Here is a 115,343-nt window from a genome sequence, read left to right on the forward strand (position 1 = left end):
TTTCGGTTTATCCTTTAATTGCTCATATTTTAGGTTTGCAAGTAGGTGAAATTGATGGAAAATTAAGCGATGTTGAGAATGCGCTTCGCTAAAATTAGATAATGTGTCAATTTGATAATTAGACAATTAGATAATTTTTGAATTGGAATAATTTAACAAACTGAATTGCCTCCAGCTTTAGCTGGAGGTTCACGTATTTAAACAACTTGAAAGGCTTTAGCCAAACTAGCAAGTTTGGCTAAAGCCTTTTTCTTATGCACTTTTTATTCCTCCAGCTAAAGCTGGAGGCAACTCAATTTATCTATTCCATAATCGAATGTAATCCTGAGCGGAGTCGAAAGTCGCTCCAATTAGTATGTAGGCTTCTACTTCGCTTAGCCTGACAAAACTGAATTAATTATAGAAAACCAAACCCGACAGGTTTTAAAACATGTCGGGTTTATTGCAATATTAGAGTTTTCTAATTGGAATTTTCTAATTGTCAAATTACCACATTCTCCAATTAAAAAGCTGTTGAAACAGAAACTGATTTCCAGCTTTCCAATTCTGCTTGAACACTTGCTATTTTTTGATTCGCCATATTATAAGCATCTTCGCCCAAAAATAAGTGTAATGGCGGATTCTGGTCGTTACTCACTTTGATTAAAGCTTCCGCTAATTTTACAGGATCGCCCGGCTGATTTTGATTGATATCTTCTTTGTGCGCACTTTCAGATTGTCTCACTTCTTTGTACTCTGCAATTGGATTTTCAGGCAACAATAATGAACTATCTTTTAAGAAATCGGTTCTAAAATAACCCGGATAAACGATTGTTGCATGAACTCCAAATGATTTGATTTCTGCAGCTAAAGATTCTGTCAAGCCTGCAACTGCAAATTTTGTAGAACAGTAAATTCCCCAACCCGGAAATTCTCCATAATAACCGCCAACAGAAGAAATATTGAAGATATGCCCCTTTTCATTTGCACGGAAAATTGGCATTGCATTTCTGATTACATTTAATAATCCGAAAACATTTACTTCGTAGTTTTTTCTAGATTCTGCGTCGCTTAATTCTTCTAATGCGCCTAATAAGCCATAACCAGCATTATTGACCAAAACATCAATTGTTTTAAAATGGTTTACGGTTTTATCAATTGCATTTTTAACACTTTTTTCGTCTATCAAGTCCATTTCTAAAGGAAGAAAACTTTCCGACAAACCGCCCAATTCTTTAACTAAAGAAGCTTCACTTCTTGATGTTGCTGCTACTTTATAACCTTCTGCTAATAATTTTTTAGCTAATTCTAATCCAAGTCCTTTTGAAGCACCTGTGATAAACCAAACTTTTTTATTGTCCATGATTTTAATTTTTTACGTTATAATTATAGGACAAAGTTACAAGTGAAGTACTTCTCAAATATTGAAGCAATCAAACAAGAAGTTGCAAAAATCAAACAATTTCCGCTAAACGATAGTTTTTTGGCGAAACTCGAACATTTTTCTTGAAAAAATTAATAAAATGAGATAATTCTTCGAAGCCTAAACACCACGCAATTTCATTAATATTCCAATTAGTTTGCTTCAATAAAATCATGGCTTCTTGAACAATTCTCTCTCCAATAATCTGAGAGGTTGTTTTTCCAGTTGTTTCTTTTAATGCCTTATTCAAATGGTTTACATGCACATTTAACTGATTTGCATATTCCGAAGGTGAGCGAAAATTAATCTGCTGAGAAATCGATTCAACAGGGAATTGTCGTTCTAACAATTCTAAAAATAAAGAAGAAACACGAATTGTAGCGTTCGATTTACTGTATAATGAAGCAGTTACAGTTTGCGTTTTTAAAGCTAGGTGAATAATCTCAAAAACAAGATTTCTAAGCACATCATATTTAAAAGCATAATCGGAATTGATTTCATCAAACATTTTTAAATAAATCGTTTTTAAAGATTCTGCCAATTCAACAGAAACCGGAACAACAGGATTCCCGCCTGGCTGAAACAACGGATATTCTTTTAAATTCCCAAACTGGCTAAAAAAAGCATCAGTAAAAATGCAGAAAAACCCAGTCTGGTTTTCATCGATATGCTCCCAACTATATGGAATTTGAGGATTGGCAAAGAATAAAGCCTGATCTTCTATCGAAACAACTTTATCAGCATAATGCACTTTATTTTTTCCAATAATTAAACTGATTTTATAAAAGTCTTTTCGCGTATAAGGCAAAGGATTACAAGTACTTCCAATGTAATCATCCAGCTTAAAAACATTAAAATGTCCGATCTCTTTTTTTAGATTTTCGGGCATTCCTTTTATTTTTACTGTATAAAAATCCTCTAAAGTTTCTGTTAGTTTCATTTTACAAAGTTACAAAAATCAAACATTCTATAATTAGAAAATTTGTCAATTAGAAAATTTGTCAATTAGAAAATACGATAATTTCGGATAATGTTTTAATTGTTACCCTGAGTGATCCCGAGGCTTTGGGAGAAGGACGCTTCAATTGGCATGTGGGCTTCGACTCCGATCCGCCCGACAAACCTATAAACATAACAAACCCGACAGGTTTTTAAAATCTGTCGGGTTTGCTTTTTGAGATACTTTGCGTAGACGAACTGCAGTGTGTCTCTACAGAATATTAGGATGTGTGAATTAATTCACAATTAATAATTTACAATTAACCATTATTAAGACACTACTTTATAAGTAGGATCTTCAATAACATTAACCTTAATAACTGCATCAGCATTTTTCAGCAATTGTCTGCAGTCGGCGCTTAAATGCTGTAATTCTACAATTTTATTAACCTGATTGTACTTTTTAGTAATATTATTCAAAGCTTCAATTGCCGACATATCAGAAACACGGCTTTCTTTAAAATCAATTATAATATGATCTGGATCGTTTTGGATATCGAATTTTTCTAAAAAAGCAGTTGTAGAACCAAAGAATAACGGCCCAAAAATTTCGTAATGCTTTACTCCGTTTTCGTCAATATACTGTCTTGCGCGAATTCTTTTAGCACTTTCCCAAGCAAAAACCAAAGCCGAAATAATCACACCAATTAAAACCGCCAATGCCAAATTATGCAATACAATTGTAATTAAAGCCACTAAAATTCCAACAAAAATATCATGTTTGGGCATTTTATTAATAATCTTGAAACTTGCCCATTCAAAAGTGGTAATGGCCACCATCATCATAACTCCCACTAAAGCTGCCATTGGTAATTTTCCGATTACGGGAGCTCCAAAAAGTATAATCATTAAAATAGTCAAAGCGCCAATAATTCCCGCAAGTCTGGCTCTTGATCCTGCTCCAAGATTTACCAAAGTCTGCGCAATCATTGGGCAGCCTCCCATTCCGTAGAAAAAACCATTTAGAATATTCGAACTTCCCTGCGCTATACATTCTCTGTTGCTGTTTCCTCGTGTTCCGGTAATTTCGTCGACTAAATTTAGCGTAAGCAAACCTTCCGTCAAACCAACCGCTGCAACAATTACCGAATACGGAAATATCACTTTTAAAGTTTCAAAAGAAAACGGAATATTCGGAATATGAAACGGAGGAAATCCGCCTTGAACCGAAGCGATATCTTCTACAGTTTTGGTTTTGACATTAAAAATAATTACGATTGCAAAAACAACCATAATGGCCACTAAAGATGCTGGAACTGCTTTTGTAATCTTCGGAAAAACCAAAACAATCGCAATTGTTAAAGCAACCAGACCTAACATAATATATAAAGGAGTTCCCTGAAGCCAAGCAACCTGACCATTAACAACCGTTTTAAATTGTTCCAACTGCGACATAAATATCACAACAGCCAAACCATTTACAAAACCAAACATTACGGGCTGCGGAACTAACCGAATAAATTTTCCTAGTTTAAAAAGTCCGATGCAGATCTGGACAACACCGCCAAGGGCAACGGCGGCAAAAACATATTCTATTCCGTGGGACTTCATCAAGGCAATCAAAACAATTACTGTTGCTCCTGCTCCGCCCGAAATCATTCCTGGTCTTCCTCCAAAAATAGCCGTCACCAATCCGGCAATAAAAGCTGCATATAAGCCAACTAATGGCGGAAATCCAGCCAAAATAGCAAACGACAACGATTCTGGAATCATAGTCATGGCAACAGTCAAACCTGCTAAAATTTCGTTTTTATAATTGACTTTCTGGCTAAAATCGAAGAGTTGGAACTTTTTTTTCATGGCGTAAAATTAGAAAAATAATACGCAAAAGAGTAAACCTTTTATACGATAAAAAGTTATTGAAAAACACTGGAACAAAAACAGTCAAATCAGGCTAACTGCTCTAGAAGAAAAATAAAAATAGAAAGTATAAAACTTAGCATTTAAGATTGGTTTTGAAATTAGAATATCACACAAAATACTTACAAAAATCAGAAGTATATTAGCGTATTTACACCTGTTTTTACAAATGCAAAACTATTCCAATCGCACGCAGGCATAACCTAAATCGCATACATGATCCACAATAGTATCATATTGTAAATCAACACCTTCAATTCTTAAAATTTTATCACAATCTTCCAAATCAAAATTAATTTTATAATTTGGAAACTGATTTTTTATAGAGGCTAGGATATAATCTCGATCAGATTCTTTCTGGACATTTGTTTTAAAAATTTCCACAACCCCATCAGTATCTTTTAATTCTTTAAACTGGTACATTTTATTTTTATTAAAAAGATTTATAGAAACTCAGATCAAAAATAATGGAGAAGCCTTTATTTTAACAGCAATTTTATACCAATGGCGTATGATTTATACGAATGGCGTTGGTATAAATTATTCCTGATAAATGCTTACAAACTATACGATTATATTATTTTTGCCGCTATGACAATTGCAAAAATCTACCAGAATTTTTTTCTACGAAACTTAATCGTAAATACACTTGTTTATTTGGTCATTCTGGCCTGCATTTACGACGAAATAAGACTCAACGGACATAGCTGGTCTTATATTCTCAGCAAAATTGCCATGGGTTATTTCCCTTGCATTGTCTGGATTACGGTTTTTAACATCTGCATCATCAATCCTTTTTTATTTCACAAAAGATTTAAAATCTTTTTTACGCTTCTTGCGGTCTATTGGACTGGTTTTTACTTTTTTATGAATTGGTTTTTTCCGCTTGTTGGGTTAGGAAATTTAAAAGCACTTCAGATTGTATCATTGATCATAAACGGCTGTTTTTTCTATTTTCTGCACATTGTGATTACCAAAAAAATGAGTCAGGCCGATAAAGACATTATGAATTTCAAATCGGAACTTTCGTTTTTAAAACAGCAATTGAATCCGCATTTTTTATTGAATGCCATGAATAATCTTTACGGAGAAGCATTAGCAGAACCAGAAAAAGTTCCAGACCGAATACTGAATCTTTCAGATTTGTTGCGCTATCAAATCGAAGCTTCTAAGAAAGATTTTGTCTTAATGCAGGAAGAAATTGCGTTTATTAAAAAGTATATTGAATATTATACCTTTAGAAACGAAAGACTGGCTGTAACGCAAAACATTGAAGGCGTGCATGATCAAATCGAGATTCCGCCTTTGTTCTTTCTGCCTTTGGTAGAAAATGCGGTGAAGTTTTCGGCCGAAACTGCAGAGCCCTTTATCAATCTGGATTTGAAAGTAGATTGCCGAAATGTATCTTTCACTTTAAAAAACAACTGTTTGGATACTGAATCAAGGCTTTCGAGCACGGGAATCGGAATTGAAAACCTAAAAAGACGTTTGGAAGTATATGGTTTAAAACATACTTTAAGCTGCAAAAAAGACAAAAATATGTTTATCGTAAAATTAAATATATGGCACTTACCTACCGCTGTCTAATAGTTGATGACGAATCGCCGGCCCACAAAGCCTTGATTTCGCACATCTCCAAATTTGACGAACTGGAACATTCCGGAAGCGCTTTTAATGGTATGGAAGCCATAAAACTGCTCAACGAAAACCAATACGATATTATTTTTCTTGACATTAATATGCCTGTAATTTCTGGTGTAGAATTGATGGAACTCCAACCCAAACGCCCAATTACGATTGTGACAACGGCTTATTCTGATTTTGCGCTTTCGGCTTACCAAAACGATGCGATTGATTATTTGATGAAACCCATTTCGTTTGATAAATTCTCAAAAGCAATAGAAAAAGCCAAAACCTATCATTCGGGAAATAATCTTAAAAAAGAAAACAACGACGACGAAAAAGTACTTTCTTACCGCTCTAACGGACAAGTAATTGAAACGCCTCTTTCTGATATTTTATATATCGAAAGTCTAGGCAATTATATGAAATTGTACAACTGCAAATTAAAATCTCCAATTGTCATTTACGGTTCGCTCGCGAGCATAAGTGCCGAAATTGACTGTGCACATTTTGTTCAAGTTCACCGATCTTTTATTGTAAATACAACTAAAATTTCTGCTGTTACGACCAAAAATCTCACAATGTCTAATGGCAATACTATTCCTGTGGGAAGGAAGTATCAGATTCTTTTAAATGTTTTTTTAAAGAGATAAACTAAAACACTTAAAACCAAATAATTACAAAATATTTAACAATAAAAACCCGTACAAATACTTAACGCTAACTTTCAAAATTTCATTAATCTTGTAACAATATATTTCTATTTTAAAAAAGGGATGCCGAAAACTTTATAGAGTAGGTTATTTTTAAATATATTGTTTATGAATCAAAATGACATTTTTTTTAGTCTAGACCAACAATTAGCAAACAAGCTAGTAGCAAGTCTTACAATTCCATTAAAAATAGATGTTTTAAACCCAAGGTATTTTAATCCCGGAGCATGGGAAGAAACTGAAATTGATTCTGAAGAATCTTTAGCTTCTGATTTATTTGAAGCCTCACTAAAATCACTTGAATATGCTGAGAACAGGGATGAAACAATTACTGAGGAAATACAAGAAGATGAAGAGTTGTACGAAATAGCAAAAATAGCCATAGATGCCTTTTTAGCTGCTAATCCAACAGAACGTGATCCTACTGATGAAAGTTTTTCAAGTGATTATTCATTTGAGCAGCAAAAAAGTCTTTGGGGTAGAATTAAAAAATATGCAAAAAAAGCAAGTAATTGGTTAAAGAAACAGGCAAAGAAAATTTTAAAAATTAAATCTGTAACGCTAGATAAATTTCTAGTTACAGTAGAGAAAAGACCTGTAATAATAATTTCAAATCCAATTAAGGTAAATGATGTTTATCTTAAGATTGATTATAAAATCACCGTTAAATACGAAATATTTGGTAAAGGAGGAAGAATTTCATTTTCTGATAATTTTAAAATGCCAAATACCGATTTAGATATAAAATTTAAAGTAGACAATCTTAAATACTTTGCGGAACCATATTTTACAAGTTTAAAAATAGTAAAATATATCCTTGGCTTTAAAATAACAATATCATTAGCTCCACTCGTTAATAAAAAAATTAAACCTATGGAAATATTTGATGCGTCAAAATATATTCCTGAAATCCCATGGTTCGAAAAATCTTTTGTTCCCGAACCTCCATTAGGGCTGTTAACTTATGGAAGTGGTCTAAGCTTTGGAGTTAATTTTAAATTAAGAGATTAATTTTCCTTAATAGCGAGAGCAATATTGGGTAAAAATATAAAAACAAAAAAAGAGACTTCTTCACAAAAGTCTCTTTTTCCATTTATATAATATTTTATAAAATCCTATTTCTCTTTAAGCAACTTTTCCAAATAAGAAATCTTCTCTTTTTCCGATTCTAATAAACGCTCATAAAGTTTCTTATTTTCATCATAAGCTTCAATAAGCTTTTCGATTGGATTAAAAGTATATTGATCATGATGACCGAATGCACCTTGGCTATTACTAAAATCAGTTTCATTAAAAGTATTAAAATAATTAATGACTCCTTCGTCACTAAAACTTTTAATAGCCTCTACAGAAACCCCTAAAGCTTCAGCAATTTTATTGAGTTTTTCGTCGTCAATGGTTTCGCTTCCTTCAAGAGTAGAAACATATTGCTGACATGCCCAGGGCAATTGCTAATGCTTCTTGTTTCATACCTCTAAACTCTCTAATTCGGCTGATATTTCTGCCAATATGTTTTGGTTTTGTTGCTGTGCTCATAATTCAAAGATATTTAAAATTCTTCAAAGTTTTTTATTTCGATACAATACCTTTCTATCCAACAAAAGTATCATTTTTCGCACAACTAAAAAAGCTTCACCACTTCGTTTTTGCACTAAATTCACTACAACACCAAAATCTCGCAACGCAAGCAATTATTGGGATTTCAAATTTCGGCAATGACTATTTTTATTTGTTTTAAAACCTACAACAATTGCTTTAATTCTTGATTTTGTGAATTATTTTCTTAAAAAAAATATCAAACTAAGAAACTTTTCTTACTTAATTCTTTAAATTCGCGCCAACCAAACCACTAAGCTACTTACGAACCAATGAACATTTTTAATTTTTTTAGAAGATCCGATATAAAATGTCCGAGATGTCTTGGAAAAAGATTTGTTGATTGGGATGATATCCGACGTTTAAACCGACAATTGAAATGGGTTCCTGCACCATGCGCCTATTGCGATGCAACGGGAAGGGTCCGCAAAGAAATGCTTTCTAAAGTTGCCGTAGATTGCATGTACCTCACAATCGATTTACCCGAATCTGTAATAGAAAAAATAAAAGAAGGCGATCTTGAAACAATCGAAAAAGGAAAACAACGCGAACTTTTTGTAGATCATCTTATACAATACGCAGAGCATCATTACCATACTCAAAATCTCGATGCAGAAAACATTGCTAATTTGTACTTAGAATTCGAGGCAGAAAAAGCTCCTTTTGCTGTAACCAAAGAAGAATTAATAAAATATATTCAGGGTGTAATCGACTTAAAGAAATTGGCACTGAACTAAAATTCTGCAATTTTACACGTTCTAAAATGTTATAATTTCACTTATTTCGTGAACAACTTTTCAAATCAATAAAACATGACTAAAACTTTAAAACTGATTTTAATTGCAATCACTTTCCTAATCTTTTTTGGCTGTTCTTCTGGAGATTGTACCAAAATGATTACTATTCCTGCACAGACTATTCAAACACCATCAGGATCATCTTATATGCCAGCGTATGAAAGAGAAGTCGCTTGCGATTTCGAGATTGAACCTATAGAAGAAAACACTAAAGAACTTGAAAATTTCTCATACGAAATTTTGAATTTCGTTTATACTCCAGATACTGGTAAAAATACTAGCAGAATTCAAATGGAGATAAAACTAAATAATCTTAACGACTTTAATGTTACGGGGGTTCCATTAATTACTATTAATGTTGATGGTACAGAATCTATTGGAAATTTTGCACCAAAAGCCACTTCATCATGTTATGGAATTGATGCTAAATCTAGCTGTATTTTTACATTTGATCAAGAAACTTCTTTAGATTTGGGACTGATAAAATCAGTAAAAATTGTTTCAGTAAAATATATTGTACCAAAAAAGTAGTCTTTGATCTTTTAAAAGCTTAAAGAGAAATTCTTCTTAAAACAGGTAAAAATACCTATAGCCACCCTATTATTTTATTCTAATATTGTATCGAATAATTTTTAGTTAGACAGGTTTTCTAATAGAGAGCTTTTTAATTTTTTGTCACTTTTTTTTTGGAACAGAAAGTGGGATTTCAAATCGCTGGTACCGATTGGAAATTTCACTTTTTTTATTTACCTATTCAGCCGTTTATTTTACCGCAAAGTTCGCAAAGGATTACGCAAAGTTTTTCTCTCGCAGATTTAGCAGATCTAAGAGATTTTGTTTTACCTGCCTAATCTGCAAAATCTGCGGGAAGACTATGTTGCCACAAAGCTTTGCGAACTTTGCGGTTTATTAAGTCTCGCATTAAAAATTCTTAGCGCTCTTTGCGTTAAAAAAAATTAACCGCAAAGAGCGCAAAGGGTCACGCAAAGTTCGCTAAGTTTTTCTCTCGCAGATTTAGCAGATCTAAGAGATTTTGTTTTATCTGCCTAATCTGCAAAATCTGCGGAAAAACTATGTTGCCACAAAGCTTTGCGAACTTTGCGGTTTTATTAAATCTCGCATTAAAAATTCTTAGCGTACTTTGCGTTAAAAAAAATTAATCGCAAAGAGCGCAAAGGGTCAAGCAAAGTTCGCTAAGTTTTTCTCTCGCAGATTAGCAGATCTAAGAGATTTTGTTTTATCTGCCTAATCTGCAAAATCTGCGGGAAAACTATGCTACCACAAAGCTTTGCGAACTTTGCGGTAAAAAAACATCACGATTAAAGCCTAAAATCAAATTTCAGGCAGTATTTTTGCGTTCCATAAAAGCCACGAATTAATTCCGCATGACTAGAGAACATTATATTCCGTTTAATAAAGAATTTTTACTGGAACAGCAAATTGCTGCTTTTGCTGAAAATCCGCAAAAGGTCGATGATTTTAAGAAGCTGTTCGAAATTATCGAACACTATTACCATTACGAATCTTTTAATCTTAACCGAAATCTAAAACAGCATTATGCACTCTACGATCCAGATTTAAGCGAAAAGGAACGCGAACAGTTCATCAATAAAAGCAGTTTTCCCGTTTTTAAAGAAACCCTCTTAAAAGTTCTCGAACGCGGCAATTATTACAGAATTAATCAGGAAGCTTTAAACGACGCCTTTCATGAATCTGATTTGATCGGACTGAATCTTTCTATCGATTTTAATGCTTTTAAAGATTTCGAACTTTATGCGCGTGGGCATCACAAGGCAAAAGAAAAAGTCAAAAAATACTTTTTCTGGACCAAAGAAGTCGAAATTGAATATTATGACCGAGTGCTGATTTACCTCAATTACAGCGAAGCAGATTATTTCAAGAAAAAGAAAGTCAAATTAGGCAAAATGCCAATCGATCCAGGGTCTATTGCATTGAAAATCTTTAAACGTGTTCCTAAAAATGATCTTGAAACCATTTTCCCGAATGCCATTCCGAAAATGTCTCTTAAGGACAAATTGCTGCTTTGGGTTCCAGGTGTTTTTGGTGGACTTTCGTTATTAAGCGCCAAGGTAATTCCTGCTTTGATTAACATGTATGATGCTTATCAGACTGGCGAAACCATCGATTTGTTAAACAGTAAAACCTCTTTAAATCAAGGTTTAATTGCTCTTGGAATTTTAGGAGCCTATTGTTTCCGTCAATACAACAACTTCATAAATAAGAAAATCAGGTATTCTAAAACACTTTCTGACAGTTTGTATTTCAAAAATGTCGGGAACAATAGCGGTGCGTTTTATTCCTTATTAAATTCTTCGGAAGAAGAAGCTTTAAAAGAAACGATTCTGGCTTATACATTTTTACACGAAAGCGAAGATTCTTTAACAGCCGAAGAACTGGACCATCAAATTGAATCTTGGTTTAAAACCAAACTAAATACTGATTTGGATTTTGACGTAAACGACGCTTTATTAAAATTAAAAAGCATCGGTTTAGGAATAGAAAACAATGGAAAATGGAATGTGATTCCGATTAATGAAGCACTTATTGCAATTGATGAACTTTGGGATAATGTTTTTCAGTACAACCAGAAAGTTGATTCTCAAACAACCTAAAAGAAATTTTATTAGATTTATGCATCTAACCTTAAAACCACAAAAATGAGAACATTAGATCAATGGTTTGCAGAATATGCCGTAAGTCATCAGAACCCAACCAACAAAGCGATACATTACATTTGCGTACCTGCCATTTTCTTTTCTATCGTAGGTTTACTTATGAGTATTCCGAGCACGATTATCGCAAATATTTTACAATTAAATGCGCCAATTATTGAAAACTGGGCTTTCATGGTTCTGCTTCTTGTTCTGGTTTTCTATATCAGATTATCGATTTCTATGGCGCTAAAAATCGCTGTATTTTCCGGAATCTGTTTGGTTATCAATTATTATATCGGGCAAATTGTTCCGTTGTGGGCATTCTCAATAGGCGTTTTTGTTATTGCTTGGATCGGACAATTTTACGGACATAATATTGAAGGCAAAAAGCCTTCTTTCTTAAAAGATCTTCAGTTTTTATTAATTGGCCCTGCTTGGGTTGTTGAGAATTTGTTTTCTAGGAAATAAACAGTTAGTTTCCACAATAATACTGCATTATTGACGAACAATTAAACATAAGTATTCTCTTATTTTTAAAATAAAAATGTACTTTTGATATACCAAAAATAAAAATCATGTTAGAATTAATCTGGGGAATATTAAACGTTATACTGTTTTTAGGACTTCTTGTTTTTTGCGCAAAAAAAGCAGCTGAGATTCGTGCAAAAGTGGGTTTGTCGGTTGCCATTCTCTTTTCTTTTTTTGCTTTATCTTTTATCACAAGGCCAAGTAATGAAGAAAAAGATAAAAAATTTGAATTTGAAAATAGGGAAATCGAAAAACAATCTTCAAATCGCAATACTTATCTTTCAAAAATTACTCTTGAAGACGACTTATGCACAAAATTTCAATTGAATATAATTTGTGATGGTGAAAATGCTCGTTCAGCATTAATTCAGAGAACTGGATTTATAGGTGGTACAGAATGGTCTACACTCTATATTAATATCAATAAAACGGAAAGGGAAAAAACTTTTGAATATCAGATTGGAGGAACTAGAAAATGGAAAATTCTTGGTATTGAAATATATTCAGAGTATAAAGAATTTAGCGGAATGAACGAATTTAAGCCGCTTTCTAGTGTTCTTTAAATCCTAAATCAATTCTAAAAAAATAAAGGACAAGGAAGAATTTTTATCTTTTTTGTCCTTTTCATTTAAAAAGCATTTCTAAAGTTTAAAAATTCAACATATAAAATGAGAAAATTCTTCACAGTAATTACTTGCGTAATTTTACTTTCTTCATGTAAACAAACAGATAATAAAAGCGTTCAAAATAAAGAGACAACAAAGAAAGACAGCACCAAAGTCGAAAGTTCTACACAAACTGCACAATCAAATTCTGACTTGTTAGAGCAATTTTCTAAAAACAAAAATGAAGTTGTTCTCAAATTAAAATCATTGCCCAATAAAGAAGCTGGAAACGCACTATACGAAAAGTATATTGAAGCAAACAATACTTTGTTGGGACAGATAGCCGAAAAAGAATCTGGAATATTGGATAAATTTTACAATGAAGATGAAGCTGATAAAAAAGCAGTAAAGCTTTTGGGTGAGAATCTTAATAAGCATCAATTAGAGTTTTGGGAAATTGGGGAAGGATATGTCGAAATAGAGCCTCTACATGATTTTTATTATAGAATTTTCAAAGATTACGTAACGAGCGATTACAAAGATTATTTGTACTTAAAAAGTGAAGAAAACAAAACGCTATATTCTGCAGATGCTGGACTTGTAATCTCTTTTAAAGATCTAGGTGACAGAGTGATTTCTTGGGAAAATTTTATGACCAAATATCCTGATTCAAAATTAATTTCATCTGTAAAAGAAGAATACAAAAATTACCAAATGGATTATTTAGTTGGTCAAGACAATACTCCAACTGCCGAAAGAGCGACAGATGAAAAATATATTTATCCAGAAAACATTCAAGAATTTAACCGATTCATGAAAAAATATCCCAAAAGCCCAACCGTACCTCTAATTAATTTATTTATGGAGAACTTTAAGAGCGAGAGTATTTTCGATTTATTAAGAGCTGAACAGGATAAACTATAGATCTGAACCAGAAAAACATTTAACAACCAATAATCTAAATATGGAAAATAAAAACCAACCTATTACATTCGTCTTTTGGATAGTAGCCATCATTTTAGGCGTAACTTTATATAAGCAATTTGATTTTAAGAGTTTAAAATTTGAGAATCCAGCAATGGCTGTTATTTATGGTATTGTCTTTCTGTTTTCGGTTTACTATATTTTTAAAAATTCCGGAAAGAAGCAGTGAGATAAAAATCCTTATTTTTGAAAATAAAGACCGTCACGTTTATCACACTTCTATCCAGCTTGAGTTAATATTTCTGATGTGGTAATTGTAACTTAGTTAGTATCAGACGAAATCCAAAATGGATAAAAGATAATCAAAAAAATGCAGAATGGAATTGAATTTTAAAGATTTCCCTTTACTAACTACCGAAAGATTAATATTAAGAAATATTGAAAACACGGATGCTGTTTTGATTCATAAATTACATTCTGATGCAATTGTAAATGCGTTTGTTGGAAGAGCCAATTCGTCAAGCTTAAAAAATGCAGAAGAATACATAGTTAAAATGCAAAATTTAATAGCGAAAAATGAATGTATTTATTGGGTCATAACGGAAAAAGGAAATAACAACCTAATTGGTTCAGTTTGTTTATGGAATTTTGATATTGAAAATAAAATTGTAGAAATAGGATATGAACTATTGAGTGAATTTCAAGGAAAAGGAATAATGTCCGAAGCAATCAAAAAAATTATAGAATATACGTTTCAAAAAATAAAAGCAAAAACAATAACTGCTTTTCCATCTTCTGACAATATTAATTCTGTATCAATATTAAAAAAATTGAACTTTGAATTGGAGGATAAAAAATATAATAATACCCATGAGAATATAAAAAATCTGGTAACTTATACTTTAAGAAATAGTCCAATTAATAACTAGACGAAAATAAATCTCCTAAACTTTTGTAACTGAATCAATGTTTTTATACCATATTTTCAGTTAATATAAAATACTAAATTTTATAGCACTAAAACCACATTTAGAATCAATGCGTTTTGCAAAACAATTTTTAACACTACTGATATGAAGAAAATACTCATTATAATTTTTTCAATATTTACATTATCAGTTTTCGCTCAAGAAAAAACGGTTTCTGACTTCAAAAATGATTTTGAAAAAATTGTAAAATCTGATTTAACTGAAGAAAAACTAAATAAATTATTTCAGGAATACCCATTAATTTTAACTCCCCATAGTGATAATACTCGATTGTTTGAGTCTTTGAAAGGAACTGACTTTAATAATTATTCAATGCTAAATTTTAAAAATGAAAACCTTTATAAATCAAATATTGATAATTTATTGAATTCCCAAAATTCATACAATCGAATTCTCGCCTACTTATTAGTTGCATCAACAAATGACAAATCCAAGGAAAACGATCTTTTAGTAAAAATAAAAACAGAAAAAGAAAAAGGAAATTTAATTTGGTCAGGAATGGCTTTATTAAGTTTGAAAACGAACCATACTGATGAATTATTTGATTTTCTAGTAAAAAATGAAAACTTTGGAGATGCACATATGTTTCCAATGTACATACAATTGGACAAAGACTCAATTAAACAAACTGCTTATCGAAAATTAAATTTAGACAATGATAAGGCAAAAGTCCTTGCCATTCAAAGTCTTTCTAAAACATCCAACGATTTGCAAACAGAAAAAATTGTAAAAAACGCAGTTGCAACTTGGGATATTAATTTAAAAGGTTATGCCATATATACAGTTAAAGAATTACAAATGGGAAATCTTTTGGAATTACTCAAACCTCTCATTGAAAATGACAAAACAAAAAGAATTTCTTTAGAAGCTCTCGCAAATAGTCCAACTCAAAAAGACAGAGAATATTTGATTTCTTTAGTGGATAAAACCAAAATGGATGAAGATATTTTAGAGGCACTTTTCAATTCAAAAAACATTGATAACCTGAAGTTATGGCTTTCAATAATCGAGAACAATACTAAACCTGAAAATTATTATTTTTTGCATTTAAACAACCTTTATTAGGAAGTGATGAAATTTTAGAAAACTTGCAAACAGCATTGAAAAACACAAAAGACACAGAGACACTTGGAGAACTTGTAAGGGCTTTGAATGGTAGAACTGACAATACAAGTATTGACATAATGCTATCCCTACTTAAACATCAGAGTTCATCAGTTCGCTATTGGACTGCTCTTACTTTGGAAAATAATCCAAGTCCAGCACTTAAAACTAAAGAAAATCAAAAACTAATTAAAAAAGGGCTTGAAGACGGAAATAACCCCGATTAATAATATTCTTGAACAACAATAGTTTGGCAAAATGAAGGAGTTATGCATAATTTGAAAATGGTTTTATACTTAGAATGTTTAGGCTAATTTTAAATAATTGACACAAAAAAACTTGGTGAGCTTCTAACCAAAATTACTTGCAAAAAGGGAAACTCTCTAAAACACAAAATCAAATAAGGGTTTTCGAACCATAAAAAAGCCTGAGAATGTATATTCTCAGGCTTTTTAAATTTTATAGTGACCCCGGAGGGGTTCGAACCCCCAACCCTCAGAGCCGAAATCTGATATTCTATCCAGTTGAACTACGAGGTCAGTTTATTTATGATTTTAGATTATAGATTTTAGATTGCTGATTGGAATCTAAAATCTACAGTCTAAAATCTAAAAATATATTTACGAAAGTAATTTTTTCACAATTGTAGAAATGGTTTTTCCTTCAGCAGTTCCGCCTAATTGAGCAGATGCTAATCCCATTACTTTTCCCATTGAAGCAATTCCAGAAGCTCCTGTTTCAGCAATGATTTTTGCCACTACAGCTTCTACTTCTTCTTCACTTAATTGCGCTGGTAAAAACTTCTCGATTACAGCAACTTGAGCCAATTCTGGTTCTGCCAAATCTGGACGGTTTTGCTCTGTAAAGATTCTTGCGCTTTCTTTACGGGTTTTAACCAATCTTTGAAGCAATTTAATCTCATCTTCTTCAGACAAATCTTCTTTAGATCCTGAAGCCGTTGAAGCCAACAATAATTCAGATTTAACAGCTCTTAAAGCTTCTAAAGCGACTGTATCTTTTGCTTTCATGGCGTTTTTGATTTCGTCCATGATTAGTGTTTGTAAACTCATGTTTATATTTTTATTAGAATAAGCTAACGCTTATTAATTGATGTATTAATTTGACCCTTCGACTTCGCTCAGGGTGACAATCAGATTCACTTTAAAAACCTATTTAGGAAGTCAAATTTTGAAATTCTGTGCGAAGATAAAAAAAATAACCCGAAAATTAAATCCAATTTTCGGGTTACCCAATATTATGATTCTAAAAATTAATCTACGTTATCGTGCAAAAATGAATTGTTTGAACGTAATTGTAAATCATTATTACTGTCTGTTCCAACAGAGATTCTAGAATTTGTATTATTAGACTGAGAATTAGACAAATCTATTCCTAATCTTTTGTAAGCTGGCTCTTTTTCCAACTCATCGATTCTAGAAACATTGTTATGAAATTTGTAGTTAAATTCTTTTAGTTTCTTTCTTCTTTCTTCTGCTCTTAAACGCAATGTTTCTTCAATAGTCAATTCTAAAGGAGAAACTTCAGAAGTTGTCGTAATATCTGGCTGACTTGCAAAATCTACTCTTGGTTTCAAAGTAATGTTTAATTCCTCAGGAATTGTATCTTCAACTACTTTTTCAACTGGTTTAGAAGCCAATAAATCATTTTCAACTTCCATGTACTCTTCTAGAGAATATTTAATGATTCCGTTATCTGAAACTTCAGTTACAGGAACAAATTGTACTGGATCGTTTACTTTAATATCACGAGTTTCATTTGTCAATTCAAACAGCACTCTGTTATCTTCAACAACTGGCTCTCTTCTTACTGGCTCTTGTTTAAACAACGGAAGATCAAAAGAGAATGTTGTTTGTTCTTCTCTTTCAAAAACTCTTTGCTGCTGCACTGGCTGTTGTTGTACTTGTTGAACAACTGGTGTTTCAGGAGATGAAATTGTAAAATCGATATCTGTAATTGGCGAAACGATTTCGAAAGTCACATCTAGATTTTTGATAAACTCAGACATCACCACCAACTCTTCCTGATTGATTGCTGGAGCAACAGCTTGTGCAGTTGGAGTAAAGGTTTCGTCATCATCCATCAAATCAAAAACAACTTTATCTTCCACTTTCGCTGTCGGTGTATCAACAGTTAAGTCGAAAGAAGCAAGTGGTTTATTCGTTAAATTATGAACACTTCTCTGCTCATCTTCTAACGTATGAATGATTTTCTTTGGTTCTGTATTTACAATTTCATTTTGTTGTTCTACATCAAATCCTGTAGCGATAATAGTTACAGCAATGGCTTCACCAAGAGTTTCGTCTTCACCAACTCCCATGATAATATTGGCATTGTAGCCCGCTTCAGCTTGAATATGATCGTTGATTTCTCCAATTTCATCCAAAGTAATCTCATTGGTTCCAGAAACGATAAGCAACAATACGTTTTTGGCACCCGTAATTTTATTGTCATTTAGCAATGGAGAATCTAATGCTGAAACAATAGCATCTTTAGCTCTGTTTTCGCCTTCTGCTACAGAAGATCCCATAATCGCAGTTCCGCTGTTTGCTAAAACAGTTTTTGCATCACGTAAATCGATATTTTGAGTATAGTGGTGCGTAATTACTTCGGCAATACCTCTAGAGGCAGTTGCCAAAACTTCATCCGCTTTAGAGAATCCTGCTTTAAAACCAAGATTTCCGTATACTTCTCTTAATTTATTATTGTTGATTACAATTAAAGAATCTACCTGCTTACGCAATTTCTCGATTCCAATAACTGCTTGCTCTTGACGCACTTTTCCTTCAAACTGAAAAGGAATTGTCACGATACCAACTGTTAATATTTCTCTTTCTTTTGCTAATTGAGCAATTACCGGAGCTGCACCAGTTCCAGTTCCTCCACCCATACCAGCAGTAATGAATACCATCTTAGTATTTTTATCCAACATTTTTTCAATATCCGAAATACTTTCGATAGCCGACTGCTGTCCAACGTCTGGGTTTGCTCCTGCTCCTAATCCTTCAGTTAAATTAACTCCTAACTGAATCTTATTGGGTACTGAACTATTTTGAAGCGCTTGCGAATCGGTATTACAAACGATGAAATCTACGCCTTTAATACCTTGTTTGAACATGTGGTTTATTGCGTTACTTCCGCCCCCACCTACACCTATTACTTTGATTACATTTGATTGATTTTTTGGTAAATCAAATGAAATACTTCCAAATTCTGAGTTGCTCATCATCTTTTTGGTTTTTTGAAATTCTTATTAAGTACATTTTTTACTTCTTGACTTGGGGCAAGAAATAATCCTTCTCTTTTTATTATTCTGCGTTGTCTAAAAATTCTTTGATTTTATCGACATATCGATCAAAAAATGATCTTCTTATTTTGGTTTCAGTAGATTCATTTTTAGGCACCTTTTGACTTACGGTTTCTCTAGGCTCTTCAATGGTTTCTACTTTCTCAACGTAGTTTTCTTCAACTTCGTATCGCTGTACTGGAGGAGCAGTTCTGTAAACAACTTTTGGCTGTTCTTTAACCAGTTCCATTCTAACAGCACTTTGCGAACTGTTTTCTATACTGTTCATTACTAATCCTACTGCCGTTGCAAATAACGGGCTAGAGATTTCTTCACTAGAGTTTCCTGCCAAATGCTCGTTCGGATAACCAATTCTAGTATCCATTCCTGTAATGTATTCTACCAGCTGTTTGATGTGCTTTAATTGTGCACCTCCACCTGTTAATACAATTCCAGCGATTAATTTTTTACGAGGATCTTCATGTCCATAAGCTTTAATCTCTGCAAAAACCTGTTCTACAATTTCCACAACTCTTGCATGGATGATTTTAGATAAGTTTTTAAGCGAAATCTCTTTTGGTTCTCTTCCTCTTAAACCTGGGATAGAAACGATCTCATTGTCTTTATTTTCTCCTGGCCAAGCAGATCCGAATTTTATTTTTAAAAGCTCAGCTTGTTTTTCAATAATTGAACAGCCTTCTTTGATATCATCTGTAATTACATTTCCTCCAAAAGGAATTACTGCAGTATGACGAATGATGCCATCTTTGAAAATAGCCAAATCTGTTGTTCCGCCCCCGATATCGATAAGCGCAACACCAGCTTCTTTTTCTTCTTGGCTTAAAACAGCATCAGCCGAAGCTAATGGTTCTAATGTCAATCCAGATAATTCAATTCCTGAACTCTGGATACATCTTCCAACGTTTCTGATTGAAGAAGCCTGACCAACTACAACGTGAAAACTAGATTCTAATCTTCCGCCGTACATTCCGATTGGTTCTTTTATTTCAGATTGCCCATCGATTTTGAATTCTTGCGGTAAAACGTGAATAATTTCTTCTCCCGGTAACATCGCCAATTTATTCACCTGATCGATTAGGAGCTGAATATCTTTTTCGCCAATTACTTCTTCTGGATTGTTTCTGCTGATGTAATCGGTATGTTGGATACTTCTGATGTGCTGTCCGGCAATACCCACAACCACATCTTTTATTTTATATCCTGAATTATTTTCTGCTTCGAGAATCGCTTGCTGTATCGATTGTATCGTCTGCGTAATGTTGTTTACTACTCCTCTGGCAACACCCAAGCTTTTGGATTTGCCAATGCCCAAAATCTCCAACTTACCATATTCATTTTTTTTGCCAATCATGGCAACGATTTTGGTTGTTCCAATATCTAGACCTACTGCAATGTTATCTTTTTCCATTTTCTATTATTTAGTGCAAACTACTTGTTCCGTAAACCTAAGGTCAATTTTTTTGTATTTGTATAACGAACTATCTAAAACTGCTTTTTGAAAGAAGGCTTTATAGTTTCTAAATTTCTTATCAACATTCATCGTTCTGCCAAAATCTATGAAGTAATCATAGTTACGATTAAACATTTTTAAGCTTCCATTCGGCATAATCTCTATAGCAATGATGTTTTTTTTCAAAAACGCATCGTCATAAATTGTGCGAAATAAAGCTGCTAAATCTTCGTTATTTTTTTCATTTATTGCCCCTGAAACAAGAGGAACTCGCGCAGTGAAATTGTCCGACAAGGGCATTTTATTACCCTCATAGTCAATATAAAAAGAAGCGCCGCCATCATAAACTCTTGCTATGGGCGTCTTCTGTTTTACTACTGCTTTTAGAACTCCATCAATACTTACAAAAACATTTGACTTCTCAATCATGTCTTGCGTATCGAGGGTTTTCTCTATCTTATTCAAATCTACTTCATCTTTTCTAATACTGGAAGCGTCTCTTTTATTTTCTATCAACAATTTATTAACCGTTTCTGGCTTCACAAAAAGCGTATTTTCTCCTACAAAAACGACCATCGATTTTTTCAATTTTCTATCGCCATTTCGATGCTGTGCGAAGGAATATAAAAACAAAACCAGTCCGAAAATAAGTACTAATCTTATATTTGTCCAATTAAATATTTTCATTTAAAATCTTTTTAATTGAAGGAACCATTTCTCCCAGATCACCAGCTCCAATTGTTACAATAATAGGTGCATCACTGGCTTTGATTTCACCTAATAAATCTTCTTTTGCAACAATTTTTTTGTTCGAATTTGTCATTTTACCCAAAAGCCACTCAGAAGTCACTCCTTCCATCGGAAGCTCTCTTGCAGGATAAATATCCATCAAAAACACTTCATCAAACTGCGATAAGCTTTCTGCAAATCCGTCAACAAAATCTCTTGTTCTGCTGAATAAATGCGGTTGGAAAATTGCCAAAACTTTACGCCCTGGATACAATTCCCTAACTGCCTGATGAACAGCATTTATTTCTGTCGGATGATGCGCATAATCATCAATATATACTAAATTTTCGCTCTTAATCTGATACGAAAAACGTCTTCTAATTCCGTTGAATGAAGCAATGGCTTTTGCAATAGAATCGGTCGGGGTGCCGTAAGTTTTAGCCATCGCAATAGCCATCAATCCATTCATTAAATTGTGTTTTCCAGGCAGTCCGAAACGTAAATCCTTCATGATTTCTGACGGCGTTTGCACGTCAAAAACATAAGCCCCATCTTCAATACGAACATTATAAGCCTTATATACAGCATCTTCATTTATAGCACATTGAACACCGTCTAAAGGCAATTCTTTGGTTATAAAAAGATTATTTTTATCTTCAACTTTGGCAGCAAATTCTCTAAACGAAGCCTGAATAGCATCGCTAGTTCCATAGATATCCAAATGATCAGCATCCATAGAAGTAACACAAGCAATATTGGGATGCAAATGCAGGAATGATCTATCAAATTCATCTGCTTCTACAACTGTCACAGTTTTTCCGCTTCCTATTAGATTTGAATTATAGTTTTCTACAATTCCTCCAATAAAAGCTGTTACATCTGCACCACTTTGAAATAAAATATGCCCAAGAATACTTGATGTTGTTGTTTTTCCGTGTGTTCCAGCAACTGCAAAGCAGAAAGTATCTTTAGTAATGATTCCTAAAACTTCAGCACGTTTTTTAACCTCGTAATTTCTTTCAATAAAATAATTCCACTCAGAATGTGTTTTTGGAACCGCTGGCGTATAAATCACCAATGTGTTCTCTACATAATAATCTTTTGGAATTAAGTTTATATCATCTTCAAAATGAATATCAATACCACTTTCAATCAATTCATTAGTCAGCATAGAAGGTGTTTTATCGTAGCCTGAAACTTTCTTTCCAATAAACTTGAAATAACGAGCCAGGGCACTCATTCCGATACCGCCGATACCAATAAAATAAACGTTTTGTATTTGATTTAAATTCATTTTTATTTGCTTTAAGCATTAAGCTATAGGCTTTAAGCCCTCGCCTATATTTTACTTTTTAATTAACTTCACAATCTCCGCTACAATATCTTGTGTAGCTTTTGGTTTGGCCAGTTTTTTAATATTATCACTTAGCTGTTTTTGTTTTCCGTGATCTTTCAGCAGCGCTTCAAAAACAATGCTAAACTGGCTGTCAAGCTCAGATTCTTTCAACAAAATCGCACCTTTTGCATCTACAATTGCCTGCGCATTTTTAGTTTGGTGATCCTCAGCTACATTAGGTGACGGAATAAAAATCACTGGTTTTCCAACAATGCATAATTCTGACACCGACGAAGCGCCTGCACGTGAAATTATGACATCTGATGCTGCGTAAACGAAATCCATTCTTTCAATAAAATCAACCACTTTTACATTTGGCTGATTGTATTTTTTATATTCTTCAAAATATAATTTCCCGCATTGCCAGATTACCTGTACATCTTGAGAAAGAAAATTTTGCAATTCTTTTTCGATTAACTGATTAATTCTTCTTGCTCCTAAACTTCCACCTAAAACCAGCAATGTTTTCTTATTCGGATCTAAACCATAGAAAGCAACTGCTTCGTCACGTTTGCTCTCAATATCAATTAAATCCTGACGAACTGGATTTCCAGTTAAAACAATTTTCTCTTTTGGGAAAAAACGCTCCAAATTTTGATACGCTACACAAATTGCATTTGCTTTTTTGCTCAACAATTTGTTTGTAATTCCCGGATAAGAATTTTGTTCTTGAACAACCGTTGGTATTCCTGCCGAACCTGCCGCTTGCAATAAAGGTCCGCTGGCGAAACCTCCCGTACCAATTACTACATTTGGCTTGAACTTTTTAATTATTCTTTTTGACTCCAATAAACTGCTTGCCAATTTTAGCGGAAACATTAAGTTTTGTAAAGTCAATTTTCGTTGTAATCCTGCGATCCACAGACCTTTTATTTCGTAACCTGCCTGAGGCACCTTTTGCATTTCCATTTTATCTTTGGCACCTACAAAAAGAAATTCTGCATCAGGAAATTGTAATTTTAATTCATTTGCAATCGCAATTGCAGGATAGATATGCCCTCCTGTTCCTCCTCCGCTAAGTATGAATTTATACTTTGTCATCTTTCTAAAAATTACAACTTTTTAAAAACTTTTTATATTCTAATCTTATTTGTTTAAAACCGCATTCATCGGATTTCTTGAATTATCTTCAATGGAATACAAAGCTTCTTCTTCGTAAATCTCTTCTTTTTCATCAACTGGCAAATCATCTTCTGCCAATTCTTTATCTATTAATCTTTGAAGCGCTTCTTTTCTTCTTGCTTTTTCTTCTTGTTCTTCAGCAATTTCTTCTTCTTTTTTGGTTACGCTAATGATAATTCCGAGAGAGAAACAAGTCATCCAAATTGAACTACCTCCAGAACTTATTAGCGGAAGCGTCTGCCCTGTTACCGGCAATAATTCTACTGCAACCGCCATATTAATCATCGCCTGAAATATCATCGGAAATCCGAGACCGACGACGACTAGTTTTCCAAATAACGTATTGGCTTTATGCGAAGCGATAACAAATCGGAACAACAATAACAAGTAAAGAACCAATATTGCAACTCCGCCAACTAAACCATACTCTTCTACTACAATTGCATAGATAAAATCTGAAGATGATTGTGGCAAGAAATTTTTCTGAACACTTTTTCCCGGCCCTAATCCGCCTAATCTTCCTGATGCAATTGCAATTTTTGCTTTTTCAATCTGATAATCATCTTCATCTGGCTTATCTGTTGTAAAGTTCATAATACGACTTTCCCACGTTGAAACCCTGCTGAAGAATCTTGAATCTGGAAATGCTTTTGCTACCAAAAGGAAAAAAGCCAACATTGCAATTCCCGATCCGATGATAAAAGCAATATATTTTAAAGGATATTTACCAATGAACGTAAGCATCATTACCATTGAAAATATCAACGCTGTGGTTGAAAAATTGGCTGGTAATATTAATGCCAAAGTGATAAATACAGGAATCCAAAGCTGAATAAACGAGGTTTGGAACGGCTCATTTTCTTCTTTGGTTTTCGACAAATAACGTGCAACGTAAATAAACAATACGCTTGCCGCTAAAGTCGAAGTTTGAAACGTAATTCCTATGAACGGCACCTGAATCCAACGGCTTGCATTTGCTCCCGCAATTACAGTCCCTTTCAATAAAGTATACAGTAATAATAACCAAACCACTGGAAGCGCAATTTTTGAAATTGCTCTGAAATAATGGTACGGCACTTTATGAACCCAATAAATAATCAAGAAACCAATACAAACATGAGCTAAATGTTTTATCAAATACCCCAATGTATTCCCAGTCCCATGACCTATATAGGCTAAATTGCTACTCGCACTAAAAACAGGCATAAACGAAAACAACGCCAATAGGGCCACGAATGACCATATTACTCTATCTCCTTTTAGTTTATTTACCAGTTCCTTCATTGTAGATTTCTGATTTTAGATTTTAGATTATTTTCCAAAATCTTCGATTTTATTTATTGATTCTTTTATTTACTGTTTTTAAACTGCTGACAAAAATGGCTGTTAATTCATTTGCTTCCTTTAACATTGTCTCCAATTCTTCTTTTGCAATCCACATTTTTTCTTTAATAATCTCCAACCAAAACAAAGTTTCATCTGCTTCTTCTAAGACTATATTCATTTTAGCAATAAATTCTCTATCGCTTCTGGCTCGACAAACTGCTCTATAATTTGCTCCAACAGATGTCCCACTTCTTACTATTTGATTAGTTATTGATCTAATCACATTTGTACTTGGCATTTTTTCAGCCAATTCAATTATCATTAAAGAGAACTTTTTGATCCTCATTTTCATTTCATCTGTCGTCATAATCAAAAAGAACTTATTTTAATTCAAAGATTAGGAACAATCTAAAATCTGAACTCTAAAATCTAAAATTACAAATTGTGAACCGCTTGTTTGAATTGTTTTCCACGGTCTTCGTAGTTTTCGAATAAATCGAAACTTGCGCAGGCTGGAGACAATAAAACGACATCGCCTTTTTCTGTTAATCTCTGAGCAGTTTTTACTGCATCATTCATATTATTTACTTCAACCATAATATCAACAACGTTTCCAAAAGCATCGATAATTTTGCGGTTATCAATTCCAAGGCAGATAATAGCTTTTACTTTTTCGCGTACTAATGACATTAACTCGTTGTAGTCATTTCCTTTATCAACACCTCCAACAATCCACACGGTTGGCGCATTCATACTATCCAAAGCAAAGAAAGTAGCATTTACGTTTGTTGCTTTTGAATCGTTGATATATTGAACGTTTTGTATTTTCAATACTTTTTCTAAACGGTGCTCAACACCTTGGAAATTAGATAGACTTTCACGGATTGTTGCATTTCTAATTTGCATCAATTTAGCTACAGAGCTTGCTGCCATGGCGTTTTTCATATTATGTTTTCCTTCTAACGCAATGTGTTCTGTATCCATTGTAAACTCTTCTTGGTTGATCTTTATTTCCATTTTGTTGTTATTTATAGAAGCCCCTTCATCAAATTTTTTCGTCAATGAAAAAGGAATTAATTTTGCTTTTGTTTTGTTCTTTTTTAACCATTCTGTACTTGCTTCATCATCTGCATCGTAAATGAGATAATCGTTTTCAGTCTGGTTCATCGTTATTCGGAACTTCGAATTGATATAATTTTCATATTTATACTCATATCGATCTAAATGGTCTGGACTAATATTGGTTATTATCGCAATATCGGGTCTGTAATTTATTATTCCGTCTAACTGAAAACTGCTTAATTCAAGAACGTATGCGTCATATTTGTTTTCTGCAACCTGCCACGCGAAACTTTTTCCAATATTTCCGCCCAATCCTACATTTAATCCTGCATATTTAAGCAAGTGATGCGTGAGCATTGTGGTGGTCGTTTTACCATTACTTCCCGTAATTCCGATGGTCATTGCTTCTGTGTAAGGTATTGCAAATTCGATTTCCGAAATCACCTTTACTCCCGCTGCAACCAGCTTTTTTACTATCGGAGATTTATCTGGAATTCCTGGGCTTTTCATCACCACATCTGCATTTAGAATTAAATCTTCTGTATGCTGCTCCTCTTCCCAGGCTATTTTATTAATGATAAGAACTTCTTTATAACTCTCTTTTATTTTTCCAAAATCGGACACAAAAACATCATATCCTTGTTTCTTACCGAGGATCGCGGTTCCTACTCCGCTTTCTCCTCCTCCAAGTACTACTAGCCTCATCTATCTTAATTTTAAAGTGATGATTGACAATATGGCTAACATTACGGCAACAATCCAGAAACGGGTCACGATTTTACTTTCGTGATATCCCTTTTTCTGATAATGATGATGAAGCGGAGACATCAGGAAAATTCTTCGTCCTTCGCCAAAACGCTTCTTCGTATATTTAAAATAAGTTACCTGAATAATTACTGAAGCACTTTCTGCCAAGAAAATTCCACAGAATAAAACAATCAATATTTCTTTACGAACTGCAATTGCCAAGACTGCAATGATTCCCCCAATAGTCAAACTTCCTGTATCTCCCATAAAAACCGATGCTGGGAATGAGTTGTACCAAAGAAATCCAATCAACGCTCCTACAAAGGCCGATATAAAGACTGTCATTTCTCCCGAATTGGGGATATACATAATATTCAGATAATTTGAGAATATGATATTACCAGAAACGAATGTGAATATCCCGAGCGCGAGGACGGAAATTGCCGAGGTCCCTGCGGCGAGTCCATCGATTCCATCTGTTAAATTTGCTCCGTTTGAAACTGCGGTGATAATAAAAATTACAACTGGAATAAATACCAACCAAGCCCATTTCTCATATCCATCTCCCATGAAAGACAATACTTCGGCATAATCAAATTCGTTATTTTTTACGAAAGGAATTGTAGTTGCTGTAGACTTTTCTTCAACTCCTGCAGGTACAATAACTGTCGAATTTGCTGCAGTTTTAAATACATCTGTACGGCCTGTATCTGTTCTTACTGTAACGGCAGGATTAAAATAAAGAACTGCACCAACAATAATCCCAAGACCAACTTGACCAATAACTTTAAAAATTCCTTTTAAACCTTGCTTATCTTTTTTGAATATTTTGATATAATCATCAACAAAACCAATTGTTCCCATCCACAATGTTGTTACAATCAGCAAAACAATGTAGATGTTGTGCAGTCTTGCAAATAACAAAACAGGAACTAGTGTCGCGAAAATGATAATCAGCCCACCCATTGTTGGAGTACCTGCTTTCTCATTCTGACCTGCAAGACCTAGCTCTCGAACTGTTTCACCTACTTGCTGGCGACGCAAAAAGTTAATTACTCTTTTACCGTAAATGGTAGACAGAAGCAACGAAAGCATAAATGCCAAAGCTGACCTAAATGTGATATACTGGAAAACTCCTGTTCCAGGAAGATCCAATGTTTTATCAAAATATTCAAATAAATAGTACAGCATATTTTCTTATTTTTTTAAATTCCAATCTCGAATTAAATTCCAATTTTTTAAAACCCAAAATCCAAAGTTTATTGGGATTTGGAATTTCCTTTTTCTTATTTATTTAGTTGTTCTAATATTTCTTTTACCGTTTCCATATCATCAAAATGATGACGAACACCGCTTATTTCCTGATAAGTTTCGTGTCCTTTTCCAGCAATTAGAATGATATCTTTTGCTTGAGCCAATTGACAAGCTGTTTTAATTGCCTGTTTTCTATCTGTAATTCTCAGCATTTTTTTATAGTTGTGTGGCTCAACTCCCTGTTCCATTTCATCCAGAATAACTTCTGGATCTTCATTTCTTGGATTATCCGAAGTCAAAACCGCTTTATCACTCAAATCTGAAGCAATTTTTGCCATAATCGGACGTTTTGTTCTGTCGCGATTTCCTCCGCAGCCTACTACAGTAATTAACTGTTCGTTTTTAGTGCGAATATCATTTATCGTTTTCAAAACATTTTCCAATGCATCTGGCGTATGTGCATAATCTACAACAGCCGTAATCCCACCATCTGAAACAATGTATTGAAAACGACCCGAAACACTCTCTAAATCAGACAGTAATCGTAACGCTTCTAAACTATCAATCCCTAACTCTACCGCAGTTCCGTAAATAGCCAAAACATTATATGCGTTGAAAGTACCAATCAGTTTTACCCAAACTTCATTGTCATTAATTTTTAATAATAATCCAGACAATTGGCTTTCCAAAATCTGAGCTCTATAATCTGCATATGATTTTAAAGCATAAGTCAGTTTTTTAGCAGCTGTATTTTGCAACATTACCGAACCATTTTTGTCATCGATGTTAGATAACACAAAAGCTGATTTTGGAAGTGAGTCGAAAAATGATTTTTTAACATCTCTATATTCAGCAAACGTTGGGTGGTAATCTAAATGATCATGCGAAAGATTCGTGAAAATTCCACCTACAAAATGCAACGCTTCTGTACGTTTCTGGTGAATTCCGTGCGAACTTACCTCCATAAAACAATGTGTAACTCCAGCTTCAACCATTTCATTTAAATAATGGTTAATAGTCAGAGAATCTGGCGTTGTATGCGTTGCAGGATATTCGGTTTTATCAACTACAATTTTGACAGTAGACAACAAGCCAACTTTAAAACCCGCTTTTTCAAACAATTGAAATAACAATGACGCAATTGTCGTTTTTCCGTTTGTACCTGTTACGCCAACCAATTTTAGTTTTGCAGAAGGATCTCCAAAATAATTAGCCGCCATAAAAGCCAAAGCCGCATTGGTATCTTTTACCTGAATATACGTTACATCATTAGCCGTATTTACAGGAAGCGTATCGCAAATAATTGCTTTTGCTCCAAGCTCGATTGCTTTCTCTATATAATTATGTCCATCTGAAAGCGAACCTCTGATTGCCACAAAAACATCATTTGTTTCAACTTTACGTGAATCAAATTCAATTTTCTGAATAGCCACATCTGTTGACCCTTTTACAGATTCAATAGCTACTTTATATAATATGTCTTTTAATACTTTCACGATAATTCTAATACAATTGTTGTGTTTTTGCTTATACTAGTTCCAGCTTGAATCGATTGATTTTTTACTTTCCCTATTCCATTTACTTTTACTTTCAAACCTAAATTTTCCAGCAAAGCAATCGCGTCCATTCCTGGCATTCCTTTTAAATTCGGAATCTGATTCAATTTTTTATTAGCCTCAGCCGTATATTTATCATAACTAGCATCCTGTTTTGGAATTCTAGTATCTAATTTTTTAATTTTATTTGTCGAAGGTGCATCCGTAAAAATCTTTTGTGCGATTCTTTTAAAAACTGGTCCTGCAACGTCTGCTCCGTAATAATTATTCTTAGCTGTATTCGGTTTATGAACTACCACAATACAAGAATATTTCGGGTGATCAGCCGGAAAATATCCCACAAATGAAGAAGCATAATACAAGGCTGATTTTCCTTCTTTCCCTCCATAATTCATTTGAGCTGTTCCTGTCTTTCCTGCCATCGAAAAATCCTTCGAATACAATTTAGAACCTGTCCCTTTCTTTACCACATTAAGCAATACCGCCTTCACTTTCTTTAATGTTTCTGGCGAACAAACTCTCGGATTTATAACTTCAACATCAAATTTCTTGATGGTTTTGTTCCATTCCTTAATTTCAGATACAAACTGCGGTTTTACCATTACACCATCATTTGCAATTGAATTATACAATGCCAAAGTTTGCATTGGTGTAACCGAAACGTTATAACCAAAAGCCATCCACGGAAGCGTAGTTCCTGACCAATGCTTGTCTCCTGGCTGAGGAATATATGGTCTTCCTTCTCCTTTAAAATGCAATCCCAATGTCTTGTTTAATCCATAACTGTTGATATGGTTAACAAACTTTGAAGGGTTATTTTTGTAATTATCATAAACCGCTTGAACCATTACAGTGTTTGACGAAAGTTCAAATCCACGTGCTAATGAAACTTTTCCATAACCTCCATTATGCGAGTCACGAACCGATCTTCCATAATATTTGACTACACCGTTATGGCTGTCATAAACCGTACTTGTATCTGCCACTTTATCTTCTAAAATCGCCATTAAGTCAACTAGCTTGAAAGTTGATCCAGGTTCATGAGATTCGGCAATAGCATAATTTGTCGTTTCATAATACGATCCGTCTTCTGCTCTTCCTAAATTTGAAATTGCTTTTACATGACCTGTTTGTGTCTCCATTACTACCACACAACCATGATCTGCTTCGTAATCTTCTAATTGTTTCAACAAAGCATGATGTGCAATATCCTGAATGAAAACATCTATAGTTGAGATCACATCGTAACCATCAATTGGATCTACTTCATTAACATCACGAATTGGTTTCCACTGCCCTTTTGCAATCTTCTGCTTTAGAATTTTGCCGTCTTTTCCGTTCAGATAACTTTTGAAAGCCCACTCAATTCCTTTCCCTACCTCTACTCCAGTCGCAGGATCAATTCGATCATAACCAATCGTTCTTTCAGCAATTTTCCCTATCGGATGCTTTCTAACTGTTTCTTGCTCAACAATAATCCCTCCTTTAAAAGCTCCTAGATTGAATAATGGAAAACTTTTTATTTTTACATATTCGGTATAGCTCAGCTTACGAGCTATCAAATAATAACGGTTTTTATTTTCGCGCGCTTTTCGCAGTTCTTTCTGAAAATAGCTACTTGGCTTATCTAAAACTGTTGCCAAAGAATCTGACAATGGTTTTACATACTTTTCGAAAGTTTCTGTTTTTGGCGCTTTGGCATCAAAACGAATTTCATAATTCGGGATCGATGTTGCCAGTAAACTTCCGTCAGCAGAGTAAATATTTCCTTTATTGGCAGGAATCACAAAGTTTCTCACCGTACGTTGTTTAGCCAGTTTTCTGTAATAATCTCCTTCAACCCATTGAATATTGGTTAATTTAACAACAATAGCAATTGCCATCAAAAAGATGAAAACTGCTACGAGGTAAATTCTGTAGGATATATGTTTATCGTCTACTGCCATATTCTTTTAAAGAAACTTTTTTCTTCTTCTTTTGTAACTTCTATTTTTACTGGAGGAACCGTCGACGGAAAAATTTGTTTTTCTAACATTTTATCCGAGATGGTTGACTCCATTTTTAACTTCATCAATTCTGAACGTCGATCAACAAATTCAGATCTCAATTCTTTTACTTCATTATTTAATTTGGCGATTTCAAAAACCTTTTGTTCATATCGCTGTGTATTGGCAATCATCAAAATGGCCAGCAAAATGATAAAGACAATAAATCGCCAATTTTTTACTGCATCTTCATGGATCAGGAATCTTGCTTTTAATATGCTAAATACGCCACTTTTCATTATTTCCTACCTTAATATATATTATAGCTTTTCTGCGACTCTTAATTTGGCACTTCTTGCTCTATTATTAATCTTAATTTCTTCATCATCTGGAACAATCAGTTTTCCGATAGTTTTAAATGGAACTGAAAAGTTTCCGTAAAAATCTCTTTCTGGTTCTCCTTCAAACATTCCGTTTTTAATAAATCTTTTTACCAAACGATCTTCTAAAGAATGATACGAGATTACTGAAAATCTTCCTCCTGGTTTTAAAATCTCCAATGACTGCTCTATAAATTCTTTTAGAACATCCATTTCTTGGTTAACTTCGATTCTGATTGCCTGATAAATCTGAGCCAATACTTTATTTCGAACTTTTTCTGGCAAGAATCTTTTCAAAACTTCTTTCAACTCTTCGGTTGTTTTGATTGGATAATCTTTTCTTGCCTCAACGATTGTTCTTGCTAAAACCGGTGCATTTTTCAACTCCCCATAATCAAAAAAAACACGACGTAAATCCTGTTCTTCATATTCGTTAACCACTCGATAAGCATTTAAATCATTTCTTTGACTCATCCGCATATCTAACTCGGCATCAAATCTTGTTGAAAAGCCTCTTTCAGGAACATCAAACTGATGTGATGAAACTCCCAAATCTGCCAAGATTCCGTCTACCGCTTTTACTCCGTGAAAACGTAAAAATCTTTTTATGAATCTAAAATTCTCATTTATAAGAGTAAACCTTTCGTCTGGCAATGCATTAGCAAGCGCATCTTCGTCTTGATCAAATGCAAACAGCCTTCCGTTTGGCCCCAATCTTCTTAAAATCTCTTTTGAATGACCACCGCCTCCAAACGTAACATCTACATACACACCATCAGGTTTAATATTTAAACCATCTACTGTTGGATGAAGCAAAACCGGATTATGATATTCCATCTTCGTCGTCATTAATATTTCCCATTACTTCTTCGGCTAAATCTGCAAAATCCATATCTTCGCCGCTTATTGATTTTTCGTATAAATCTTTATCCCAAATCTCAACTATATTAACTGCAGATGAAAAAACCACATCTTTAGAAATGCTTGCAAAAGTCACTAAGTCTTTTGGTACAAGTAATCTTCCCAATGCATCAACCTCAACCACTTTAACACCAGCAGTAAACCTTCTAATGAAATCGTTGTTCTTTTTTACAAAGCGATTAAGCTTATTGATTTTTTTCATCATCGCATCCCATTCTACCATAGGATACAACTCTAAACACGGCTGAAAAACAGAGCGCTTCAAAACAAATCCGTCTTGAAGAGAAGCAGTCAATTGCTTTTTTAAAGGAGCAGGCATCATTAGCCTTCCTTTAGCATCGACTTTACACTCATATGTTCCAACAATTGTGTTCAAAAAAACTAGTTAACATGTTATACAGCAAAAATATAAAAAATATTACCACATTTTACCACTTTATACCACTTTGTTAATAAGTTTAACCACTTTACTACCACTTTTCATAATCAACAATCAATCAATACCTTAACTATTAATTAACGGATTCTCAAATACGCTAATCATTCAAAAAAATAATGCGCTAATTTTCTTAAAAAATTGATTATAATGCATGTTTCTTAACATTTGAATATTTTGCGAAATATGCATTTAATTACTGATTTTTAACCATTTACAAATTCTACTCAAATTATCTAGTTAAAAAATGGCATCAAAAATTCATTTTTGTTGAATTAACCCTATATTTGTCGAAATTGAAATTGGCATTAGATTAGATGGACAAACACTATAAAAAAGAAGGCAAATACAGCTATTTTGAAGCTGGAGAAGGAACTCCGATCGTTATTCTGCATGGTTTAATGGGAGGTCTTAGTAACTTTGATGGTGTAGCACAATATTTCCCAACGAAAGGATATAAAGTTGTTATCCCAGATTTGCCAATATATACTCAAAGCATTTTAAAAACGAACGTAAAAAGTTTTGCGAAATACGTAAAAGACTTTATCACTTTTAAAGGTTTTGACAAAGTTATTCTTCTAGGAAATTCGCTAGGCGGACACATTGCTTTGTATCACACAAAACTTTATCCAGAAAAAGTTGCCGGACTTGTAATCACAGGAAGTTCTGGACTTTACGAAAGCGCAATGGGAGACAGTTACCCACGAAGAGGCGATTATGAATACATCAAAACAAAAGCTGAAGCTGTATTCTATGACCCAAAAATTGCAACTCCTGAATTGATTGATGAAGTTTACGCAACGGCTAACGATCGCATCAAATTAATTAAAACTTTAACCATTGCAAAAAGTGCAATCCGCCATAATATGGCTAAAGATTTGCCAAAAATGGACGTTGAAACTTGCATTATTTGGGGAAGAAACGACTCTGTAACACCTCCAAATGTAGCAGAAGAATTTGACAAATTACTACCCAATTCAACTTTATACTGGATTGACAAATGCGGTCACGCAGCAATGATGGAGCATCCTCAGGAATTTAATGAAATTCTTGAAAAATGGCTTATTGAAAAGAAATTATAGCCGTTAAAATTTATTTTTTAGGAGGTTTTAAAACGAAGGAATATGAAAATTAATACCGCCGAATTTATTGTCAGCAATTCTGACGCATCAAAATGTCCGAAGGATTTTTTGCCAGAATATGCTTTTATAGGAAGATCAAACGTAGGTAAGTCATCTTTAATCAATATGCTTACCAACAATAAAAACTTAGCAAAAACTTCTGCAAGACCAGGAAAAACACAATTAATCAACCACTTCAAAATCAACAACAATTGGTTTTTGGTCGATTTACCAGGTTACGGATACGCTAAGGTTTCAAAAAAAACAAAATCAGTTTTCCAGAAGTTCATTACAGATTATTTCGAAAACAGAGAACAATTAGTCTGTGCTTTTGTTTTAATTGACATTCGTCACGAAGCACAAAATATTGACATTGAATTTATGTCTTATATGGGCGAAAGCGAAATTCCATTCTGCATTATTTTTACGAAAGCGGATAAAATTGGCAAAACTAAAATAGATTCGCATATTGCAGCTTACAAAAAACAAATGTTTGCCAACAACTGGGCCGAAATGCCGCAGTATTTTGTAACCTCATCTACAGAATCAATCGGAAAAGAAGAGCTTTTATCTTATATTGACCAAGTGAATCAGGAAGTTTTTAAAAACAACTCTGGATTTTAAAATTTAAATTCCAAATTAAAAATAAACTCATAATAAAAAATCCCAAATTCCAAGTTTACAATTGGAATTTGGGATTTCTTATATTTGAAAATTAACTATTTCGTAAGTTCTAGTTTTTCTGCAAAGTAATCGCAGAAATCTTTCATGGTATCAGACATTTTTTCATCATCTGTTGCACGCTTGAAAGTGTCAGACATAGCCACTAAAGTCTGGTGGAAGAAAATTTTCATTTCATCTACCGGCATATCTTTTGTCCACAAATCGATACGCATGGTTTCTTTTGCTTTGCTATCCCAAATTGACAGCATTATTGCTTTTGCTTCTTCAGCTTGAACTCCACCGTCCTGCGCACTCCATGTTAGTTTTTCTGGAACGCGGTTTTCGTCCAATTCTATATTAAATTTAATCTCTGAGTTTATATTTGCCATTATTTCTTAGGTTTATATTTTGATTTTTCGAAGATTTCTTTTGGCTCAAGCTTAAATAACTCAGCCAAAGAAACATTACTATTATTTTTCATGTAAGAACGTATCATCTGCCAGCCAATCCAAGCTCCCACTCGCCCTGGAGAATCGTTATCAATTTCCAAAAAGAATTTAGAAAAAGGTGCTGGAGCTATAAATCGTGCCTTCAATTTCGGATCTTCATTGTAAAGCATTTCATTTTCTATAAAATAGCGCCACATATAGGCTTCATTTTCTTCACACCATTTTATTTGCTCTGGTGTATAACCTATTTTTTCAGCGTCTGTATATTCAGGAATCAGTAAATCTTTTGCGTAAAGCTGCTTCCCTTCAAAAATCATTTGAGCGACAAAACTCTTATCTATAGAATTTGGAATATTTCGATACGAAAAACTAGAAACCACATCTGGCATAATTTGTCTTTCTTCAAAGTTCTCTTTTAAGTAATTTGGAAACTCATAAAATTTATGGTTTTTCCCTAAATATAATTCCAAAGCTACAACTACGAGACTGTCTGCATAAATTGATTTCGCATTATAATCCATTTCTCCAATAACAGTAATTACCTTCGGAATTCTTGTTTTAGGAAAATAATATTTTACATGCTGAAAAAGCTCATTAAACTCTTGGCGAACAGGTTCAAAATTGCTGTATTTTTTCTGAACTTCTTCGTAAACTTCTCTCCAGATCGGATCATTCATTTTCTGAATCCAAACATTATCGTCATTACCAGGAAAGAAATACGGATACTCTTTTTTTATTTTTGGAAGATCTTGCGGTTTAGTTTCAAAAAACACCTTATCAAATCGTTCTACTTTAATATCAACAGGAATTTCTTCTACTTCTTTTTCAACCTTACTTTTTTGGTTGCAAGACAAAAAAAACAGGCACAGAACCACTGCAAAGCGATAAATTTTCATTTTATTTTAATTAGATTTGTGTTATCAGAATTTTAAGCAGTTGCATACTCAAAATAATTCTGCAAATATACATCCCTGCATCTTAAAACTTAAACTATTATGGCTAAAAAAAGCACAATTCAGACAGAAAAGGTAAATACGCACATTGTAGAGTGGTTAAAAAATTACGCTACTAATGCAAAAGTAAACGGTTTTGTAATTGGAATCTCGGGAGGTGTAGATTCTGCAGTAACTTCAACTTTATGCGCACAGACAGGACTGAATGTTTTATGCGTCGAAATGCCAATTCATCAGGCAGAAAGTCAAGTTAATAGAGCGAAAGAACATATTGAACAGCTTAAGAGACGTTTCCCGAATGTTTCTGAGGTTCAAACTGATTTGACAGGAGTTTTTGAATCTTTCAAAAGCGCTGTTCCATCAACAGAAGATACTGCAAAAGTAAATTTAGCTTTAGCCAATACTCGTGCTCGTCTTAGAATGACATCTTTATATTATTTAGCGGGACTTCATGGTTTATTGGTTGCTGGAACCGGAAACAAAGTAGAAGATTTTGGCGTTGGTTTTTACACAAAATATGGAGATGGCGGCGTAGATTTGAGTCCGATTGCTGATTTAATGAAATCTGATGTATACGCTTTGGGAGAATTTTTGCAAATTCCGCAATCAATTTTAACAGCTGCACCTACTGATGGATTATTTGGCGATAATCGTACCGATGAAGACCAATTGGGAGCAAGTTATGATGAACTAGAATGGGCAATGTTGGCCGCGGAGTCAGGAAAGACGGCATCTGACTTTGAAGGGAGAGAAAAATCTGTCTTTGAAATTTATAAACGATTAAACACCAGCAACAAGCATAAAATGGATCCAATTCCAGTTTGTTTGATACCAAAAACGTTAAAATAACACATTTTAACATTCTCTGCGAGTTATTACAGAATTTATTTATTAATTTTACCGTTCCAAAAACATGAACAATTCTAAAAAAGGTAAAAATTATGATTAAAGTATGTCTAGCAGACAATCATCCTGTGACGCACTTTGGCGTTAAGTCTTATTTCAAAGACCACGATCAAATTTCAATTGTTGCCAACGTAGGCAATTTTTCAATGGTTAGAGATATTCTTCAAACGAAGGAAATCGATATTCTAATCTTAGATTTAGAATTAGAAGGTCTTTCAAGTATCTTCGAAATTAAATCAATCCTGAAAAATTTCCCAAAAACAAAAATTGTTATTTTCAGTGATCTTGCTGAGCAAATGTATGCTCCAAATGCAATTAAAGCAGGAGTTTCTGGGTATGTACACAAAACAGAAAAACTTGAAACATTAGGTCATTCTATTATTAAAGTACACGAAGGAAAAATTATCATCAACGAAACAGTACGCAAAAACATGGCACTTATCGCTAAACAAAGTAAAAGCGAGCGTCTGTACAGAAAACTTTCTAACCGAGAGATCGAGGTTTTACGTTACTTAAGTGATGGTAAGAAAAACAATGAAATCTCTAAAATCTTAAATCTGAACGAAAAAACGATCAGTACTTACAAACTAAGATTATTAACAAAATTAAATGTTACTAATTTAGTTGACTTAGTAAACAAAGCTAAGACTTTAGAAATTATTTAATTACAAAATCGATTAGCTTAAAATTTAAACTAATCAAAACTTTATAAAAACTCTATCTTTTTTGATTAATCAGATTAGATAGAGTTTTTCTCTTTTTTAGTGATAAGGCACCACTACTCGGCCTAATTTTTTCGAAAAATTATTCAGCAGTTTAGAATAATCGATCACCATACTTAAAATTTCTGAATTATCTTCTTGCGGATTGGTCAAAAGAGAATTCTTTAATTCTGCGATAATTCCAGACACCAAATACCATCTCATAGAAAATATAGTATCAGAAACATTCTGTTCTATGGTTTCGCTTTTATGTTTTGGAAAAATATTCTGCCCTTCCCAATTATGAATGGTCAGCCTTTCATCTTCCATTAAAATATTGGTCACCTCTTGCGCAAATTCAGGCTCAAGATGCATCAAATATTTATCTAAACTAAAAGTCTCATTCTGATTGTAAAAAGCAATAATGTTATTGTAAATATTCTGAAACAAGGTATTCGACAGTTCTACCTCATCTTCTTGAAGACTCAAATATATTTTTTCAAAAACTTTATATTGTCTCTTCTCCGAAACTTCTTTTACATTCCCTTCTTCGTCTGCCTTTAAGTACACATCCTCAAAACTCTCTACAACACTGCCATATAATAGTAAAATCTCAATGATTTTCCTTTCAAAACCATATAAAATATCTACTTTTTGAGTTTGCCCTTGCGGATAATATCCTGGATCTCCTGGATAATCATAACCTTCTGGCGGACCTGTTCTAGGATCTTCTGGATCTCCTCCTGAAAATGTCCCCGCTTGCGGAGGCTGATTTCTAACCACCTCAAAAGGCCTTTGTTCCTGCTTCTGCTTTTTATTGGCGTCAGCTATATCTTTCTGAATCAGCTGTGCTAAAGTACTCGTCAAGACCTGCTCCGAAATATCCATAATTCGGGCACATTCCTGAATATAAACTTCACGCTGAATGCGGTCTGGTATTTTTGAAATACTTCCAACCATATCACGAATCAGCTCAGCCTTTTTTATTGGGTCATTTTTAGCTTCGCCCATCAGAATCGAAGCCTTAAATTGTATAAAATCTTTACTATTGCTTTCTAAGTAGGCAACTAAATCGTCATGCGAATTTTTACGGGCAAAACTGTCTGGATCTTCTCCGTCAGGAAAAGAACAAACTCGTACGTTCATTCCTTCTTCCAAAATCAAATCGATTCCTCTGATAGAAGCTCTTAAACCAGCTGCATCTCCATCAAAAAGAACTGTAATATTTCGCGTCAGACGATTGATCAAGCGAATCTGATCTGGAGTTAATGCTGTTCCAGAGGATGCCACAACGTTTTCGATTCCAGCCTGATTAAACTGAATTACATCAGTATAACCTTCAACCAAATAACAATTGTTTTGTTTGGCTATAGATTGTTTTGCATGATAAATTCCGTAAAGCACTTTACTTTTATGGTAAATGTCACTTTCTGGCGAATTGAGATATTTTGCCGCTTTCTTATCATTTGTTAAAATACGCCCTCCAAAACCTAGAACACGTCCCGACATACTTTGAATCGGGAACATTACACGCCCTTTAAATCGGTCAAAAGGACGGTCTTCTCTTGGAATGGTTAAACCTGTACTTTCTAAAAATTCTAATTTATAGCCTTTTCCTAACGCTTCTTTGGTAAAAGCATCCCAAGTTTCTGGAGAATATCCCAGATTAAACTTTTTAATAGTCTCGTTGGTAAATCCTCTTTCTTTGAAATACGACAAACCAATGGCTTTTCCTTCTTCAGAATTCAACAAAACATCTTGAAAATACTTTGCCGCAAATTCGGAAACCAAATACATACTTTCTCGAATATCCGTATTGGCTTTTTCTGCTTCTGTCTGTTCGGTTTCTTCAATTTCGATATTGTACTTTTTAGCTAAATAACGAATGGCTTCTGGATAAGTAAAATGAGAATGCTCCATCAGGAAGGCAACAGAATTTCCTCCTTTTCCAGAACTAAAATCTTTCCAAATTCCTTTTGCGGGCGAAACCATGAACGAAGGCGAACGCTCATCTGAGAATGGACTTAAACCTTTAAAATTACTTCCTGCACGTTTTAAATTGACAAAATCGCCAATAACCTCCTCTACTCGAGCAGTTTCGAAAACAGCGTCAATGGTGCTTTGTGAAATCAAAGTATATTAAAATTTTAAAAGTTGAGAGCTAGCAAAAATACGCAAATCTTGTTGGAATTTTAGTCATTTTAAACCAAAAAAGCATCTCAAAAATAGATGCTTTTTTCACTAACTAAACGACCAGTAATTTTAGTTCAAATCTACACGAAGTCCTAACGAAATGTTATTCTCTTTTACTAGATTATTCTGAAATAATGGGTTTAAATCGTATTTAAAGTATAAACTCAATTCTCTATAACCGATATACGAACTCAGACCGTAAATAAAATTATTTACATTGTAATCGCCTTTTATAGTAGTTTTGTATTTTAAATCTTCTTCTTCAAATTTTAAAATCTGTTTTGATTTTACGTTAATTCCCGCATAACCACCAATTCCGAAACGGAAACTTTTATGGGTTTTAAAATACGTTTTCCCGTCGCGTTCTATTGGTCTTGTAAAATCAAATTCTAAGTGCACAGGCGCAACCAGATACACATTTCTAAAACGAGACTCAGTTAAATGCACTGGATTTTCAACCAGATTTGTATGTTCGTTATCTACCACAAAACTTTTGTTATTTGTTGGACGTATATTGTTGTACATTAACGAAAGTCCGTATTTGGCATGAAGCAGATTATCATTTTTCATCAGTCTTGAATTATATGTAAATCCCCACTCGTAAAAATGCGATCCCATAAATTTATAATTTGAGTCCTGAAGTTTTCCGTCGACCATCATATTATTTAATCCCATTGCAAATACGAATTGAGATGTTGTTCTCTTTTCACTGCGAATAGAATCTTTATGATGGCTATATGACTTCCAGCGAATCATGTACACCTTTGCGGAATCTTCTTTTATTTTTCCGTCTACTTTTTTCTGAACCAAATCATTTAACTCATTTTGGGCCAGAGTCACCTTTTCCTCAATGATTACAGCTCTTGCTTCCGCCAGTTCTTTTTTGCGCTTGTCGGCTTGTTCTTGGGTAATTTTCCCTTCAGATAACTGAACATTTACAGCTTCAACCTCTTCTTTTAAAGCTTCCTTTTCCTCTTTGGTAATTTTTTCGATTTTATTAGCAATTCTTTTTGCTTCAGATTCAAATGTCTCTTGCCCTACTACTTTACTTACTATTAAAAAGAAGAAAAGTATAAGATAAATGGTAAAATTTCTCATGATTGATTGTTTTAAATTGATTGAATATTTGATTGATGATGATTTTTTAATTATTAATGGTGAATTGTGAATTCTCACTCTTGTTGATTTCTATTAGACAAAGCGACTTTGACTTCTTGAAGATTTTTGTTCACTTTGGTGATTACTTTTTCTCTAAAAGAAAGTTCTAGTTCGCCATCTACTTGATTCAGCAAATCGTTGGCATTTATTTTTACTTTTGCTTTTTTGGTCTGATTTTGAGCTATAACTTTATTTTCGGCTGTTTCTAATAGCTGATCAACATTTTCTTTTTTTGAAGTTTCCGCAATTTGAGTTTGATTGTTAACTGATTGTTTTTCTTGATTGTTTTTGATGATGATTGAAGACTCCGCTACTTGATTTGATGCATTTTTAATGGTTTTATTTGAGATTTGTCCCGAAGCTTTGGGATTAGTTCTTTCTTCTTTATTTACTATTTCTTCTGAAGTTTTTTCAGCAATTACAGTTTCTGTTTTTACTGAATCAGTATTTTTTACAATAGGCTCTGCAATTCGTTCGTTTTTGGATTCCGTTTCTTTTTCTACAATTACTGTTTCTGGCGTTGCAACTGATTTTTCATTTTGATTGAAAAACAAAGTTCCAAACAATAAAAACCCCACAACACTTGCTGCGATATACAGCCATTTTCTGTTTTTCTTTGGCTTTTTCCCTTCTGCTACACTCAACATCGCATCCAATCGATCCCAGGCGTTGTTGCTTGGTTCAATTTCGCGTTGATTTAGTTTTTCACGGAAATCCTTTTCAAATTTATTCGGTTCCATTATCTTGTCTTTTTAAAATAGTAATTTGTGTTTGCAGCATTTTTCTAGCATGCGATAATTGCGATTTTGATGTTCCTTCATTAATGCCTAACATCTTAGCAATTTCATTGTGTTTGTATCCTTCAATTGCATATAAATTGAAAACCATTTTGTACCCATCTGGCAAAGCATCAATTAAATACTGAATCTGTTCTACTGTAAATTGACTATCGATTTCATTAAAGCTTTCTTCAACAAAAAATTCATCTTCAGCAAATTTTACTTTTTTCTGAACTCTTAAATACGAAATGCATTCGTTAACCATAATCCTTCGAATCCAGCCTTCAAAACTTCCTTTATGCTCGAAGTTTTTCAAATTTGTAAACACTTTCATGAAAGCCGTTATCATTACATCTTCTGCTAACTGAATGTCTTTTATATACTGTCGACAAACGCTCAACATTTTTGAAGAATATTTACCGTAAATCTGCTGCTGTGCCTGACGATTATTTTCGACAGCCAACTTTATGATTTTGGTTTCTTCTTGATGTAACGAAATAATTTTCATTAATAAGCTTTTCGGTTTGGTTTTGGTTTTAGAAACAGACTTCTATTAGCATAGACGATTGTCGATTTGAAATGGTTGCATGAGGTCTAATTTTTTTTTAAAAAAATAAATTCCAAATTCCAATCAATAGCATATTTAACTGATTTACAACAAAGTAAACCAATTATCTAATTGACATTTTTTTTGATTATCTAATTAAAAAGATTATTTTTTTCTTTCAATAACATAATTTACCATTAAGGTAAGTGCCGCTTTGAACTCAGAATCTGGATAATTTTCTAGAAGAGAAAGTGCTTCCTGTTGGAATTGCACCATTTTGTTTTCAGCATAAGCCAAACCATTATTGTTTTTTACAAAGGCAATAACTTCTTTTACGCGTTTTTTGTCTTTGTTGTGGTTTTTGATGGAGTTTATTAGCCACTTTTTTTCTTGCGGAGTGCAAGTATTTAAAACATGAATTAAAGGCAAAGTCATTTTTTGCTCTTTAATATCGATTCCTGTTGGTTTTCCTATGGCTTCTTCGCTGTAATCAAATAAATCGTCTTTGATTTGAAATGCCATTCCGATCAGCTCACCGAACTTTCGCATGTTTTCTACCTGAATATCATCTTCTATTACGGCTTTTGCACCAAGCGCACAACAAGCTGCAATAAGCGTTGCGGTTTTCTTTCTTATGATTTCGTAGTAAACATCTTCAGTAATGTCAAGTCGCCTGGCTTTTTCTATTTGAAGCAATTCTCCTTCGCTCATTTCACGAACGGCAACAGAAATGATTCTCAACAAATCGAAATCGCCATTATCAATTGAAAGTAATAAACCTTTAGACAATAAATAATCTCCAACCAAAACGGCGATTTTGTTTTTCCAAAGCGCATTGATTGAGAAAAATCCGCGACGGCGATTACTGTCGTCAACCACGTCATCGTGTACTAAAGTCGCTGTGTGAATGAGCTCAATTACCGAAGCACCGCGATAGGTTCTTTCGTTTACAGTACCGCCAGAAACCATTTTTGCAGTAAGAAAAACAAACATCGGACGCATTTGTTTTCCCTTGCGGTTTACGATATAATAAGTGATTCGGTTTAATAATGCCACCTTCGAAGTCATCGATTCATGGAACTTTTTCTCGAAAAGTTCCATCTCGTTAAAAATAGGCTGCTTTATTTGAGACGTAATATTCATTTAGGTTTCAAATATACTATTTTAAATAAAAATACGTTGTGTATTTTAGGTTAGGATTTTAATATTTTACATCATAATCTAAAAACACCCTCCAAAAATAGCTCTAACTAATACTGATTTGAATTCATTAACTAAAAAAGAACCCAAAACTATTTATTTATGAAAACAAAATTTTTATTAATTGGAACATGTATAATTACATTGTCTTTTTTCATTAGTTGTAATTCTGATGAAAAAACAAATGACGGATCATCAGCTGCGATTACAAATGACGAAATTATAGCTAATGCTAAAATTGATGCCTCTGTAGAAGACGTTACGAATATTGCTGAAGATCAATTTAGTGCTCAGCTTAACATAAATTCAAAACCTAGTGGACCAATAAAAAGTTTCCTTCCAAGCTGTGCCACAATCACTACCGTTTTAACCAATAATACTTGGACAAAAACCGTAGATTTTGGTGTTGAAGGATGTACACTGAATAACGGAAATACCGTAAAAGGAAAAATGGTTGTGTCTTTTTCAAACGATTTTAGCTCTTCTACCCAAACCATCAGCTATACATTTGAAGGGTTTAATCATAATGGCAGAAAACTTCAAGGAAGCAAAAGCATTGTGAGAACGATTAAAGAAACCAATATATTGGTAACGCCTCACCCAGTGTCAACGGCTTCGATAGATTTAACAATTACTTTTGATGATGGAAAAGTGTATACCAGAAAAGGTAGTTTGGTAAAAGAAATGACTTCTGGTTATGATACTTGGTTTGATTGGGATGATAATATTTTTATTGTTACCGGAAGCGGTTCGACAACTTTTCCTAACGGAGATACTTTTTCAGCAGAAATCACAACTCCTTTAGAATTTAATGCCGCGTGCAGAAAATCTATTGCAGTTAAAGGGATTGTTTCTATTACCAAAAATGGCGCTTCAGCAATTATTGATTATGGAAGCGGAGAATGCGATACTCTTGCAACAGTGACAAAAGACGGAGTTACAGAAGAAATAGATTTGAAAAAATAAGCATCCTTTTTGTCCAAAAAAAGCATTAAGAACATGATAAATCTTGTTGTTAATGCTTTTTTGTTTAAAAACCTACGAAATGTCCCTATGGGACATATGTACGATTGTCAATATTTTTTTTCTACCTATAATATACTCCTAGCGGAGTACATTCTGGTAAATATTTTTATGCTTCTTTGTTGGCTAGCTGCCCGCAAGCGGCGTCAATGTCTTTTCCTCGGCTTCTTCTCACTTTCACCACTACGCCAATATTTTCTAGAGCTTTTATATAAGCCATAATTGATTCTTCTGAAGCTTGCTGAAATTCGCCATCGTCAATCGGATTGTATTCAATTAAATTGACTTTACAAGGCACATATTTACAGAATTTCACCAATGCATCAACCGAAGCTTTATCGTCGTTGATTCCTTTCCAAACTACATATTCGTATGAAACCTTGCTTTTAGTTTTTCTGTACCAATATTCTAATGCTTCTCGTAAATCTTTTAAAGGGAAATTTTTACTGAAAGGCATAATTCGGGCACGGGTTTCGTCTATAGCTGAATGCAATGAAACTGCTAGTTTAAACTTCACATCGTCATCTGCCATTTTTTTGATCATTTTCGGAATTCCAGAAGTCGAAACCATGATTCGTTTTGGAGACATTCCTAAACCTTCTTCTGAAGTAATCATGTCAATTGCTTTAATGACATTATTATAGTTCATTAAAGGCTCTCCCATTCCCATAAAAACAATATTTGAAAGCGGGTGATTGTAATACAGACGGCTTTCTTTATCGATAGCCAGAACCTGATCGTAAATTTCGCCCGGTTCTAGATTTCGCATTCTTTTTAATCGTGCTGTTGCACAGAAATTACAATCTAAACTGCAACCAACTTGACTAGAAACACAGGCAGTAGTTCTTGTTTCTGTCGGAATTAAAACCGATTCAACTACGAGTCCGTCATGAAGTCGAACGGCATTTTTTACGGTTCCGTCGCTACTCTTCTGCATGGTATCAACCTTAATATGATTGATTACAAAATTGTTTTCAAGCATAGATCTTGTAGCTTTTGCTACGTTTGTCATGTCTTCAAAACTGTGAGCGCCTTTGCTCCATAACCACTCATAAACCTGATTCCCTCGAAAAGCTTTATCTCCATTTTCAACAAAAAAATTGCGAAGCTGTTCTTTTGATAAGGCTCGTATGTCTTTTTTCTCCATTTGCATGCTGCAAAGTTAATCACTTTTGTCATTTTTTGTTTGGTTTTTACATTCATTATTAATTAAACCTCAAAAAAAGCTGGTCAAAAAATAATATCGATACTTTTTACAAAGAAACACAACAAACTAACAAGCAAACAGTTAGCCCTAAATTTCATTTTATAAAAATTAAATTCTTAGCAATAACAAGACTTTACACTCTTTACTATAGCAATTTAATAAAGCTTTAGCCATGATTTTTATCATTTCTTTTTCTTCACGCGCGCGATAATTTTGGTCTAAGAAATAAGGATAGTTTTCATTCTCTAACCACTAATTGAATTTAAAGCTCCCTTATTTAAATGATTAACCTATACCCTATCAACATGAAAACAATTCAATCCTTTTTACTTACAGTAATTTTTACAACAATTTCATTACAAACAAATGCTCAAAAAAATTATATAGTAGCTGCAAATTCAACTTTTGAAATAGCAGGAACTTCTACTGTACACGACTGGGTAATGAAATCTACAGAAGGAACAGGAACTGCCAATCTAATGGTCAAAGATTCTAAACTAGCTGGAATAAATAGTTTGACTGTTTCCTTATTGGCAGAAAGTTTAAAAAGCTACAAGGAAAGCATGGACAAAGTGGCTTATGAAGCCATGGATACCGAAACACACAAATACATTGAATATGTTTTAAAATCTGCAGAAAAGGTTGATGAAACAACTTGGAACCTAACTGGCATTTACACTATTGCAGGAGTGAGCAAAGAATACAAAACTCAGGTAAAAATAACTACTAACAAAGGAAGCTTCATTTTGCAAGGTTCAAATCAAATCACTTTTGGCGATTTTGAAATGACACCTCCAAAAGCTGCTTTGGGTGTTGTAAAAGCAGGAAAAGATCTAACTGTAATCTTCAATATCATCTTAAGCTAAATCTTGATGTTAAAAAACATCCTTTTTTAACATTTTAAGTCTTGGAATTAAATGTTAAAAAAATCAATTCAACAAAATTAAACCTCTCATTTTACTTAAATGATCAATTCTATAGAAAATGAAAACGTTGTAGTTATTAAATATCTATTTAATAAAATTTTAACAATGATTTTTATCATGTATAAAGCTGATTTATAGAAGGATCTTTGATTCAAGTTAAAACAACATTCTTAGTACTAAAGAGAAACTGGCCTATTATTAACTTATTTTTTATAATACAAACATGACAAAAATGAAAACTAATACATTAAAACTTTTCGCCGTTGTAACAGCATTTTTAGGAATCAGCTCTTTTGCAACAGCACAAAAATCTTACTCTTTAGATAGTAAATCAACTTTTTCTGTTGCGGGTACTTCTACGCTTCACGACTGGGAAATGAAATCAACTTCTGGAACTGGAACAGCAACTTTAAATATTGCTAACGGAAAACTAACAGACATCGACGCTTTGACAGTAACTCTTTTAGCAGAAAGTGTAAAAAGCGAGAAAAAAAGCATGGATAAAGTGGCTTACGAAACTTTGAAAACGGACAAAAACAAAAACATTAAATATGTTTTAAAATCTGCTGAAAAAGTAAATGAAACAACTTGGGAACTTACAGGAACTTACACCATTGCTGGAGTTAGCAAAGTTTACAAAACTTCTGTAAAAACAACGGTTACAAAAGAGGGTTTAAACCTTCAGGGAACCAACAAAATCACTTTTACAGATTTCGGAATGAAATCTCCAACAGCAATGCTTGGAACAATAAGAACAGGTCAAGACCTAACTATAAAATTCAATTTAAACTTTAATTTATAAACGCCATGAAGAAAATTTATATTCTATTCGTCACATTAATAAGCACATTTGCTGTTCAGGCACAGGTCAGTTTTGGAAACATGCAAAATCAAATCTCGAGAGGAAAAGACGGTATCAACGTTTTCGATGTACAAAAAGATACTAGAGAATTTAAGGGTCTTAGTATTGACCTTGGTGGTGCATTCAACATGGATTTCCAAGCAACAAATTCATTCAACGACCAGCCTAATAACATTACGACCACAACTACTACAGCTACGGGTACTACCACTAGATCAATTACAGGATATCGTTTAATGAATACTGAAAACAATTTTACTCTTCCTGCTGCTGATATGTATATTGGAGCTCAATTGTTTGATGGAGTAAGAGTAAACTTAGATGTTTATTTAGCTTCTAGACATCACAATGATTCTTATGTAAAAGGTGGATACTTACAAATTGACAAGCTAGACTTCATCAAAAAAGATTTCTTAGCTGATTTTATGAAATATGCTACCATTAAAATTGGACAAATGGAGAACAATTTTGGTGACGCTCACTTTAGAGGTTCTGATAATGGTAATACAATCAGAAATGCATTTGTTGGAAACAACATCATGTATTCTTTCACTACAGAAATGGGTATGGAGGTTTACTACAACAGAAATGGATTGGTTAGCATGTTAGGTGTTACAAACGGTAATTTAAATCAAAGTAATGAACAAGTTTTTTATACTACTGGACCTAACACAAACACCACACATAGCCCTTCAATCTTAGCTAAATTGGGTTATGATAAACAGCTTAATGAAGATTTAAGAGTAAGATTGACTGGTTCTTATTACCATAATGCAAACCTTGGCAACGCAAACATATATGCAGCTAACAGATCAGGATTTGGTTATTGGGGTATATTGAATAATAACGCTTATAAAAATACAATTACGAAGACCGATGCTAATGGTACTGTTATTTCTACAACTACTACTGATGTGCCTACTAGTTTCAGTAAAACATCTACTCCAGAGGCAACGTTCAACCCTAATTTCAAAAATTGGGCTACTACATATATGATTAACCCTTTTGTAAAATACAAAGGACTTGAATTCTTCGGAACAATCGAATTGGCTTCAGGGGGAGATAAAGCTGGAAGTGATGATAAACGTACTGCTAATCAATATGCTTCAGAGCTTATTTACAGATTTGGAAACACTGAACAATTCTATATCGGAGGAAAGTACAATACCGTATCTGGAAAATTATCTAATGCCGATGCTAAAAAGGTTACTGTAGATAAATTTGAAGCAAGCGCTGGCTGGTTCATGACTAAAAACATTTTAGCGAAATTAAACTACGTTAATCAAAAATATAAAGATTATTCACAATTTACTGGAGATCCAGCTACTGGAAATCTAAACAACTTTTATGGAGGTAAATTTGAAGGTTTAGTATTCGAAGCAACAATTGCATTCTAATATAAAAACAAATGAAAACAAGATTTTCAATCTTAATTATGGGTTTAGTAGTTTTCTTTTTCTTAGGAAGTGCTAAACCCACTTTTTTTCCAGAAGATACAGCTGTGGCAATCAATAAAATAAAAATAGAAATCACAGGTCTATCAACTGTGGGTAAATACAATTGCTCAAACACTTTTACTGTAAAGGATACTGTTTACGTAAATTCAATTAAAAAAAATACTTTTAATACCGACATCAAAATGTCAAACTTTGATTGTGGCAATAAAATAATGACGAAAGATTTACAGGGAACAGTAAAAGTGAAAAAATTCCCCAACAGCACAGTTTGCATAAGTGACATTAAGCCAATTGGGAAAAATTACAAATGCAGGTTAAATTTCTTCATAACTGATAAAACACTAAAATACAAAGACTTCATACTATACAACACTGACGACAAAATTCAAGGAACTCTTAGTTTGAAATTCTCTGATATCGATTTGGAACCACCAGTAAAAATGGCTGGATTAATTAAAGTAAAAGACGATATTGTTATTAATTTCAGTTTATACAAAAACTAATATTTTTCTTCTAAAAAAATTAATGCTCAACATCATAATTTCAAAATTTTGGCACAAGAATTGTCTAGCTCTTAAAAGAAAAATAATCTTACAAAGAGCTCAATCATTTTAAAATTTGTAATTTTATTTTTCAGCCATTTAACCTTTAAGTTTTATCAACCTAAAAAAAATTGAAATTATGAAAAAACAAATTTTGAGTTTAGCTGTAATTGCTTTATTAGCATTCGCTGTTCAATCATGCGAGAAAAAAGAAAACAAACCTGCAGAAGATGAATTAACGCTTGGAAACAAAGTTGATTCTTTAACAACAGATATTAAAGAAGTAAAAGACAGCGCAGTAAGTAAAGCAGAAAGCGCTGCTACTAAAGCAAAAGATGCTACAGAAAATGCAGCAAACGATGTAAAAGATGCTACTAAAAAAGCGGCTAATGATGTAGAAGCAGCAGCTAAAAAAGGAGCTGAGAAAGTAGAAAATGCCGCAAAAGCTGCAAAAGACGGAACCGTAAAAACAGCTAAAGAAGTAAATGAAGCTTTGAAAAAATAAAATTTCATAGTAATCCAAACAGAAACCATTCGCAAAACGGATGGTTTTTTTATGCCAATTCGCAAGCAGATATTTTTGTATTTTTGTCTTCAAATTACAAGATACTACAACATGCATTTCATATCTCAAGAATTAGAAGATTATATCGAACAGCATTCTGAAAATGAACCGGAATTGCTGGCGAAACTGAATAAAGAAACTTACCAGAAAATACTTTTGCCAAGAATGCTAAGCGGACATTTTCAAGGTCGTGTTTTAAGCATGCTTTCAAAACTGATTCGTCCAGTTAATATCCTTGAAATCGGAACTTATACAGGTTACGCAGCTTTATGCTTATGCGAAGGAATGCAAGACAATGGGCAACTTCATACAATTGATATCAAAGAAGAATTAATCGATTTTCAGCGAAAGTATTTTGACGCATCACCTTGGGGAAAACAAATTTTTCAGCATTTAGGGGAAGCCGTAAACATTATTCCAGATTTAGACTTAAAATTTGATTTGGTTTTTATTGATGCAGATAAGGAAAATTACCTCAATTATTGGGAAATGATTGTTCCAAAAATGAATAAAGGCGGTATTATCTTATCGGATAATGTTTTGTGGAGCGGAAAAATTCTGGAACCAGTACATCCAAATGATGTCAGTACAAAAGTGCTTTTAGAGTACAATCAGCTTTTAAAAGATGATCCTAGAGTAGAGACTGTTTTATTGCCAATTCGTGATGGATTGACGGTTAGTCGTGTTCTATAATTTTTTAAATTCTAAAGTTCTATTCAGATTTTAAACATTTTATAATGATTCACTCAAAACAAATTGATAGCGAAGGATTTTCAATAATTAATAATGTTTTTACAGAAAATGAAATTGAAAATCTAATTTCATTGATTGACAATAAAACCAAAAATGATTCTGATAATTCGACTTTTAGAAAATCTGAAGATTTGTTTGCCATTAGACAATTCCATAAAGAAGTTCCAGAAACTCTTCCTTTTATTTTTAATGAAAAGCTACAGAACATTATAGAGTCTATTTTCGGTAAAGGCTTTTTTATAACAAAATCAATTTATTTTGACAAACCAGAAAAATCAAATTGGTTTGTAGCCTATCATCAAGATTTAACGATTTCTGTTGATCAAAAAATTGAAATAGAAAATTTTGAAAACTGGACGGTAAAACAAAATCAATTTGCAGTTCAGCCACCTACAGAAATATTAGAAAACAATTTTACAATTAGAATTCATATTGACAAAACTACTAAAAACAATGGCGCTTTAAAAGTGATCAATAATTCACATTCAAAAGGAATTTTGCGAATTGAAAATCTTGATTTCGAAAAAGAAAAAGAAACAATTTGTGAAGTCGAAAAAGGTGGCATTATGATTATGAAACCGTTATTGTTTCACGCTTCCAATAAAACTACAAACAACGAACGCAGAAGAGTGATTCATATTGAATTTAGCAAACAACAGCTTCCAAATGGATTTGAATGGAGTGAAAAAACAATCTTGAATTAGTTTATGTAAGATTTGAGTTGCTAAGATACTAAGGTTCTAAGTTTTTGGAGCTATGTGAGTTTGCCTCCAACTTTAGTTGGAGATAATCGCTTTAAAAGCAAAAAAAGGCTTTAGCCAAAAATACAATTGTGCATTTGGCTAAAGCCTTTTTATTTTGTCCATAAAAAAACCTCCAGTTAAAGCTGGAGGCAATTTATAATAATATATCTTTAAAACCTTAGTATCTCAGTATCTTAGCATCTCAGAGCCTTAGCAACTTAGCATCTTCAAAAAAAACTATCCCGGAAAATACTGGGGTTTTAGTTTTCTATAAACTAAATAAAGTAAAAATCCGAAAAGAGCTCCAAAAAAATATCCTGTAAGGATATCACCTGGATAATGCAATCCTAAATAAATTCGGCTGTAAGCAAAGATTAAAGGCCACAAAAACAGCAAACCAAAATATTTGAAATAGCGTTTTAAAATCAAAAATAAGAAAGTTGCAACCGCCATGGTATTCGCTGCATGTCCAGAGAAAAAACTATATGATTTTCTAACTTGAACCACTCGAATGATGGAGTTTACTTCAGGATCATTACATGGTCGTAACCGCTGAAAAGTATGTTTGAACAAATTACAGGTTTGATCTGTAAAAGCAATTAAAACAGCTACAAAAAGTAATAAATACAGGGTTTGTTTTCCTCCTATTTTTTTATAAATAAGATAGAATAGCAATAAGAAAAATGGCGTCCAATACAGCTGATTGGTAATAATAAGCCATAATTTATCGTATGTCTCAGAACCTAATCCGTTAAGAAAGATTAAAAGATCTTTATCTAATTCCTGTATTTTTTCAAGCATTACATTTGGCGTTTTATAGGTCCAGAAAGAGTGTCAATATCTTCTTTTACTTTTTCGATTTCAGTGGCAGTATCTCCTAAAAGATTTCCTGTATCTCCAAGTAAATTCGATTTTGCATTATTAATTTCTGCATTGATATTTCCAGTAATATCATTCAGAGATTTAGAATCAAGACCATTTGCCTCTGCTCCTTTCTGAATTTCACTTTTAATATCATTGGTTGCATTTTTTAATTGAGCCATAGCTTTACCCATTGTACGTGCAATTTCTGGCACTTTATCTGAACCAAAAAGCATTAGTACTATAAACAGTATAAAAACTAATTCTCCTCCTCCTATACCAAACATAACTTTTAATTTTGTAGTGGCAAAGATATTAAATTTTGCAGCTTAGAGTTTTAAAATTAACTTAAAAAGTCCTTGAAAATGCATTTAATTAAAATAAAAAAGCTCATCAAGCATTTATAAACCTGATGAGCTTTTTATAAGTTTTTAATTTATTTAGTCAAATTTTGACTTTGTTTCTGCTTTTGGCCAAGAGTTATTTGTTACATCAATATCAGCCGTTAGCAATTGTGGGTCAATTTGAATACTCTTAATTGCTTTTGTTGTAGCATATACTTTTCTAGCCGTATCATTACTTTTTCTCCAGATTTGCGCTGGATATTTGTAATTATCTATAGAACCATCTTCGTAAGTAATCTCAACTAAAATCGGCATAATCATTCCGCCTGGTTTGTTAAATTCTACTTCGTAGAAATACTTAGGAGATTTGATACTTGCTTTTTCTTCAGCTGTAAAAGTCTGATCTACATAATCTGCTAAAGGTTTGAAATCTTGCACTTTTAAAGCCTTTTTCTTAGAATCGCTCACTTCTGCATTATCTCCAGCGACTAAGTAAACAAAAGGTCCTTTTTCATATCCAAAACGTCCTTTTCTAACTTTCACGTCTTTAATATCTGTAGTCGGAGTATCTGAAACGTAATATTGTTTTACGTCTTTAATTCCGATATCTACGAAATCTGTTGAGTAGAACCAACCTCTCCAGAACCAATCTAAATCTACTGCAGAAGCATCTTCCATTGTTCTAAAGAAATCTTCTGGAGTTGGATGCTTAAACTTCCATCTGTTTGCATACGTTCTGAATGCATGATCGAATAATTCTCTTCCCATAACTACTTCTCTTAAAATATTAAGACCTGTAGCTGGTTTTCCGTACGCATTATTCCCGAATTGGTGGATTGTTTCAGAGTTTGACATAATTGGCTCCAAGAACTTTTGATCACCGCTCATATAAGGAACAATATTTTTTGCAGGCCCTCTTCTTGAAGGGAAATTTGAATCTAATTCCTGTTCAGCCAAATATTCTAAAAATGAGTTTAAACCTTCATCCATCCAAGTCCATTGACGTTCGTCAGAGTTTACAATCATTGGGAAGAAAGTGTGTCCAACTTCGTGGATAATAACACCAATCATTCCATTTTTTACTTCTCTGCTCGTTACTCCATTTTCGTCAGGACGTCCATAATTCCAACAAATCATTGGATATTCCATACCTTGATCTTCTGCAGAAACAGAAACGGCTTTTGGATAAGGATAATCAAAAGTATGAGAAGAATAGCTTTTTAAAGTATGAGCCACAACCATTGTAGAAGTTTCTCCCCAAAGCGGGTTTGCTTCTTTTGGATAAACAGACTCTGCCATAACAGTTCTGTTTCCAATTTTCACAGCCATTGCATCGTAAATGAATTTTCTTGAAGAAGCAATTCCGAAATCACGAACATTTTTAGCGCTAAATTTCCAAGTTTTCTTCTTTTCAGAAAAACCTTTTTCAGCTGCTTCCGCTTCTGCCTGCGTTACAATAACTACAGGTTTATCAAATGATTTCTGCGCCTGCTCATAACGTTTAACCTGCTCAGCAGTAAACACTTCGCTTCTGTTCATCAATTCTCCAGTTGCGTCGATTACGTGATCTGCAGGAACTGTAATGTTTACATCAAAGTTTCCGAAAGGAAGAGCAAACTCTCCGCTTCCCCAAAACTGCATGTTCTGCCATCCTTCAACATCATTGTAAACTGCCATTCTTGGGTAGAATTGAGCAATCACGTATAATTTATTGCCGTCTTTCTCGAATAATTCATATCCTGAACGACCGCCCTCTTTTCTGTAGTTATTGATATTATACCACCATTTGATAGAGAACGAAATTTTTTCTCCTGGTTTTAAAGGCGAAGTCAAATTAATACGCATCATGGTTTCATTGATCGTATAAGACATTGGACTTCCTTTAGCATCTTTAACTTGCTCAATATTAAAACCGCGCTCTAAATCTTTTTTCAAATATTTAGAAGAAAAACCATCAAGCGGTAAAACTTGACTAATTTTATCACTTTCTGCTAATGAAGTCTGCGTATTTGCTTTCGCTTGATTTTGATCTAATTGCACCCATAAATATTCCAGACTATCTGGTGAATTATTAGTATAGGTAATGGTTTCGGAACCGCTTAATTTTGAATTTTTATCGTCCAATTCAACATCGATTTTGTAATCTGCTTGTTGTTGGTAATAAGCAGGTCCTGGAGCTCCAGAAGCTGTACGAAACATATTTGGCGTCGCCAGTAAATCATACATTTGGCTAAACTTGTTTGTGTCGTACTTTCCTTGTTGTTTGGCAGGGGCTGTTACTGGTTTATCCTGCGCCACTAACATTGCAGGAAAAAGCAATAATAATGAAAGTTTTTTCATAAAAATTTAATGGTAATTTCTTTAGGCTGTGAAAATAGTAATTAAAACATTAATTTTATCAATACTTTAATATTTTAACAATTCTTTCCTTGAAGATTCTGTAAAAAGAACACTTCTTTTGGTATCAAATGCTGAAATATGTGTAATGTTTTGCTGTTCTGAGTTCCAATCAACCAAAATAGTATTTGAAATTTCAAGGGTTTTAAATTTATCTATATCCTTAATTCTTGAATAACAAACCAAAACATCATCAGCTTCGACTTCTTTAGATAAAAAAGTTATGTCTTTTTGCTGTCCATTTACTTTAATTGAAAAATGTTCAGATAGATATTTTTTTAATAATTCAACATCTGCCGGAGTTTCTTTGCTCGTACCAACAAATGTCTTTTTGTGATACTTCTTCTCCATTGCATTATTTAAATCATCAATAAAAATTCGGGAAGTAATCTGCAGCATCTTCTTTTCAGCAGCATAATTTACTTGAAAAACCCCTACATAAAATTTATGAAAAGCAAATGCCGAAGTCAATACAAACAAAACTCCTAGCAAAGGATAAATTATTCTTTTTTTCATTTTTGGGCAGCCTCAGCTTTCTTAAATTCTTTATTCTTATTAATCATGAAATCCATCAACTGGAATTTCTGATCTGGATCTACTAATTCTTTCGAATGCGGATCATTTGAGCAATACATCAAAAACAATTCTACTTCATCATCTTTAAGATTGAGTGTTTTAGAATAAAAATCTTTTGTAAAGTTATCTTTAGCATATTCTACAAAAGCAATATCTGTGATTTCCTCCTCTTTTACTTCCTCTTTTTTGCTCAAAAGTTTTTTGACATCTTTAAAGATGCGAACAAAATCAGTTCCGTATTTTATAGTTTGATCAGAAAGCATAGCATTGTTTTTTGCGGTAGACTGTTTATCGTCTTCAAACTGCATATCGACGTATTTCTGAGAACCGCCTTGCAATGCTTTTACTTTTAATTCTTTATGAACCACAACTTCTTTAAGCTGATTGTTAACCAAATCAAGCTTTATTTTCAAAAGAACCTCAGCACAATCTTTCTCAGTCAAAACCACTTTTTTTGATTGAAATGTCAAGCCAGAAAACAACAAAGTGTCTTTAGGCTGCGCCATGATATCAAACAAACCGCCAGAACCAATAAATGTTCTAACATTCGCATTAATATTCATTACATAGCCGCTTTCAATGGCTAAAAAATCGTTTACAACCTGACCGTGTAATGGTTTCCTGAAACCGTTTTGTCCTAATACAAATTGACAAAATAAGCAGACAACGAGCACTCCTAATTTATTTTTCATTTTCGAGAATTGTTAGATATTTTCTTGCTAGATCTGTGATTAAAAACATACTCATTGTTTTGTTTTTACTATTCAAAGATACAGCAAAATCAGCATCATCCACACAAAATAATTGAAATCCTTTAATATCATCGACAGGAATTTTCAATCTATCGGTATAATAATTCTCCTCGAAAAGATATTCTAGTTTTCTAAAAAGAGCTTCTTTTTTCTCTACATTCACTTCTTTTTTCAACATTGCAGTTCGTCCCGAAATCTTATTCAATAACTTATCAATAGATGTTGAAGTCGCAGTATACACTTTTCGTTCTGCTGGCGTGTATTTTTTTTGTCCGTACGGAATAATCCCAAGATTTTCGGCTGTTATATTAGCATTTTCATTAACAACCACCTCTTTCAGCTCCACTTCTTTTGCAGTCATTTTTACAACTAAAGAAGTATTAGCCAAATGTTCTTGAGCAATTCTAATCCTTACAGGATCTAAGTTTACAGCAGAAAAAACCAAAACATCTCCTTCCCGTACGGCAATAGAAAAATTACCATCAGAATCAGAAACAGCAGTTGCTTGAGTGGCATTATTTATAATATTTACTCCTTCAACAGGACTAGATTGCTCTTGCACTTTTCCCACTAAAAGTTTAACATCATTTTTTTGCCCAAAACTTATCTGAACAAAAAAAAGAACAATAATCGATATAATACTATTTATTCTCACCAGCAATCATTTCTTTATACTTTACAGCCAATTCTCCTAAAAGAAATTCTGTAGAAGTTTTATTTTTTGAATTCAAAATGGCAGTAAATTTGTCATTTTCCACAGCATAATATTCAAAGCCTTTTACATAATCTGCCGGAATTTTTAATCGATCGATAAAATGCTCCAGACTAAACATGTTTTCAAGAAGTTTCATAAAAAATTCTTTCTTCTCAACAGCAACCTCTTTCTTAAGCATCGCAGTTCTTCCCGAGAAAAAATTCAGCAGCGGATCTGCAGAAATAGAACCTCCAGCCATCATACCAGCATCTGCTGTAGCATTTAGCGCAGTCGCTGTCTGCAACTTACGCTCTGCTGCAGTGTATTTCTTTTGCCCCAAAGGCACTATCCCTAAACTTTCAGCATTAATATTATCAGATCGCTTTACAACAACCTCTTGCAGCTGATACATCACCATAGTAAGATTGACAGAAAAATTAAGATTTGAAAAATCTTCTTGTTTCAGCAAAACTCTTTTTTCTTTAAAACTTATTGAAGAGAAAACCAAAACATCATCTGCTTTTGCCAAGATCGAAAAAGATCCAGAAGCATCTGTTGTCACAGTTTCTTCTGTTTGCGCATTGATTACATAAATACCTTCCAAATCAGAGGTATTCGAAACCACTTTACCATTAAAAACAGAACGATCCTGATTTTGCGACCAGCAAACCTGACCTGCCACAACAATTAAAAAACAAGTAATTTTCTGAAACAAAATAAAATAATTTAAAAATATTCTTAAAACGGTAAAAATATCTTAAGTCACTCCAAATTTAATATTAACGACATGGTAAAAATATGTTAATTAAAATATTAAAAATTCAAACAAAAACAGAGTTTTTAATACCTTTAACAAACAAAATTTGAGTTTAAAAATCATGAAAAGCATTATCATTGCAAGCACTTCTACTTTGCACGGAGGCAACTACTTAGAATATCTTTTACCTACTTTAAAAACACATTTTAAAAATTGCAAAACAATTTTATTCATTCCTTATGCACGCCCAAGCGGTATTTCACACGATGAATATACTCAAAAAGCTTCGGAGGCTTTTAGCACAATCAATATCAATGTTAAAGGAATTCATGAATTTGAGAATCCACAGGATGCAATAAAAAATGCTGAGGGAATTTTTACGGGAGGAGGCAATACTTTTTTACTGGTTACTCAGCTTTATAAAAACAATATTATGCAACTGCTTTCTGAAACTGTAAAAAACGGCACTCCTTATCTAGGCTCAAGTGCAGGAAGCAATATTTGCGGTTTGTCAATGCAGACTACTAACGACATGCCTATTATTTATCCACCGAGTTTTCAAACTTTAGGATTAATCCCTTTTAACTTAAATCCGCATTATCTGGATGCCGATTTACAATCTAAGCACATGGGAGAAACTCGCGAAACAAGAATCAAAGAATTTCATGCTTTCAATTCAATTCCAGTTTTAGGCTTAAGAGAAGGAAGCTGGCTAGAAGTTAAAGGAGAAAAAATTACTTTGAAAGGAGATCTAAAAGCTCGTTTGTTCAGACAAAACCAAGCCCCAATAGAACTAGATCCGGAAAACGATTTGAGCGATTTGAAATAAAATCCCAATTTTTAAATTCCAAATTCCAAAATAAAAAAGTAACTAAATGTGAAAATTGGGATTTGGAATTTAAAAATATTAGAATTTACATTTTGTTCAAAAACAAAAAAGCCTCAAACAATGTTTGAGGCTTTCGAAGAGCGAAAGACGAGGCTCGAACTCGCGACAACCAGCTTGGAAGGCTGGAGCTCTACCAACTGAGCTACTTTCGCATTAACCGGGTGCAAAACTAAAAAATTTAATTTTTAAAACAAAATAAAAACCAAAAAATTTATTTTCACATAAGTAAAACGTGTTTACTTTTTAGAGCGAAAGACGAGGCTCGAACTCGCGACAACCAGCTTGGAAGGCTGGAGCTCTACCAACTGAGCTACTTTCGCATTGGTTGTGCAAATATAAAAAGAAAGTTCAGTTCAAAACAAGCTTTTGGACAAAAAAAATCAATAAAAATCGACATTTTTTTATAACTTATTTAAAATTAAAAAGTTATAAAAGCAATATTTTTTCAAAAAATCATGATACAACCAGAGAAATTCCATCAAAAGAAACTTATGCCGTTTGTCAAACTATTTCAAGAAAAGGAAAACCTATAGAAAGTTGCGTCTTTAAAGGAGACGATCTAGAATCTAGCCGTCATTTTGGTTTATTTGAGGATAAAAAATTTAACAGGAATTATTTCGTTATTTGAAAAAATCAACCCTATATTTGCCGCTCAAAATCAAGCTCAGATTCGAGGGATGGCTGTTTTGGAACCCATCAAAAGATGAATACCAAATACTTGGTGAAACATTTGAGATTAAAGATGTTGAAGAACATATGTGATGTTTAAAAAATTATAAAATGAAAAAACTTTACTCATTAGTAGTAATATGCCTTTTTCTGGGCTGTAAAAAAGAAGACCCGAAACCCGCACCTATTGTCAAAAAAAAGGTGCCAGCGATTATACTTACTGACGAGAGAACAGTTGAAATAGACACAGCATTAATAGGAACTTATAAAAATGAAACCTTAAAACAGTTTTACGCCGCATCTGAGAATCAAACCGTATGGGGAAATCTTAAAAAGAGGACTTTTGTTTTATCGCAATTAGAAAAATCTGAAGAACTAGGCTTAGAACCAGAAGATTATAAAATATCTCAACTAAAAAAATTCGAAAGTAAAGTCGCTTCGTTAAACGATAAAGATTTAGCTAAGTATGATATTTTGCTGACTTTAAATTTTGAAAAATTTCTAAACCATATCTATAAAGGAAAGCTAGATCCTAAGAAATTGTATACCAATTGGGATTTGGACGAAAAAGAATTTGATGTGAATTCTGTTTTAATTAAAGGATTCAACAAAAATAAATTAGACAGCATTGTCGAAAATATTCAGCCTAAAACACAAACGTATAAAGAGTTACTAAAAGCGCTGGAAATCATCAATACTTTTCCAGAGGACAATATAAACACCATTGAAGCAACTGATAAAATTGTTTTAAACGATACCAATCCCGCTTTAACAAACATTAAAAAAAGGCTCTTGTATTGGAATGATATGTCAGGAAAAGACAGCCTTAACAATATTTACAACCACAAAACTTTTGAAGCAGTTAAAAGATTCCAAGAAAGGCACGGTTTAGCTTCTGACGGAGTTATCGGAGCTGGAACTATTCGGGCTTTAAACTATTCTAAAGAAGATAGAAAAAAACAGATTATTGCCAATTTAGAGCGTTGGAGATGGTATCCGTCAGAATTGGCCGAAAATTATTTCATTATAAATATTCCAGATTACAGCTTAAATGTTGTTGAAAATAAGGACACCACTTTAGTTAGAAATATTGTGGTTGGAACCAGCAAAAGAAGAACACCTATTATTACTTCTTTTTTAAAAACGGTTGTTTTTAATCCGACTTGGACCGTTCCTCCGACAATTTTAAAAGAAGATGTGGTTCCGGCTATGAAAAGAAACCGAAATTATCTGGCCAATAAAAACATTACTATTTACGATACTGCTGGAAAGGTAGTTTCTCCAATGGCTTGGAATGAAAACAAACCAAACAATTATCGTTATGTACAAAGTCCTGGTTATGATAATTCGTTAGGACTAATGAAAATTTTATTTCCAAATCACCATAGTGTTTATTTACACGATACCAATCACCGCAATATTTTTGGACGCAACAACCGTTCTATGAGTTCTGGATGTGTTCGTGTCGAAAACCCACTTGAACTTGCCCAACATATATTAGATGTTGACGGAAACTGGCCACAAGATAGAATTGACACTATTATTGCGAGTAAAACAACGATGAGTTTCAAGATTACCAAAAAATATGCTTTATACCAGTGGTATTGGACAGCATGGAGCAAAAAAAATCAGCTCATTTTTAGAGCTGATATTTATGATTTAGATTCGGATTTATATAAGCAATTAAGAAATTAGCCTTTCTTCCATCGCAAAATTTCTTGAAGGATGGTAGATATACAAACACGATTTGTCTTTTATTAATTGAATAATTTCGTTTGTCAATTCAACTGGAACTGCTGGACAGCCTTGGCTTCTGCCCAATCTTTTATGATTTCTGATAAAAGATTCAGACACATAATCTGCACCATGCATTACAACGCCTCTTTCACGAGCATTGTCATTTACGCCATTCTCTAAACCATCTAAACGCAATGAAGCACCATGTTTTCCTTGATAAATTTCACCAGTTGCATAAAAACCTAAACTGCTTTTAAATGATGAATTGAGATTTGAAAATGCTGAAGCAAATTCTTCACCAGTATTTCTACCATGAGCCACAAGAGAATTAAACAAAATGGTATTGCTAGTTAGATCAATCACCCACAAACGTTTAGTGTTTGAGGACAAACTGAAATCAATTAAGGTTAAGATATTTTTCTTGATCACTCCTCTTTCTTTCAACAAATAAAATCCTTTTAAAGCTTCTGAGAAAGTTTTAAGCTCAGGCATTTTAAAGTTGTTTGAATTTAATGAGTTATAAACGCTCTCGATTTTAGAATCTACTGTAACTTTTTCGACTTTAGCAATCGACTTTACAATGGCATTTTTTTTAAGATCGGCTGTGTTTTTTGAATCTTTTCCAAAAGACAATAGCAAAAACACAAATAACGGATAAATTTTGTAAATCATTGAATTTCTTTAGGTTAAACAAAAAATTTGGGTATCGCAAAAATATAAAAAAATCACGCCTCGCAAAATATAAGCCTGATTTTCAAGGCTTTTTTACTGAAATTTTAACATTATTAACACAAATTTGCTTTTCCTGTAAGATTTTATCTTATGTTAAAAATCACAAGATTTTAAGCCGTTTCTTAAAAAAAGTAAAACAAAAATGAACAATCTAGAAACCTAAACTGTAACAAGTAGAACAAAATTGAGTCTATTGCTACTATAAAAAATATATTTGCACTTTATTCCGCATCAAAAAAACCAATGAAAAAAATCACATTCTTCTGTTTTCTACTATTCTCTATGTGGAGTTATGCCCAAAAAAAGTCAATTCAGGCGCAAGTAACTTCACATACCATATCTATTGACGGAAAACTAGATGAATCTGCATGGGAAAGTGTACCAGTTGCTACTGACTTTATCATGCTCGAACCAGACAACGGAAAAGCTATTCCGTATGAAAAACGCACTGAAGTCAAAGTCATATATAATAATGATGCGGTTTATATTGGCGCGATGATGTATGATGACGAACCTTCAAAAATTTTAAAGGAAATCTCTCAGCGAGATAATTTTGGAACCGCAGATCTATTTGGTGTTTTTATAAATGGTTTTAATGACGGCCAGCAAGATTTTATGTTTTATGTATCTGCAGCCGATGTTCAAGGCGATTGCATTATGACCGATGCAAATGGCGAAGATTATTCTTGGGATGCCGTCTGGATCAGTAAAGCAGCTATAGCAGATAACGGATGGATTGTTGAGATGAAAATTCCGTACTCGGCGCTGCGTTTTTCTGGAGAAAATAAACAAATCTGGGGAATCAACTTTTTCAGAGAAATTAAACGTGACCGTTATAAATATACCTGGAATTTTGTTGACAGAAAGATTGGAACCTTTACACAACAGGCTGGAACTCTGGAAGGAATTCAAAACATTAAACCTCCTACTCGACTGTTTTTTATGCCTTATGCATCGTATTATCTAAATGCCGCCGACGGACAAAAAACATATGGAACAATTAAAGGAGGAATGGATATTAAATATGGTATAACTGATGCTTTTACAATTGATGCCATTTTAATTCCAGATTTTGGACAGACAAAATACGACGATCAGATTTTAAATCTCGGGCCTTTTGAACAGCAATTTAATGAAAATAGAGCCTTTTTTACGGAAGGAACAGATTTGTTCAGCAAAGGAAATATATTTTATTCCCGAAGAATTGGAGGCGCTCCATCCATAGATCCTTCATTAAATGAAAACGAAGAAATTACAGAATTACCCGCAGCCGTAAATTTGGTTAATGCCTTAAAATTATCAGGGAGAACAAAAAACGGACTTGGAATTGGTGTTTTAAATGCCGTTACAGAAAAAACTTTTGCTACCATAAAAAATACTGAAAGCGGAGAAACAAGACGTGTAATTGTAGAACCGCTCACCAATTATAATGTTTTGGTTTTAGACCAGCGTTTCAGGAAAAATTCGTCGGTTACTTTTATTAATACAAATGTTAGCCGCAACGGACATTCTAGAGACGCCAACGTAACAGGTCTGGCTTGGGATTTAAACACAAAAGCCAATACTTATAGTCTATTCGGAAATGTAAAATACAGTTTAATAAATGACATCAAAGATAAAAGCGGTGTTTTTTCGACAATAACTTTGGCCGAAACGAGCGGAAATTATAGATATAGCATAGGTTCTGATTTTGTAACTAAAGATTACGACCCTAATGATCTGGGCATTAATTTCTATACGAATTATTACAACTTTTATGGAAATGCCAATTACAGAATTCTAAATCCGACGAAAAAATTCAATACGTTTAGAATTAACTATAATATGTATACCGAATTCAATAAAGAATCTGGAAAATTACAAGACAATAATATTAATGCGAATTTAAATTTAACAACAGTAAAAAATAATTATTACGGAACTGGCATTACTTTTTACCCATTAGAAATTAATGATTATTATGAACCGCGCGCAGAAAACAGATATGTAACAATTCCGAGAAAAATAGAAACTTGGGGTAGTATTTCAACCAATTACAACCACAAATTTGCAATTGATCTCAATGGAACTTTTAATGTGTTTGATGAATCTGATCGTATTACATACGGATTTGATATTGGCCCAAGATATCGTTTCAGCGATAAATTATTACTGACTTATTTCTTTAGCTATATTCGAAAAAACAACAATAAAGGCTACATCGATCAAATTGATGGCGATAATAACAAAGCCACTCCAAACGATATTGTCTTTGCCAACCGAAATGTTGTTACGTATTCTAATACATTAGGAGGCAAATATGCTATAAATAGCGCCATGACTATAAATCTCGCTGTCCGCCAATATTGGTCTTATGCTGATAATAAAGACATTCTGGCTTTAGATTCGAATGGAGACCTTAGTCCGTATCCACAATATACTACCAATAAAAATTCAAGCTTTTATTCTTGGAACGCCGATTTGTCTTATTCTTGGTGGTTCGCGCCAGGAAGCCAGATTTCTGCTTTATACAGAAACAATGCCTCTAATTTTGAACGAGTTATTGATAAAGACTTCAGACACAATGTAGCAGGACTATTAAACAATGATGCCTTAAAACATATCTTTTCTGTTAGCGTAAAATACTTTATTGACTACAATGCTGTCAAAAATAAGATCAGAAAAAGAGCTTAGCGTGAATTAATTTTAAAAAATAAAGGCTTCTTCAATTAAATCAATATTTTTTTTTATAGTTCATTTTATTAAATATAAATGTAACATTCCTCAGGTTTCAAACTTTAGAAATGCCTTATATTTGTAGAAAACAAAAATGCAATGAACAAAAAAGTTATCCTTATGATTTTGGATGGTTGGGGAAAATCTCCTGACCCTAAAGTATCTGCAATAGACAATGCAAATGTTCCTTTTATAAACAGTCTTTATAAAAATTACCCAAGCGCACAGCTTAGAACTGACGGATTAAATGTTGGTCTTCCGGAAGGGCAAATGGGAAATAGCGAGGTTGGACACATGAATCTAGGCGCAGGAAGAATTGTATACCAAGATTTAGCCAAAATAAATTTAGCTGTAGAACACAAAACTTTAGCAAAAGAGCAGGTTTTAATTGACGCTTTTACATATGCTAAAGACAACAATAAAAAAGTACACTTTTTAGGATTAGTTTCAGATGGTGGTGTTCACTCACATACTTCTCACCTTCGCGGATTAATTGATGCTTCACAAGAATACGGTTTAGATCAGGTTTATGTTCACGCTTTTACAGACGGACGTGATGTTGACCCAAAATCTGGAGCAAAATATATCCACGATTTAGAAGAATATATTAAAAATACTCCTGTAAAAATCGCTTCTATCGTTGGACGTTACTACGCAATGGATCGCGACAAACGTTGGGAACGAGTAAAATTAGCTTACGACTTAGTTGTAAACGGTGTTGGAACTCCATCAACAAATGCTGTTGCAAGTGTTTTGTCTAGCTACGAAAAAGATGTCACTGACGAATTTATCGAACCTGTAGTTATCGTGGACGAAAATGCAAAACCTCTTGCCACTATTGTTGAAGGCGATGTTGTAATCTTCTTTAACTTTAGAACTGACAGAGGACGTGAACTTACTGAAGCGCTTTCTCAGCAAGATTTCCATGAGCAGAACATGCACAAACTAAACCTATATTATGTAACATTGACAAACTACGACGAAACGTACCAAAACGTAAAAGTAGTTTACAATAAAGATAATATCACCGAAACTCTTGGTGAGGTTTTAGAAAAAGCAGGCAAAAAACAAATCAGAATCGCTGAAACTGAGAAATATCCTCACGTAACTTTCTTCTTCTCTGGAGGTAGAGAAACTCCTTTTGAAGGTGAAGAAAGAATCTTAAGAAATTCTCCAAAAGTGGCAACTTATGATTTGAAACCAGAAATGAGCGCTTACGAATTGGCTGACGCTCTTGTTCCTGAATTGAATAAAGGTGAAGTTGATTTTGTGTGCTTAAACTTCGCAAACGGAGATATGGTTGGTCACACAGGAATTATGGAAGCGGCAATTAAAGCTTGTGAAGCGGTTGACGCTTGCGCGAAAAAGGTAATCGACGCTGCGCTTGCAAATGATTATACTACCATTGTAATTGCCGATCACGGAAACTGCGAAACCATGATTAACCCTGATGGTTCTCCAAACACAGCTCACACAACAAATCCAGTGCCGATTATTTTAGTTGACAAACAGCTAAAAAGCATTCAAGATGGTGTTTTAGGCGACATTGCTCCAACTATTTTAGAATTGATGGGAATTCAGCAGCCAAATGCAATGACTTGTCATTCATTATTATAGAAAATATTTTTCTTCATAAAAAAGAGGCAAATTTTAAAAATTTGCCTCTTTTTTTACGCCTGTTTTTGTCATTTCGACGAAGGAGAAATCTCCGCGAGAAACTCTACAAAGATTGACTTCTCGTTGTGGAGCTACTTGTGGAGATTTCTCCTTCGTCGAAATGACAAGATTGCGCTTCTCAAATAATAAAATAATGATAAATCTGCTCAACGCCATAAATCACAAGTCCAATCACTCCTCCAACCAAAGTTCCGTTGATTCTGATATATTGAAGATCCTTTCCTATTTCTAATTCCAGCTTTTCAGAAACTTCTTTTCCATCCCAGCTTTTTACGGTTGACGAAATCAAATCTCCAATTACTTTTTTGTTGTTTAAAAGCATCGAAAGTAAATCGTTTTTAATAAAACCATTTATTTTGTCAATCATAATAGGGTCTTCTTTAATTCCATTTCCAAAAGTCTGAATCAATCCTGCAATATTATTTTTAATTGAAGAATCATCACCTTTATTTAAATCATTGATAATCGACGATTTAATTTCATCCCAAATGCTATTGATATAATCCTGCACTTCTTTTTTTTCCACAAAACCCAAAATCACATCGTTAATTTTAACCCTCATTTCTTCTGAGTTTTTTACTTTTTCCAAGAAATTAAAAATGTACTCGTCAATTTTTAAGCGTACCGTACTTTCTGGCTTTTTAGCTTCATTTAGAAAGTCCTGCAAACCATTAAAAACCCCTTCTGTAATACTTTTATCAGCCAATCCAAAGCTTAGAAGCGGAGTAGAAGCTTTAACTTTTTGTCTAATTAAATCTTTATTATTAGTCAATTCGGTGCTCATAACTTCTAAAAGATTCGTTAGCATCTGATTTTTCAAATTACCTTTTTGCAAAGGTTCTAATGCCAGAGCCACCCAATCTCCAAAATTTATTCCTTCAATTTTTGCTGCAAACTGAACCTGAATAAACCTTCTGACATCTTCATCCTTTATCGTTCGTAAAATTCCCGGAATTACATTTACAGCAACTGCATTGGCAATTTTATTTGCATTTTCTTCTTTCGAAAGCCAATCTGAAGCTTTAGTTGCAAAATTGAATTCGTCTAATTTTATTTCTAATTTTTCTCGGTCTAAAAACTCTTCAGATACAAAATTTCCTAAGTTCTCTCCAATTTCATTTTTCTTAGTCGGAATAATTGCTGTATGCCAAATCGGTATTCCCATTGGATGGCGAAATAATGCCACGACAGCAAACCAATCGGCGATTCCGCCCACCATCGCGGCTTCACTAAAAGCCTGAAGCATCGGAATTTTAAAGTAAATAGCAATTATAAATAACAACACTGCGACGCCCAAAAGCCCCAAAGCATTTCGCTTCATTTTCTTCAGCGCTTTTACTTTGGCGATATCTCGATCTATAATAGTTTCCATAATTATAAGCGTTTGTATTACTAATTTATGGCTTTTTTCTGAAACACGTTAACTCTATTGATTGTTTTGATAGCCACTACTCGAACGAAGTGACTGCCGAAGCAATTCACGAATTTTCTTCAAAAATTAATTAATTGATTTGTGAAATATCTTTTTTAAAAATTTTGTTTTGAGATAATTCGTGAATGCGTGGCGAAAAATTTTAATTAAAAATTGTACTTTTGCCAACTGAAAATGGGAAAAATATGATTATCCAGAAAACTAGAGAGGAAATCGAATTAATGCGCGAAAGTGCTTTAATCGTATCAAAAACATTAGGAATGATTGCTTCTGAAATTAAAGAAGGAGTTACAACATTATATCTTGACAAATTAGCCGAAGAATTTATTCGTGATCACGGTGCAGTTCCAAGTTTCCTTGGATTGTACGATTTCCCGAATTCGCTTTGTATGAGTCCAAACGCTCAGGTTGTTCACGGTATTCCTAATAATATTCCTCTTAAAAACGGTGATGTTATTTCGGTTGACTGTGGCGCTTTTAAAAATGGTTTCCACGGAGACCATGCTTACAGTTTCGAAATTGGAGAAGTTGCTCCTGAAGTAAAAAAACTTTTGCAGGTAACTAAAGAATCTCTTTACGTTGGAATTAGAGAATTTAAAGCAGGAAATCGCGTAGAAGATGTTGGAAATGCGATTCAAAAATATACTGAAGCTCACGGTTACGGAGTAGTTCGTGAATTGGTTGGACATGGTGTTGGGCAAAAAATGCACGAAGAGCCAGAAATGCCAAATTACGGAAAACGCGGACGCGGAAAGCTTTTTGTTGAAGGAATGGTTGTAGCAATTGAACCTATGATCAACATGGGAACTAGAAATATCAAACAACTAAAAGACGGCTGGACAATTTTGACTGCTGACGGAAAACCAAGTGCGCATTTTGAGCATGACGTTGCCTTAGTTGATGGAAAACCTGAGTTATTATCGACTTTTAAATACATCTATAAAGCGCTTGGAATTGAGAGCAATGAAGAAGAAGAATTCAGACAAATTCCGTTAATCGTATAAATACAACCTCGAATCAAACCTGTGAAAAAACTTTTTAAATTAGTCCTTAATACAATTCCGCGTCCAATATTAATTCGTTTGAGTTACGTGGCGCGACCAATTTTAGCTTTCTCCTTAAAAGGAGATAAATTTACAGATCCAATTGACGGAAAAAGCTTTAAATCGTTCCTGCCTTATGGATACGGAAAACAACGTAATAATGTGCTTTCGCCAAGCACCCTTTCTTTAGAGAGACATCGTTTACTTTGGCTATATTTAAACGATCAAACTGATTTTTTTACAGCGCCTAAAAAAAAAGTATTGCATTTTGCTCCCGAACAAGCTTTTTATAAAAGATTCCGCAAACAGAAAAACTTAGATTACACCACAACTGATTTACTTTCGCCATTGGCCGATGTAAAAGCAGACATTTGTAATTTGCCTTTCAAAGACAACGAATATGACGTTATTTTGTGCAATCACGTTTTAGAACACATTCCAGACGACACAAAAGCAATGCAGGAATTATACAGAGTTTTAAAACCAGGCGGAATGGCGATTCTTCAAATTCCTCAAGATTTATCTCGCGAAGTTACTTTTGCAGATGATTCGATTACAGATCAGAAAGAACGCGCTAAAATCTTCGGACAATACGATCACGTTCGTGTTTACGGACGCGATTATTTCGATAAATTAAGAAGTATTGGTTTTATTGTGATCGAAGAAGATTACACTAACAAAATTGCACCAGAATTGGTTGAAAAATACTGTCTAGCAAAAGGCGAGATTATTCCGCTTTGCTTTAAACAGGAAAACTAATTTTTTTCACGATATAAGTGATATAAGTTCATTTAAAAGGAGTTTTCAAAATAGTAATAATTTGAAAACTCCTTTTATTTTTTTGCCCAAACCTAAATTACAAGCCTAACCAAATCCCTAATCTTGGAACCTACAAAATCATTTCAGTTCTGTTTTGACATCAGTTTGGAAAAAAATCTGAATGTCTATATTCCAACCGCCTACATCGTTGAGAATACTAGTGAAATCAAATATTTAGACAAAAAAGCAAGTCCTGATGTACTTGAAAGTTTCGGAATCACTTTTGATAATTTAGATTCTAATTCAAAAAGAATATTAACAGCTTGCGATTCTCTTAAACCTGAATTTATTTTTAAAAAATTTGGCGCTAAAATTAAGTCCGCTAAAACAATTGCTGACTTACAGAAAGATTCAAAAATTGAATTTGCCATTCGTCAACATCTTAAATTCAATTTAAGTTCATTTTACGATTTAATTGTAAAAGAACAATTTCCTCTGTCTTTAAATCTTGGACCTGAAAAAGATTTTTACCGCTCAAGAGTCAGCATCGACCCGCTTGATTTTGAGCCTCAGATTCAGTTTGACAAACATTCCGAGGGCATTACCTATACTTTATCTTTAAAGGAAAATGAAACAATTTTCTCTCCAATGGACAGCAAAGTTGACATCCTTTTAGACGAACCAGGATGGCTTATTATCAATAAAAAACTGGGACAGCTAAAAGAGTTAAACTCCAAAAAACTGATGCCTTTTTTAAAGAAAAAATCTATTGAAATACCATCAAAATTAGTTGATGATTACTTCAAAAGCTTTATTCCTCAAATCGCAAAGAAAATTGATATTGAAGCGACAGGTTTTGAGATTGAACTTCGTGACAAAATCATTTCCTGCACGATTCAGCCTATTCATGATTTCTTTAAAAACTGCTATTATCTTAATCTTTATTTTGATTATAACGGATATTCATTTGATGCGAGCAAAACTAAAAAAACACATTCTTTTGTAGATTTTAGTGTTGCCAATGAACCCAAAATCATTCAGTTTAAAAGAAGTTCTGAAGAAAGTTTATATATCGAAAAATTAAATGAGATTGGATTAACCAAAATCAAAAACGAGTTATTTGGATTAAATTCAGAGGCCGAAAACACAGATCCTTTTATCAATATTCAGCTGATTATTGACCATAAGGAAGAACTGAAAAATTTAGGTTTTACTATTGACAACCTAAAACTGGAAAGCAAAGAAATTGTCACGGAAAACTATACCATTTCTGCTTCAAAAGAAACAGCTGGAGATTGGTTCGACATTAGAATAATAATTACCGTTGGAAATTATAAAATCAATTTCAGCGAAATTATTCCCAACATAAAAAGCAAAGAAAGACTTTTTGCATTGCCAGACGGAAACTACTTTTTGATTCCGCTAGAATGGTTCAGCAAATATGGTTCGCTGGCAAAATTAGCCAAAACAGAAAATGGCGTCCTTTTATTGCGCAAAAGCAATTTTACTGCTTTAGACGGAATTTCAGAAATTGACAGTGATTTAGATCAAATCCATCAAGCTGAATTTACTGGTTCTGACTTAATAAAAGCAACTTTAAGACCGTACCAAATTGAAGGTGTAAAATGGCTTTTAGGGCATTTCAACTCCAATATGGGCGCTTGTTTGGCTGATGATATGGGACTTGGAAAAACGTTGCAAACCTTATCTGTTTTGGTTTCTGTACAAGAACAATTAGGCTTCACAACCAAAACCACCAATTTTGATTTGTTTGCCAATGAAACTACTGTCGAAAGAGAACCGCTTAAGGCTTTAATTGTTCTTCCGTCTTCATTGGTTTTTAACTGGTTTAATGAAGCTGGCAAATTCACGCCGCACTTTTCGAAAATGCAATATGTGGGTAATGACAGAAAAATGCTAGCGAGCAGAATCAATTCGACCGATTTGATTTTTACAAGCTACAGCATCATTCATCGAGATATTTCTATTTTAGAAAAATACGATTTCCGCTATCTGATTTTGGACGAAAGTCAATACATCAAAAACAAAAACTCTAAGATTTTTAAAGCCATAAATAAAATCAGCACAGGTCATAAAATTGCTTTGAGTGGTACGCCGATTGAAAATTCGCTTGACGATTTATGGTCGCAAATGCAGTTTATCAATCCCGATATTTTAGGAAGTTATGCTTTCTTTATGGAAAATTTCAAAAATCCGATTGAGAAAAAGCAAAATGAAGAAGTTTTGGCTGAATTAAAAAATCTAATCGCTCCTTATATTTTAAGACGAACTAAAGAACAGGTTTTAAAAGATTTGCCAGAATTGACAGAGCAGATTTATTACTGCGACATGGATCCTGAACAGGAGAAATTATATGAGAAAGAGAAATCTAAAGCTCGTAATTTCTTGCTTAAAACTGACGGTTCTGGTCCAGACAAAATCAACATCATTAACACTTTGATGAAGCTGAGACAATTGAGTAACCATCCAAAAATGGTCGATCAGGAATCTGAAGTTGATTCTGGAAAATATATTGCGGTTACCAATTATCTTGAAAACTTAGTAAAAGCAAAACAGAAAGTCATCATTTTCAGTTCGTTTGTTACCAATTTAAATTTTTACACCGATTGGTGCAAAGAAAACAAAATAGATTTCTGTGAAATTACGGGTGAAACGCCTGCAGATAAAAGGGAACAGCAGGTTAAAATGTTTCAGGAAAAAGAAAATCCGCTATTATTCTTTATTTCGCTTAAAGCGGGTGGAGTTGGTTTGAATATTACAAAGGCTTCTTATGTTTTATTCTTAGACCCTTGGTGGAATCCTTTTGCCGAAAAACAAGGTGTGGCACGTGCGCATAGAATTGGGCAATTGAATAAAGTAAATGTCATTCGTTTTATTTCTAAAAATACAGTTGAAGAAAAAATCATCAAACTGCAGGAAAACAAAAAATTATTGTCTGACTCGCTTTTAGAAGAAAGTTATATCAATGATGAAATTGAAGGAAACTTAGAGTATATTTTAGGAAATTAATCGTTAAATCTAATAGAACGGCATCTTTTTCGTTATATAAAATTGTTATATTTACAATCTTACAACGTTTAAAGATGCCGAAATTTTTATATACAAGCTTTATTTTTCTTTTTATTTTCACTTTAGCGAAAGCTCAGGAAAAAGAAATCGACCCTCCATATAATATTAAAACTGCTTCTTTCATTCAAAATGGCAGTAATGTCCCACCAATTTTTGAATTAGGCTCTGCATTTACCTTTCAATTTGATGATTTGTTTGGCAATGAAGCCAATTATTACTTTGAAGTTCTTCATTGCGATTATAATTGGATTCCAACGCAAATTCCAAAAACGGACTATATTCTTGGAATGGATAATCAGAGGATTACCGATTTTTCTAATTCGTTCAATACGCTGCAGGTTTATACACATTATAGACTTTCTTTCCCTAATCAGTTTACACAATTATTGAAGCTTTCGGGAAATTATATGTTGCGAATTCTGAATGAAGATCGAGAAGTTGTTTTTTCGAGAAAATTTATTTTATATGAAAATCATTGTACAGTTGGAGTTCAAGTAAAAAGAAGCCGTAACCTCAGCAATATTGACTACAAACAGAATTTGGATTTTGCTATTTTATCTAATGATATTGTATTTCAAACCCCGTTGCAAAATGTGAAAGTGCTTTTATTGCAAAACGGAAATTTCCATACTGAGATAAAAAATATTGTTCCTCAGTATACAATTGGCAATCAGCTAGTTTACAAATACGACAAAGAAACCCAATTTTGGGGCGGAAATGAGTTTTTATATTTTGAAAACAAAGACATACGGGCGGCTAGTAATAATGTAGCCAAAGTAGGCTCTAACAATGATATTTACAATTCGTTTCTGTATACTAACGCCGCAAGAGGAAATCAGATTTATACTAATTATGAAGATGTAAACGGAAACTTTGTGGTAAAGAACATCAACGGTTCTAACAACGATATTGAAGCCGATTATGCTTGGGTTTATTTCAGCCTCTCTGCTCCTGCTTTTAGAATGAACAAAGACATTTATATTTCTGGCATGTTTAATAACTACAGTCTTTCGCCAGAATATAAAATGGACTATAATAACGACAAAGGAGTTTTTGAAAAAGCCATTATGATTAAGCAAGGTTTTACTAATTTTCAGTATACCGTTGCCGATAAAAAAGGCGTTGTTGATTTTGAAAATGCCATTGACGGAAACTTTTATCAGACTGAAAACGAGTACACCATCTTGGTTTATTACAAAGAAGCTACTGACCGTTATCAGCGTGTAATCGGAAAAGGAAATGCAAACTCTATCAATATAGTCAATTAAAACAATGTTAAGGTTTTAGATTAAACGATTTTTTTTTGTAGCTTTGCCTCTATAACACTCACATATATACGGCGTTAGTATGGTTTCTCAAATTACACGAGGCATAAAAATATCTGTTTTGACTAGTTTTGAAGGCACATACTTCAAAAACTACAAGATTCATTTTGCTTTTAGCTACGTAGTTACCATAGAAAATCATAGTAAAGATTCTGTACAGTTAACTTCTCGCCATTGGGAAATTTTTGATTCTCTAAATGATTTAGAAGTTGTAGATGGTGAAGGTGTAATTGGCAAAAAACCAGTTCTAAAACCTGGAGAAAACCACACGTACAGTTCTGGCTGTTTATTATCGTCTCCTTATGGCGCAATGAAAGGTCATTTCAATATGATCAATTTTACTACAACAAAGACATTCAAAGTTATTGTTCCTACTTTTAGAATGTGTGCTCCTTTTGCACTAAATTAAGATATAGTTTACATCTATAGCTTTTATCGTTATCTTAATCATAAAATTGTCAATTTATTAATTTATCCTTTGTACTTTTGTGCAGCGTTAGATTATTCGTAACAAAACAAATCGTCTAACTTTAAATTGTCTAATTCACAAATTTAAATAACATGCTTAAAGGATTTTTTCATGTACCAAAAGCGGTAAACGAGCCTGTAAAGAGCTACGCACCAAACTCACCAGAAAAAGCTGCTGTTCAAGCTGCTTATACCACAATGTGGAATTCTCAAATTGACGTTCCTTTATATATTGGAAGCGAAGAAATTAGAACTGGAAATACAAGAAACATTACAGCTCCACACGACCACAAACACGTTGTTGGAAAATACCATTTAGCTGAAAAACAACATATCGAAAAAGCTATTGCCAATGCTCTTGAAGCAAGAAAAAAATGGGCAAACATGGCATGGGAACAGCGTGCTGCTATTTTCTTAAAAGCTGCTGAACTTATCGCTGGACCATACAGAGCTCGTATCAACGCTGCTACAATGATTGGGCAGTCTAAAAATATCCATCAAGCAGAAATTGATTCTTCTTGTGAATTAATTGACTTCTTACGTTATAATGTTGAGTTCATGACTCAAATCTACAACGATCAGCCAAAATCAGATTCTTCTGTTTGGAACCGTGTAGAATACAGACCATTAGAAGGTTTTGTTTACGCTATTACTCCATTCAACTTTACTGCTATCGCTGCTAACCTTCCTGCAAGTGCTGCAATGATGGGTAACGTTGTGGTTTGGAAACCAAGTGATGGCCAAGTATTCTCTGCAAAAGTTATTATCGACGTTTTCAAAGAAGCTGGAGTTCCTGATGGAGTTATCAACGTAGTTTTCGGAGACGCTTTAATGATTACTGATACTGTTTTGGCTAGCCGCGATTTTGCTGGTGTTCACTTTACAGGATCAACTCACGTATTTAAAGATATTTGGGCTAAAATTGGTGCAAACATCCACAATTACAAAACGTACCCAAGAATCGTTGGTGAAACTGGAGGTAAAGATTTTATCATTGCTCACCCAAGCGCAAACGTAAAACAAGTGGTAACGGGAATTACTCGTGGAGCTTTTGAATTCCAAGGACAAAAATGTTCTGCTGCTTCTAGAGCTTATATTCCACAAAGTTTATGGCCAGCTGTAAAAGAACAATTGATTGCTGATGTAAAATCTATGAAAATGGGTTCTCCAGAAGATTTTGGAAACTTCATTACAGCAGTTATTCACGAAGGTTCTTTTGACAAATTAGCAAGTTATATCGATCAAGCTAAAAAAGATGCTGAAGCAGAAATCATCGTTGGAGGAAATTATGATAAATCTGTTGGATACTTTATTGAGCCAACGGTTATTGTAACTACAAATCCAAAATATACTACAATGGAAACTGAGTTGTTTGGACCAGTTATCACAATTTATGTTTATGAAGATGCTAAATGGGAAGAAACTCTTGAATTAGTGGACACTACTTCTGAGTATGCTTTAACAGGAGCTGTATTTAGCCAAGATCGTTACGCTATTGAACTAGCTACAACAAAATTACAAAACTCTGCTGGTAACTTCTATATCAATGACAAACCAACTGGAGCTGTTGTAGGAATGCAGCCATTTGGTGGAGCAAGAGCTTCTGGAACTAATGATAAAGCAGGTTCGGCATTAAACTTATTGCGTTGGGCTTCTCCAAGAACTATTAAAGAAACTTTTGTAACTCCAGAAGATTACAGATACCCTTTCTTAGGATAATCTGATTTTAGAGTTCAGATTTAGAATATAAAAACGCGTCTACTTTCAAAGAAATTAGACGCGTTTTCTTTTTATAGAAAAATTACTTCTCCTATTATTTTGATTTCACCTTTATCTGTCATTTCTTTCAGAATAGGACTTAAAATTTTTATTACACGTGACTTCTGTAAATATTTTTGTAATACTTTTCTTATTTATTTAAAAATCAGGACTTTAAAAAAACAAAATGTCTTATTTTAATATTTAAAAAACTTATTGTTCCCTTCAAAAAAAACTCATCAGCCTAAATTTGTTTCAATATTAAACAACATTAAAAGATCTAAATAAATTAACAGCATAAGTATGAGAAATTTAAACAATGTTCCCAAAGTTATTATGGAATCTAAAAGCATTGGACATGCCATTGATTATAAATGGACAAAAAAGAAAATAAACAAACTTTTAGACCCTATTGAAGGGAATGAAGAGCTTGAAAATGCTTTAATGCAAATCAATCATAAAGGTTCTATTGGCTTGACCGCTGCGTTATTAGAATGGATTTACTGGCGTTTTACAGGTTATAGCCAAGCTACAAACGATACGCAAAAAAGAATTGAAGCACTTTGGTGCTCTATCAACAATCGCGAACAGACCAATCCTTTATTATTTGACACCGAATTCGAAATCCCAGCAACTGGCTCTATAAACGGCGCTCTATGGATTGCATTAATGAATGTGAGAATGATCGATGTACGATACCGCAAAGGTTCTTACTTTTTACAAAATGATCTTGTCGGATTGGTATTGTTAGCGCGTCATATTACGCCAAAAAAGAAAAACTTCGACCATTGGTTTGCCCAAACTATTATAAACTTAACCCATTCTCATCCTAATCCATATAGAAATGATGTTTTGGACGAAAGCGACGAAGCAGTATACGATTCATCAAATGAGCCGGTAATCTCTAGAGAGTTTTTCTTTGATGAAACATTCCAATATTCAGTTGAAGCGTCAGAGAATGCAATTCATGGTTTCATTGATAATTTAGATCACAAGGCGAACAGCTTTTTAAATCTTCCAAAAAAAGCTTCATAATTTTAACTTTAGTTGTGTTCAAAAAAAAAAATAACCCGTTTAGAAAGTTCTACTCGGGTTATTTTAGTTTAAGGTTTAAATTTTAAAGGAAGATGGACTACTTTTTTGGTTTCAAAAAATTCATCTTCAAAAAATTCATCCAAATCATATAAAGTAGCGCTTGGAAAATCCTTTAACTCTTCGGTTAAATCACCGCCTTTCAAATATAGAATTCCATTTTTTAACATGTGTTTGTGCTGCTTCTTGATTTTATCTTTAATCCATGAAACAAAATCTGGCATATTAGTAACGGCACGGCTAACAATAAAATCAAAATCTCCTTTTACCAATTCAGCACGTTTTTGTTCTGCTTTTACGTTCTTTAGTTCTAATGCATCAACCACACCTTGAACTACTCTTATTTTTTTTGCAATAACATCAATTAAATAAAAACGGGTTTCAGGAAAAAGAATCGCTAATGGAATTCCAGGAAAACCTCCACCTGTTCCAACATCTAAAACTGTTGCTCCAGGTTCGAATTTCATAACCTTGGCAATTCCTAATGAATGCAAGATGTGTTTTGTATATAATGAATCAATGTCTTTACGCGAAATCACATTGATTTTTTCATTCCAATCGTGGTATAAAAAGTCTAATTTTTGAAATTGTTCGATTTGAAGATCAGTCAAATTGGGAAAATATTTCAATATCTCATCCATTGCTATAATTTTTTAACAAAAGTACTACTTTACGATTGAAATATTTAACTCAATTTTGCAAATTGAAAATTTATAATAATTACCTTTGAAATCTATTTAAATTAATTATGAATAACACTGCTCCAACTTTTGCACGGCAAGACAATTTAAAGTTTTTTAGAACGCTTAACTCTCGCGTTAACAATTACTTTAAAGAAAATAATATCAAAAAAACCGGAAACTGGCAATTACATTTAAAAGCTGTTATTCTATTTGCTGTTTTTTTAACTCCGTACTTTTTAATCCTTACGCTTGACATGCCGTTTTGGGTAATGTTGCTTTTATCAATCGTAATCGGAATTGGAATGGCAGGTGTCGGAATGAACGTAATGCACGACGGAAATCACGGTTCTTATTCGACTAAAAATTGGATCAATAAATTTATGGGCGGAACCATTTACGTTCTAGCAGGAAATGTATACAACTGGCAAGTACAGCATAATGTGCTTCACCACACTTATACCAATATTCCTGGACACGACGAAGATTTAGATGCGGGCCGTATTATTCGTTTTACAAAACATGCTGAATGGCATCGTTTTCACCGTTTTCAGCATTACTATTCTGTTTTCTTATATGGATTATTGACTTTCAATTGGGCACTTACAACCGATTTCAAACAGATGCGTAACTACCTTAAAAGAAAATTATCTTATGGAGAGCCAAAAAGCCCAAAAATTCTTTGGACCACTTTAATCATTACTAAAATCATTTATCTTTCGATCTGGATTGTTCTTCCAATTCTTATTGGAATCACTTGGTGGAAAGTGCTTTTAGGATTTTTTGTAATGCATTATACTGCAGGTTTAATCTTAAGTATAGTATTTCAATTAGCTCACGTTGTTGATCATACAACAAATCCAACTCCAAATGAATTAGGAGAAATGGACAACACTTGGGCTGTTCACCAATTATATACAACGACCAATTTTGCTCCAAAAAACGCAATTGTAAATTGGTACACAGGTGGTTTAAATCATCAGATTGAACATCATATTTTCCCAAATATCAGTCATATTCATTATGGTAAAATTGCTCAAATTGTAAAAGAAACAGCAAAAGAATGCAATTTGCCTTATTACGAATATAAAACAATGCGAAGTGCTGTTATTGCTCACTTTAAGCATTTACGCGAATTGGGAATGAAACCGGAATTAGCAGTTTAAGAACTAAAAAGAAATCTATTAATAATTAACCTTCCTTAATCAACACAGCAAATTAAGGACATTCAAAAATTTTATAATGAATCATATTCTTTCGGACAGAATCAACAACTTAGCGACTTCGCAAACATTAGCAATGGCTGCTTTAGCTCGCGAATTAAAAGCACAAGGAAAAGACATTATCAGCTTAAGTTTAGGTGAACCAGATTTCAATACACCTGATTTTATCAAAGAAGCAGTAATTAAAGCAGTTAACGAAAATTATAGCACTTATTCTCCAGTAGAAGGTTACCTTGAATTGAGAGAGGCAATTTGCAGAAAATTCAAAAGAGATAATAACTTAGATTATAAACCATCTCAAATTGTAGTTTCTACAGGAGCAAAACAATCTTTATACAACATTGCGCAAGTAATGTTAAACGACGGTGATGAGGTTATTTTACCGGCACCATACTGGGTTTCTTATTTCGAAATCGTAAAACTTTCTGGCGGAGTTCCAGTTGAAGTTCCAACTTCTGTCGAAACCGATTTCAAAATGACACCAGAACAATTAGAAGCTGCAATCACACCAAAAACAAAAATGATGTGGTTCTCTTCTCCATGTAACCCTTCAGGGTCTGTTTACAGCAGAGAAGAATTAACAGCCTTAGCTAAAGTTTTAGAAAAACACCCAAATATTTATGTAGTTTCAGATGAAATTTATGAGCACATTAATTTCTCAGGAACTTTCTGCAGTATCGGTTCAATCCCAGGAATGTTAGATAGAACGATCACTGTAAACGGAGTTGCAAAAGCATTCGCAATGACAGGATACAGAATTGGTTATATCGGAGCTCCTGAATTTATCGCAAAAGCGTGTACAAAGATCCAAGGACAAGTAACATCTGGCGCAAATTCTGTGGCGCAAAGAGCTACAATTACTGCTGTAGATGCTGATCCAAGCGTATTAAACGAAATGGTTCAAGCTTTCCACGGTCGTAGAGATTTAGTGGTTGGATTATTACAAGAAATCCCAGGCATCAAAATTAACGTTCCAGAAGGAGCATTCTACGTATTCCCAGACGTTTCTTCTTTCTTCGGAAAAACTTTAAAAGGACACGAAATCAAAGATGCAAACGACGTATCTATGTATCTTTTAGCTGAGGCAAACGTTGCAACCGTAACAGGAGATGCTTTCGGAAATCCAAACTGTATTCGTTTCTCTTACGCAACAAGCAACGATATTTTAAAAGAAGCATTACGCAGAATCAAAGAAGCTTTGACTGCATAAACATATTCTAAGTTTTACTAAAACAGCTTAAGGTTCAAAAGTTTCATCACTTTTATACTTTAAGCTGTTTTTTTGGCGTGTCCCCATCCCGATAGCTATAGGGAGGCTATCCACTATATCTTTTATGGCGAACCCCGCCATAAAAGGATATCGCTCCTATCCCTCACGCAAAAAGCATACAAAGAAATGTCATTTTCAAAACAAAACTTTTGAGCATTTAAAATTGGTGAAATTCGAGAAATCCGTCACGAACAAAAAAAAGAGTTTCAAAATTCCCATTCCACAATATTATAAAACTCAAAATGTAATCCTATAAAAATAAGCATGTTATAATTACAAACTTTGTAACATATTAATTTTTAAAAATTATAGGTCATGACACATGCAGAAGAAACCACAACAGAAACCATTAAAACTTTAGAAGGATTAATTTCAATTCTGGAAGATGGAAAATTAGGATATACAAATGCAGCGGAACATGTAGAAAATCCAGCAATGAAAACCGATTTTCTTGAATACGCTCGCGAAAGAGCTTTATTTATTGTTGAGTTACAAAACCAAATCAACAAACTAGGAAAATCGACAGATACTTCTGGCGGAGGTCCGCTTGGAGCTTTACACCGGACTTGGATTGATATAAAATCTGCCTTTACCGGTGGTGACACAGAAGCTATCATAAATGCCTGCATCACTGGTGAAGAAGCCGCTATCGAAAAATATAAAATGGCACTCGAAGAAAATCATCTAGAACACGATCAGGTATATATTGTTTCAAAACAGCTAAACAGTATTCAAAATACTTTATCACAAATTAAAATGAGAGCAAATTAATCGATCGATTCATGCTTTTTTTTTGAGAACTGCTCGATCTTCGGATTGGGCAGTTTTTTTGTTTGTTAAACTGAGAATAAATCTTACATTCGTCACAACCAATTAAAAACTAAAAATCATATGACATTAACTTTACGCTGGTATATCATTTTACTATTTGCAATTTTACTTTCTTCAATAACACAAGCACAAACAACTGGCAATTTCATAAAAGCCTCAATAGGTTATGGATCTAGCAGTTCTTATTACATTGAAGATTATGGAAGTCAAGATGAAGTTGATGTTATGGGAGGTGGACTTTATCTTCAAGGCGAATACATTATAGGACTAAAATCGTGGTTTAGCGTAAGACCTTACGCTGGTGCCATTTTTGAATCTGTTGACAAAAATCAAAATATACAAAATCAACCGCAGTATAAAGTAACCACAAATGCTTTTTTAATGGGAGGAAAAGTTCGATTTTGCGCTCCTATTCCATGGGTTGCTCCATTTATAGAAGGAGGCATTGGAACTTCGATGGGCAAATTCGAAACTTTTACACCAAATGTTAATTTCAATAAAAGCACAGTTTTATTACATATTCCTTTCAGTATTGGATTGGCAGTTGGCAGACATAATAATTTTGAAATCGGGATTTCAGGATACTTTCATCCAGCGGCAAAACAATCGACTGGAGTATTTGCAATCGGATATAATTTTCCATTAGATTAATCATATTCTCAATTCTCAAATTAAAAATTTCATTTATCTTCATTCCATATTAAGTTAACAAATTCAAAAAAATCGCTTCATCACTAGCAAACTCAAATAATTTATTAGACCTTTGCACACTTTTTTTCGGGAATACCACAAAAGTCTAAAGTTTTAGAAATGAAGAAGAAAATCGAAATATTAGCTCCTGCTAGAGATTTAATTGGAGGAATGGCAGCCATAAATAGTGGTGCCGATGCTGTATATATTGGTGCACCTCAATTTGGAGCACGTTCAAACGCCAACAACTCTATCGCAGATGTTGCTGAACTTGTAAAATATGCGCACCTATTTAACGCACAGGTTTTTGTAGTTATCAATACCATATTGTACGACAACGAATTAGAAACTTGTCGCGCGATGATCTGGGAATTATACGATATTGGTGTAGATGCATTGATTATTCAGGATATGGCTATTATGGAAATGGACTTGCCTCCTATCGTACTTCACGCCAGCACGCAAGCCAACAATCGTGACAAAGAAAAAATAAAATTCCTTAAAGATGCTGGCATCAAACGTGTGGTTTTAGCGCGTGAATTGAACCTACATCAAATTAAAGAAATCTACGATTACGCTGATGTTGAATTAGAATTCTTCGTAACGGGAGCTTTATGCGTATCATTTAGCGGAAACTGCTATATGAGTGTGGCAAACGGAGAACGTAGCGCTAACCGTGGCTCTTGCGCACAAAACTGTCGTTTACCTTATAACTTAATTGACGGAAACGGTGAAACTTTAATCAGAAACAGTCACTTGCTTTCAATTAAAGATTTAGATGTTTCAGATCAGATTCCGAATCTGATCGAAGCAGGAATCGTTTCTTTCAAAATTGAAGGGCGCTTAAAAGACGTGGCTTACGTAAAAAACAACGTGTCTTATCTGCGCCAAAAATTAGATAGTTTTTTAGAAGGAAGCGATAAATACACGAAAGCTTCTTCTGGAAAATGCACTTATACTTTTGATTCTGCATTAAACAGAACTTTCAATCGTGGCTATACCGATTATTTTGTAAACGACAGACACAATAGTATTGGTTCTTGGGAAAGCCCAAAATCAAAAGGACAATACATTGGTAAATTAATCCGAACTGTTGGTGGTGCTTACGAAATCGAAAACGGCGAATTATTAAACAACGGCGACGGACTTTGTTTCATCAACGAAAATAATGAAGCTGACGGAATCTACGTAAACAAAGCCGAAAATGGAAAAGTTTATCCAAACGTTTTAAAAGAAATCAAAGACGGAACTTTCATATACAGAAATAACGATGCTGCTTTCATCAAAATCGTAGAAAGAGAAGATAGTGCGATCCGTAAAATCGGAACAACTTTATTGCTTACCGAAAACGAAATTGGTTTTGAATTAATCGCAACCGACGAAGACGGAAACGTAAGTACAGTAAAATTAGAACATCCGAAAGAAAAAACGAAAACAGGGGAATCGATCGAAGAAAATATTAAAGTTCAATTGGCAAAAACAGGTTTCACACCTTACAGCGCCGATGAAATTAATGTAATGTTCTCTGAAAACTGGTTCCTTCCTATTTCAAAAATCAACGAAATGAGAAGAAATGTTTTCGAACAATTATCAGAAATTCGTTTAGCAAATTATGTTCGCGAAGAACACCAATTGGTAAAAACGTCTCATCCTTATCCAGAAACTAAACTGGATTTTATGTACAACGTTTCGAACAAAACAGCTCGTAAATTCTACGAACGCCACGGTGTTACCGAAATCGAAAAAGCTTTTGAATTACAATGGGATCCAGGAAAATCCCGCGTAATGACAACTAAATATTGCATCAAATACGAATTGAAAAAATGTCCGATACACCAAAAAGATATTGTAGGTGTTAAGGTAAAAGAACCATTAGTATTGAAACAGGGAGAATTGGAGTATAAACTAAAATTCAACTGCAAACCCTGCGAAATGGAAATCTGGGAAAAAGATGCTGAATTTGAGATTGAAGAAGATCATTTTCATTAAAAGAGTTTAACCACAAGGAGCGCAAAGGAATACGCAAGGTTCGCAAAGATTTGAAAATTAATCTTTGCGAACTTTTTTTTTTATATAAAAATATAACTTTGCGTTCTTCGCGTTCCCGATAGCTATCGGGATTGTGTTCTTTGCGGTTAAATAATCTATGCATTTCCATAATCTTGTCATAAAAATGACAAACTGTGTGGTTACATGATGTAATAATAAAATCTGAGTGAGAATTTTTTACGTTGTTTTCTTTTAGTTAAAATTATCTCCATATTTTTTCATATTATCAATATAGAACTCTACATACTCTTTAATTGTCCTACCTAAACTTCTTATCCAAGCTCCAGAGGAACTTCCAGGATGAGCTTCATATATTTGCGGATCATCTCCTTCATCTAAATAAACAAAAAAGAATTGATAGCCATCATATACCTCTATAATGTAATAAGGTTTAAAAATCACTCTTCCTTTTTCTTCCAAATACTCTCGAAACATTTCCTGCATTTCTTTTTGACTATCACTTATTCCATAATCAAAAGTATAAGAGTACTCCCCTGACAAAAAAAGCAGCTCTCTTAAGCATTTTGGAAAGTGATTCCCATTATTATAAAGTTTTTCAAGATCTTGAATTTCATCTATGCTAATTCCTTTTATTCCAAATCTGAACTCTCTATCTTTAGGATATCTTTCTGGATTATCTTTTAATTTCTGTAAATACTCTATTTCCATAACTAAATTAAATTATAACTAAAAATAGCTATTTTTGTTTACCAAACACTACAACACTCCAAAATGAAAATACTACTCCTAGGTTCAGGCGAATTAGGCAAAGAATTTGTCATTGCCGCACAACGAATCGGACAAACTATAATCGCAGTTGACAGTTACGAAAATGCGCCAGCCATGCAAGTCGCACACGATTTTGAAGTCATTAATATGCTCGACGGCGAAGCGCTTGACCGAATCGTAGCCAAACACAAACCTGATTTTATTGTTCCCGAAATAGAAGCCATTCGCACCGAACGTTTTTACGATTACGAAAAACAAGGAATCACAGTTGTTCCTTCAGCGAAAGCGGCAAACTTTACGATGAATCGTAAGGCCATTCGTGATTTAGCTGCAAAAGAACTTGGGCTAAGAACTGCAAAATACGAATACGCAGCCTCAGCAGAAGAATTGCAAAAAGCTGTTAAAGAAGTTGGGATTCCGTGTGTTGTAAAACCTCTAATGTCTTCTTCTGGAAAAGGACAATCGACCATCAAAACCGAAAGTGATATCGAAAAAGCGTGGCAATACGCCGTTGCGGGTTCACGTGGTGATGTTATTGAAGTGATCGTAGAAGCTTTTGTTGATTTTCATTCAGAAATTACGCTTTTGACGATTACGCAAAATAACAATCCAACTTTGTTTTGCGCTCCAATTGGTCACAGACAAGAACGTGGCGACTATCAGGAAAGTTGGCAACCGGCTTTGGTTTCAGAAAAAGATTTATACGAAGCTCAAGATATGGCCGAAAAAATTACTGAAGCACTTGGTGGCGTAGGACTTTTTGGTGTCGAATTTTTCTTAACTAATGAAGGGGTTTATTTCTCTGAACTTTCTCCGCGTCCGCACGATACCGGAATGGTTACTTTGGCCGGAACTCAGAATTTCAACGAATTTGAATTACATTTACGCGCCATTTTAAGTCTTCCAATTTTCGAAATCACTTTAGAAAAAGCTGGAGCAAGTGCCGTAATTTTAGCATCAGAAGATTCTGCAAATCCAACTTTTACTGGAATCGAAAAAGTAGCTGCTTTACCTAAAACCGATTTCAGAATCTTTGGAAAACCAACTTCAAGACCCTACCGCAGAATGGGAGTAGTTTTAAGCCACGACTCACTTTCGACTCCAATTAACGAAATAACAGAGCGTGCCAAAGAAACGGCAAAATTAATAACTGTAAATTCTTAACTATGAAAAACATACTTTTAGCGACTTTCCTTTTTGTTGGGATCGCAGTACAGGCACAAGATAAAAAGAAATTTGACAAACCAACAGTCGTTGAAGCTTCTTGCGGAGAATGTCAATTCGGAATGAAAGGCAAAAGCTGTGATTTAGCCGTTCGTATTGACGGAAAATCGTATTTCGTTGACGGAACTACGATTCACGATCATGGAGATGCTCACGCTGAAAAAGGTTTCTGCAATGCCATCAGCAAAGCTTTAGTTACAGGAGAGATCAAAGGAGACAGATTCAAAGCAACTTCATTTACTTTAATAGACGATAAAAAATAATGGCATTAATTCTCGAAAACATTGCCAAACACGTTTCTCTAACACCAGAAGAACAGGCGCTTTTTTTATCTAAATTAGAAACGAACACTTACAAGGCAAAAACGCTTTTATTAAATGCTGGCGAAGTCTGCAAGCATTCTTATTTTGTAAACTCAGGAATTTTAAGGAGTTTCAACATCAACGATAATATTGTTGAACATGTTCTTTCATTCGCATGTGAAGGCTGGTGGATGAGCGATATGTACAGTTATTTTTCACAAAAGCCAGGACAGCTTTTTATTGAAGTTTTAGAAGAAGCCGAAGTTGTTTCTTTATCTAAAGAAAACCAAGAACAATTGTATCTTGAAATTCCGAAGCTGGAACGTTTTTTCAGGATTTTGATTGAAAACTCATTAGTTGCGAATCAACAAAGATTAATGGACAATTTGAGTTTACCTGCCGAAGAACGTTTTGAGAAATTCACAAAAAAATACGGAACATTAGTTCACAAAGTGCCTCAAAAACAAATCGCCTCTTTCATTGGCGTAACACCAGAATTCTTTAGCAAAATGAAAGCTCGCCTTTTGAAGAAGTAAAAATAAACCATTAAGACATTAAGATTCATTAAGCGAGACTTAATCTGTCTTATTTTTAAGAATATAAAGCTTAACTTTCTTAATATCTTAATGGTTAAAAAAACTTAAAATTGCTCAACCTCCGTAGAATGCTCCATTGCTGTTATAGCTGACTTTCCTAACATAACGGTGTTTTGAACCGCATCAAAATATGAAGTTCCTACGAAAGCTTGGTGTTTTACCGCTCTGAATCCGTTTTTCTGTAAAGCGAATTCTCGCTCTTGCAATTCAGAGTAACCTGCCATTCCGCGCTCTTTATAGGCTTTAGACAATTCAAACATACTTGTATTTAAAGCATGGAATCCAGCTAAAGTGATGAATTGGAAAGCATATCCCATTTCGGCTAAATCTTCTCTAAACGTTTCCATTTCGGCAACTGATAATTTTGCCGCCCAATTGAAAGATGGAGAACAATTGTATGCCAGCATTTTATCTGGGAATTCTTTTTTCATTGCTTTTGCAAACTTTCTTGCGTAATCTAAATCCGGATTACTGGTTTCCATCCAAATTAAATCGGCGTATGGCGCATAGCTCAAACCTCTAGCAATTCCCTGCTCGATTCCATTTTTAACATAGAAGAAACCTTCGCTTGTTTTTTCTCCTGTTAAAAATTTCCTGTCTCTTGGATCTGCATCACTTGTCAATAGATTCGCTGCATCGGCATCTGTTCGGGCAACGATTAAAGTCGAAACTCCCATAACATCTGAAGCCAGTCGCGCAGCAATAAGTTTATTAATCGCTTCTTGTGTTGGTACCAAAACCTTTCCGCCCAAGTGTCCGCATTTTTTAGCAGAACTTAACTGATCTTCAAAATGCACTCCAGAAGCTCCGGCTTCAATCATTGATTTCATTAATTCGAAAGCATTTAAGTTTCCGCCAAAACCTGCTTCAGCATCAGCCACAATCGGAACTAAATAATCTTTTTTATCTTCAATATTATTTACAGTCTGAATCTGATCGGCACGCAGTAAAGCGTTATTGATCTTTTTTACCACCATCGGAACGCTGTTTACAGGGTAAAGCGATTGGTCAGGATACATTTCTCCCGCCAGATTTGCATCTGCTGCAACCTGCCATCCGCTTAAATAAATCGCCTCTAAACCCGCATCAACTTCCTGAATCGCCTGATTTCCAGTCAACGCTCCCAAACCCGCAACATAATCCTGACTTTTTAACTTTCTCCATAATTTCTCCGCACCCATTTTGGCAATAGAATGCTCAATTTTATAAGACCCTTGTAGCGTTACTACTTCACTTGCGGTGTAAGGGCGCTCCACACCTTTCCATCTCGGGTTCATAATCCAATCGTTAATCAATTCCTGAATTCTGTCTTCTGTTGTTTTCATAAATAGTATAGTTAAAGTGGTTAGTAAGCTTTCAATTAAAAATTAAAAATTGAGAATTGAGAATTAAAAATCTTCGTTATCAGCTAAATCTGGGCGAAAAATTTAATTTTTAATTCTCAATTTTTAATTTTTCACAAATATTTATAGCACGGAATCGTTAGGAAATCCACAAAATGCAGATTTACAACCAATCTTTCCAGCAATTTTTCAGCTAATGGAAACTGTTGTTTTTCATGATTTTCTTCTCCTAATTCTTCCTTTATTTTTCTGAATTCATCTAAAGCCAATTCATGATAATACGCCAAATCTAATTTTCGCCCATTATCCAAAATCACTTTATTCTGAAGCCATTGCCACAATTGCGATCTTGAAATTTCAGCCGTTGCGGCATCTTCCATCAAATTATGCAAAGCAGCCGCACCTTGTCCGTTTAGCCATGAAGCCAAATACAAAACGGCAACATTGATATTTTTTCGAACACCATTTTCTGTGATTAATCCAATTGGCGGTTCGATCAAATCGGCTTCTGTGATTCTTCGATGTTCTCGTTTTACATGAATCTGATTTGGAGACGGCATTCCTTTATCAAAAATCTCTTTAGCTATTGAAACTAAATCCGGATGTGCCACCCACGTTCCATCATGGCCGTTTCGAACTTCACGCTCTTTATCGGTTCTCACTTTTGCGAAGGCGATTGCATTGGCTTCTTCATTATTTTTAATTGGAATTTGTGCTGCCATTCCACCAATCGCATGAATTCCTCTTTTATGGCATCTCTGAATTACCAGATTTGAATACGCATTCATAAAAGGCGAAGTCATATTTACCTGATCACGATCTGGAACAATGAATTTTGGATTTTTTCTAAACTTTTTAATGTAAGAGAAAATATAATCCCAACGTCCGCAGTTTAAGCCCACAATATGTTCTTTCAATTCATAAATGATTTCATCCAACTGAAAACTTGCCGTTATGGTTTCAATTAAAACCGTCACTTTTATAGTTCCTCGTTTCAGATTCAGATAATCTTCTGTAAAATCAATTACAGTATTCCACCATCTCGCTTCTAGATAATGTTCTAATTTCGGAATGTAGAAATAGGGTCCAGAATTGTTTTCCAAAAGTCGTTTATGATTATGAAAAACATACAAACCAAAATCTACCAAAGAACCCGAAACTTCATTTCCTTCAATCAAAACATGTTTTTCAGGAAGATGCAAACCTCTTGGACGAACAATCAGCGTTGCGATTTTTTCATTTAAGTGATATGATTTCTGTTTCACCAAATCGGTAAACGTGATGGTTTTATTAACGGCATCAATCAAATTCATTTGTCCATCCATCAGGTTTTGCCAAGTTGGTGAAGTGCTGTCTTCAAAATCGGCCATAAAAGTTTTGGCACCCGAATTCAAAGCATTGATAATCATTTTTCGGTCTACCGGTCCAGTAATTTCCACTCTTCTGTCCAATAAATCTTTTGGAATTTCTCCAGCTGTCCAATTACTTTCTCTGATGCTTTTGGTTTCTGGAATAAAAACCGGCATAATTCCCTGATCAAAAGTGACTTGTTTCTGTTCTCTCTGTAAAAGCAGTAATTTTCTTTGCGATTCGAATTTTTTGTGTAATTCGATAATAAACGCAGTCGCTTCTTCTGTCCAGATTTTTGGATAAGCAAACTTTTTGTCGGCTAGGAATTCTATAGCCATTTCAGTGATCTCTAATTGGTTTTTCATAGCTGCAGATTTTAATTTTAAATTTTAAAAAACAGATTTTCTGTTTACACTTTTCATTTCGTCAAAAACTACTCAATCATAACTAATTCATAATTAACAAGTTTCAACGATACAATGTTATAAAAAAGTTTTTTACAAAACAAGCGAACGTTCGCTAAATTTAAAAAATATTTTTTTGGCGATTATTTTTAGATTACTTACATTTGGATTATGGATATCGAAAAAGACTATATAAAGCTGATCTTTGGGCTCAAAATGAAACAGGTTCGCATGCAAAAAAACCTGTCGCTTTTTGGCTTGGCCAAACTGACCAATCTTTCAAAATCATATTTAAATGAAATTGAAAAAGGAAAAAAATACCCCAAAGCGGATAAAATTTTGCTTTTGTGCAAGCATTTGGACGTGACTTATGACCAAATGGTGTCTTTAAAACTCGATAATAACCTCGCTCCGATTGGCGAAATCTTAAAATCAGGAATTTTAAAAGAGATTCCTTTAGAGCTTTTCGGGATTCAGGAAGCTGATTTAATTGATATTATTGCGAATGCTCCAGCAAAAGTCAATGCGTTTATTAGTACAATAATCGAAATTGCACAACATTATAATTTAAGCCGTGAAAGTTTCTTTTTAGCCGCTTTGCGTTCTTATCAGGAAGCGCACAGTAATTATTTTGAAGATTTAGAGGAAAAGGTAATTGAGTTTTCGAAGTCTTTTCAGATTAATTTGGATTCTAAAATCAGCGTTGAAGAACTGGAAGCGATTTTAAAAGAAGAATATGAATACAACATCAAAGAAATTGCTTTTACAGATCAGGAAGCTTTAGGCGATTTGCGTTCGATTTACGTTCCGAAAAGCAAAACTTTACTGCTTTCAACCGAGCTTGACGATCCACAGAAAGCCTTTATTTTAGCTAAAGAAATAGCCTATAATTATTTAAAAATTTCTGATCGTCTGTTGACTTTCAGCTGGATTAAGTTTGAAAATTTCGATCAGGTTTTAAACAATTTTTACGCTTCTTATTTTGCAGGCGCTCTAATATTACCTAGAAAATTAGTGGTTGATAAAATCAATTCTTTTCTGGAAAATGAAAATCCAAAACCGGAAGAATTTGTTCAATTAATTGAAAGTTTTGAAGTTTCACCAGAGTCATTTTATCAGCGATTGACCAATCTATTGCCGAAAGATTTTCAGTTGAAAAACCTTTTCTTTTTAAGATTATCGCACAAAATAGGTTCTGATTTTTATCAGATAAACAAAGAATTGCACATTACACATCAGCAGGAACCGCATGCCAACGAAACCAACGAACATTATTGCAGAAGATGGGTTTCGGTAAAAACAATTGACGAAGCTATTAAACAAAATAAACCTCATTTTTTTGATGCTCAAATTTCGAGTTATGCCAACAGCGGAAACGAATATTTAGTTTTTTCATCGGCTACAAAAGATCCTTTTTTGCATGATACTATTCGAAGTATTTCTGTTGGAATTTTGATTAATCCAACCATGAAAAAGAAATTCAAACTCATTGATGGAAAACCTTTGGTAAAACGGATTGTTGGTGTAACTTGCGAAACTTGCGCAGTAAAAGATTGTTTAGAAAGAGCTGCTCCACCGATTGTTTTAGAAAGAAAAAAACGCCATGAGAATACAGATGCAGTTGTGCAGCAGTTTATGAATCAATACAGTTGACCTTTATGAAATATTTTGCCTTACTACTAACCTTGTTTTTTATCAACTTCAACCAAAAAACAGACAAACTTACTGGCCGCTATAATTATTTAATTGAAGATGACAATGCTTATATTCTAAAAGATAAAATTACTTTTAAGGATAGCGTTTTTATTTTTGATAATAAGTTCATGCCGAAAGGGAAAATTTCATATGGCAACGTAATATTATTGGATAATTTCATTAATACTGATTTAATTATCAGCATTTCAAAAGATCAAATCGAAAAAGATACGATTCCTTTTTTTATGCATGATAAGAAAAGTTCTTCTGCAAATTATCTTGATGAAGTGGTTGGGAAAGGGAAATTGGTTAGGATTAAGTAATTTAGTTCAACAGATTTTCAGCCTAATAATTCGCCCCAATCTTGTCATTTCGACGAAGGAGAAATCCTCGTAAGAAGCTCGACAAAGATTGGATTCACATTGCGGAGTTACTTGCGAAGATTTCTCCTTCGTCGAAATGACAAACCGTATGGTTACTTTGAGGTAAAACCTTTAACTCTCTGTAACTTTGTGCCTTTGTTTCCTAAAAACTTAGTCCCTCAGACCTCCAAAACTTAGCATCTCAAAGAACTTAACCTAGATTAAGTGCTTTTCCTTTACATCGACCGTATCTTTGTACCATAAAAATAACTAAAGGACAAAATCATGGAAAATATAGTATTGCACAAAGCAGAATCAAGAGGAAATGCAAATCACGGATGGTTGAACGCTTATCACAGTTTTAGCTTTGCGAGCTGGTACAATCCCGACAGAATTCAGTTTGGAGCGCTTCGTGTTTTGAATGATGATACAATTGCTGCCGGAATGGGATTTGGAACTCACCCTCACGATAATATGGAAATTATTACGATTCCGTTAGAAGGTGATTTGGCTCACAAAGACAGTATGGGAAATACGGAAGTAATTAAAAACGGAGATATTCAGGTGATGAGCGCCGGAACTGGAATTCAGCATAGCGAGTTTAATCCGAATGCAGATCAGCAGACTAAACTGTTACAGATTTGGTTGTTTCCGAACAAAAGAAATGTTACTCCACGTTATCAGCAAATCACTTTGGATGTTGCTGACAGACATAACAAATTGTCTCAGGTTTTATCACCAAATGCAGATGATGAAGGAGTTTGGATTCACCAAGACGCTTGGTTCAACATGGGTAATTTCGATTCTGGAGTTACTGCTGAATATAAAATCAAAAAAGAAGGAAACGGAGTTTATGCTTTCGTTTTAAAAGGAAATGTTACAATCAACGGGCAGGAATTAAATTCTCGCGATGCGGTTGGAATCTCAGGAACTGATACTTTAAACATTAAAGCCAATACAGATGCTGAATTTTTATTAATGGACATTCCGATGAATTATTAATTCAAACAAATAACAATTAATACCTGTACTTTGAAACGATAATAAATCTGGAAATCAGATTATTGTCGTTTCTTTTTTTATTTCATTTCAAAAAAGAAGACTAACTTTATAAGTAAAAAAATTGGTCTGACTTTAAAATTAAACTAACTCTTAAAATTTTAAACCATGAATCCAAATAACCTCACTAAAGAATACACAAACGGCGAAGTAACGATTGTATGGCAATCTGGAAAATGCATTCACTCGGCTAATTGTGTCAAAAACAATCCAGATGTTTTTCGCCCAAAAGAAAAACCGTGGATTACTCCAGAGAAATCTACAACTGAGAAAATTATTACTACTGTTAATAAATGCCCATCAGGAGCGTTGACATTTTACATGAATAAAAAATAATCTCAAGAGACCTAACGGGTTTTAAAAACCTGTTAGGTCTTTCACATTTCTTAATCTAGGTTAAGTGCTTAAGGACAACTGCCATCGTAACTTTGTCCTATCAAAATGAAATTAATTATTTAAAAAAATAAAATTATGGCAACTACAAAATGGTCAATTGACCCAACTCACTCAGAAATTGGTTTTAAAGTTAAACACATGATGTTTACTAATGTTTCAGGAAAATTTGGAACTTACGAGGCTTCTGCAATCACAGAAGGAGAAAGTTTTGATAATGCAGATTTCAGTTTTTCTGCTGATATCGCTTCGATCGACACTGCAAATGCAGATCGTGACGGACATTTAAGAAGCGGTGATTTCTTTGACGCTGAGAATCATCCTAAATTAACTTTCAAATCTTCTGCTTTCAAAAAAATTAATGATGGTGAATTTGAATTAACTGGAGATTTAAACATTAAAAGTGTTTCAAAAACAGTAAAATTTCCAGTTGAATTTAGCGGAATCATGACTGATCCTTGGGGAAATACAAAAGTAGGCTTAAGCATAGAAGGAAAAATTAATCGTAAAGATTGGGGTTTAAACTGGAACTCAGCTCTTGAAACAGGGGGTGTTTTAGTAGGCGAAGAAGTTCGTTTAAACATTGAATTACAATTTGTAAAACAAGCCTAATCTATTTGGTTTTAGATTTAATTGGTTGGTTAAAAGCCTTGCGTTTACTCGCAGGCTTTTGTTTTTTTAGCCACAAATTACACAAATTTCCACAAATTATTATTTTTTAATTTTTTTTGCCACAGACGAAGAATTTCCTCAGATTAAAAATCCAAATAATCTTTTTAATCTGTGGCAAAAAATTAATTTGTGGAAATTTGTGTAATTCGTGGTTATAAAAAACTCAACGCGAAGTATTTCTAAATTCTGTAGGTGACATTCCGGTTTGTTTTTTGAAGAATCTTGAGAAATAGGAATAATCTTCGTAACCGACTTTGAATGCGACTTCGTTTACGGCTAATTGTTTGTCAATCAGCATTCTTTTGATTTCTAGGATCACTCTGTCCATAATTACTTCTGTCGCTGTTTTTTGGAGGATTTCATTGCAGATTCTGTTTAAATGTTTCAGCGTAATATTTAGCTTTTCCGCATAAAATGAAGGCAGTTTCTGGGTTCTGAAATGTTCTTCCAAAAGCGATTCAAACTTATTGATTTTGATATTGTACGAATGGGTTTGATGCGAATAAGTTTCTCCATATTTTCTAGCTACTTCAATATGAATGCAATCCAACAAATTCAGTAATTTGTCTAATTGGTATTTATTGTCTTGGCTATTTTCCTGAATAAGCAAATCGAAATAAGGCTGGATTTTCGGAATTTCATTTTCTTCAAAAACCATTTCTGGTCGGTTTTGAATGGAATGATAAAAATTATAATCGTTGATTTTCTTCTGTCCGAAATACAAATTGTACAATTCCTGCGAAAAGATAATTACAAAACCTTCAATATCTTCAGACAAATTCCAATGGTGCATTTGTCCTGGTTGAAGCACAAAAAGACTTCCTCTTTTGATTTCAAATTGGTCAAAATCGACTTCATGTAATCCCGAACCTTTAGTAAAAAAGACCATTAAATACGAATCATGACGATGTGGTTCTTCGACAAAACTGTGACTTTTTAAGTGTTCCGTAAAAGTATTGACATAAAAATCACGGTGAATATCGTTACAGCTGAAATTCTGAACACTATAAATTGGATATCGTTTCATAAAAAATGTCTCTATTGTGCTATAATAAGCGAAGATACTAAAAAGACTTTTATAATGCTCTGAATTACCTTTGTATAAACAAAAATCAATAATATCATGTCAAGTGCATTAACTCATATTTTAAAAAACGAATGTCCTGTTTGTCATAAAGGAAAAGTTTTTACAGACAAGAATATTTTTCTGAATTTCAGTTTTCCAAAAATGAATGAATACTGCAGTCACTGTCATTATAAATTCCAAAAAGAGCCTGGCTATTTCTTTGGTGCCATGTATGTAAATTATGGGCTAACCGTTGCTCAAGGAATTGCAACGTATTGTATTGCACAGTTTTTCTTTGAGAAAAATTTCGATTTAAGAATCCTTCCAATTATTGCTGTTTCGATCACTCTACTTACTCCTTTTAACCTGAGATTTTCTAGATTAGCATGGATTTATATGTTTAAGGATTATACGAAATAAAAAAGTATTATTTTTGCCTTCCAATTGAAACTAATTTTCAATTTTAAAAAAAAGTAAAAATTAAATTAGACAAATGAGAGCATACGTATTTCCGGGTCAGGGTGCACAGTTCACAGGAATGGGTAAAGACCTTTATGAAAATTCGGCTTTAGCCAAAGAATTATTCAAAAAAGCTAATGAAATATTAGGTTTCAGAATTACAGATATAATGTTTGAAGGCACTGCCGAAGAACTAAAAGAAACTAAAGTGACACAGCCTGCTGTATTTTTACATTCAGTTATTTTAGCTAAAACTTTAGAGGATTTCAAACCGGAAATGGTTGCAGGGCATTCATTAGGAGAATTTTCGGCTTTGGTTGCTAACGGAACTTTATCTTTTGAAGATGGTCTTAAATTAGTTTCTCAACGTGCTTTGGCCATGCAGAAAGCTTGCGAAATTACTCCATCTACAATGGCAGCTGTTTTAGGTTTAGCTGATAATGTTGTAGAAGAAGTTTGTGCTTCTATCGACGGAGTTGTGGTTGCGGCTAACTATAACTGCCCTGGACAATTAGTAATTTCTGGAGAAACTTCGGCTGTTGAAAAAGCTTGTGAAGCTATGAAAGCTGCAGGAGCAAAACGCGCTTTAATTTTACCTGTTGGAGGTGCATTCCACTCACCTATGATGGAGCCTGCAAGAGAAGAATTGGCTGCTGCAATCGAAGCAACTACTTTCTCTACTCCAATTTGCCCAGTATATCAAAACGTTACTGCAAACGCGGTTTCTGATGCTAACGAAATTAAAAAGAACTTAATCATCCAATTAACAGCTCCTGTAAAATGGACTCAGTCTGTACAGCAAATGATCGCTGATGGCGCAACTTTGTTTACTGAAGTTGGTCCAGGAAAAGTATTAACTGGATTGATTAATAAAATTGATAAAGAAGCTGCTGTTGCTAATGCGTAGTTAGTTTTCAGTCGCGGTCTCAGTTTTCAGTTAAAAAACTATACATATAAAAAGCTCTGAAAAAATTTTGTTTTTCAGAGCTTTTTGTCATTTCGACGAAGGAGAAATGACATACTAAAAGAATACTACAAAACTTTCTTTTCCTTCTTCTTGTAATTCACAATAAAAACTCCAAGAATAATTAAAGCTGTAGCAATAATAAAATCAATCGTAATTACTTCATCTAAAAGCAACCAGCCCAAGAAAACCGCAATTATTGTATTGATGTAGGACAGAATAGAAACCTGAACCGCTGTAACATGTTTTAGTGCATAATTATAACAAAAGAAAGCAATTACAGATCCAAATATTGATAAATACAAAGCAGCAAAAATACTTTTTGAACTCCAAGAATTAAAATCTGGATTTGGTGAGAATATTGAAGCCAAGACCAACTGAATACAAGATGCGATTGTAAATTGGTAAAATAAATTGAGCGTTATATTTTTCGATTTATTTGCATGCGTTTTGGTATAAATTGTTCCAGCCGCCCACGCCAAAATTGCAAATCCCATAAACATCATTCCAGTTCTGTAATTAACATCTAAAAATGATTCGAGTCCATCTTTAAAAATAAACACTACTCCTGAAAACCCAATAAGTACACCAATAAATCCCTTTAAACTCATTTTTTGCAATCCAAACATAATACTGCCCAAAAAAATAAGAATTGGAGTCAAGGCATTTATAACTGATGCTAATCCGCTAGGGATATTCTGCTCTGCAATTGTCGTAAAGCCATTTGCAATTACAAGCATTAAAACCGAAGCAATAAGCTGTTGTTTAAAATTCTCCCAGCCAATCCATTTTAATTCTTTTTTGAATAATAAAATGGTCATCATAATAAATCCCGCAAGACCTTGACGAATTGAAGTTACAAACCAAGGCGGAATCGTTTCAACGGCAACTCTAATTCCTAAAAATGTAGTTCCCCAAACAATTCCAACAGCCGCTAGGGCAAATATTAATTTATAATCTAAACTTTGTTTCATGATAATTAATTGCTAAAAAAAATCCCAAACTATATTGCTATAATCTGGGATTTTAAAAATTTATAATTTTATTAAAAATTACTTATTCCTCACTTTTTGTTCCCATTTCCAAGCACTTGCCATCGCTTCGTCCAAACTTAGTTCAGCCTTCCATCCTAAGACATTATTTGCCTTGTCTGTATTTGCATAAGCCTCAGTAATATCACCTTCACGACGAGGCATCATCTTATAAGGCAATTGTTTACCGCTGACTTTTTCAAAACTATGAATGACTTCAAGAACAGAACTTCCTTTTCCTGTTCCTAAGTTGAAAGTCTCCACTTTTGCCAAATTCTTTTTATTCAACAAACGCTGTAACGCAATTACGTGTGCTTTCGCTAAATCTACTACGTGAATATAATCGCGAATTGCAGTTCCGTCTGGCGTTGGGTAATCATTTCCGAAAACAGATAATTCCTGACGTAGACCCACTCCCGTTTGTGTAATAAATGGAACTAAGTTTTGAGGAACCCCCAATGGCAATTCTCCAATTTCTACAGATTCGTGCGCTCCAACTGGATTAAAATAACGCAATAAAATAGCGCTGATATTGGTAACTTTAGCTGTATCTATAATAATTTCTTCTCCAATCTGTTTTGTATTTCCGTAAGGAGACATGGCAGTTTGAACCGGAGCATCTTCTGTAATTGGCATTTTTTCAGCTTGACCGTAAACTGTACAAGAAGAACTGAAAATAAAACTTGCTTCAGGTTTTTGCTGTAATTCCTGTAAAAGATAAACTAAACTGCTAATGTTGTTTTCGTAGTACAACAATGGTTGTTCAACACTTTCGCCAACAGCTTTTGAAGCTGCAAAATGAATAACCCCAGTAACATCATTATGTTTTTTAAAGAAATCCCGAACATCGCTTTTTTCTCTTAAATCAATTTTTTCGAATAACGGCGTTTTTCCCGTAATCGCTGTAATTCCTTTTAAAACATCTTCTGAAGAGTTTGAAAGATTATCAATAATCACTACCTCGAAGCCTTCATTTTGCAATTCGACTACGGTGTGGGAACCGATAAACCCTAATCCTCCTGTTACTAATACTTTCATTTTGTGGTTGTTTGTTATGTAGTTAATTTATATGCTTGTCTGGCAATAAGAATCCATTTATTTTTTTGTTTCTGCCAAACCAGCATTATTCCTATTTTAATATCTCGATCTATACCATCATCTTTGGTATGAGCCGATAAAACATGCCGAACAATAGCAACATCATTCTGAATTGTTATAGTTTGGTTTTGAAAATCGATAGATACAAAATCAGATTTTCCGCTAACTATTCCCTCTATAAATTCAGCTTGATTTTGAAAATTGCCATTAGAATGAACATAATTTAATTGATCAGAAGTCAGTGCTTTCAACTTCGCTCCGTCAGCATCAATCATTGCCTGACGCAATATTTCAACCTGACTTTTTACAGCATTCTCTTCTTTAGCGTTCGTTTTTTGAGCAAAAACCGAATACTGAAAAAATACCATTAAAAGTAAAAGACCAACTCTTTTCATTTTTATTTATTCAAAAATTCTAAAACAGAATCGGTAATAAATTTAATTTGTTCGTCGTCAAGTTCAGTATGCATTGGCAAAGCAATTACTTCTTGCACTAATTGGTTTGTAACTGGAAATTGCTCCTCTTTATAACGTGGATCTAAATACGCTTTTTGTGAATGCAACGGAATTGGATAGTAAATCGCACATGGAATTCCTTTATCCAATAAATGTTGCATTAAAGCATTTCTATCTGCATTTAAAATTCTCAGCACATATTGATGGAACACGTGGTCATTTTCGTTTGCATCAAAATCTGGTGTAATGATTTTTGCATTTCCCGCGAAAGCTGCATTATATTTTGTTGCCGCCAAACGACGCGCTTTATTATATTCATCCAAAAGAGGCAGCTTTGCATTTAAAACTCCAGCCTGAATACTATCTAAACGAGAATTCACTCCAACAACATCATGGTGGTAACGCTCATACATTCCGTGATTTACGATTCCGCGAATGATGTGAGCCAATTTATCGTCATTTGTAAAAATTGCACCTCCGTCTCCATAACATCCTAAATTTTTAGATGGGAAGAAAGAAGTTGCCGCAACGTGACCGATTGTTCCAACTTTGCTTTTTGCTCCAGATTTAGAAACATAATCAGCTCCAATTGCCTGAGCATTATCTTCAATTACATATAGATTATGCTCTTTAGCAATTTCCATGATCGCATCCATATTAGCTGCACGCCCAAATAAATGAACCGGAACAATCGCTTTTGTTTTTGGCGTGATCGCTTTTTTCACTGCATCAATATCGATGTTCATATTGTTCAAATCAACATCAACTAAAACTGGAGTTAATTGCAATAAAGCGATCACCTCAACCGTCGCTGCGAAAGTAAAATCGGCCGTAATAACCTCGTCACCTGGCTTTAAATCCAACCCCATCATGGCAATCTGCAACGCATCTGTACCATTTGCACACGGAATAACGTGTTTTACCCCTAAATAATCCTCAAGATTTTTTTGAAACTGATGAACTAAAGGTCCGTTGATGTAAGTATTTGTATCTAAAACTTCTTGAATTGAAGCATCTACAGTAGATTTTATTTTTTCGTATTGACTCTTTAAGTCAACCATTTGTATTTTTTTCATTTTTGAATGTATTTAAAAATTAAAGACGCTGTTTTCAGACAGAAATCTCTAAAAGGAGGAACAAAAATAGTTATTAATAGCTTCAAACCAATGAAAATAGTCGAAAGAAATGTAATTTAGCTGCAAAAAAAATTACATGCTTTTTTTATACAATCTAACCATCTACATCGCAGGATTTTTCTTAAGAATTATAGCGTTATTTAGTCCGAAAATTAAGCTTTTTATTGAGGGACGAAAAAATGTGTTTTCAATTTTAGAAGAAAAAATCAAAGCAGAGGACAAAACGATTTGGTTTCATTCAGCCTCTCTCGGAGAATACGAACAAGGACTTCCTGTTATAGAAAAAGTCAAAGAAAAATATCCTCAACATAAGATAATTGTAACTTTTTTTTCTCCTTCTGGATATGAAGTGCGTAAAAATAACACTGTCGCAGATGTTACCGTTTATTTACCGCTTGATTCCAAAAGTAACGCTAAAAGATTTTTAAAATTAGTTCATCCCGAACTTGCATTTTTCATTAAATATGAATTTTGGCTGAACTACTTAAAGGAACTAGAAAAAAGCAAAACGCCTACTTACTTGATTTCTGGAATTTTCAGAGACAATCAGATGTTTTTTAAATGGTATGGCGGTTTCTACAGAAAAGCTCTAAATGCCTTTACTTATTTCTTTGTTCAAAATGAAAAATCAAAACAAAAAATTGAAAGTCTAGGTTTTAAGAATGTAATTATTTCTGGCGATACTCGTTTTGATCGTGTAAACGCTATATTAGAAAGAGACAACCGACTGGATTATGTTGAAAATTTTAAAAACGGCCAGCTTACGATAGTTATTGGAAGTTCATGGCCAAAAGATGAAATTTTAATTGCAGAATACATTAATCAAGCACCCGATAATGTAAAATTTATAATTGCACCACACAATATCAAACCAGATCAAATATCAGATCTTCTATCAAAAATCACAAAACCGACAGTTTTATTCTCAGAAAAAGAAAACAAAGATCTTTCAACCTATAATGTCTTTATAATTGATACAATTGGAATCCTTACTAAGATTTATAGTTATGGAACCATAGCTTATGTCGGCGGCGGATTCGGAAATCCTGGAATACATAATATATTAGAACCTGCTACTTTTGGCATCCCGATCGTGATTGGACCAAATTATTCCAATTTCGCAGAAGCAGTTGACTTAGTGGGCATTGGCGGCTGCATGCCAATTTCAACAAATACTGAACTTAAAGCAATTTTTGACCGATTACTAAACGACAAAAACTTTTTGGCCGAAAAAAGCGAAATCTGCAGGTCATTTATTCAAAATAACAAAGGAGCTACTGAGACAATCATGAAACGCATTTCATAATCTTTTACAGTTGAAAAAAGTGCTAAATTCTAAAAAACAACAACAAGATCTCCTTTTTTGCTTTTAAAAGATTCTAGCAAATAGTCTTAAAAAACAAAATAAACTATTAGTTAGAGAAATAAAACAGCCTAATTTTATAAAGATTCTTCAACGAAAATTATTTCGCCAAGAAATTAGATAATTTAAGAAAAAATTATAATTTTGGCATATTCTTTGATAAATAAGATAAACGTGAGCAAGGAAAATATTTTAAAAAAAAAGTGAAAAAATATTTTACATATTAAAAAATTTATATCTTTGCCACGAATTAATAATTAACCTTTTATAATAAAGTAAGATGAAAAAAGTATTTTTAAGTTTAGCTGTTGTTGCTGTATTAACTGTTGTATCTTGTAAAAAAGCTGACGCTGCTGCTGAAGCTCCTGCTGTAGATTCTACTGCTGTTGCTGTTGATTCAGCTGCTGCTGTTGTTGATTCTGCTGCTGCAACTGTTGATTCTGCTGCTGCTAAAGTTGATTCTGCTGCTGCTAAAGTAGAAGAAGTAAAAAAATAATTAGAACCTAAGTTCTAACGATTTTAAAACCATCTTTTTAGATGGTTTTTTTTTGTGATTAATATTTCTATTAATCCACAACAATAAAAAAAAGCGTCTGTATTTACAAACGCTTTTTTTTATTACCCATATCTTTTTTTACTCCGCAGCTTCTTCCATTTCCTCTTCAAGCTCTTCATCACCAAAAATCGATTCACTCGAAGAAAAATCCAAAATCTCCGACTTGGAAGAGTATGTTACAATTTCTTTTATCCCTTTTTGCAAAAGCAATTCCGTACTGTATTTTCGACTTGTAGCAAAGTGAACATCACCAAGCATCAATTTAAAAAAATACTTCCCTCCAGAACCTTTAAATTTTAAAAATTTCGCAAGATCAATATTCGCTTTAAACCTCTCAATATCCTCTTCACATTCAAACCTCAATTCATAGCTTAAACTTGTAAAAATCACCTTCCCTTTTCGAGAAGTAAACGTAAACTTATATTCATCATTAAATCGCTTGCTAATTACAAAAGCACCCATTTATAAATTTTAGATTTTTAAAGATTATTGATTTTAGATTTTTTTCTGAGATTCTGAGATTCTGAGATTCTGAGATTCTGAGATTCTGAGATTCTGAGATTCTGAGATTCTGAGATTCTGAGATTCTGAGATTCTGAGATTCCCTAAAATAAATTTACTGCGCAAATTTATTTTCTGCAAGTCTGCAAATAAAAAAAGCCTCTTCAAAAGAAGAGGCTTTAGTACTCAGAGCGGGACTTGAACCCGCACGAACATTGCTGTTCACTGGATTTTAAGTCCAGCGTGTCTACCAATTTCACCATCCGAGCATTGTATGGTTTTAGAGCGAAAAACGGGGCTCGAACCCGCGACCTCGACCTTGGCAAGGTCGCGCTCTACCAACTGAGCTATTTTCGCATTTTCAAATTTTACTAAGAACCGCAACACTTGATTTGTTTCGTATTGCGAGTGCAAATTTAGGACATTTATTCAATTACACAAGCGTTTTTTCAAAAAAAAATCGACTTATTTTATAACATTCTGATAACCTAAAGTTTAAAATTGAAAATTTTTTGAATTTTATTTTTTAACCAGCATTCTTTTGATCTCATTCAGTTTCATCAATGCTTCTACCGGTGTAATGGTATTAATATCGAGATTCAAAATCTCTTCTTTTATCTCTTCTAGCAAAGGATCATCAAGATTAAAAAAACTCATCTGCATTTCTTCATTTGCCGATTTTATTCCATTCAAAGCATCACTAGAATGATTCTTTTCTAATTTCTTTAAAAGTTTCTGAGCCTTCGAAATAACCAGCTGAGGCATTCCAGCCATTTTTGCCACGTGAATTCCAAAACTATGCGCACTTCCTCCTTTCACCAGCTTTCTAACAAAAAGAACAGTATCTTTTAATTCTTTTACTGCCACATTGAAATTCTGAATTCTCGGCATCGATTCAGTCATTTCGTTCAGCTCGTGATAATGCGTTGCAAAAAGTGTTTTTGCTCTTCCTGGATGTTCGTGCAAGAATTCTGCAATTGCCCAAGCAATTGAGATTCCATCATAAGTACTGGTTCCTCTTCCAATCTCATCTAGCAACACCAAACTTCTATCTGATAGGTTATTCAAAATAGAAGCCGTTTCATTCATTTCGACCATAAAAGTAGATTCTCCCATCGAAATATTATCTGAAGCTCCTACTCTGGTGAAAATCTTATCTACAATTCCCATTCTAACGCTATCAGCAGGAACAAAACTTCCCATCTGAGCCAAAAGCACAATTAATGCCGTTTGCCTTAAAATAGCCGACTTACCCGACATGTTAGGCCCGGTAATCATGATAATCTGTTGCATTTCTCTATCTAAGAAAACATCATTTGCAATATATGGCGTACCAACAGGCAATTGTTTTTCAATTACGGGGTGTCTTCCGTTTTTGATATCCAACTCAAATGAATCATCAATTTCAGGCTGTACATATTGATTTTCGACAGCCATTTGCGTAAACGAACATAAACAATCCAACTGCGCAACCAAATACGCATTCATTTGAACAGGTTTGATGTAAGTAGAAATCCAAGCTACTAATTGCTCAAAAAGCTCGCTTTCTATTTTATAGATCTTTTCTTCTGCTCCTAAAATTTTGGTTTCGTATTCTTTTAATTCTTCGGTAATATAACGCTCTGCATTTACCAAAGTTTGTTTACGAATCCATTCTTCTGGAACTTTATCTTTATGCGTATTTCTAACTTCAATATAATATCCGAAAACATTATTAAAAGAAATTTTCAGCGAAGAAATTCCTGTTCTTTCCGATTCACGTTTTTCGATTCCTTCCAAGAATTCTTTTCCAGAAGTTGAAATAGAACGCAATTCATCTAATTCCTCATTTATTCCTGCTACTATCGCATTTCCTTTTGAAATGGCAACTGGCGCATCTTGATTTAAAGTCGTTTTGATTTTTTCTCGAAGCAAATCGCAAGCGTGCAAACTATCTCCAATTACTTTTACCGCTTCCTGCGGACTTTCAAGCGCAAGAGTCTTAATTGGAATAATGGCATCTAAAGACTCTTTCAAATACACTATCTCTCTTGGCGAAACTTTTCCCGCAGCAATTTTAGAAATCAAACGTTCTAAATCTGAAATCTGCTTGATTTGATATTGGATATTATGAAGGATTTCAGGATTTGATTTTAAATACGCCACAACTTCATGTCTGCTTTTTACCTTGTTCGCATCTTTCAAAGGTAAAGCCAGCCATCGTTTTAGCAAACGTCCTCCCATTGGAGAAAGCGTTTTATCAATCACATCCAAAAGCGTCACTGCGTTCGGATTATAACTGTGATATAATTCTAAGTTTCTAATCGTAAAACGATCCATCCAAACGTAGGCATCTTCTGCAATACGCTGAATTGCTGTAATATGCTGCACACGATTGTGTTGCGTCTCTGACAAATAATACAAAATTGCTCCAGAAGCAATAATTCCTTCTTTTAATTCTTCAACACCAAATCCTTTTAAAGAATTGGTCTGAAAATGCTTCGTCAAGGTTTCTAAAGCATAGTCTTCTTTATAAATCCAATCTTCTAGAAAAAAGCTATGAAAATCTTCTCCGAAAGCAGTTTTAAAGTCATTCTTACAAGTCTTTGGAACTAAAACTTCACTTGGATTAAAGTTTTGTAGCAATTTATCAATGTATTCTGCATTTCCCTGAGCCGTTAAAAACTCTCCTGTAGAAACATCTAAAAATGAAATTCCGATATTTTTATTAGCAAAATAAACAGATGCTAAGAAGTTGTTTGATTTTGACTGCAAAACCTCATCATTCAGAGAAACTCCAGGAGTAACAAGCTCCGTCACACCTCTTTTTACGATTGTTTTGGTCATTTTGGGATCTTCCAGCTGATCACAGATCGCCACACGAAGTCCGGCTTTTACCAGTTTTGGCAAATAAGTATTTACAGAATGATGCGGAAACCCAGCCAGCGCTGTTTCGGTATCAGACCCTGCTCCTCTTTTAGTTAAGGTTATCCCTAAAATTTTTGAAGCTCTAATGGCGTCTTCCCCAAAGGTTTCATAAAAATCTCCTACTCTGAAAAGCAGACATGCATCAGGATATTTAGCCTTGATTTCGTTGTACTGTTTCATTAAAGGTGTTTCCTTCACCACTTTCTCTTTAGCTGCCAAATTATTATATTTTTAAATGAAAAATTAAGACAGCGAATTTATGATTTTTTGGTGGCATATCGAAAGCTTCAAAAATTAAAATATTTTAAGATTTTTTTAGTTACTGATTTAAGAATTTTATATAGCTTTGTTTATCATTTAAAAAAAGACCCTTAAAGATGAAAAAAATAATTTTATTCGCTATGTTGGCTGTTGCTGGTATCACGGCTACAAATGCACAAACAACTAAAAAAGCTAAAGCAGCTAAAGTTGCTAAAGTTGAAGGAGCAGGAATGCTTTTCGAAACTGAAACTATTGACTACGGAACCATCGCGCACAATGCTGATGGAAAACGTGAGTTTGTTTTTGTTAACAACGGAACTAAACCATTAATCATTACAAACACTCAAGGATCTTGCGGATGTACTGTTCCAACTACTCCAAAAGAACCAATCGCTCCAGGAGCTAAAGGTGTTATTGGTGTAAAATATGCTACTGACAGAGTTGGTGCTTTTACAAAAACTGTAACTGTTACTTCTAACGCAGAAGGACAACCAACAAAAATCCTTACTATTAAAGGTACTGTTTTACCAGATCCAGTAAAAAGCTAATCTGAAAAACATTTAAAATAATGAAAAAGCTTCCTTATCTTTGGAAGCTTTTTTTATGACTACAATTCAAAAACAATGAGAAAACTCGAAAACAGCGAACTTGACCGTAAATCAATTGAAGATTTTAAAAAATCGGAGAAAACTCCTTTAATCTTGGTTTTAGATGATATTCGAAGTCTGCACAATATTGGTTCTGTATTTAGAACAGCTGATGCGTTTTTGATTGAAAAGATAATTCTATGCGGTATTACTGCCACTCCTCCAAACAAAGAAATTCATAAAACAGCTCTTGGCGCAACTGAAACTGTTGCATGGGAACATCACGAGAATGTTTTGGAAGTAATTGAAAATTTGAAGAAAGAAAATGTTTTAACAATGGCTATCGAGCAAGTTGAAAGCTCGGTATTTCTTCAGGATTTCAAAATTGAAAAAAATCAGAAATATGCTTTAGTTTTTGGAAATGAAGTTTATGGCGTATCGCAAGAGGCCGTTGCCATCTGTGATGGGTGCATTGAAATTCCTCAGTTGGGAACAAAACACTCTCTTAATATTTCTGTAAGTGCCGGAATTGTCGTTTGGGATTTATTTCAAAAAATAAACTGGCCTGAATAAAAATTTATTTTTTTATTCTCAATTTATTGATATTTTTAGCGAATGAAGAATATCAAATTAACAGCATTTGCCGTTTTACTTTCCGTTTTAAGTTTTAATTTTTCTAATGCAAATGAAAAATCAAAAACTTTTAACAAAAAGAATATATACTTTTCAAAACCTATCGTAAATTCAAAAATAAAAAAACAAAAGAAAAGCGATTTTGCCATTGACCCTCCAAAACTTATTGCGCAAGGAGATCAATTTTACTGCCCACAAACATCTATAAAGATTGTAACCGACTTTACAATTAATCATGATATAGCCGAAAATGGGACACAAGTACTTTATATTCAGATTTCGTCTGGATATTCAAATGGCTTTGACCGATTAGAACTAACAAATCCGACCTTGCATCCTAATATTGTAACCAGTTGGGACGCTACTTCCGGAAAGCTAAAGTTGTCGGGAACAACTAATGCTGACATTCCTTATGATGATTTTGTTTCAGCAGTAAAGGATGTTGTATTTACCAACTCTTCTGCAACAGCTAATGGAACAAGAACATTTTCGATTACTATTGGACAAGCCAATTATTTGCCATCTACTGGACATTACTATCTCTTTATCCCAAATGTGGGTGTAACTTGGACAAGTGCACGAGATTTAGCCGCATCAAGCACCTATTATGGTCTTCAAGGATACTTAGCCACCATTTTATCTGCTGATGAAGCAAAACTAATTGGTGAGCAAGCTTCTGGAACTGGATGGATTGGAGGAAGCGATGCTGAAACTGAAGGTATCTGGAAATGGGTTACCGGCCCTGAATCTGGAACTGTTTTTTGGAATGGCAACGCAAATGGTTCGACTCCTAATTTTGCTTTTTGGAACACAGGCGAACCTAACCAACAAGGTGATGAAGATTATGCCCATATCACTCAGCCTGGTGTTGGAATAAGAGGTTCTTGGAATGATTTATCAAATACAGGAGATGCCACGGGTAATTATCAGCCAAAAGGCTATGTGGTGGAATATGGCGGAATGCCAGGAGAAGCTCCGTTAGAAATTGCCACAAGCACCAAAATTACCATCCCTACAGCAACTCCAGCTATTGATCCAACTCCAGTTTGTGATTCGGGAAGCTTTACCTTTAATGCGACTGCAACTGCTGGTACGACAATTAGATGGTTTGATGCCGCTGTTGGAGGAAATTTATTGGCAACTGGCCCAACATACACTACACCACCAATAAACGCAACTACAACTTATTATGTTGATGCTGGTTGCGAATCTAACCGTAAATCAGTAAAAGCAACTGTATATCCCACTCCTGCAATTCCAGTAGCCGAAAAAGACACTTATACAAATTGCGGTCCAGGAACTCTAACGATTAAAGCAACTTCAAATATTGGAACTATAAACTGGTATACTTCGGCAACTGGTGGAACAAGCGTTTTTCAAGGAACAACTTTTACAACTCCAACAATTTCATCCAATACAACTTATTATGCTGAAGCTTCAAATAATGGATGCACAAATCCAACTAGAACTCCTATAGACATTGTAATCTATACGCCTCCAACTGTTACAGATGAGACTTTGACTCTTTGTCAATTTCAATCCATAACATTAGATGCGGGAATTCCTGGAATGAATTATTTATGGTCAAATGCTAATGAAACTACTCAACAAATTACGGTTACCAAAGAAGGAACCTATACTGTTGTTGTTACAAGTCCTGAAAACTGTTCGAGCACAAAAACAATTGTAGTAGAAGAACACAAGATTCCGCAAATTGCACGTGTTGATGTTGAAGGAACAAGAGCTATTATTTATCCTGTAAAAGAAGAAGATTATTTTGAATATTCTGTTGATGGTGTCAATTATCAAAACTCTACTGTTTTTTACGATGTTCCTGGCGGATTGCAAACTGCTTATGCACGAGAAAAAAATGGATGCGGAGGAACTATCAAACAATTTGTAGTACTTGCTTTTCCTGCATTTTTTACGCCAAACAATGATTCATATAACGATGTTTGGGAGGTTACCGGAATGGAAAATTATCCTCAAGCTGTCGTTACAATTTTTGATCGCTACGGAAAACTAATAGCTCAATTAAGCCGTTTCAAAATGAGTTGGGATGGCACTCTAAACCAAGTTCCGCTTCCCGCATCTGATTATTGGTACGCTTTAAAAGTAGACGATTCAATGCCGGTTTTAAGAGGACATTTTACATTAAAAAGATAATTATGAATATAGAAACCATTCGAGAAATCTGTCAAAAACTAACTGGCACAACTGAAGATATTAAATGGGAACACGACCTAGTATTCTCTGTGGGCTCAAAAATGTATTGTGTTGTTGGGCTTGACCAAAATCCCACTTCTGCTTCATTTAAAGTTTTGGACGAAGAATTTGAGGAAATGAGCAATAGACCTGGATTTAAACCTGCGCCTTATGTTGCCAAATACAAATGGATTTTAATTGATGACATTACTAGAATGAAACAATCAGAATGGGAGAAATACATTCAGCAGTCTTATCTTCTTGTTCAGGAAAAATTATCTGCAAAACTTAGAAAACAACTCGGAATAATATAAATTTAAGAAGCTATTTTATTCTTAATTTCATTTAAGATATAAAGATAATCTTCGTGGTTTTTTACAAAATCACGGTCAGAAACATCAATAATTAAAACATTCAAATCGGTTTGGGATTTTATATATTCTAAATAACCGTTATTGATTTTTTCTAAATAAGCAGCTTCAATATTCTGTTCATAAACTCTTCCGCGCTTTTTGATATTTTGAAGAAGGCGATCTGTATTTTGATATAAATAAATATACAAGTCTGGCTTTGGCATTTCTTTGTAAATAATATCGAATAGATTTCTGTACAAACGATATTCATCTTCTGCAAGCGTTATTTTAGCAAAAATCAGAGATTTAAATATATGGTAATCAGCAACGATAAAATCTTTAAACAAATCAAATTGCGCCAAATCATCGGCTAACTGCTGATAGCGATCGGCTAAAAAAGACATTTCTAAAGGAAACGCATATCGGCTTTGATCTTTGTAAAACTTTGGAAGAAACGGATTATCAGCAAATCTTTCTAAAACTGTTTTCCCATTAAAATCCTCTGCAATTTTATGCACCAAAGTAGTTTTTCCTGCTCCAATATTGCCTTCAAAAGCAACATAATTAAATTGGTTTAACGGAATTTCCCCAATCGGACTTTTCAAATCCTGAACAACTGTACATACACTGTCGTCTGTAGTAATGGCAATCAATTCTGAAACTGTTTTCTGCAAAATCGGATGTTTCCAATTTAACTTTAAATCTTGCATTGGCAGTAAAACAAAATTTCTATTCTGCATTAATGGATGCGGAACCTGAAGTTTTTCTGTATCAATTATTTCAGCATCAAAAGCAATCAAATCAACATCAATAATTCTAGACTGATACCCTTCTTGATTCAAGCGGATTCTTCCCAGTTCCTTTTCGACTTTTAAAATTTGATTGAGTATTTTTTGTGCAGATGAATAGGTATGCAAAAGAAGTGCGCAATTATAAAAAGCATCACTCTCAAAACCCCATGCAGGAGTCTCGTAAAGTTTTGAAACCTGAATGACAGTTCCCACATTTTGGTGTATTAAATCAATACATTTCTGAATGTTTTCTAGTCTGCTGCCTTGGTTGCTGCCTATCGATAAAACGACTTGATGCTGTAATTTCATAATTAATGCAAATTAACTAAAACTATTTTAGAATTAACCAATATATTTGTGAAACGACGTCTCAAATCAAATCATAAATTTAGATGTCTAATTTGTAACAATTTGCCCTTTTTCGCTACTTATTAAAAAAATATACATATGAAGTTTTTAGGAAATGTAATTGCCACAGTAATTGGTATTTTTGTTTTTATTATGCTCTTCTTTTTTGGAGTAATCTTTATCGGAGCCATTTTTGGCGGAGACGACACGGTTTCTGTTAAATCTGATTCGGTTATTGAATTGAACTTAAAAGAAATCAAAAACGATTACGCAGGAAAATACAAAGATCCGTGGGTAACTGTTTTTTCAGACAAAAAAGGCATTGGTCTGACCGATGTTATTAATGCTATCGAAGTGGCAAAAACAGATGATAACATCAAAGGAATTTCGATTTTAAATGACGAATCTTCTCTTGGTCTTGCTCAATATAAAGATTTACGAAATGCTCTTGAAAGCTTTAAAAAATCTGGAAAATTTGTCTGGGCCTATGCCAATACTTATTCTCAAAAAGAATATTATTTAAATTCTGTTGCTAATACGATTTATATAAATCCAGCAGGAGATTTAGATTTTAAAGGTCTTTCTTCTGAAGTTATGTTTTTCAAAGATTTTCAAGATAAATCTGGAATCCACATGGAAGTAATTCGCCACGGAAAATACAAAAGTGCCGTTGAGCCTTTCTTAGAAAATAAAATGAGCGATGCCAACAGAGAACAGATTACTGCACTTTTGAACTCTATTTGGGCTACCGTTTCGGCTGATATTTCAAAAAGCAGAAATATTCCACTTCCTAAACTAAACGAAATTGCAAACGGGCTTCTGGCAAGAACTCCAGAAATGGCCAAACAACAGCATTTGGTTGATATTGTTGCTTATGAAGACGTTTACCATGATGCGATTAGAAAAGCCTTAAAGGTAGACAAAGACGAAGATTACAATAAAATCTCGATCACAGATTATACTCAAAATCACGTAACAACAGCTTTAGCTAATACTGCAACAGATCAGATCGCTATTATTTACGCTCAAGGCGAAATTGGAAGCGGCGAAGGAGATGTAAATACGATTGGAGAAGGTTCGATGAGACGTTCTCTACAAGAAGCAAGAAAAAATGACGATGTAAAAGCGATCGTTCTTAGAATTGACAGCCCAGGCGGAAGCGCTCTAACATCTGATTTAATTTGGAGAGAAATAGAAATCACGAAAAAAGTAAAGCCAGTTGTGGTTTCTATGGGGAATTATGCTGCATCTGGCGGTTATTACATCGCTTGTAATGCCAATAAAATCTTTGCTGAAAACAACACTATCACAGGATCTATTGGAGTTTTCGGAATGTTGCCAAACTTTAGTCCATTGGCTAACAAATTAGGAATCAATTCTGAGCAAGTTAAAACGCATGAAAATGCTGCAAACTATAGTCCATTTTTACCTGTCGATGAAAAATTCAAAGCGTTTACTTTAGAAGGAGTAGAAAAAATTTATAACACATTTGTAAGCCATGTTGCTGAAGGCCGCAAAATGTCTTTTGCACAAGTTGATTCTATTGCTCAAGGTAGAGTTTGGTCTGGAACTGAAGCTTTAAAAATTGGTTTGGTTGATAAAATCGGCGGCTTGAATGATGCGATTGCTGAAGCTGCAAAAATCGCTAAAGTGAAAAAATACAGCACTCAGAATTATCCTGAATATGAAAAAACCTTAAACGATCTGTTGGGTAATCTCCCTTTTGCAAAATCGAAAGAAGCGTTTATAAAAGAAGAAATTGGAGAAGAAAATTATCTTCTTATTGAACAGGTGAAAAAATTCCAAAAACAAAAAGGAATACAAGCCATATTGCCTTACGGAATCAATATTTATTAATTGGATTAAAAGATGAATAAAGTAATTCTTTTTCTAACGGTTTTGTTTTGGAGCTTCTTAAACGCCCAAACCAAAAAAGAAATCACGTTTAAGGAAACGCCAGCGATTTTAAAAATAAATAACGATCAGATTTTTGGTACGCTGACAACGCCAGATTTGACCAAAAAGTTCCCAGTTGCTTTAATCATTGCGGGTTCTGGCCCAACAGACAGAAACGGAAATAATCCGATGATGAAAAACAATTCGTTGAAAATGCTGGCAGAAGCGTTGGCCAAAAACGGAATTGCATCATTGCGTTACGATAAAAGAGCTATTGGGGAAAGTAAAGCAGCAGGCGGATCTGAAAGCAGTCTAGTTTTTGAAAACTACATCCAAGATGCCAAAAGCTGGATTAATTATTTAAAACAAGATAAACGTTTTTCTAAAATAATTATAATTGGACACAGCGAAGGTTCTTTAATTGGAATGGTTGCCAGTGCAAAAGCCGATAAGTTTATTTCGATTGCAGGCGCAGGCGAACCAGCAGATCAGATTTTAAAAACACAGATTGGAGCGAAGTCAATGAAACAGCTTAATGACATGACTTTTCCAATCATTGACAGCTTAAAAAACGGATTTGAGGTAAAAAAAGTAGATCCAATGTTGAATTCTCTTTTTAGACCAAGCGTTCAGCCTTACCTGATTTCTTGGTTCAAATACAATCCGCAGACCGAAATACAAAAACTTACTATTCCTATATTAATCGTACAAGGAAACAAAGACATTCAGATTGCAGTAAAAGATGCCGAAAACCTAAAACAAGCCAGCAAAAATGCAGATTTGCAGATTATTGACAAAATGAACCATATTATGAAAATTATTGATGGCAATCAGGAAGATAATATGGCCAGTTATAATAATGAAACACTTCCAATTTCTGAAGTCTTAGTTGAGAAGATTGTCTCTTTTATTGAGAAGTGATAAAATAAACAGCCTAAAAAATCCGTTTTGAAAATAATTCTCAACGGATTTTTTTATTTCACAAATTTTAATAAAATTCCTACACAATTAAGAAAACTTTATCTTCAAACTCTAGTAAAAAAAACTATTTTTGCAGGAGTCGATTTTAAAAATGTAAACCCTCAAATCTATTTATATGCTAAAAAAAGTTCTAAAAATAAGTGCCATAGTCCTTGTGGTATTTGTTGCTGCATTATTTGCCATTCCGTTTTTGTTTAAAGACCAGATTAAGGCTAAAATTGTCGAAGCCATTAACGAAAGTGTTGATGCTAAAGTAAGTTTTACAGATGCTGATTTAAGTTTGTTTAAGAATTTTCCAAACGCAACAGTTGGAATCGAGAAATTAGTCATCATCAACAAAGCTCCTTTTGAAGGCGACACTTTGGTTTCATTAGGAGAATTGAATTTAAAAATGAGCATTAAAGAACTTTTCAAAGGAAAAGATGAACCTTTAAGCATTCAGGGAATTAGTTCTACAAACGGATTAGTAAATATTATCTTCAATAAAGATGGTATCGGAAACTTTGATATTGCTCTAAAAGACAAAAAAGAAGAAAATGCCAAAGACGAAGCAAGCAAACCTCTTGCCTTGAAAATTCAAAACTATAAAATTGAGAATTTTACTTTTAGATACATCGATCAAGGTTCTAAAATTAAAATGGTAATTGACAGTTTAAACCACGAAGGAACTGGAGATTTTACCAATTCAAAATTAGATCTGGCTACAAAATCTACTGCAAAAGTTTCATTGGACATGGATAAAATAAATTACATGAAAAATGTGAAACTAACTTTAGACGCTGTCCTTGGAATCGATTTAGAGAAAAGCAAATATACTTTCAAAGAAAATAAAGCTTTAATCAATCAATTGCCTTTAGAATT

At 33.8% G+C, this 115,343-nt stretch carries 108 protein-coding genes, 5 tRNA genes and 1 pseudogene (2 of these 114 cut by a window edge); 60 read left to right on the forward strand and 54 right to left on the reverse strand.

Going from position 1 to position 115,343, the window contains the following annotated elements:
- Positions 1-92, forward strand: partial view of an alkaline phosphatase family protein gene (locus tag BB050_RS03815; protein ID WP_066032674.1) — the end only. 1,108 nt of this gene lie to the left of the window's left edge; only the last 92 of its 1,200 coding nucleotides appear in the window; its start codon lies off the left edge, out of view; its stop codon occupies positions 90-92.
- Positions 93-502: 410 nt separating this feature from the next.
- Here BB050_RS03815 and BB050_RS03820 read toward each other — a convergent pair whose 3' ends face one another.
- From BB050_RS03820 to BB050_RS03835, 4 genes are all read right to left on the reverse strand, one after another.
- Positions 503-1,342: an SDR family NAD(P)-dependent oxidoreductase gene (locus BB050_RS03820; RefSeq protein ID WP_066032675.1), complete on the reverse strand. Its 840-nt coding sequence runs from the start codon at positions 1,340-1,342 to the stop codon at positions 503-505.
- Between the two features lie 91 nt (positions 1,343-1,433).
- Entirely contained in the window at positions 1,434-2,342 is a 909-nt protein-coding gene (locus tag BB050_RS03825) for a helix-turn-helix domain-containing protein (protein WP_066032676.1), read from the reverse strand.
- Between the two features lie 329 nt (positions 2,343-2,671).
- Complete coding sequence (locus tag BB050_RS03830) at positions 2,672-4,201, reverse strand: SulP family inorganic anion transporter (protein ID WP_066032677.1); 1,530 nt, start codon at positions 4,199-4,201, stop codon at positions 2,672-2,674.
- Positions 4,202-4,438: 237 nt separating this feature from the next.
- Positions 4,439-4,684: a hypothetical protein gene (locus BB050_RS03835; protein ID WP_066032678.1), complete on the reverse strand. Its 246-nt coding sequence runs from the start codon at positions 4,682-4,684 to the stop codon at positions 4,439-4,441.
- 81 nt (positions 4,685-4,765) lie between these two features.
- Here BB050_RS03835 and BB050_RS03840 point away from each other — a divergent pair, with 81 nt between their 5' ends.
- The 3 genes from BB050_RS03840 to BB050_RS03850 all read left to right on the forward strand — a co-directional run bounded on the left by BB050_RS03840 (position 4,766) and on the right by BB050_RS03850 (position 7,608).
- A complete protein-coding gene (locus BB050_RS03840; RefSeq protein WP_008467116.1) occupies positions 4,766-5,848 on the forward strand; it encodes a sensor histidine kinase in 1,083 nt (360 codons plus the stop codon).
- Positions 5,824-6,537, forward strand: a complete 714-nt coding sequence (locus BB050_RS03845; protein WP_066032679.1) for a LytR/AlgR family response regulator transcription factor — start codon at positions 5,824-5,826, stop codon at positions 6,535-6,537. The genes BB050_RS03840 and BB050_RS03845 overlap by 25 nt, the downstream gene beginning before the upstream one ends.
- Before the next feature lie 168 nt (positions 6,538-6,705).
- Positions 6,706-7,608 (forward strand): hypothetical protein, encoded by a 903-nt coding sequence (locus BB050_RS03850; protein WP_066032680.1) that lies wholly within the window; start codon positions 6,706-6,708, stop codon positions 7,606-7,608.
- Between the two features lie 104 nt (positions 7,609-7,712).
- On the opposite strand, the pseudogene BB050_RS03855 reads toward BB050_RS03850, so the two are convergent.
- A pseudogene (locus BB050_RS03855) lies at positions 7,713-8,133 on the reverse strand (helix-turn-helix domain-containing protein).
- A gap of 332 nt (positions 8,134-8,465) precedes the next feature.
- Between BB050_RS03855 and BB050_RS03860 the strand changes: the two are divergent.
- From BB050_RS03860 to BB050_RS03905, 9 genes are all read left to right on the forward strand, one after another.
- Positions 8,466-8,930 carry a hypothetical protein gene (locus BB050_RS03860; protein WP_066032681.1) on the forward strand — a complete coding sequence of 155 codons (465 nt, stop codon included), beginning with the start codon at positions 8,466-8,468 and terminating at the stop codon, positions 8,928-8,930.
- A gap of 75 nt (positions 8,931-9,005) precedes the next feature.
- The gene (locus tag BB050_RS03865; RefSeq protein ID WP_066032682.1) at positions 9,006-9,521 is read left to right on the forward strand and encodes a hypothetical protein; all 516 of its coding nucleotides are present in this window, start codon (positions 9,006-9,008) and stop codon (positions 9,519-9,521) included.
- An 854-nt stretch (positions 9,522-10,375) separates the two neighbouring features.
- Positions 10,376-11,623, forward strand: coding sequence for a TMEM143 family protein (locus BB050_RS03870; protein WP_008467128.1), 1,248 nt, complete (start codon positions 10,376-10,378; stop codon positions 11,621-11,623).
- Between the two features lie 45 nt (positions 11,624-11,668).
- Positions 11,669-12,133, forward strand: coding sequence for an Mpo1 family 2-hydroxy fatty acid dioxygenase (locus BB050_RS03875; RefSeq protein ID WP_066032683.1), 465 nt, complete (start codon positions 11,669-11,671; stop codon positions 12,131-12,133).
- A 107-nt stretch (positions 12,134-12,240) separates the two neighbouring features.
- Entirely contained in the window at positions 12,241-12,756 is a 516-nt protein-coding gene (locus tag BB050_RS03880; RefSeq protein WP_066032684.1) for a hypothetical protein, read from the forward strand.
- A gap of 105 nt (positions 12,757-12,861) precedes the next feature.
- A complete protein-coding gene (locus BB050_RS03885) occupies positions 12,862-13,722 on the forward strand; it encodes a tol-pal system YbgF family protein (protein WP_066032685.1) in 861 nt (286 codons plus the stop codon).
- Between the two features lie 377 nt (positions 13,723-14,099).
- Positions 14,100-14,651: a GNAT family N-acetyltransferase gene (locus BB050_RS03895; RefSeq protein ID WP_066032687.1), complete on the forward strand. Its 552-nt coding sequence runs from the start codon at positions 14,100-14,102 to the stop codon at positions 14,649-14,651.
- A 144-nt stretch (positions 14,652-14,795) separates the two neighbouring features.
- Positions 14,796-15,776 (forward strand): hypothetical protein, encoded by a 981-nt coding sequence (locus tag BB050_RS03900; RefSeq protein ID WP_066032688.1) that lies wholly within the window; start codon positions 14,796-14,798, stop codon positions 15,774-15,776.
- Positions 15,777-15,799: 23 nt separating this feature from the next.
- On the forward strand, positions 15,800-16,042 hold the full coding sequence (locus BB050_RS03905) for a HEAT repeat domain-containing protein (protein ID WP_066032689.1): 243 nt from the start codon (positions 15,800-15,802) through the stop codon (positions 16,040-16,042).
- A gap of 238 nt (positions 16,043-16,280) precedes the next feature.
- Here the strand turns inward: BB050_RS03905 and BB050_RS03910 are convergent.
- The 16 genes from BB050_RS03910 to BB050_RS03985 form a co-directional block, all read right to left on the reverse strand.
- Positions 16,281-16,354 (reverse strand) — tRNA-Arg (locus tag BB050_RS03910).
- 81 nt (positions 16,355-16,435) lie between these two features.
- Positions 16,436-16,885: a GatB/YqeY domain-containing protein gene (locus tag BB050_RS03915; RefSeq protein ID WP_066032690.1), complete on the reverse strand. Its 450-nt coding sequence runs from the start codon at positions 16,883-16,885 to the stop codon at positions 16,436-16,438.
- Positions 16,886-17,085: 200 nt separating this feature from the next.
- On the reverse strand, positions 17,086-19,062 hold the full coding sequence (gene ftsZ, locus BB050_RS03920; protein WP_066032691.1) for a cell division protein FtsZ: 1,977 nt from the start codon (positions 19,060-19,062) through the stop codon (positions 17,086-17,088).
- A 79-nt stretch (positions 19,063-19,141) separates the two neighbouring features.
- Entirely contained in the window at positions 19,142-20,548 is a 1,407-nt protein-coding gene (gene ftsA, locus BB050_RS03925; RefSeq protein WP_008467141.1) for a cell division protein FtsA, read from the reverse strand.
- A 6-nt stretch (positions 20,549-20,554) separates the two neighbouring features.
- Complete coding sequence (locus BB050_RS03930) at positions 20,555-21,277, reverse strand: cell division protein FtsQ/DivIB (RefSeq protein WP_066032692.1); 723 nt, start codon at positions 21,275-21,277, stop codon at positions 20,555-20,557.
- The gene (murC, locus tag BB050_RS03935; RefSeq protein ID WP_066032693.1) at positions 21,264-22,613 is read right to left on the reverse strand and encodes a UDP-N-acetylmuramate--L-alanine ligase; all 1,350 of its coding nucleotides are present in this window, start codon (positions 22,611-22,613) and stop codon (positions 21,264-21,266) included. The genes BB050_RS03930 and murC overlap by 14 nt, the downstream gene beginning before the upstream one ends.
- Positions 22,614-22,664: 51 nt before the next feature.
- Complete coding sequence (murG, locus tag BB050_RS03940) at positions 22,665-23,756, reverse strand: undecaprenyldiphospho-muramoylpentapeptide beta-N-acetylglucosaminyltransferase (RefSeq protein ID WP_066032694.1); 1,092 nt, start codon at positions 23,754-23,756, stop codon at positions 22,665-22,667.
- 45 nt (positions 23,757-23,801) lie between these two features.
- Positions 23,802-25,121, reverse strand: coding sequence for an FtsW/RodA/SpoVE family cell cycle protein (locus BB050_RS03945; protein ID WP_008467149.1), 1,320 nt, complete (start codon positions 25,119-25,121; stop codon positions 23,802-23,804).
- 49 nt (positions 25,122-25,170) lie between these two features.
- Positions 25,171-25,485, reverse strand: coding sequence for a four helix bundle protein (locus BB050_RS03950; RefSeq protein WP_008467150.1), 315 nt, complete (start codon positions 25,483-25,485; stop codon positions 25,171-25,173).
- 113 nt (positions 25,486-25,598) lie between these two features.
- On the reverse strand, positions 25,599-26,930 hold the full coding sequence (murD, locus tag BB050_RS03955) for a UDP-N-acetylmuramoyl-L-alanine--D-glutamate ligase (protein ID WP_008467152.1): 1,332 nt from the start codon (positions 26,928-26,930) through the stop codon (positions 25,599-25,601).
- Positions 26,931-28,163: a phospho-N-acetylmuramoyl-pentapeptide-transferase gene (mraY, locus tag BB050_RS03960; RefSeq protein WP_008467153.1), complete on the reverse strand. Its 1,233-nt coding sequence runs from the start codon at positions 28,161-28,163 to the stop codon at positions 26,931-26,933.
- Between the two features lie 95 nt (positions 28,164-28,258).
- On the reverse strand, positions 28,259-29,722 hold the full coding sequence (locus BB050_RS03965; protein WP_066032696.1) for a UDP-N-acetylmuramoyl-L-alanyl-D-glutamate--2,6-diaminopimelate ligase: 1,464 nt from the start codon (positions 29,720-29,722) through the stop codon (positions 28,259-28,261).
- Positions 29,719-31,728 (reverse strand): penicillin-binding protein, encoded by a 2,010-nt coding sequence (locus BB050_RS03970; RefSeq protein WP_008467158.1) that lies wholly within the window; start codon positions 31,726-31,728, stop codon positions 29,719-29,721. The genes BB050_RS03965 and BB050_RS03970 overlap by 4 nt, the downstream gene beginning before the upstream one ends.
- Positions 31,719-32,066: an FtsL-like putative cell division protein gene (locus BB050_RS03975; RefSeq protein ID WP_066032697.1), complete on the reverse strand. Its 348-nt coding sequence runs from the start codon at positions 32,064-32,066 to the stop codon at positions 31,719-31,721. Before BB050_RS03975 ends, BB050_RS03970 begins: the two co-directional genes overlap by 10 nt.
- Before the next feature lie 21 nt (positions 32,067-32,087).
- Positions 32,088-32,996: a 16S rRNA (cytosine(1402)-N(4))-methyltransferase RsmH gene (rsmH, locus tag BB050_RS03980; RefSeq protein ID WP_192811813.1), complete on the reverse strand. Its 909-nt coding sequence runs from the start codon at positions 32,994-32,996 to the stop codon at positions 32,088-32,090.
- Entirely contained in the window at positions 32,971-33,444 is a 474-nt protein-coding gene (locus tag BB050_RS03985; RefSeq protein ID WP_035691746.1) for a division/cell wall cluster transcriptional repressor MraZ, read from the reverse strand. Before BB050_RS03985 ends, rsmH begins: the two co-directional genes overlap by 26 nt.
- 377 nt (positions 33,445-33,821) lie before the next feature.
- On the opposite strand from BB050_RS03985, the gene BB050_RS03990 reads away from it, so the two are divergent.
- Both BB050_RS03990 and yihA read left to right on the forward strand, forming a co-directional pair.
- Positions 33,822-34,586, forward strand: a complete 765-nt coding sequence (locus BB050_RS03990) for an alpha/beta fold hydrolase (RefSeq protein WP_008467162.1) — start codon at positions 33,822-33,824, stop codon at positions 34,584-34,586.
- 42 nt (positions 34,587-34,628) lie between these two features.
- Entirely contained in the window at positions 34,629-35,249 is a 621-nt protein-coding gene (gene yihA / locus BB050_RS03995) for a ribosome biogenesis GTP-binding protein YihA/YsxC (protein ID WP_066032698.1), read from the forward strand.
- Between the two features lie 95 nt (positions 35,250-35,344).
- Here the strand turns inward: yihA and gldC are convergent, their stop codons facing one another.
- Together gldC and gldB are read right to left on the reverse strand one after the other, a co-directional pair.
- Positions 35,345-35,677 carry a gliding motility protein GldC gene (gldC, locus tag BB050_RS04000; RefSeq protein ID WP_008467164.1) on the reverse strand — a complete coding sequence of 111 codons (333 nt, stop codon included), beginning with the start codon at positions 35,675-35,677 and terminating at the stop codon, positions 35,345-35,347.
- Entirely contained in the window at positions 35,677-36,633 is a 957-nt protein-coding gene (gene gldB, locus BB050_RS04005; protein WP_066032699.1) for a gliding motility lipoprotein GldB, read from the reverse strand. Before gldB ends, gldC begins: the two co-directional genes overlap by 1 nt.
- Before the next feature lie 99 nt (positions 36,634-36,732).
- Between gldB and nadE the strand changes: the two genes are divergently transcribed.
- Both nadE and BB050_RS04015 read left to right on the forward strand, forming a co-directional pair.
- Positions 36,733-37,539, forward strand: coding sequence for an NAD(+) synthase (gene nadE, locus BB050_RS04010; RefSeq protein ID WP_066032700.1), 807 nt, complete (start codon positions 36,733-36,735; stop codon positions 37,537-37,539).
- Between the two features lie 92 nt (positions 37,540-37,631).
- Positions 37,632-38,261, forward strand: a complete 630-nt coding sequence (locus BB050_RS04015; RefSeq protein WP_008467169.1) for a response regulator transcription factor — start codon at positions 37,632-37,634, stop codon at positions 38,259-38,261.
- 96 nt (positions 38,262-38,357) lie between these two features.
- On the opposite strand, the gene dnaG is transcribed toward BB050_RS04015, so the two are convergent.
- From dnaG to BB050_RS04040, 5 genes are all read right to left on the reverse strand, one after another.
- A complete protein-coding gene (gene dnaG / locus BB050_RS04020; protein ID WP_008467170.1) occupies positions 38,358-40,430 on the reverse strand; it encodes a DNA primase in 2,073 nt (690 codons plus the stop codon).
- Positions 40,431-40,559: 129 nt separating this feature from the next.
- Positions 40,560-41,588 (reverse strand): hypothetical protein, encoded by a 1,029-nt coding sequence (locus BB050_RS04025; RefSeq protein ID WP_066032701.1) that lies wholly within the window; start codon positions 41,586-41,588, stop codon positions 40,560-40,562.
- 74 nt (positions 41,589-41,662) lie between these two features.
- Entirely contained in the window at positions 41,663-42,388 is a 726-nt protein-coding gene (locus tag BB050_RS04030) for a hypothetical protein (RefSeq protein ID WP_066032702.1), read from the reverse strand.
- Positions 42,375-42,935 carry an RNA polymerase sigma factor gene (locus BB050_RS04035; RefSeq protein ID WP_008467173.1) on the reverse strand — a complete coding sequence of 187 codons (561 nt, stop codon included), beginning with the start codon at positions 42,933-42,935 and terminating at the stop codon, positions 42,375-42,377. Before BB050_RS04035 ends, BB050_RS04030 begins: the two co-directional genes overlap by 14 nt.
- A 204-nt stretch (positions 42,936-43,139) precedes the next feature.
- Complete coding sequence (locus BB050_RS04040; protein ID WP_008467174.1) at positions 43,140-44,117, reverse strand: polyprenyl synthetase family protein; 978 nt, start codon at positions 44,115-44,117, stop codon at positions 43,140-43,142.
- Between the two features lie 159 nt (positions 44,118-44,276).
- Here BB050_RS04040 and BB050_RS04045 point away from each other — a divergent pair, with 159 nt between their 5' ends.
- Complete coding sequence (locus BB050_RS04045; RefSeq protein WP_066032703.1) at positions 44,277-45,140, forward strand: hypothetical protein; 864 nt, start codon at positions 44,277-44,279, stop codon at positions 45,138-45,140.
- A 166-nt stretch (positions 45,141-45,306) separates the two neighbouring features.
- Here BB050_RS04045 and rlmN read toward each other — a convergent pair whose 3' ends face one another.
- A complete protein-coding gene (gene rlmN / locus BB050_RS04050) occupies positions 45,307-46,350 on the reverse strand; it encodes a dual-specificity RNA methyltransferase RlmN (RefSeq protein WP_008467179.1) in 1,044 nt (347 codons plus the stop codon).
- A 359-nt stretch (positions 46,351-46,709) separates the two neighbouring features.
- Here rlmN and BB050_RS04055 point away from each other — a divergent pair, with 359 nt between their 5' ends.
- The 7 genes from BB050_RS04055 (at position 46,710) to BB050_RS04085 (ending at position 52,213) form a co-directional block, all read left to right on the forward strand.
- The gene (locus tag BB050_RS04055; RefSeq protein ID WP_066032704.1) at positions 46,710-47,270 is read left to right on the forward strand and encodes a YceI family protein; all 561 of its coding nucleotides are present in this window, start codon (positions 46,710-46,712) and stop codon (positions 47,268-47,270) included.
- Positions 47,271-47,562: 292 nt separating this feature from the next.
- Positions 47,563-48,132: a YceI family protein gene (locus BB050_RS04060; RefSeq protein WP_236940416.1), complete on the forward strand. Its 570-nt coding sequence runs from the start codon at positions 47,563-47,565 to the stop codon at positions 48,130-48,132.
- A 5-nt stretch (positions 48,133-48,137) separates the two neighbouring features.
- Entirely contained in the window at positions 48,138-49,589 is a 1,452-nt protein-coding gene (locus BB050_RS04065) for a hypothetical protein (RefSeq protein WP_066032706.1), read from the forward strand.
- 11 nt (positions 49,590-49,600) lie between these two features.
- Positions 49,601-50,152: a hypothetical protein gene (locus BB050_RS04070; RefSeq protein WP_066032707.1), complete on the forward strand. Its 552-nt coding sequence runs from the start codon at positions 49,601-49,603 to the stop codon at positions 50,150-50,152.
- Between the two features lie 178 nt (positions 50,153-50,330).
- Positions 50,331-50,696, forward strand: a complete 366-nt coding sequence (locus tag BB050_RS04075) for a hypothetical protein (RefSeq protein WP_008467188.1) — start codon at positions 50,331-50,333, stop codon at positions 50,694-50,696.
- 111 nt (positions 50,697-50,807) lie between these two features.
- Positions 50,808-51,449 (forward strand): O-methyltransferase, encoded by a 642-nt coding sequence (locus BB050_RS04080; protein ID WP_066032708.1) that lies wholly within the window; start codon positions 50,808-50,810, stop codon positions 51,447-51,449.
- A 44-nt stretch (positions 51,450-51,493) separates the two neighbouring features.
- The gene (locus BB050_RS04085; protein ID WP_066032709.1) at positions 51,494-52,213 is read left to right on the forward strand and encodes a phytanoyl-CoA dioxygenase family protein; all 720 of its coding nucleotides are present in this window, start codon (positions 51,494-51,496) and stop codon (positions 52,211-52,213) included.
- A gap of 276 nt (positions 52,214-52,489) precedes the next feature.
- Here BB050_RS04085 and BB050_RS04090 read toward each other — a convergent pair whose 3' ends face one another.
- From BB050_RS04090 to BB050_RS04120, 7 genes are all read right to left on the reverse strand, one after another.
- Complete coding sequence (locus tag BB050_RS04090; protein ID WP_008467192.1) at positions 52,490-53,053, reverse strand: phosphatase PAP2 family protein; 564 nt, start codon at positions 53,051-53,053, stop codon at positions 52,490-52,492.
- A complete protein-coding gene (locus BB050_RS04095) occupies positions 53,053-53,400 on the reverse strand; it encodes a Sec-independent protein translocase subunit TatA/TatB (RefSeq protein ID WP_008467194.1) in 348 nt (115 codons plus the stop codon). The genes BB050_RS04090 and BB050_RS04095 overlap by 1 nt, the downstream gene beginning before the upstream one ends.
- 153 nt (positions 53,401-53,553) lie before the next feature.
- Positions 53,554-55,797 carry a M1 family metallopeptidase gene (locus BB050_RS04100; RefSeq protein WP_066032710.1) on the reverse strand — a complete coding sequence of 748 codons (2,244 nt, stop codon included), beginning with the start codon at positions 55,795-55,797 and terminating at the stop codon, positions 53,554-53,556.
- 66 nt (positions 55,798-55,863) lie between these two features.
- Positions 55,864-56,370, reverse strand: a complete 507-nt coding sequence (locus BB050_RS04105; RefSeq protein ID WP_066032711.1) for a DUF6702 family protein — start codon at positions 56,368-56,370, stop codon at positions 55,864-55,866.
- Positions 56,367-57,122, reverse strand: a complete 756-nt coding sequence (locus BB050_RS04110) for a hypothetical protein (protein WP_066032712.1) — start codon at positions 57,120-57,122, stop codon at positions 56,367-56,369. Before BB050_RS04110 ends, BB050_RS04105 begins: the two co-directional genes overlap by 4 nt.
- Positions 57,112-57,753, reverse strand: coding sequence for a carboxypeptidase-like regulatory domain-containing protein (locus BB050_RS04115; protein WP_236940417.1), 642 nt, complete (start codon positions 57,751-57,753; stop codon positions 57,112-57,114). The genes BB050_RS04110 and BB050_RS04115 overlap by 11 nt, the downstream gene beginning before the upstream one ends.
- Before the next feature lie 70 nt (positions 57,754-57,823).
- Positions 57,824-58,591 (reverse strand): carboxypeptidase-like regulatory domain-containing protein, encoded by a 768-nt coding sequence (locus BB050_RS04120; RefSeq protein ID WP_066032713.1) that lies wholly within the window; start codon positions 58,589-58,591, stop codon positions 57,824-57,826.
- Between the two features lie 163 nt (positions 58,592-58,754).
- Between BB050_RS04120 and pepE the strand changes: the two genes are divergently transcribed.
- The gene (pepE, locus tag BB050_RS04125; protein WP_066032714.1) at positions 58,755-59,462 is read left to right on the forward strand and encodes a dipeptidase PepE; all 708 of its coding nucleotides are present in this window, start codon (positions 58,755-58,757) and stop codon (positions 59,460-59,462) included.
- Positions 59,463-59,601: 139 nt separating this feature from the next.
- Here pepE and BB050_RS04130 read toward each other — a convergent pair.
- Positions 59,602-59,674 (reverse strand) — tRNA-Gly (locus tag BB050_RS04130).
- Positions 59,675-59,769: 95 nt separating this feature from the next.
- Positions 59,770-59,842 (reverse strand) — tRNA-Gly (locus BB050_RS04135).
- A gap of 460 nt (positions 59,843-60,302) precedes the next feature.
- Here BB050_RS04135 and BB050_RS04145 point away from each other — a divergent pair.
- Complete coding sequence (locus tag BB050_RS04145) at positions 60,303-61,886, forward strand: L,D-transpeptidase family protein (RefSeq protein ID WP_066032716.1); 1,584 nt, start codon at positions 60,303-60,305, stop codon at positions 61,884-61,886.
- On the opposite strand, the gene BB050_RS04150 is transcribed toward BB050_RS04145, so the two are convergent.
- Entirely contained in the window at positions 61,875-62,600 is a 726-nt protein-coding gene (locus tag BB050_RS04150; protein ID WP_066032717.1) for a murein L,D-transpeptidase catalytic domain family protein, read from the reverse strand. The two genes, BB050_RS04145 and BB050_RS04150, sit on opposite strands and share 12 nt — an antisense overlap.
- A 303-nt stretch (positions 62,601-62,903) precedes the next feature.
- On the opposite strand from BB050_RS04150, the gene BB050_RS04155 reads away from it, so the two are divergent.
- Together BB050_RS04155 and gpmI are read left to right on the forward strand one after the other, a co-directional pair.
- On the forward strand, positions 62,904-65,333 hold the full coding sequence (locus tag BB050_RS04155) for a DUF5916 domain-containing protein (RefSeq protein ID WP_066032718.1): 2,430 nt from the start codon (positions 62,904-62,906) through the stop codon (positions 65,331-65,333).
- A gap of 141 nt (positions 65,334-65,474) precedes the next feature.
- Positions 65,475-66,992, forward strand: coding sequence for a 2,3-bisphosphoglycerate-independent phosphoglycerate mutase (gene gpmI / locus BB050_RS04160; protein WP_066032719.1), 1,518 nt, complete (start codon positions 65,475-65,477; stop codon positions 66,990-66,992).
- Between the two features lie 178 nt (positions 66,993-67,170).
- On the opposite strand, the gene BB050_RS04165 is transcribed toward gpmI, so the two are convergent.
- On the reverse strand, positions 67,171-68,424 hold the full coding sequence (locus tag BB050_RS04165; protein ID WP_066032720.1) for a DUF445 domain-containing protein: 1,254 nt from the start codon (positions 68,422-68,424) through the stop codon (positions 67,171-67,173).
- Between the two features lie 245 nt (positions 68,425-68,669).
- Here BB050_RS04165 and map point away from each other — a divergent pair, with 245 nt between their 5' ends.
- The 7 genes from map to BB050_RS04200 all read left to right on the forward strand — a co-directional run bounded on the left by map (position 68,670) and on the right by BB050_RS04200 (position 77,962).
- Positions 68,670-69,488 (forward strand): type I methionyl aminopeptidase, encoded by an 819-nt coding sequence (map, locus tag BB050_RS04170; RefSeq protein ID WP_066032721.1) that lies wholly within the window; start codon positions 68,670-68,672, stop codon positions 69,486-69,488.
- Positions 69,489-69,509: 21 nt separating this feature from the next.
- A complete protein-coding gene (locus tag BB050_RS04175; protein ID WP_066032722.1) occupies positions 69,510-70,286 on the forward strand; it encodes a class I SAM-dependent methyltransferase in 777 nt (258 codons plus the stop codon).
- Positions 70,287-70,409: 123 nt separating this feature from the next.
- Positions 70,410-73,316 (forward strand): DEAD/DEAH box helicase, encoded by a 2,907-nt coding sequence (locus BB050_RS04180; protein ID WP_066032723.1) that lies wholly within the window; start codon positions 70,410-70,412, stop codon positions 73,314-73,316.
- Between the two features lie 74 nt (positions 73,317-73,390).
- A complete protein-coding gene (locus tag BB050_RS04185; protein WP_066032724.1) occupies positions 73,391-74,644 on the forward strand; it encodes a type IX secretion system plug protein in 1,254 nt (417 codons plus the stop codon).
- 79 nt (positions 74,645-74,723) lie between these two features.
- Positions 74,724-75,110, forward strand: coding sequence for a Co2+/Mg2+ efflux protein ApaG (apaG, locus tag BB050_RS04190; protein ID WP_008467225.1), 387 nt, complete (start codon positions 74,724-74,726; stop codon positions 75,108-75,110).
- Positions 75,111-75,262: 152 nt separating this feature from the next.
- Entirely contained in the window at positions 75,263-76,888 is a 1,626-nt protein-coding gene (pruA, locus tag BB050_RS04195; protein WP_066032725.1) for an L-glutamate gamma-semialdehyde dehydrogenase, read from the forward strand.
- A 342-nt stretch (positions 76,889-77,230) separates the two neighbouring features.
- A complete protein-coding gene (locus BB050_RS04200; RefSeq protein WP_066032726.1) occupies positions 77,231-77,962 on the forward strand; it encodes a hypothetical protein in 732 nt (243 codons plus the stop codon).
- A gap of 68 nt (positions 77,963-78,030) precedes the next feature.
- On the opposite strand, the gene rsmG is transcribed toward BB050_RS04200, so the two are convergent.
- Positions 78,031-78,660, reverse strand: a complete 630-nt coding sequence (gene rsmG / locus BB050_RS04205; RefSeq protein WP_066032727.1) for a 16S rRNA (guanine(527)-N(7))-methyltransferase RsmG — start codon at positions 78,658-78,660, stop codon at positions 78,031-78,033.
- A 107-nt stretch (positions 78,661-78,767) separates the two neighbouring features.
- Between rsmG and BB050_RS04210 the strand changes: the two genes are divergently transcribed.
- The 5 genes from BB050_RS04210 to BB050_RS04230 all read left to right on the forward strand — a co-directional run bounded on the left by BB050_RS04210 (position 78,768) and on the right by BB050_RS04230 (position 84,702).
- Complete coding sequence (locus tag BB050_RS04210) at positions 78,768-79,865, forward strand: fatty acid desaturase family protein (RefSeq protein WP_008467230.1); 1,098 nt, start codon at positions 78,768-78,770, stop codon at positions 79,863-79,865.
- A 76-nt stretch (positions 79,866-79,941) separates the two neighbouring features.
- A complete protein-coding gene (locus BB050_RS04215; protein WP_008467231.1) occupies positions 79,942-81,132 on the forward strand; it encodes a pyridoxal phosphate-dependent aminotransferase in 1,191 nt (396 codons plus the stop codon).
- Positions 81,133-81,507: 375 nt separating this feature from the next.
- A complete protein-coding gene (locus tag BB050_RS04220) occupies positions 81,508-81,963 on the forward strand; it encodes a ferritin-like domain-containing protein (RefSeq protein WP_066032728.1) in 456 nt (151 codons plus the stop codon).
- A 120-nt stretch (positions 81,964-82,083) separates the two neighbouring features.
- A complete protein-coding gene (locus BB050_RS04225) occupies positions 82,084-82,674 on the forward strand; it encodes a hypothetical protein (protein WP_066032729.1) in 591 nt (196 codons plus the stop codon).
- A 159-nt stretch (positions 82,675-82,833) separates the two neighbouring features.
- Positions 82,834-84,702 carry a peptidase U32 family protein gene (locus tag BB050_RS04230; RefSeq protein WP_066032730.1) on the forward strand — a complete coding sequence of 623 codons (1,869 nt, stop codon included), beginning with the start codon at positions 82,834-82,836 and terminating at the stop codon, positions 84,700-84,702.
- 252 nt (positions 84,703-84,954) lie between these two features.
- On the opposite strand, the gene BB050_RS04235 is transcribed toward BB050_RS04230, so the two are convergent.
- Positions 84,955-85,431, reverse strand: coding sequence for an SMI1/KNR4 family protein (locus BB050_RS04235; RefSeq protein ID WP_066032731.1), 477 nt, complete (start codon positions 85,429-85,431; stop codon positions 84,955-84,957).
- A 63-nt stretch (positions 85,432-85,494) separates the two neighbouring features.
- On the opposite strand from BB050_RS04235, the gene purT reads away from it, so the two are divergent.
- The 3 genes from purT to BB050_RS04250 are packed head-to-tail and all read left to right on the forward strand — an operon-like array spanning position 85,495 to position 87,553.
- Positions 85,495-86,655 carry a formate-dependent phosphoribosylglycinamide formyltransferase gene (purT, locus tag BB050_RS04240; RefSeq protein WP_066032732.1) on the forward strand — a complete coding sequence of 387 codons (1,161 nt, stop codon included), beginning with the start codon at positions 85,495-85,497 and terminating at the stop codon, positions 86,653-86,655.
- A 2-nt stretch (positions 86,656-86,657) separates the two neighbouring features.
- Positions 86,658-86,978, forward strand: a complete 321-nt coding sequence (locus tag BB050_RS04245) for a DUF6370 family protein (RefSeq protein ID WP_066032733.1) — start codon at positions 86,658-86,660, stop codon at positions 86,976-86,978.
- The gene (locus BB050_RS04250; RefSeq protein ID WP_066032734.1) at positions 86,978-87,553 is read left to right on the forward strand and encodes a Crp/Fnr family transcriptional regulator; all 576 of its coding nucleotides are present in this window, start codon (positions 86,978-86,980) and stop codon (positions 87,551-87,553) included. The genes BB050_RS04245 and BB050_RS04250 overlap by 1 nt, the downstream gene beginning before the upstream one ends.
- Before the next feature lie 104 nt (positions 87,554-87,657).
- On the opposite strand, the gene aceA is transcribed toward BB050_RS04250, so the two are convergent.
- Positions 87,658-88,938 (reverse strand): isocitrate lyase, encoded by a 1,281-nt coding sequence (aceA, locus tag BB050_RS04255; RefSeq protein WP_066032735.1) that lies wholly within the window; start codon positions 88,936-88,938, stop codon positions 87,658-87,660.
- A 131-nt stretch (positions 88,939-89,069) separates the two neighbouring features.
- Entirely contained in the window at positions 89,070-90,671 is a 1,602-nt protein-coding gene (aceB, locus tag BB050_RS04260; RefSeq protein ID WP_066032736.1) for a malate synthase A, read from the reverse strand.
- 210 nt (positions 90,672-90,881) lie between these two features.
- Between aceB and BB050_RS04265 the strand changes: the two genes are divergently transcribed.
- The 5 genes from BB050_RS04265 to BB050_RS04285 all read left to right on the forward strand — a co-directional run bounded on the left by BB050_RS04265 (position 90,882) and on the right by BB050_RS04285 (position 94,831).
- Positions 90,882-92,363, forward strand: a complete 1,482-nt coding sequence (locus BB050_RS04265; protein ID WP_066032737.1) for a helix-turn-helix domain-containing protein — start codon at positions 90,882-90,884, stop codon at positions 92,361-92,363.
- 5 nt (positions 92,364-92,368) lie between these two features.
- The gene (locus BB050_RS04270; RefSeq protein WP_008467246.1) at positions 92,369-92,728 is read left to right on the forward strand and encodes a hypothetical protein; all 360 of its coding nucleotides are present in this window, start codon (positions 92,369-92,371) and stop codon (positions 92,726-92,728) included.
- 324 nt (positions 92,729-93,052) lie between these two features.
- On the forward strand, positions 93,053-93,769 hold the full coding sequence (locus BB050_RS04275; RefSeq protein ID WP_008467248.1) for a pirin family protein: 717 nt from the start codon (positions 93,053-93,055) through the stop codon (positions 93,767-93,769).
- Between the two features lie 165 nt (positions 93,770-93,934).
- Positions 93,935-94,162: a (4Fe-4S)-binding protein gene (locus BB050_RS04280; RefSeq protein ID WP_008467250.1), complete on the forward strand. Its 228-nt coding sequence runs from the start codon at positions 93,935-93,937 to the stop codon at positions 94,160-94,162.
- Between the two features lie 135 nt (positions 94,163-94,297).
- Positions 94,298-94,831, forward strand: a complete 534-nt coding sequence (locus tag BB050_RS04285) for a YceI family protein (RefSeq protein WP_066032738.1) — start codon at positions 94,298-94,300, stop codon at positions 94,829-94,831.
- Between the two features lie 223 nt (positions 94,832-95,054).
- Here the strand turns inward: BB050_RS04285 and BB050_RS04290 are convergent, their stop codons facing one another.
- The gene (locus BB050_RS04290; protein ID WP_066032739.1) at positions 95,055-95,918 is read right to left on the reverse strand and encodes a helix-turn-helix domain-containing protein; all 864 of its coding nucleotides are present in this window, start codon (positions 95,916-95,918) and stop codon (positions 95,055-95,057) included.
- Between the two features lie 96 nt (positions 95,919-96,014).
- Here BB050_RS04290 and BB050_RS04295 point away from each other — a divergent pair, with 96 nt between their 5' ends.
- Positions 96,015-96,377: a DUF983 domain-containing protein gene (locus BB050_RS04295; RefSeq protein ID WP_008467253.1), complete on the forward strand. Its 363-nt coding sequence runs from the start codon at positions 96,015-96,017 to the stop codon at positions 96,375-96,377.
- A gap of 73 nt (positions 96,378-96,450) precedes the next feature.
- Positions 96,451-97,323 (forward strand): ACP S-malonyltransferase, encoded by an 873-nt coding sequence (gene fabD, locus BB050_RS04300; protein WP_066032740.1) that lies wholly within the window; start codon positions 96,451-96,453, stop codon positions 97,321-97,323.
- 125 nt (positions 97,324-97,448) lie between these two features.
- On the opposite strand, the gene BB050_RS04305 is transcribed toward fabD, so the two are convergent.
- The 4 genes from BB050_RS04305 to BB050_RS04320 all read right to left on the reverse strand — a co-directional run bounded on the left by BB050_RS04305 (position 97,449) and on the right by BB050_RS04320 (position 101,040).
- Positions 97,449-98,354 (reverse strand): DMT family transporter, encoded by a 906-nt coding sequence (locus BB050_RS04305; RefSeq protein ID WP_066032741.1) that lies wholly within the window; start codon positions 98,352-98,354, stop codon positions 97,449-97,451.
- 78 nt (positions 98,355-98,432) lie between these two features.
- Entirely contained in the window at positions 98,433-99,449 is a 1,017-nt protein-coding gene (galE, locus tag BB050_RS04310; RefSeq protein ID WP_066032742.1) for a UDP-glucose 4-epimerase GalE, read from the reverse strand.
- Between the two features lie 14 nt (positions 99,450-99,463).
- Positions 99,464-99,904: a nuclear transport factor 2 family protein gene (locus tag BB050_RS04315; RefSeq protein WP_066032743.1), complete on the reverse strand. Its 441-nt coding sequence runs from the start codon at positions 99,902-99,904 to the stop codon at positions 99,464-99,466.
- A 2-nt stretch (positions 99,905-99,906) separates the two neighbouring features.
- The gene (locus tag BB050_RS04320) at positions 99,907-101,040 is read right to left on the reverse strand and encodes a DegT/DnrJ/EryC1/StrS family aminotransferase (RefSeq protein WP_008467258.1); all 1,134 of its coding nucleotides are present in this window, start codon (positions 101,038-101,040) and stop codon (positions 99,907-99,909) included.
- Positions 101,041-101,176: 136 nt separating this feature from the next.
- On the opposite strand from BB050_RS04320, the gene BB050_RS04325 reads away from it, so the two are divergent.
- Entirely contained in the window at positions 101,177-102,406 is a 1,230-nt protein-coding gene (locus BB050_RS04325; protein ID WP_066032744.1) for a 3-deoxy-D-manno-octulosonic acid transferase, read from the forward strand.
- Between the two features lie 337 nt (positions 102,407-102,743).
- The gene (locus BB050_RS04330) at positions 102,744-102,959 is read left to right on the forward strand and encodes a PG1828 family lipoprotein (RefSeq protein WP_008467260.1); all 216 of its coding nucleotides are present in this window, start codon (positions 102,744-102,746) and stop codon (positions 102,957-102,959) included.
- A gap of 138 nt (positions 102,960-103,097) precedes the next feature.
- Here the strand turns inward: BB050_RS04330 and BB050_RS04335 are convergent, their stop codons facing one another.
- The 4 genes from BB050_RS04335 to mutS all read right to left on the reverse strand — a co-directional run bounded on the left by BB050_RS04335 (position 103,098) and on the right by mutS (position 106,646).
- Complete coding sequence (locus BB050_RS04335; protein WP_066032745.1) at positions 103,098-103,481, reverse strand: DUF1508 domain-containing protein; 384 nt, start codon at positions 103,479-103,481, stop codon at positions 103,098-103,100.
- Between the two features lie 222 nt (positions 103,482-103,703).
- Positions 103,704-103,789: transfer RNA gene (locus BB050_RS04340), tRNA-Leu, on the reverse strand.
- A 15-nt stretch (positions 103,790-103,804) separates the two neighbouring features.
- Positions 103,805-103,877 (reverse strand) — tRNA-Gly (locus tag BB050_RS04345).
- 162 nt (positions 103,878-104,039) lie between these two features.
- Positions 104,040-106,646: a DNA mismatch repair protein MutS gene (gene mutS / locus BB050_RS04350; RefSeq protein ID WP_066032746.1), complete on the reverse strand. Its 2,607-nt coding sequence runs from the start codon at positions 106,644-106,646 to the stop codon at positions 104,040-104,042.
- Between the two features lie 158 nt (positions 106,647-106,804).
- On the opposite strand from mutS, the gene BB050_RS04355 reads away from it, so the two are divergent.
- From BB050_RS04355 to BB050_RS04370, 4 genes are all read left to right on the forward strand, one after another.
- Entirely contained in the window at positions 106,805-107,236 is a 432-nt protein-coding gene (locus tag BB050_RS04355) for a DUF1573 domain-containing protein (RefSeq protein WP_008467274.1), read from the forward strand.
- A gap of 75 nt (positions 107,237-107,311) precedes the next feature.
- Entirely contained in the window at positions 107,312-107,848 is a 537-nt protein-coding gene (locus BB050_RS04360) for an RNA methyltransferase (RefSeq protein ID WP_008467275.1), read from the forward strand.
- Positions 107,849-107,890: 42 nt separating this feature from the next.
- On the forward strand, positions 107,891-110,074 hold the full coding sequence (locus tag BB050_RS04365) for an Ig-like domain-containing protein (RefSeq protein ID WP_066032747.1): 2,184 nt from the start codon (positions 107,891-107,893) through the stop codon (positions 110,072-110,074).
- A 2-nt stretch (positions 110,075-110,076) separates the two neighbouring features.
- Positions 110,077-110,427 (forward strand): MmcQ/YjbR family DNA-binding protein, encoded by a 351-nt coding sequence (locus tag BB050_RS04370; protein ID WP_066032748.1) that lies wholly within the window; start codon positions 110,077-110,079, stop codon positions 110,425-110,427.
- A 2-nt stretch (positions 110,428-110,429) separates the two neighbouring features.
- Here the strand turns inward: BB050_RS04370 and folK are convergent, their stop codons facing one another.
- Positions 110,430-111,566: a 2-amino-4-hydroxy-6-hydroxymethyldihydropteridine diphosphokinase gene (gene folK / locus BB050_RS04375; RefSeq protein WP_066032749.1), complete on the reverse strand. Its 1,137-nt coding sequence runs from the start codon at positions 111,564-111,566 to the stop codon at positions 110,430-110,432.
- Between the two features lie 138 nt (positions 111,567-111,704).
- Here folK and sppA point away from each other — a divergent pair, with 138 nt between their 5' ends.
- From sppA to BB050_RS04390, 3 genes are all read left to right on the forward strand, one after another.
- Positions 111,705-113,462 carry a signal peptide peptidase SppA gene (sppA, locus tag BB050_RS04380; RefSeq protein WP_066032750.1) on the forward strand — a complete coding sequence of 586 codons (1,758 nt, stop codon included), beginning with the start codon at positions 111,705-111,707 and terminating at the stop codon, positions 113,460-113,462.
- A 12-nt stretch (positions 113,463-113,474) separates the two neighbouring features.
- On the forward strand, positions 113,475-114,422 hold the full coding sequence (locus tag BB050_RS04385; protein WP_066032751.1) for an alpha/beta hydrolase family protein: 948 nt from the start codon (positions 113,475-113,477) through the stop codon (positions 114,420-114,422).
- 175 nt (positions 114,423-114,597) lie between these two features.
- On the forward strand, positions 114,598-115,343 hold the 5' end (the start) of the coding sequence (locus BB050_RS04390) for an AsmA-like C-terminal region-containing protein (RefSeq protein WP_066032752.1). 1,861 nt of this gene lie beyond the right edge of the window; 746 of the gene's 2,607 nt are visible here — the first part of the coding sequence; the start codon lies at positions 114,598-114,600; the stop codon falls past the right edge of the window.

The organism is Flavobacterium anhuiense (assembly GCF_001705175.1).
Classification (GTDB): domain Bacteria; phylum Bacteroidota; class Bacteroidia; order Flavobacteriales; family Flavobacteriaceae; genus Flavobacterium; species Flavobacterium anhuiense.

Bases quoted from the DNA above. Each gene is read 5' to 3' on its own strand.
- purT (WP_066032732.1), top strand. From the start codon at position 85,495: ATGAAAATACTACTCCTAGGTTCAGGCGAATTAGGCAAAGAATTTGTC.
- BB050_RS04270 (WP_008467246.1), top strand. From the start codon at position 92,369: ATGAAATATTTTGCCTTACTACTAACCTTGTTTTTTATCAACTTCAAC.
- murC (WP_066032693.1), bottom strand. From the start codon at position 22,613: ATGAATTTAAATCAAATACAAAACGTTTATTTTATTGGTATCGGCGGT.
- BB050_RS04110 (WP_066032712.1), bottom strand. From the start codon at position 57,122: ATGAAAAATAAATTAGGAGTGCTCGTTGTCTGCTTATTTTGTCAATTT.
- BB050_RS04225 (WP_066032729.1), top strand. From the start codon at position 82,084: ATGACATTAACTTTACGCTGGTATATCATTTTACTATTTGCAATTTTA.
- BB050_RS03915 (WP_066032690.1), bottom strand. From the start codon at position 16,885: ATGAGTTTACAAACACTAATCATGGACGAAATCAAAAACGCCATGAAA.
- gpmI (WP_066032719.1), top strand. From the start codon at position 65,475: ATGAACAAAAAAGTTATCCTTATGATTTTGGATGGTTGGGGAAAATCT.
- BB050_RS04245 (WP_066032733.1), top strand. From the start codon at position 86,658: ATGAAAAACATACTTTTAGCGACTTTCCTTTTTGTTGGGATCGCAGTA.
- rsmH (WP_192811813.1), bottom strand. From the start codon at position 32,996: ATGACGACGAAGATGGAATATCATAATCCGGTTTTGCTTCATCCAACA.
- BB050_RS04075 (WP_008467188.1), top strand. From the start codon at position 50,331: ATGAAAAAACAAATTTTGAGTTTAGCTGTAATTGCTTTATTAGCATTC.
- nadE (WP_066032700.1), top strand. From the start codon at position 36,733: ATGGCTAAAAAAAGCACAATTCAGACAGAAAAGGTAAATACGCACATT.
- yihA (WP_066032698.1), top strand. From the start codon at position 34,629: ATGAAAATTAATACCGCCGAATTTATTGTCAGCAATTCTGACGCATCA.
- BB050_RS04045 (WP_066032703.1), top strand. From the start codon at position 44,277: ATGAAAACAAAATTTTTATTAATTGGAACATGTATAATTACATTGTCT.
- BB050_RS03830 (WP_066032677.1), bottom strand. From the start codon at position 4,201: ATGAAAAAAAAGTTCCAACTCTTCGATTTTAGCCAGAAAGTCAATTAT.
- BB050_RS03840 (WP_008467116.1), top strand. From the start codon at position 4,766: ATGGCGTATGATTTATACGAATGGCGTTGGTATAAATTATTCCTGATA.
- BB050_RS03865 (WP_066032682.1), top strand. From the start codon at position 9,006: ATGACTAAAACTTTAAAACTGATTTTAATTGCAATCACTTTCCTAATC.
- BB050_RS04325 (WP_066032744.1), top strand. From the start codon at position 101,177: ATGCTTTTTTTATACAATCTAACCATCTACATCGCAGGATTTTTCTTA.
- BB050_RS04030 (WP_066032702.1), bottom strand. From the start codon at position 42,388: ATGGAACCGAATAAATTTGAAAAGGATTTCCGTGAAAAACTAAATCAA.
- BB050_RS03970 (WP_008467158.1), bottom strand. From the start codon at position 31,728: ATGGCAGTAGACGATAAACATATATCCTACAGAATTTACCTCGTAGCA.
- BB050_RS03975 (WP_066032697.1), bottom strand. From the start codon at position 32,066: ATGAAAAGTGGCGTATTTAGCATATTAAAAGCAAGATTCCTGATCCAT.
- BB050_RS04025 (WP_066032701.1), bottom strand. From the start codon at position 41,588: ATGAGAAATTTTACCATTTATCTTATACTTTTCTTCTTTTTAATAGTA.
- BB050_RS04290 (WP_066032739.1), bottom strand. From the start codon at position 95,918: ATGAAACGATATCCAATTTATAGTGTTCAGAATTTCAGCTGTAACGAT.
- BB050_RS04355 (WP_008467274.1), top strand. From the start codon at position 106,805: ATGAAAAAAATAATTTTATTCGCTATGTTGGCTGTTGCTGGTATCACG.
- ftsZ (WP_066032691.1), bottom strand. From the start codon at position 19,062: ATGATGAGCAACTCAGAATTTGGAAGTATTTCATTTGATTTACCAAAA.
- gldC (WP_008467164.1), bottom strand. From the start codon at position 35,677: ATGGCAAATATAAACTCAGAGATTAAATTTAATATAGAATTGGACGAA.
- BB050_RS04275 (WP_008467248.1), top strand. From the start codon at position 93,053: ATGGAAAATATAGTATTGCACAAAGCAGAATCAAGAGGAAATGCAAAT.
- pepE (WP_066032714.1), top strand. From the start codon at position 58,755: ATGAAAAGCATTATCATTGCAAGCACTTCTACTTTGCACGGAGGCAAC.
- BB050_RS03945 (WP_008467149.1), bottom strand. From the start codon at position 25,121: ATGAAGGAACTGGTAAATAAACTAAAAGGAGATAGAGTAATATGGTCA.
- BB050_RS04155 (WP_066032718.1), top strand. From the start codon at position 62,904: ATGAAAAAAATCACATTCTTCTGTTTTCTACTATTCTCTATGTGGAGT.
- BB050_RS03950 (WP_008467150.1), bottom strand. From the start codon at position 25,485: ATGATAATTGAATTGGCTGAAAAAATGCCAAGTACAAATGTGATTAGA.
- BB050_RS03880 (WP_066032684.1), top strand. From the start codon at position 12,241: ATGTTAGAATTAATCTGGGGAATATTAAACGTTATACTGTTTTTAGGA.
- mraY (WP_008467153.1), bottom strand. From the start codon at position 28,163: ATGCTGTACTATTTATTTGAATATTTTGATAAAACATTGGATCTTCCT.
- BB050_RS04285 (WP_066032738.1), top strand. From the start codon at position 94,298: ATGGCAACTACAAAATGGTCAATTGACCCAACTCACTCAGAAATTGGT.
- BB050_RS04035 (WP_008467173.1), bottom strand. From the start codon at position 42,935: ATGAAAATTATTTCGTTACATCAAGAAGAAACCAAAATCATAAAGTTG.
- BB050_RS04185 (WP_066032724.1), top strand. From the start codon at position 73,391: ATGCCGAAATTTTTATATACAAGCTTTATTTTTCTTTTTATTTTCACT.
- aceA (WP_066032735.1), bottom strand. From the start codon at position 88,938: ATGAAAACAACAGAAGACAGAATTCAGGAATTGATTAACGATTGGATT.
- BB050_RS03825 (WP_066032676.1), bottom strand. From the start codon at position 2,342: ATGAAACTAACAGAAACTTTAGAGGATTTTTATACAGTAAAAATAAAA.
- BB050_RS04085 (WP_066032709.1), top strand. From the start codon at position 51,494: ATGATTCACTCAAAACAAATTGATAGCGAAGGATTTTCAATAATTAAT.
- BB050_RS03990 (WP_008467162.1), top strand. From the start codon at position 33,822: ATGGACAAACACTATAAAAAAGAAGGCAAATACAGCTATTTTGAAGCT.
- apaG (WP_008467225.1), top strand. From the start codon at position 74,724: ATGGTTTCTCAAATTACACGAGGCATAAAAATATCTGTTTTGACTAGT.
- rlmN (WP_008467179.1), bottom strand. From the start codon at position 46,350: ATGCAAATGGAGAAAAAAGACATACGAGCCTTATCAAAAGAACAGCTT.
- BB050_RS03895 (WP_066032687.1), top strand. From the start codon at position 14,100: ATGGAATTGAATTTTAAAGATTTCCCTTTACTAACTACCGAAAGATTA.
- BB050_RS04215 (WP_008467231.1), top strand. From the start codon at position 79,942: ATGAATCATATTCTTTCGGACAGAATCAACAACTTAGCGACTTCGCAA.
- BB050_RS04060 (WP_236940416.1), top strand. From the start codon at position 47,563: ATGAAAACTAATACATTAAAACTTTTCGCCGTTGTAACAGCATTTTTA.
- BB050_RS04370 (WP_066032748.1), top strand. From the start codon at position 110,077: ATGAATATAGAAACCATTCGAGAAATCTGTCAAAAACTAACTGGCACA.
- BB050_RS04265 (WP_066032737.1), top strand. From the start codon at position 90,882: ATGGATATCGAAAAAGACTATATAAAGCTGATCTTTGGGCTCAAAATG.
- pruA (WP_066032725.1), top strand. From the start codon at position 75,263: ATGCTTAAAGGATTTTTTCATGTACCAAAAGCGGTAAACGAGCCTGTA.
- BB050_RS04200 (WP_066032726.1), top strand. From the start codon at position 77,231: ATGAGAAATTTAAACAATGTTCCCAAAGTTATTATGGAATCTAAAAGC.
- BB050_RS04150 (WP_066032717.1), bottom strand. From the start codon at position 62,600: ATGATTTACAAAATTTATCCGTTATTTGTGTTTTTGCTATTGTCTTTT.
- BB050_RS04360 (WP_008467275.1), top strand. From the start codon at position 107,312: ATGAGAAAACTCGAAAACAGCGAACTTGACCGTAAATCAATTGAAGAT.
- BB050_RS04305 (WP_066032741.1), bottom strand. From the start codon at position 98,354: ATGAAACAAAGTTTAGATTATAAATTAATATTTGCCCTAGCGGCTGTT.
- BB050_RS04230 (WP_066032730.1), top strand. From the start codon at position 82,834: ATGAAGAAGAAAATCGAAATATTAGCTCCTGCTAGAGATTTAATTGGA.
- ftsA (WP_008467141.1), bottom strand. From the start codon at position 20,548: ATGGAAAAAGATAACATTGCAGTAGGTCTAGATATTGGAACAACCAAA.
- BB050_RS04320 (WP_008467258.1), bottom strand. From the start codon at position 101,040: ATGAAAAAAATACAAATGGTTGACTTAAAGAGTCAATACGAAAAAATA.
- BB050_RS04250 (WP_066032734.1), top strand. From the start codon at position 86,978: ATGGCATTAATTCTCGAAAACATTGCCAAACACGTTTCTCTAACACCA.
- BB050_RS04080 (WP_066032708.1), top strand. From the start codon at position 50,808: ATGCATTTCATATCTCAAGAATTAGAAGATTATATCGAACAGCATTCT.
- BB050_RS04100 (WP_066032710.1), bottom strand. From the start codon at position 55,797: ATGAAAAAACTTTCATTATTATTGCTTTTTCCTGCAATGTTAGTGGCG.
- folK (WP_066032749.1), bottom strand. From the start codon at position 111,566: ATGAAATTACAGCATCAAGTCGTTTTATCGATAGGCAGCAACCAAGGC.
- BB050_RS03875 (WP_066032683.1), top strand. From the start codon at position 11,669: ATGAGAACATTAGATCAATGGTTTGCAGAATATGCCGTAAGTCATCAG.
- BB050_RS04385 (WP_066032751.1), top strand. From the start codon at position 113,475: ATGAATAAAGTAATTCTTTTTCTAACGGTTTTGTTTTGGAGCTTCTTA.
- BB050_RS03870 (WP_008467128.1), top strand. From the start codon at position 10,376: ATGACTAGAGAACATTATATTCCGTTTAATAAAGAATTTTTACTGGAA.
- BB050_RS04015 (WP_008467169.1), top strand. From the start codon at position 37,632: ATGATTAAAGTATGTCTAGCAGACAATCATCCTGTGACGCACTTTGGC.
- BB050_RS03860 (WP_066032681.1), top strand. From the start codon at position 8,466: ATGAACATTTTTAATTTTTTTAGAAGATCCGATATAAAATGTCCGAGA.
- BB050_RS04315 (WP_066032743.1), bottom strand. From the start codon at position 99,904: ATGAAAAGAGTTGGTCTTTTACTTTTAATGGTATTTTTTCAGTATTCG.
- BB050_RS04220 (WP_066032728.1), top strand. From the start codon at position 81,508: ATGACACATGCAGAAGAAACCACAACAGAAACCATTAAAACTTTAGAA.
- BB050_RS04095 (WP_008467194.1), bottom strand. From the start codon at position 53,400: ATGTTTGGTATAGGAGGAGGAGAATTAGTTTTTATACTGTTTATAGTA.
- BB050_RS03850 (WP_066032680.1), top strand. From the start codon at position 6,706: ATGAATCAAAATGACATTTTTTTTAGTCTAGACCAACAATTAGCAAAC.
- murG (WP_066032694.1), bottom strand. From the start codon at position 23,756: ATGACAAAGTATAAATTCATACTTAGCGGAGGAGGAACAGGAGGGCAT.
- galE (WP_066032742.1), bottom strand. From the start codon at position 99,449: ATGAAAGTATTAGTAACAGGAGGATTAGGGTTTATCGGTTCCCACACC.
- BB050_RS03820 (WP_066032675.1), bottom strand. From the start codon at position 1,342: ATGGACAATAAAAAAGTTTGGTTTATCACAGGTGCTTCAAAAGGACTT.
- map (WP_066032721.1), top strand. From the start codon at position 68,670: ATGATTATCCAGAAAACTAGAGAGGAAATCGAATTAATGCGCGAAAGT.
- BB050_RS04165 (WP_066032720.1), bottom strand. From the start codon at position 68,424: ATGGAAACTATTATAGATCGAGATATCGCCAAAGTAAAAGCGCTGAAG.
- BB050_RS03900 (WP_066032688.1), top strand. From the start codon at position 14,796: ATGAAGAAAATACTCATTATAATTTTTTCAATATTTACATTATCAGTT.
- BB050_RS04235 (WP_066032731.1), bottom strand. From the start codon at position 85,431: ATGGAAATAGAGTATTTACAGAAATTAAAAGATAATCCAGAAAGATAT.
- BB050_RS04335 (WP_066032745.1), bottom strand. From the start codon at position 103,481: ATGGGTGCTTTTGTAATTAGCAAGCGATTTAATGATGAATATAAGTTT.
- BB050_RS04105 (WP_066032711.1), bottom strand. From the start codon at position 56,370: ATGAAAAAAAGAATAATTTATCCTTTGCTAGGAGTTTTGTTTGTATTG.
- BB050_RS04070 (WP_066032707.1), top strand. From the start codon at position 49,601: ATGAAAACAAGATTTTCAATCTTAATTATGGGTTTAGTAGTTTTCTTT.
- murD (WP_008467152.1), bottom strand. From the start codon at position 26,930: ATGAGGCTAGTAGTACTTGGAGGAGGAGAAAGCGGAGTAGGAACCGCG.
- BB050_RS04090 (WP_008467192.1), bottom strand. From the start codon at position 53,053: ATGCTTGAAAAAATACAGGAATTAGATAAAGATCTTTTAATCTTTCTT.
- BB050_RS04330 (WP_008467260.1), top strand. From the start codon at position 102,744: ATGAAAAAAGTATTTTTAAGTTTAGCTGTTGTTGCTGTATTAACTGTT.
- BB050_RS04040 (WP_008467174.1), bottom strand. From the start codon at position 44,117: ATGAATATTACGTCTCAAATAAAGCAGCCTATTTTTAACGAGATGGAA.
- sppA (WP_066032750.1), top strand. From the start codon at position 111,705: ATGAAGTTTTTAGGAAATGTAATTGCCACAGTAATTGGTATTTTTGTT.
- BB050_RS03885 (WP_066032685.1), top strand. From the start codon at position 12,862: ATGAGAAAATTCTTCACAGTAATTACTTGCGTAATTTTACTTTCTTCA.
- BB050_RS04210 (WP_008467230.1), top strand. From the start codon at position 78,768: ATGAATAACACTGCTCCAACTTTTGCACGGCAAGACAATTTAAAGTTT.
- BB050_RS04280 (WP_008467250.1), top strand. From the start codon at position 93,935: ATGAATCCAAATAACCTCACTAAAGAATACACAAACGGCGAAGTAACG.
- BB050_RS04145 (WP_066032716.1), top strand. From the start codon at position 60,303: ATGAAAAAACTTTACTCATTAGTAGTAATATGCCTTTTTCTGGGCTGT.
- BB050_RS04295 (WP_008467253.1), top strand. From the start codon at position 96,015: ATGTCAAGTGCATTAACTCATATTTTAAAAAACGAATGTCCTGTTTGT.
- BB050_RS03835 (WP_066032678.1), bottom strand. From the start codon at position 4,684: ATGTACCAGTTTAAAGAATTAAAAGATACTGATGGGGTTGTGGAAATT.
- aceB (WP_066032736.1), bottom strand. From the start codon at position 90,671: ATGAAAAACCAATTAGAGATCACTGAAATGGCTATAGAATTCCTAGCC.
- BB050_RS03845 (WP_066032679.1), top strand. From the start codon at position 5,824: ATGGCACTTACCTACCGCTGTCTAATAGTTGATGACGAATCGCCGGCC.
- BB050_RS04065 (WP_066032706.1), top strand. From the start codon at position 48,138: ATGAAGAAAATTTATATTCTATTCGTCACATTAATAAGCACATTTGCT.
- fabD (WP_066032740.1), top strand. From the start codon at position 96,451: ATGAGAGCATACGTATTTCCGGGTCAGGGTGCACAGTTCACAGGAATG.
- BB050_RS04365 (WP_066032747.1), top strand. From the start codon at position 107,891: ATGAAGAATATCAAATTAACAGCATTTGCCGTTTTACTTTCCGTTTTA.
- gldB (WP_066032699.1), bottom strand. From the start codon at position 36,633: ATGAAAATTTATCGCTTTGCAGTGGTTCTGTGCCTGTTTTTTTTGTCT.
- BB050_RS03930 (WP_066032692.1), bottom strand. From the start codon at position 21,277: ATGAAAATATTTAATTGGACAAATATAAGATTAGTACTTATTTTCGGA.
- rsmG (WP_066032727.1), bottom strand. From the start codon at position 78,660: ATGGATGAGATATTGAAATATTTTCCCAATTTGACTGATCTTCAAATC.
- BB050_RS04055 (WP_066032704.1), top strand. From the start codon at position 46,710: ATGAAAACAATTCAATCCTTTTTACTTACAGTAATTTTTACAACAATT.